This window comes from Nocardia sp. CA-120079 (assembly GCF_050955745.1).
Taxonomy (GTDB): Bacteria; Actinomycetota; Actinomycetes; order Mycobacteriales; family Mycobacteriaceae; genus Nocardia.
The window spans coordinates 8,813,051-8,928,393 of sequence record NZ_CP192088.1; the positions used below are offsets into that span (position 1 = coordinate 8,813,051).

77 protein-coding genes, 1 tRNA gene and 1 pseudogene (2 of these 79 running past the window's edge) are annotated in these 115,343 nt (G+C 66.3%); 32 read left to right on the forward strand and 47 right to left on the reverse strand.

What is annotated here, in order from left to right; all coding sequences use genetic code 11:
- From ACQPYR_RS39935 to ACQPYR_RS39960, 6 genes are all read right to left on the reverse strand, one after another.
- A protein-coding gene (locus ACQPYR_RS39935; RefSeq protein ID WP_433624777.1) for an amino acid adenylation domain-containing protein crosses the window boundary here: on the reverse strand, positions 1-8,600 show its 5' portion. 7,015 nt of this gene lie to the left of the window's left edge; 8,600 of the gene's 15,615 nt are visible here — the first part of the coding sequence; it begins with the start codon at positions 8,598-8,600; its stop codon lies off the left edge, out of view.
- Between the two features lie 122 nt (positions 8,601-8,722).
- Positions 8,723-16,147, reverse strand: a complete 7,425-nt coding sequence (locus ACQPYR_RS39940) for an amino acid adenylation domain-containing protein (protein WP_433624779.1) — start codon at positions 16,145-16,147, stop codon at positions 8,723-8,725.
- Positions 16,148-17,394: 1,247 nt separating this feature from the next.
- Entirely contained in the window at positions 17,395-31,797 is a 14,403-nt protein-coding gene (locus tag ACQPYR_RS39945) for an amino acid adenylation domain-containing protein (protein ID WP_433624781.1), read from the reverse strand.
- Between the two features lie 127 nt (positions 31,798-31,924).
- Positions 31,925-39,130 carry an amino acid adenylation domain-containing protein gene (locus ACQPYR_RS39950; RefSeq protein WP_433635371.1) on the reverse strand — a complete coding sequence of 2,402 codons (7,206 nt, stop codon included), beginning with the start codon at positions 39,128-39,130 and terminating at the stop codon, positions 31,925-31,927.
- Between the two features lie 316 nt (positions 39,131-39,446).
- Entirely contained in the window at positions 39,447-40,430 is a 984-nt protein-coding gene (locus ACQPYR_RS39955; RefSeq protein ID WP_433624783.1) for a DNA-binding response regulator, read from the reverse strand.
- 67 nt (positions 40,431-40,497) lie between these two features.
- A complete protein-coding gene (locus ACQPYR_RS39960) occupies positions 40,498-41,325 on the reverse strand; it encodes a M23 family metallopeptidase (protein ID WP_433624785.1) in 828 nt (275 codons plus the stop codon).
- A gap of 249 nt (positions 41,326-41,574) precedes the next feature.
- Here ACQPYR_RS39960 and ACQPYR_RS39965 point away from each other — a divergent pair, with 249 nt between their 5' ends.
- The 3 genes from ACQPYR_RS39965 to ACQPYR_RS39975 all read left to right on the forward strand — a co-directional run bounded on the left by ACQPYR_RS39965 (position 41,575) and on the right by ACQPYR_RS39975 (position 43,779).
- Entirely contained in the window at positions 41,575-42,639 is a 1,065-nt protein-coding gene (locus ACQPYR_RS39965; protein WP_433624787.1) for a nitronate monooxygenase, read from the forward strand.
- Between the two features lie 60 nt (positions 42,640-42,699).
- Positions 42,700-43,092, forward strand: coding sequence for an SCO5389 family protein (locus ACQPYR_RS39970; protein WP_433624789.1), 393 nt, complete (start codon positions 42,700-42,702; stop codon positions 43,090-43,092).
- Positions 43,093-43,230: 138 nt separating this feature from the next.
- On the forward strand, positions 43,231-43,779 hold the full coding sequence (locus tag ACQPYR_RS39975) for a hypothetical protein (RefSeq protein ID WP_433624791.1): 549 nt from the start codon (positions 43,231-43,233) through the stop codon (positions 43,777-43,779).
- Positions 43,780-43,795: 16 nt separating this feature from the next.
- Here ACQPYR_RS39975 and ACQPYR_RS39980 read toward each other — a convergent pair whose 3' ends face one another.
- The 6 genes from ACQPYR_RS39980 to ACQPYR_RS40005 form a co-directional block, all read right to left on the reverse strand.
- Positions 43,796-45,433, reverse strand: coding sequence for a long-chain fatty acid--CoA ligase (locus ACQPYR_RS39980; protein ID WP_433624793.1), 1,638 nt, complete (start codon positions 45,431-45,433; stop codon positions 43,796-43,798).
- A gap of 221 nt (positions 45,434-45,654) precedes the next feature.
- Positions 45,655-46,743: a cation diffusion facilitator family transporter gene (locus tag ACQPYR_RS39985; RefSeq protein ID WP_433624795.1), complete on the reverse strand. Its 1,089-nt coding sequence runs from the start codon at positions 46,741-46,743 to the stop codon at positions 45,655-45,657.
- Positions 46,740-47,135 (reverse strand): ArsR/SmtB family transcription factor, encoded by a 396-nt coding sequence (locus ACQPYR_RS39990; RefSeq protein ID WP_433624797.1) that lies wholly within the window; start codon positions 47,133-47,135, stop codon positions 46,740-46,742. The genes ACQPYR_RS39985 and ACQPYR_RS39990 overlap by 4 nt, the downstream gene beginning before the upstream one ends.
- Before the next feature lie 134 nt (positions 47,136-47,269).
- Entirely contained in the window at positions 47,270-48,871 is a 1,602-nt protein-coding gene (locus ACQPYR_RS39995) for a C40 family peptidase (RefSeq protein WP_433624798.1), read from the reverse strand.
- Between the two features lie 268 nt (positions 48,872-49,139).
- On the reverse strand, positions 49,140-49,988 hold the full coding sequence (locus ACQPYR_RS40000) for a hypothetical protein (RefSeq protein ID WP_387297045.1): 849 nt from the start codon (positions 49,986-49,988) through the stop codon (positions 49,140-49,142).
- The gene (locus ACQPYR_RS40005; protein ID WP_397056203.1) at positions 49,988-50,713 is read right to left on the reverse strand and encodes a ParA family protein; all 726 of its coding nucleotides are present in this window, start codon (positions 50,711-50,713) and stop codon (positions 49,988-49,990) included. The genes ACQPYR_RS40000 and ACQPYR_RS40005 overlap by 1 nt, the downstream gene beginning before the upstream one ends.
- A gap of 182 nt (positions 50,714-50,895) precedes the next feature.
- On the opposite strand from ACQPYR_RS40005, the gene ACQPYR_RS40010 reads away from it, so the two are divergent.
- The 4 genes and pseudogenes from ACQPYR_RS40010 (at position 50,896) to ACQPYR_RS40025 (ending at position 52,554) form a co-directional block, all read left to right on the forward strand.
- Entirely contained in the window at positions 50,896-51,123 is a 228-nt protein-coding gene (locus ACQPYR_RS40010; protein WP_433635447.1) for a hypothetical protein, read from the forward strand.
- Between the two features lie 53 nt (positions 51,124-51,176).
- A pseudogene (locus ACQPYR_RS40015) lies at positions 51,177-51,356 on the forward strand (acyl-CoA dehydrogenase family protein); the annotation flags it as partial.
- A 118-nt stretch (positions 51,357-51,474) separates the two neighbouring features.
- Positions 51,475-52,284: a DUF1542 domain-containing protein gene (locus tag ACQPYR_RS40020; protein WP_433635372.1), complete on the forward strand. Its 810-nt coding sequence runs from the start codon at positions 51,475-51,477 to the stop codon at positions 52,282-52,284.
- Positions 52,285-52,478: 194 nt separating this feature from the next.
- Positions 52,479-52,554, forward strand: a tRNA-Arg gene (locus tag ACQPYR_RS40025).
- A 401-nt stretch (positions 52,555-52,955) separates the two neighbouring features.
- On the opposite strand, the gene ACQPYR_RS40030 is transcribed toward ACQPYR_RS40025, so the two are convergent.
- From ACQPYR_RS40030 to ACQPYR_RS40045, 4 genes are all read right to left on the reverse strand, one after another.
- The gene (locus ACQPYR_RS40030) at positions 52,956-53,990 is read right to left on the reverse strand and encodes a hypothetical protein (protein WP_433624801.1); all 1,035 of its coding nucleotides are present in this window, start codon (positions 53,988-53,990) and stop codon (positions 52,956-52,958) included.
- 35 nt (positions 53,991-54,025) lie between these two features.
- Positions 54,026-54,964: an RNA polymerase sigma-70 factor gene (locus tag ACQPYR_RS40035; RefSeq protein WP_433624803.1), complete on the reverse strand. Its 939-nt coding sequence runs from the start codon at positions 54,962-54,964 to the stop codon at positions 54,026-54,028.
- Positions 54,965-55,025: 61 nt separating this feature from the next.
- Positions 55,026-56,219: an NAD(P)/FAD-dependent oxidoreductase gene (locus ACQPYR_RS40040; RefSeq protein ID WP_433624805.1), complete on the reverse strand. Its 1,194-nt coding sequence runs from the start codon at positions 56,217-56,219 to the stop codon at positions 55,026-55,028.
- Positions 56,220-56,247: 28 nt separating this feature from the next.
- On the reverse strand, positions 56,248-56,949 hold the full coding sequence (locus tag ACQPYR_RS40045) for an NADP-dependent oxidoreductase (protein WP_433624807.1): 702 nt from the start codon (positions 56,947-56,949) through the stop codon (positions 56,248-56,250).
- A 5-nt stretch (positions 56,950-56,954) separates the two neighbouring features.
- Here ACQPYR_RS40045 and ACQPYR_RS40050 point away from each other — a divergent pair, with 5 nt between their 5' ends.
- From ACQPYR_RS40050 to ACQPYR_RS40060, 3 genes are all read left to right on the forward strand, one after another.
- Positions 56,955-57,476 (forward strand): nuclear transport factor 2 family protein, encoded by a 522-nt coding sequence (locus ACQPYR_RS40050; protein WP_433624809.1) that lies wholly within the window; start codon positions 56,955-56,957, stop codon positions 57,474-57,476.
- Positions 57,477-57,502: 26 nt separating this feature from the next.
- A complete protein-coding gene (locus ACQPYR_RS40055; RefSeq protein ID WP_433624811.1) occupies positions 57,503-57,757 on the forward strand; it encodes a hypothetical protein in 255 nt (84 codons plus the stop codon).
- A 148-nt stretch (positions 57,758-57,905) separates the two neighbouring features.
- Positions 57,906-58,640 carry an SDR family oxidoreductase gene (locus ACQPYR_RS40060; protein ID WP_433624813.1) on the forward strand — a complete coding sequence of 245 codons (735 nt, stop codon included), beginning with the start codon at positions 57,906-57,908 and terminating at the stop codon, positions 58,638-58,640.
- Positions 58,641-59,323: 683 nt separating this feature from the next.
- Here the strand turns inward: ACQPYR_RS40060 and ACQPYR_RS40065 are convergent.
- The 6 genes from ACQPYR_RS40065 to ACQPYR_RS40090 all read right to left on the reverse strand — a co-directional run bounded on the left by ACQPYR_RS40065 (position 59,324) and on the right by ACQPYR_RS40090 (position 63,721).
- Complete coding sequence (locus tag ACQPYR_RS40065; RefSeq protein ID WP_433624815.1) at positions 59,324-59,842, reverse strand: hypothetical protein; 519 nt, start codon at positions 59,840-59,842, stop codon at positions 59,324-59,326.
- Between the two features lie 92 nt (positions 59,843-59,934).
- Positions 59,935-60,267 (reverse strand): hypothetical protein, encoded by a 333-nt coding sequence (locus ACQPYR_RS40070; RefSeq protein ID WP_433624817.1) that lies wholly within the window; start codon positions 60,265-60,267, stop codon positions 59,935-59,937.
- Between the two features lie 266 nt (positions 60,268-60,533).
- On the reverse strand, positions 60,534-61,517 hold the full coding sequence (locus ACQPYR_RS40075; protein WP_433624819.1) for an aldo/keto reductase: 984 nt from the start codon (positions 61,515-61,517) through the stop codon (positions 60,534-60,536).
- Between the two features lie 83 nt (positions 61,518-61,600).
- Positions 61,601-62,167, reverse strand: coding sequence for a TetR/AcrR family transcriptional regulator (locus ACQPYR_RS40080; RefSeq protein WP_433624821.1), 567 nt, complete (start codon positions 62,165-62,167; stop codon positions 61,601-61,603).
- Positions 62,164-63,384 carry a cytochrome P450 gene (locus tag ACQPYR_RS40085; RefSeq protein ID WP_433624823.1) on the reverse strand — a complete coding sequence of 407 codons (1,221 nt, stop codon included), beginning with the start codon at positions 63,382-63,384 and terminating at the stop codon, positions 62,164-62,166. Before ACQPYR_RS40085 ends, ACQPYR_RS40080 begins: the two co-directional genes overlap by 4 nt.
- A 94-nt stretch (positions 63,385-63,478) precedes the next feature.
- Complete coding sequence (locus tag ACQPYR_RS40090) at positions 63,479-63,721, reverse strand: DUF6480 family protein (RefSeq protein ID WP_433624825.1); 243 nt, start codon at positions 63,719-63,721, stop codon at positions 63,479-63,481.
- Positions 63,722-63,958: 237 nt separating this feature from the next.
- On the opposite strand from ACQPYR_RS40090, the gene ACQPYR_RS40095 reads away from it, so the two are divergent.
- Positions 63,959-64,441 carry a protein-tyrosine phosphatase family protein gene (locus ACQPYR_RS40095; protein ID WP_433624827.1) on the forward strand — a complete coding sequence of 161 codons (483 nt, stop codon included), beginning with the start codon at positions 63,959-63,961 and terminating at the stop codon, positions 64,439-64,441.
- A gap of 64 nt (positions 64,442-64,505) precedes the next feature.
- Here the strand turns inward: ACQPYR_RS40095 and ACQPYR_RS40100 are convergent, their stop codons facing one another.
- A complete protein-coding gene (locus ACQPYR_RS40100) occupies positions 64,506-64,961 on the reverse strand; it encodes a hypothetical protein (protein WP_433624829.1) in 456 nt (151 codons plus the stop codon).
- 113 nt (positions 64,962-65,074) lie between these two features.
- Between ACQPYR_RS40100 and ACQPYR_RS40105 the strand changes: the two genes are divergently transcribed.
- The 4 genes from ACQPYR_RS40105 to ACQPYR_RS40120 all read left to right on the forward strand — a co-directional run bounded on the left by ACQPYR_RS40105 (position 65,075) and on the right by ACQPYR_RS40120 (position 70,176).
- A complete protein-coding gene (locus ACQPYR_RS40105; protein ID WP_433624831.1) occupies positions 65,075-65,674 on the forward strand; it encodes a PadR family transcriptional regulator in 600 nt (199 codons plus the stop codon).
- 64 nt (positions 65,675-65,738) lie between these two features.
- Entirely contained in the window at positions 65,739-68,078 is a 2,340-nt protein-coding gene (locus ACQPYR_RS40110; RefSeq protein WP_433624833.1) for a galactose oxidase-like domain-containing protein, read from the forward strand.
- A gap of 52 nt (positions 68,079-68,130) precedes the next feature.
- Positions 68,131-69,138 (forward strand): adenylate/guanylate cyclase domain-containing protein, encoded by a 1,008-nt coding sequence (locus ACQPYR_RS40115; RefSeq protein ID WP_433624835.1) that lies wholly within the window; start codon positions 68,131-68,133, stop codon positions 69,136-69,138.
- Positions 69,139-69,384: 246 nt separating this feature from the next.
- The gene (locus tag ACQPYR_RS40120) at positions 69,385-70,176 is read left to right on the forward strand and encodes an RluA family pseudouridine synthase (protein WP_433624837.1); all 792 of its coding nucleotides are present in this window, start codon (positions 69,385-69,387) and stop codon (positions 70,174-70,176) included.
- A 226-nt stretch (positions 70,177-70,402) separates the two neighbouring features.
- On the opposite strand, the gene ACQPYR_RS40125 is transcribed toward ACQPYR_RS40120, so the two are convergent.
- Positions 70,403-71,047, reverse strand: a complete 645-nt coding sequence (locus ACQPYR_RS40125; RefSeq protein WP_433624839.1) for a TIGR03086 family metal-binding protein — start codon at positions 71,045-71,047, stop codon at positions 70,403-70,405.
- Positions 71,048-71,133: 86 nt separating this feature from the next.
- Here ACQPYR_RS40125 and ACQPYR_RS40130 point away from each other — a divergent pair, with 86 nt between their 5' ends.
- Together ACQPYR_RS40130 and ACQPYR_RS40135 are read left to right on the forward strand one after the other, a co-directional pair.
- A complete protein-coding gene (locus tag ACQPYR_RS40130; protein ID WP_387286158.1) occupies positions 71,134-71,568 on the forward strand; it encodes a MarR family winged helix-turn-helix transcriptional regulator in 435 nt (144 codons plus the stop codon).
- Between the two features lie 161 nt (positions 71,569-71,729).
- Entirely contained in the window at positions 71,730-72,509 is a 780-nt protein-coding gene (locus ACQPYR_RS40135; protein WP_433624842.1) for a metallophosphoesterase, read from the forward strand.
- Here ACQPYR_RS40135 and ACQPYR_RS40140 read toward each other — a convergent pair.
- Positions 72,506-73,564: an AraC family transcriptional regulator gene (locus ACQPYR_RS40140; RefSeq protein ID WP_433624844.1), complete on the reverse strand. Its 1,059-nt coding sequence runs from the start codon at positions 73,562-73,564 to the stop codon at positions 72,506-72,508. The two genes, ACQPYR_RS40135 and ACQPYR_RS40140, sit on opposite strands and share 4 nt — an antisense overlap.
- 99 nt (positions 73,565-73,663) lie before the next feature.
- Here ACQPYR_RS40140 and ACQPYR_RS40145 point away from each other — a divergent pair, with 99 nt between their 5' ends.
- The 5 genes from ACQPYR_RS40145 to ACQPYR_RS40165 all read left to right on the forward strand — a co-directional run bounded on the left by ACQPYR_RS40145 (position 73,664) and on the right by ACQPYR_RS40165 (position 79,622).
- A complete protein-coding gene (locus tag ACQPYR_RS40145) occupies positions 73,664-75,130 on the forward strand; it encodes a flavin-containing monooxygenase (protein ID WP_433624846.1) in 1,467 nt (488 codons plus the stop codon).
- Positions 75,131-75,209: 79 nt separating this feature from the next.
- Complete coding sequence (locus tag ACQPYR_RS40150; RefSeq protein WP_433624848.1) at positions 75,210-77,324, forward strand: ABC transporter ATP-binding protein; 2,115 nt, start codon at positions 75,210-75,212, stop codon at positions 77,322-77,324.
- A complete protein-coding gene (locus ACQPYR_RS40155; RefSeq protein ID WP_433624850.1) occupies positions 77,324-78,061 on the forward strand; it encodes an energy-coupling factor transporter transmembrane component T family protein in 738 nt (245 codons plus the stop codon). The genes ACQPYR_RS40150 and ACQPYR_RS40155 overlap by 1 nt, the downstream gene beginning before the upstream one ends.
- A gap of 18 nt (positions 78,062-78,079) precedes the next feature.
- Positions 78,080-78,751 carry a hypothetical protein gene (locus tag ACQPYR_RS40160; RefSeq protein WP_433624852.1) on the forward strand — a complete coding sequence of 224 codons (672 nt, stop codon included), beginning with the start codon at positions 78,080-78,082 and terminating at the stop codon, positions 78,749-78,751.
- A gap of 226 nt (positions 78,752-78,977) precedes the next feature.
- A complete protein-coding gene (locus tag ACQPYR_RS40165) occupies positions 78,978-79,622 on the forward strand; it encodes an ammonium transporter (RefSeq protein WP_433624854.1) in 645 nt (214 codons plus the stop codon).
- Between the two features lie 63 nt (positions 79,623-79,685).
- Here ACQPYR_RS40165 and ACQPYR_RS40170 read toward each other — a convergent pair whose 3' ends face one another.
- Positions 79,686-80,927, reverse strand: a complete 1,242-nt coding sequence (locus ACQPYR_RS40170; RefSeq protein ID WP_433624856.1) for a lipase family protein — start codon at positions 80,925-80,927, stop codon at positions 79,686-79,688.
- Positions 80,928-81,207: 280 nt separating this feature from the next.
- On the opposite strand from ACQPYR_RS40170, the gene ACQPYR_RS40175 reads away from it, so the two are divergent.
- Positions 81,208-81,855, forward strand: a complete 648-nt coding sequence (locus ACQPYR_RS40175; protein WP_433624858.1) for a cysteine hydrolase family protein — start codon at positions 81,208-81,210, stop codon at positions 81,853-81,855.
- A gap of 79 nt (positions 81,856-81,934) precedes the next feature.
- Here ACQPYR_RS40175 and ACQPYR_RS40180 read toward each other — a convergent pair whose 3' ends face one another.
- The 5 genes from ACQPYR_RS40180 to ACQPYR_RS40200 form a co-directional block, all read right to left on the reverse strand.
- A complete protein-coding gene (locus ACQPYR_RS40180) occupies positions 81,935-82,114 on the reverse strand; it encodes an antitoxin (RefSeq protein WP_433624860.1) in 180 nt (59 codons plus the stop codon).
- 90 nt (positions 82,115-82,204) lie between these two features.
- Positions 82,205-84,514 (reverse strand): ATP-dependent DNA ligase, encoded by a 2,310-nt coding sequence (locus tag ACQPYR_RS40185; RefSeq protein WP_433624862.1) that lies wholly within the window; start codon positions 84,512-84,514, stop codon positions 82,205-82,207.
- 49 nt (positions 84,515-84,563) lie between these two features.
- A complete protein-coding gene (locus tag ACQPYR_RS40190) occupies positions 84,564-84,863 on the reverse strand; it encodes an antitoxin (RefSeq protein WP_433624864.1) in 300 nt (99 codons plus the stop codon).
- A gap of 34 nt (positions 84,864-84,897) precedes the next feature.
- Positions 84,898-86,040 (reverse strand): MBL fold metallo-hydrolase, encoded by a 1,143-nt coding sequence (locus ACQPYR_RS40195; protein WP_433624866.1) that lies wholly within the window; start codon positions 86,038-86,040, stop codon positions 84,898-84,900.
- Positions 86,041-86,766, reverse strand: a complete 726-nt coding sequence (locus tag ACQPYR_RS40200) for an enoyl-CoA hydratase (RefSeq protein WP_433624868.1) — start codon at positions 86,764-86,766, stop codon at positions 86,041-86,043.
- Positions 86,767-86,856: 90 nt separating this feature from the next.
- Between ACQPYR_RS40200 and ACQPYR_RS40205 the strand changes: the two genes are divergently transcribed.
- Entirely contained in the window at positions 86,857-87,984 is a 1,128-nt protein-coding gene (locus ACQPYR_RS40205) for an NAD(P)-binding domain-containing protein (RefSeq protein ID WP_433624871.1), read from the forward strand.
- 4 nt (positions 87,985-87,988) lie between these two features.
- On the opposite strand, the gene ACQPYR_RS40210 is transcribed toward ACQPYR_RS40205, so the two are convergent.
- The 6 genes from ACQPYR_RS40210 to ACQPYR_RS40235 form a co-directional block, all read right to left on the reverse strand.
- Positions 87,989-88,843: an aldo/keto reductase gene (locus tag ACQPYR_RS40210; RefSeq protein ID WP_433624874.1), complete on the reverse strand. Its 855-nt coding sequence runs from the start codon at positions 88,841-88,843 to the stop codon at positions 87,989-87,991.
- Positions 88,844-88,948: 105 nt separating this feature from the next.
- Complete coding sequence (locus ACQPYR_RS40215; RefSeq protein WP_433624877.1) at positions 88,949-90,451, reverse strand: carboxyl transferase domain-containing protein; 1,503 nt, start codon at positions 90,449-90,451, stop codon at positions 88,949-88,951.
- A gap of 75 nt (positions 90,452-90,526) precedes the next feature.
- The gene (locus ACQPYR_RS40220; RefSeq protein WP_174414979.1) at positions 90,527-91,129 is read right to left on the reverse strand and encodes a GTP-binding protein; all 603 of its coding nucleotides are present in this window, start codon (positions 91,127-91,129) and stop codon (positions 90,527-90,529) included.
- Positions 91,110-91,484 (reverse strand): DUF742 domain-containing protein, encoded by a 375-nt coding sequence (locus ACQPYR_RS40225; protein WP_040686485.1) that lies wholly within the window; start codon positions 91,482-91,484, stop codon positions 91,110-91,112. The genes ACQPYR_RS40220 and ACQPYR_RS40225 overlap by 20 nt, the downstream gene beginning before the upstream one ends.
- Positions 91,485-91,491: 7 nt before the next feature.
- Entirely contained in the window at positions 91,492-91,905 is a 414-nt protein-coding gene (locus ACQPYR_RS40230) for a roadblock/LC7 domain-containing protein (protein ID WP_011207200.1), read from the reverse strand.
- Positions 91,902-96,071 carry an ATP-binding protein gene (locus ACQPYR_RS40235; RefSeq protein WP_433624881.1) on the reverse strand — a complete coding sequence of 1,390 codons (4,170 nt, stop codon included), beginning with the start codon at positions 96,069-96,071 and terminating at the stop codon, positions 91,902-91,904. The genes ACQPYR_RS40230 and ACQPYR_RS40235 overlap by 4 nt, the downstream gene beginning before the upstream one ends.
- Before the next feature lie 322 nt (positions 96,072-96,393).
- Here ACQPYR_RS40235 and ACQPYR_RS40240 point away from each other — a divergent pair, with 322 nt between their 5' ends.
- From ACQPYR_RS40240 to ACQPYR_RS40255, 4 genes are all read left to right on the forward strand, one after another.
- The gene (locus tag ACQPYR_RS40240) at positions 96,394-98,430 is read left to right on the forward strand and encodes an AMP-binding protein (RefSeq protein ID WP_433624884.1); all 2,037 of its coding nucleotides are present in this window, start codon (positions 96,394-96,396) and stop codon (positions 98,428-98,430) included.
- Positions 98,431-98,574: 144 nt separating this feature from the next.
- Positions 98,575-98,961 (forward strand): hemophore-related protein, encoded by a 387-nt coding sequence (locus ACQPYR_RS40245; RefSeq protein ID WP_063047566.1) that lies wholly within the window; start codon positions 98,575-98,577, stop codon positions 98,959-98,961.
- A gap of 159 nt (positions 98,962-99,120) precedes the next feature.
- Positions 99,121-99,837, forward strand: coding sequence for a response regulator transcription factor (locus tag ACQPYR_RS40250; protein WP_433624887.1), 717 nt, complete (start codon positions 99,121-99,123; stop codon positions 99,835-99,837).
- A gap of 7 nt (positions 99,838-99,844) precedes the next feature.
- The gene (locus ACQPYR_RS40255; RefSeq protein WP_433624890.1) at positions 99,845-101,218 is read left to right on the forward strand and encodes a sensor histidine kinase; all 1,374 of its coding nucleotides are present in this window, start codon (positions 99,845-99,847) and stop codon (positions 101,216-101,218) included.
- A 79-nt stretch (positions 101,219-101,297) separates the two neighbouring features.
- Here the strand turns inward: ACQPYR_RS40255 and ACQPYR_RS40260 are convergent, their stop codons facing one another.
- The 6 genes from ACQPYR_RS40260 to ACQPYR_RS40285 form a co-directional block, all read right to left on the reverse strand.
- A complete protein-coding gene (locus ACQPYR_RS40260) occupies positions 101,298-101,726 on the reverse strand; it encodes a type II toxin-antitoxin system VapC family toxin (protein ID WP_433624893.1) in 429 nt (142 codons plus the stop codon).
- The gene (locus ACQPYR_RS40265; RefSeq protein ID WP_433624896.1) at positions 101,723-102,016 is read right to left on the reverse strand and encodes a hypothetical protein; all 294 of its coding nucleotides are present in this window, start codon (positions 102,014-102,016) and stop codon (positions 101,723-101,725) included. Before ACQPYR_RS40265 ends, ACQPYR_RS40260 begins: the two co-directional genes overlap by 4 nt.
- Before the next feature lie 49 nt (positions 102,017-102,065).
- Positions 102,066-103,238, reverse strand: a complete 1,173-nt coding sequence (locus ACQPYR_RS40270; RefSeq protein WP_433624899.1) for a hypothetical protein — start codon at positions 103,236-103,238, stop codon at positions 102,066-102,068.
- 63 nt (positions 103,239-103,301) lie between these two features.
- Positions 103,302-105,134 carry an ATP-binding cassette domain-containing protein gene (locus ACQPYR_RS40275; protein ID WP_433624902.1) on the reverse strand — a complete coding sequence of 611 codons (1,833 nt, stop codon included), beginning with the start codon at positions 105,132-105,134 and terminating at the stop codon, positions 103,302-103,304.
- Positions 105,135-105,181: 47 nt separating this feature from the next.
- Positions 105,182-106,363: a type III polyketide synthase gene (locus ACQPYR_RS40280; RefSeq protein WP_433635373.1), complete on the reverse strand. Its 1,182-nt coding sequence runs from the start codon at positions 106,361-106,363 to the stop codon at positions 105,182-105,184.
- Between the two features lie 88 nt (positions 106,364-106,451).
- On the reverse strand, positions 106,452-107,924 hold the full coding sequence (locus tag ACQPYR_RS40285) for a cytochrome b5 domain-containing protein (RefSeq protein ID WP_364488952.1): 1,473 nt from the start codon (positions 107,922-107,924) through the stop codon (positions 106,452-106,454).
- Positions 107,925-108,355: 431 nt separating this feature from the next.
- Here ACQPYR_RS40285 and ACQPYR_RS40290 point away from each other — a divergent pair, with 431 nt between their 5' ends.
- Both ACQPYR_RS40290 and ACQPYR_RS40295 read left to right on the forward strand, forming a co-directional pair.
- Positions 108,356-109,186, forward strand: coding sequence for an LppX_LprAFG lipoprotein (locus ACQPYR_RS40290; RefSeq protein ID WP_433624907.1), 831 nt, complete (start codon positions 108,356-108,358; stop codon positions 109,184-109,186).
- A 38-nt stretch (positions 109,187-109,224) separates the two neighbouring features.
- The gene (locus tag ACQPYR_RS40295; protein ID WP_433624910.1) at positions 109,225-109,554 is read left to right on the forward strand and encodes a hypothetical protein; all 330 of its coding nucleotides are present in this window, start codon (positions 109,225-109,227) and stop codon (positions 109,552-109,554) included.
- Here the strand turns inward: ACQPYR_RS40295 and ACQPYR_RS40300 are convergent.
- The 4 genes from ACQPYR_RS40300 to pdxH all read right to left on the reverse strand — a co-directional run bounded on the left by ACQPYR_RS40300 (position 109,541) and on the right by pdxH (position 113,449).
- Positions 109,541-109,900 (reverse strand): FKBP-type peptidyl-prolyl cis-trans isomerase, encoded by a 360-nt coding sequence (locus ACQPYR_RS40300; protein WP_387286213.1) that lies wholly within the window; start codon positions 109,898-109,900, stop codon positions 109,541-109,543. The genes ACQPYR_RS40295 and ACQPYR_RS40300 overlap by 14 nt on opposite strands.
- A 42-nt stretch (positions 109,901-109,942) precedes the next feature.
- Entirely contained in the window at positions 109,943-111,247 is a 1,305-nt protein-coding gene (locus tag ACQPYR_RS40305) for a citrate synthase (protein ID WP_084509660.1), read from the reverse strand.
- 138 nt (positions 111,248-111,385) lie between these two features.
- The gene (locus tag ACQPYR_RS40310) at positions 111,386-112,687 is read right to left on the reverse strand and encodes an MFS transporter (protein WP_433624913.1); all 1,302 of its coding nucleotides are present in this window, start codon (positions 112,685-112,687) and stop codon (positions 111,386-111,388) included.
- 57 nt (positions 112,688-112,744) lie between these two features.
- Positions 112,745-113,449, reverse strand: coding sequence for a pyridoxamine 5'-phosphate oxidase (gene pdxH / locus ACQPYR_RS40315; protein ID WP_063047570.1), 705 nt, complete (start codon positions 113,447-113,449; stop codon positions 112,745-112,747).
- A 190-nt stretch (positions 113,450-113,639) separates the two neighbouring features.
- On the opposite strand from pdxH, the gene ACQPYR_RS40320 reads away from it, so the two are divergent.
- Positions 113,640-114,788 carry a citrate synthase 2 gene (locus ACQPYR_RS40320; RefSeq protein ID WP_433624916.1) on the forward strand — a complete coding sequence of 383 codons (1,149 nt, stop codon included), beginning with the start codon at positions 113,640-113,642 and terminating at the stop codon, positions 114,786-114,788.
- Between the two features lie 509 nt (positions 114,789-115,297).
- A protein-coding gene (locus tag ACQPYR_RS40325; protein WP_433624918.1) for a polysaccharide deacetylase family protein crosses the window boundary here: on the forward strand, positions 115,298-115,343 show its 5' portion. 815 nt of this gene lie beyond the right edge of the window; only the first 46 of its 861 coding nucleotides appear in the window; the start codon lies at positions 115,298-115,300; its stop codon lies beyond the right edge, outside the window.

Consider the following 115,343-nt stretch of genomic DNA (forward strand, 5'->3'; position numbering starts at 1 on the left):
ACCTCGCGGACCTCGAGTTTCGGCACGACACCGTCGGAGGGCAGAATCAGCTGGACCGCACCCGCGTCGGTTTGCGGGTAGATGGTGCGCAGGATTTCGTGCCGCTCCACCACATCCGCGACCGCTCGGCGCAGCGCCGCCACATCGAGGGTCCCGGTGAGCCGCACGGCGATCGGAATGTTGTAAGCCGTGGACTCGGTGTCGAATCGGTTGAGGAACCACATCCGCTGCTGTGCCAGTGACAGCGGAATATGTTGCGGCCGGTCGCCTGCCACCAATGCGTTGCGGGCACCGGTGCCGGCAAGCTGCTCGAGCTTCGCCGAGAGTTCGGCAACCGTGGATGCCTCGAAGAGCACCCGCACGGGTACCCGGGTGTCCAGTGCCGCACCGAGACGGGCGACCAGTTGCGTTGCCAGCAGCGAATTTCCGCCCAGGGCGAAGAAATCGTCGTCCAGGCCGAGGTAGCGGCCGTCGTCGGTACCCGTGCCGACGCGCAGCACGGCCGCGAACGTGCTTGCCACGATCTGTTCGGTATGCGTCTTCGGCGCACGGTAGGCAGCCTGCTCGAAGACCGGTTCCGGCAGCGCCTTTCGATCCAGCTTGCCGACCGGGGTCAATGGGATCTCGTCGAGCACGACGACCGCGGAAGGCACCATATGCGGCGGCAGGCGTCGTGCCGCACGCTCGATGAGGACACTGGGCTCGATGCCCCGGCCGGACACCGGCAGCACATAGGACACCAGGATCGTGACACCCGCGTCGCTCTGCCTGCCCATGGTGATCGCGAATTCGACATCGGCGTGCCCGCCGAGCACGGCATCGATCTCACCGAGTTCGATGCGGTAGCCGCGGATCTTCACCTGGAAGTCCGAACGGCCGACGTATTCCAGCGCCCACGGGATCGACGGCAGCGCCGCATTGCCCATCCGCAGTTCGGGTTCGGCGAACCAGCGCACCACGTCACCGGTGCGGTACATCCGCGCTCCAGGCTCGCCCCACGGATTGGCCACGAAACGCTCCGCGGAAAGCCCTCGACGGTTGTGATACCCACGCGCCAACGCGGCGCCGGACAGATACAGCTCCCCCGCCACGCCCGGCGGGACCGGGTGCAGTCGAGCATCCAGCACCAGCGCCGACATGCCGTGCACCGGTGTGCCGATAGTGATCGGCGAACCCGCCCGCAGCGTCGCGTAGGAGGCGATGACGGTGGCCTCGGTCGGACCGTAGCCGTTGTAGTACCTGCGGCCCGGCTGCCACTTACCGAGCAACTCCGGTGTGGTGGCATCGCCGCAGACCATGAGCATTTCGAGCTGCTCGAGCCCGATCGGATCCACCGAGCTCAGCACCGCCGGGGTGATGATCGAATGCGTGACCCGCTCGCTGCGCAGCAGATCACCCAGTTCCGGACCGCCGATGATCGCCGCGGGGACGATCACCACTGTCGCGCCGACCGAAAGCGCGACAAGCCATTCCAGCACCGACACGTCGAAGCTCGGCGAGCAGATATGCAGCAGCCGATGCTCCGGCTCCAGCCGGTACAGGCCGACCGAATGGTCGATCAGGCCGCCGAGACCGGTGTGGGTCACGGCGACGCCCTTGGGCATACCGGTAGAGCCGGAGGTGTAGATCACATAGGCCACATGGTGCGGCCGCAGCGGCATGATCCGGTCGGCGTCGGTGACCGTTGCGGCGGATCGGTCGGCGCACAGCGCATCCGTCTCCGCATCGTCGAGAGCAAGCCATTGCACGTCGTCCGGCAACTCACCCAGATGCTGCGAAGCGGTGAGGCCGACAAGCGCACCCGAATCGGTCAGCATGTGCCGCACCCGATCCACCGGGTAATTCGGGTCGACCGGGACATGTGCGCCACCGGCCTTCGACACCGCCAACACGGCGGCGACCATCTGATACGAGCGTGGCAGAGCCAGCGCCACCAGGCTTTCCGGACCAACACCGCGATCGATCAGCACCCTGGCCAACCGCGACGAGTACTCGTCGAGTTCGTGATAGCTGATCGACCTGCCCTGATAGCGGACAGCAGTACGCTGCGCACCACGACGTAGCCCGCGCATCAGCAGATCGGGCAGCAGCCCACCGGCCGTCACGTGATCCGGATGCACCCGGGTCAGGAATTTCGTCTCGGTTTCGGCCAGCAGCGGCAGATCACCCACCGGCAGCTCCGGCCTGGTCGTGATCGCCTCGAGCAGCCTTACGAACCGATCCGCGAACACCCGAACGGTGGACTCGTCGAACAGGTCACGCGCGAAAGAAAACACCGCGTACATGCCCTCGGATGTGCCCGGCAGCTCGGTAATCGCCAGCGAAAGATCGAATTTCGCAGTATCGATATCGAGATCGACTGCGCCGACGCGCAATTCGGGCAGCTCGAGCGAATTATCGGGCAGATTCTGGAACGACAGCGCCACCTGGAACAGCGGATGCCGTGCCGTGGACCGCTCCGGATTCAGCAGCTCGACCAGCCGCTCGAACGGAATATCGGCATGGGCGAAGGCCTGCAGGTCGGCGTCCTTCACCGCCGAGAGCCATTCCGCGAAGGTCGCACCGCCTGGCACCGGGGTCCGCAGCACCAGCGTATTGACGAACATGCCGATGACATCGTCCAATTCGGCCGCACCACGACCGGCTATCGGCGTGCCCACGGCGATGTCCTCGGTGCCCGACAGACGTGCCAGGAAGATCGCGAGCGCGGTGTGCACGACCATGAAGATCGTCGCGTTCTGTGCACGGCCGATCTCCTGCAGCCTGCGGTGCACCCGCGGGTCGACCGTGAAACCGACTGTGCCACCGGCGAACGACTGCGTCGTCGGGCGCGGCCGATCGGCGGGCAGGTTCAGCTCGTCGGGCAGCCCGGCCAATGTCGTGCGCCAGAATTCGGCCTGCGCGGTGATCAGGCTTTCCGGGTCGTCCTCGGAACCGAGCACTTCCCGTTGCCAGAGACTGAAATCCGCGTACTGCACCGGCAGCGGCTGCCAGGCGGGCGGTGTACCTGCCGCGCGCGATGCGTAGGCGAGCATGAGGTCGCGGGTCATCGGTCCCATCGACCAGCCGTCCGCGCTGATGTGATGGGCCACGAAGACGAGCACGTACTCGTTCTCAGAGGCGACGAACAGTGCACCTCGCAATGGCACCTGATCGGTGACATCGAATCCGGCGGCGATGATCTCGACGACCTTCGCGTGCACCGCGTCCGGCGCGACCTGTTGCGGACTCAGGTCCGGAACCGCCTGTGCCGCAGGCACGATCACCTGATGCGCGATACCGTCGCGGTCGGCCGGATAGACGGTGCGCAGGGTTTCGTGCCGCTCGACCAGATCGGCAACGGCCTGCTGCAACGCGGCGATATCGAGCGCGCCCGTCAGCCGGACCGCGACCGGCAGATTGTTCACCGCAGATTCGGTATCGAACTGGTTGAGGAACCACATCCGCTGCTGTGCCAGCGACAGCGGAATCTGCTCCGGCCGTGCACCGGCCACCAGCGGCAGCTCGTGACGCTGACCCGCGCCGGGTGCGACCGCGGCGGCCAAGGCGGCAACCGTCGGCGCTTCGAAGACGGCGCGCACCGGGACGCGACTGCCGATCGCGGCACCGAGCCGGGCCACCACGCGGGTCGCGACCAGCGAATTACCGCCGAGGTCGAAGAAGTCGTCGTCCGCACCCACGCGCTCGATGCCCAGCACATCTCCGAATACCTCGGCGACGGAGCGTTCGAGCGGCGTCGACGGTTCCCGGTAGGGCCGTCCGATGAACTCCGGTGTGGGCAGGGCCTTACGGTCGAGTTTGCCGCTCGCATTGAGCGGCAAAGCGTCCAGATGCACGATCGCGGACGGGACCATATATGACGGCAGCGCCGCGCGTGCCTGGTCGAGCAGGGCATCGTCATCGATCTGCGCAGCGGGCGCGGCCACCACATACGCGACCAGCCGATCGCCGGCGCTCCCTTCGACCAGCGCCACCGCCGCGCGCTGTACGGCATCCAGACTGAGCAGCACAGTCTCGATCTCACCGAGTTCGACGCGCTGACCACGCAACTTGACCTGGAAGTCGCTGCGGCCCAAGTATTCCAGGGCGTGTCCGCCGGCACGAGGCACCCAGCGCACCACATCGCCGGTGCGATAGAGCCGCGCACCATCGGCGTGCGCGACGAACCGTTCGGCGGTCAGCGATGGTGCGTTCACATAGCCACGCGCCAATTGCACACCGGCGACATACAACTCGCCGACCGCACCGACCGGAACCGGCCGCAACTGCCTGTCGAGCACATGTACCCGAGTGTTGGCGACCGGGGTACCGATCGCAATCGCCACGCGTCCATCGGCTTCGGTGGGATAGGCGGTGACGACCGTCGCCTCGGCGGGGCCATACCAGTTGAACAGGTGCGCGTCGGGTACGACGGTGTCGAAGCGCGCGGCGGTCTCCCCCGACAGCGCCTCACCGGCGGCGAATACGCGGCGCAACGACGGGTACCCCGCAGGTGCGCCGTCGAGAAATGCGTCGAGCATCGACGGCACGAAATGCACCGTGCTTACCGAGTATTCGTCGATCACCCGGGCCAGGTACGCGGGATCGCGGTGCCCGTCCGGTTCGGCGATGACCACCACCGCCCCGGTCTGTAAGGGCCACAACAGCTCCCAGGTGGAGATATCGAAGGTGATCGGCGTCTTGTGCAGCACCACATCACCGGGACCGTGCGGATAGGTCCGCTGCGCCCAGCGGAATTGGTTCGCCATCTGCCGATGCGTGATCGCGACACCCTTGGGCCGACCGGTCGAGCCGGAGGTGTAGATGACGTAAGCGGTGTTGTCGGGAAGCGGTGTCGCGACACCAGGCAGGTCACCGAAGATCGAGGCGGTGGCCGCAGAGCGAACAGGTCGCTCGAGAATGTCCACATTGACCAGCGGCGTGTCGGTCTCGGTTTCGAAGCCGGTCCCGGTCGTGGTCAGCACACACACCGGAGCCGCACTGGACAGCACATATTCACTGCGCTCGGCCGGATGGTCGGGATCGATCGGCACATACGCCCCACCGGCCCGCAGTACACCGTAGATCGCGACGACCATCTCGATACTGCGCCGCATCGCCACCGCAACCAGCGATTCCGACCCGACGCCGCGACCGACCAAGTTCGCCGCCAGCTCCCGCGAACGCGCATCGAGTTCGCGGTAGCTCAGGGCGGTATCGCGGTAGATCACCGCAGGCGTGTCGGGGGTGCGGGCGACCTGCGCGTCGAACAGCGTCAGCAGTGTCGAATCATCGAGCAGCTCGGCCACTTCGGTGGCATTGACGGCGTCGAGTACGACGCGATCGGCATCGGTCAGCGCATCGACCTCGGCGACCTTGGCGAACGGATCGGCGAGGAACCGCCCGATCAGTGTCGAGAAGCGTTGCGCCAGTGCCTGTGCCGCAGCCTCGTCGAAGACATCGCGTAGGTATTTGAGGGTGAAGTGCATGCGCGCGCCGGGGACGATCACCACGGTGACCGGATAGTGCGTGCCGTTCACGGCGACCGCGCCCTCGATGCTCATGCCATCGAGCGCACCCGCCGCCGCGGTCAGCGCCTGCTCGTCGACCGGGAACGATTCGAACACCACCAGGGTGTCGAAAAGCCCTTCCACACCGACGATTTCCTGGATTTCGCTCAGGCCGACGTAGTGGTGGTCCAGCAGCGCTGCCTGTTCGGACTGCAACTGCCGCAGCAATCCGGCGAGGGTGTCGTTCGCATCCAGGCGCACGCGGACCGGAATCGCATTGAGGAACAACCCGACCATGGTCTCGATGCCGTCGAGCTGTGGCGGCCGCCCGGAAACGGTGGCGCCGAAGACGACATCGTCGCGATCCACACTCCGCCCGATCAACAAACCCCAGGCCGCCTGGATGACGGTATTGACGGTGACCCCGGCATCGGCGGCCAACCGGCTCAGCGCCTTGGTGTCCGCGTCGGACATTTCGAAGCCGACTTCGCCTACGCCAGCGGTGATTTCGCGGGCCGGATCGACCGAAGCCAGCGGTGTCGGCTCGGTGATGCCGTCCAGCACCTCGCGCCAGGCCTTGCGCGCGGCACTGTGGTCCTGCGCACCGAGCCAGGCCAGATAGTCACGGTAGGAGCGGGCCTGTGGCAACTGGCTCGCATCGCCATTGAGCACATAGAGCGTCAGCAGGTCCTGGGTCAGCAGCGGCATCGACCAGCCGTCGATGAGAATGTGATGACTGGTCACCAGCAGGTGATAGGCCCCTGACATCGTGGCGCTCGCGGGGCCCTGCGTGGTTACGCGGGCTGCCTCCTCCGTGCCCGTCGCTCCCGCCGGGGCGGTCGAACGGATCAGCGTGAACCGCAGTAGCGGCGCGGTCCGCATATCGAAGTGGTCGGCCAGCTCGGCGGCCATGATCCGCTGCAACTCCGCAGTGGCATCGGCGCGATCGGTGAGGTCGACTGCACGCCAAGGCACTTCGACCTCGTCGAGCACGACCTGCACCGGATTGCCCGCGACATCCTCGGCGAATGCCACGCGCAGATTCACATGCCGACCCACCACGGCGACCGCCGCCGCGCGTAGTCGCTCGGCATCGACATCGCCGCCGAGATCGACCATGAACTGGGTCATATACGCATCGACCGAAGACTCGGCCAATTGCGCGTGGAACAGCATGCCCGACTGCAGCGGGGTCAGCGGCCACACCTCGGTCAGCTTCGGGTATTGCCTTGCCAGCCGGTCATTATCGGCCTGCGACAGCTCGACAAGCGGGCCCTGCGCGCCGGTCTCTACCAGTGCTCCCTGCGTGGCGAGCGGCGCGAGGACCGCGACCGTGCGCGATTCGAAAACGTCGCGCGGCGTGAAGATCACCCCGCGCGCCCTGGCTCGCGACACCACCTGGATCGAGGTGATGCTGTCGCCGCCGAGTGCGAAGAAGTCGTCGTCGAGACCGATGCGCTCGATACCCAGCACCTCGCCGAGCACCTCGGCGATGAGCTGTTCGATTTCGGTCTCCGGCGCCCGGTACTCCTTGGTCTCCAGCACCGGTGCGGGCAATGCCCGGCGATCCAGCTTGCCGACCGGGGTCAGCGGAATCGTATCGAGCACCGTGATGGTCGTCGGGACCATATGCGCCGGCAGTGAGCGTTCGGCGAAGGCGGTCAGTTCGTCGGTATCGACGACCGCGTCGCCCGCCGGGTGCACGTAGGACGCGAGAATTGTTGCGCCGGTATCGAGTCTATGCCCGATGGTGACGACGAAGTCGACACTGTCGTGCGCGCCGAGCACCGCATCGATCTCACCGAGTTCGATGCGGAAACCGCGGATCTTGACCTGGAAGTCGTTGCGGCCCAGGTATTCGATCTCACCGGCCGATGTCCAGCGCACCACGTCTCCGGTGGCGTAGAGCCGAGAACCGCTGGGATCGAACGGATTAGCCACAAAACGCGATGCGGTCAGCGCGGGCCGATCGTGATAGCCACGCGCCACCTGCGAACCCGTGATGTACAGTTCGCCGACCACGCCGCTGGGCACCTGATTCAACCGGTCGTCGAGCACGTATTCGGTAATGGCACGGATCGGACCGCCGATGGTCACCACCGCACCGGGTGCCATCGGCGAGCTGATATTGGTCATGATCGTGGTCTCGGTCGGCCCGTAGCCGTTGAAGAACTCACGTGTTCGGCCGTCGGCGATCGGTAATACCCAGCGCCGCACCAGATCCGGCGGACAAGCCTCGCCACCGGCGACCACGACCCGGAAATCGTCGAGCCCCGCCGGATCGACCGAGGCGAGCGCGGCCGGGGTGATGAAGGCGTGCGTCACCCGTTCCCGGCGCAGCAGCGTCGCCAGCTCGTCGCCACCGTAGATATCAGGCGCGACCACCACCATGGTCGCCGCACCGCCGAGTGCGAGCAGCAACTCGAGCACCGACGCGTCGAAGGACGGCGACGCGAAATGCAGTGTGCGCGACTGGCTCGTGACGCGATACCGCTCGCGCTGTTCATCGCAGAAGCTGGACAATCCGGCCTGCGTGACGACAACACCCTTCGGCTTGCCGGTGGAGCCGGAGGTGTAGATGACATAGGCCGGGTGCTCCGCCCGCACCGCGCGAACCCGGTCCGCATTGGTGATGGCCTCGCCCGAGTATTCCGCCAGGCGCAGTGCGAATTCGGGCGCATCGATCACCAGCCACTCGACCCGATCCGGCAGCTCCGCCGCCACCTCGGCGACCGCGAGGCCGAGCACCGCACCGGAATCGGTCACCATGTGCGCGACGCGCTCGGCCGGGTAATTGGGGTCGACCGGCACGAATCCGGCGCCGGTCTTGGCCACCGCCCACACCGCGACCACCGACTCCAGCGACCGCGGAATACCAACGGCCACAAGGTCTTCCGGGCCTACACCGCGTTCGATCAGCAACCGGGCCAACCGGGTGGACCGATCGTCGAGTTCGGCGTAGCCGAGCTGTCCCAGGGTCGCGCCGGCATCGGCGAAAACGACGGCGATACCCTCCGGATTCGCCTCGACCGCGGCGCCCATCAGCTGCGGCAGCGTGGTGACCCGCGACTGGCGGGCCCGGACCGGACGGCTACGCGCTGGCCGGGTCACGCGAACGACCCCCCTCCGATACCGCGCGGCCGCGCCCGATCCTGTCCCACCGACCGGCATCCCGGCATAGGAACTTTCCTCCCCTCGCTCATCGTCGCTACCCGGATCTCCCGGGTGGAAGATCAGCTCGGGTCCTGGACGCCCAATAGCGCACCGAGGTCGACCACAACCGGGACGGCCCCGAATTCCGGCGCGGGCGCGCCGTCATCCAGCACCACCGCGTGCAGATCCTCCAGCCCCGTCACCTCGACCGGCCCGAGTCCGGCCCGATCGATGAACAGGTGTGTAATCCATTCGTCGGCCAACAGTGCCGAAAGCGTTACGCTATCCAGGTCACCGGCGGTGACCACTACCGACGCGCCGTTCTCTCCGGCCGCGACCACTTCCAATAGCGCCGCCGCCGAATCCGCGCGGCCGTGCCGGAACACCCGGGACTCGAAGGTGAGCTCGGTGCGCGCCCGCAGCCGCTTGGTCGCGACGGAAATATCGTTGTAGGACAAGGTAACCGCGGCCACGAAGGCCGGATCCTCACCGCGCAGCGCCTGCGTCCGGTTGGCATAGGTCACCGGGCGCGGCGATTCGGCGGCGATCTCGGCGAGCACATCCGGATCGTCGAGTGCCAGCCAGTCGACGCTGCTGTCGGCGGGCCATGCGCCGGTGGTAATTCCGACCTTGACCTGCAGGCCGACGGGCAGTGCTCCGTCGAGGGCGGTCACCGGCGTCAATGCGGCACCGGCTTTGAGCACCGCCCAGGTGGCGACCACCGCGTCCACTCCGCGATCCAGCCGGATCGCGACACCGGTGCGCGGACCGCAGCCGCGGGCGATCAGCACCCGAGCAAGTCGCGACGACCGCGCGTCGAGATCCTGGAAGGACACCGCGTCCTCGCCGAAAACCACCGCGGGCCCGTCCGGATCGTCCTCCACCGCGGCGGCCAGCGCCTGGGTCAAGGCCGCACCGCTGGTGACCGGTACGCCATCGGGGGCAGGCTCGAGCACCGTTTCCGGCGCGGCCAGTGCCCGATCGCGTTCGGCGGCATCGAGGATATCGATATCGCCCACGCTGACCTGCGGGTCCGCGACGACCGCAGTGCAGATCCGAGTCAGCCTGCGGCCGAATGCCTGCACCGTCGGCGCATCGAAAAGGTCTGTGGCGTAATTGAATACCGCGACCAGCTCGCCGGGCGCGCCGTCCGCGCCGTGCCGCGGCTCGACGGTCAACTGCAGATCGAACTTCGCCGCGACCGCACCGGTATCCAGTGCGGCGACTGTCAGACCCGGCAGTTCCAGCTTCGGCTGCTCGAGATTGTCGAAGGACAGCACCACCTGGAACAGCGGATTGTGCGAGGTCGCGCGGTTCGGCAGCACCACCTCGACCACCCGCTCGAACGGGATATCGGCATTGCCGAAGGCCGAAAGATCGGTCTCGCGAACATGTTCGACGAGCGCGTCGAAGGTGGTCCCCGATTCGGTCGTGGTGCGCAGCGCCAAGGTATTGACGAACATGCCGACCAGATCGTCGAGCGCGCGCTCACCGCGGCCCGCGATGGGGGTGCCGATCGTGATATCGGAACTTCCCGACAGCCGCGCCAGCAGCACCGCGAGCACCGCGTGCACGACCATGAACAGCGACGAATTGTGTTCCCGGGCAATGCGAATCAGCCCGGCGTGCACCTCGGGCGAGAGCGTGAAGGCCGTCGAAGCACCACGCATGGACGGCATCGGAGGGCGTGGGCGGTCCAGCGGTAGCTCGATCGCGCCGGACAGTCCGGCCAGTTGGTCGCGCCAGTAGGCCAATTGCTGTGCGGCGACGGAGTCCTCGTCGTCATCGGTGCCGATGACCTCGCGCTGCCAGATCGCGAAGTCGGCGTACTGCACCTCGAGCGGCGTCCAGGTCGGGACGTCGCCCGCACAGCGCGCGGCATAGGCGAGCATCAGGTCTCGGGCCAGCGGGGCCATCGAGGCACCATCGGCCGAAATGTGGTGCACGACCATGGCGAGCAGGTGACGGTCCGGGGTGTCACCGCGCAGCAGTACGCCGCGCACCGGAACCTCACGGGTCACATCGAATCCGGTCGACATCAGCTCGGTGATTCGGACGATCGGGTCGGCGTTCGACTCGACAGCGAGGCCGCCCGGCCAGGCCTCGGCGACCGGCAGGATCTCCTGGTACGGCAGCCCGCCGGGACCCGTCGACGGGTAGCGGGTGCGCAGCGCCTCGTGCCGCTCGAGCACATCGGCGACCGCATCGCGCAGCGCGTGCACATCGAGCGCACCGGTCAGGCCGATGCCGAGCGGGATGTTGTAGGCCGCCGAGCGGGTATCGAACTGATTGAGCACCCACATGCGCTGCTGCGCCAGCGACAGCGGCACCCGCTCCGAGCGCACCGCCGCGACCAGTGGGGCACGAGTTCCGGTCGAGGAACCGGGCACGATCCGCGCGGCCAGCGCCGAGACGGTTGATGCCTCGAACAGTTCGCGCACCGAGACATTGGCGTCCAACGCCTCGTTGATCCGGCTGACCGCCCTGGTCGCCAGCAGCGAGTTACCGCCGAGGCCGAAGAAATCGTCGTCCAGGCCGACATCGCGCACGCCGAGCAGTCCGGCGAATACCCCGGCGACGGCCTGCTCGATCGGGGTCTGCGGGGCGCGGTAGGTGGCGCTGCTGACGAATTCCGGTGCGGGCAGCGCCTTTCGGTCCAGCTTCCCGTTGGGAGTCAGCGGCAGCGCGTCGAGTACGACGATCGCGTCCGGAACCATGTAGCTGGTAAGGAAATCGGCGACCGCGTTGCGCAGCGCCGCACCCACTACCTGCGAATCAGCGTCGGCCACAACGTATCCGACCAGGCGATCACCGGCATGCTCGTCGGAGCGCACCAGCACAACGGCCTGGCTGACCGACGGCTGGGCAAGCAGCGCCGCTTCGATCTCACCGAGTTCGATGCGGAAGCCGCGCAGCTGCACCTGCTGGTCACTGCGCCCGGCGTATTCGAGATTCGCGTGGCCCGCGAAACCGGCCCAGCGACCGAGGTCGCCACTGCGGTACATGCGAGATCCCGGGGCGCCGAACGGATTCGCCACGAAACGGGTCGCGGCCAACCCGGGCCGACCGAGGTAGCCGCGGGACAACTGCCCACCGCTGACATAGATTTCGCCCGCCACCCCGACCGGAGCCGGATGCAGCCGGTCGTCGAGCACATAGCTCTCCAGGCCGGGCAATGCGCGACCGATCGCGCTGGCCGGATTCTCGGCCAGCTGCTCATCCAGTGCCAGGAACGACACGTGCACGGTGGTTTCGGTGATGCCGTACATATTGACCAGCCACGGCGCATCGAAGGCGTGGCGCTCATACCAGCGCCGCAACTGACGCAGATCCAGTGCCTCACCGCCGAATACGACGTAGCGCAGCGCGAATTTGCCCTGGTCGCCGGCATGTGAGGCGCGATCGGCCTCGGCAAGCTGATAGAACGCCGACGGCGTCTGGTTCAGCACCGTGACCTGTTCGCGAATCAGCAAGTCGCGGAACTGTTCCGGCGAACGCGAGGTCAGATGGTCGACCACGACCACGGTGCCGCCATTGGCCAGCGCGCACCACAGTTCCCACACCGAGAAGTCGAAGGCGTAGGAGTGGAACAGCGTCCACACATCGGTATCGTCGAATTCGAACATCAACTGGGTGTTGGCGAACAGCTCCACCACATTGCGGTGCGCGACGCCGACGCCCTTCGGTACACCCGTGGAGCCCGAGGTGTAGATGACGTAGGCCAGGTTGTCCGGACGCAGCCGGGACGTGCGCTCGATATCGGTGATCGGCGATTCGCCGAAGCCCGCGGTCTCATCCAGCAGCACCAGCGGAGTGTCCGTCGCCGGAATTTCGCCCAGCAGATCGAATGTGGTCAGCACACAGGTCGGCTGCGCGTCGGTGAGCATGAACTCGAGCCGCTGCGCCGGGTAGGTGGTGTCGATCGGCAGATACGCCGCACCCGCGGTGAGCACGCCGAGCAGTGCGACGGGCAACTCCTCGGACCGCCCGATGGCAACGGCGACCAGAGCTTCCGGCCCCGCACCGCGCGCCATCAGCGCCCGTGCCACTTGGTTCGCGCGCCGCTGCAATTCACCGAAACTCAGTGCGGTATCGCCGAATCGGACCGCGATCGCATCCGGACGACGGCGTGCCTGCGCCTGGATGAGATCGAGCAGCGTCACATCGGGCACCATCGCCCCGGCCGAATTCCATTCGTGCAGTACCAGATCGCGCTCGCCGGGGGCGAGGAGATCGATATCGCCCAGCACCGCATCGGAATCGGCGGCCACAGCGGACAGCACCCGCAGGAAGCGGTCGGCGAAGTCCTGCACGGTGGCGGCATCGAACAAGTCGGTGGCGTAGGTGAACCTCGCCGACATGCCCCTTGCGGCTGTATCCGATTCGCGGCGCTCCCGGTGCCCTGCGTGGTTACGCTCCGCTACCGCCTCCGGGCCCGTCGCTCGCGCCGCAAGGTTTTCCGCGATCTCGAGCTGCAGATCGAACTTGGCCAGCGACACCCCGTGATCCACACCCGCGACCTTCAGGCCCGGCAGCTCCAGTTCGGTGCGCGCCAGATTCTGGAAGACCAGCATCACCTGGAACAGCGGATGCCGCGCTGCCGAGCGCACCGGATCGAGCAGCTCGACCAGCCGCTCGAACGGCACGTCGGCGTGTCCGAAGGCCTCGATGTCGACCTTGCGCACCGTACGCAGCAGATCGTCGAAGGTCATGCCGGGTTCGATCTCGGTCCGCAACACCAGGGTGTTGACGAACATGCCGATCAGATCGTCCAGCGCCGCCTCACCGCGACCGGCGACCGGGGTGCCGACCGCGATATCGCGGGTGCCCGACAGTCGGGCGAGCAGTACCGCGAGCGCGGCGTGCACGACCATGAACAGCGTCGAATTGTGCTCGTGTGCAAGATCATCGAGTCGAGTGTGGATCTCGGCGTCGATGTCGAACGCGACGACGGCGCCGTTGTGCGACGACGTGGCAGGCCGCGGCCGATCCGCGGGCAGATCCAATTGGTCCGGCAGCGCGGCCAATTCGTTGCGCCAGAATTCGATCTGCTGCGCGAAGACGGATTCCGGGTCGTCCTCGCTGCCGAGGGTGGCGCGCTGCCAGATGGTGTAGTCGGCGTATTGCACCGTCAGCGGCGGCCATTCGGGCCGTCCGCCGCGCAGGCGATCGGAGTACGCCGCCACCAGATCGCGGGCCAGCGGACCGAGCGAGAAACCGTCTCCCGCGATGTGGTGCACCACGCACGCCAGCACGTACTCGAATTCGTCGAGCCGGAACAGCCGCAGCCGCACCGGCGGCGCGACCGTCACATCGAATCCGGCCAGCACCTCGGCACTGATCAGCTCCGGAAGTTCTTGCGCCGCAGCGTCGGTGAGTGGAAGTTCCGGCACCGCGCGCACATCGGTTACCGGCAGGACGACCTGGAATCCCTCACCATCGATGTCCGGATAGATGGTGCGCAGCACCTCGTGCCGCTCGGTCAGATCGCGCGCCGCCGCACGCAGTGCGTCGACATCCAGGCGCCCGGACAGCCGCACCGTCAGCGGAATGTTATTGACCGCGCCAGCCGGATCGAAACGGTTGAGGAACCACATCCGCTGCTGCGCGTAGGACAGCGGAATCCGATCGGGACGGGTCTGCGCGGTGAGCGCCCGGCCGTCGGCCGAACCCGCGTGCTGCTCGACACGTTCGGCCAGTACGGATACCGTCGAGGCCTCGAAGATCAGCTGCACCGGCACCCGGATACCGAGTGCGAAACCGATGCGCGCGGCGGCCTGGGTGGCCAGTAGCGAATTGCCGCCGAGTTCGAAGAAATCGTCGTCGACGCCGACGCGTGCGTCCGTGCTGCCACCGTGCAGCACCGCCGCGAAGACATCGGCGATGATCTCTTCGACCGGTGTCGCCGGGGCACGGAACTGACGTGCCGCGAACACCGGCTCGGGCAGTGCCGCCCGGTCCAGCTTGCCGACCGGGGTCAGCGGAATCTCGTCCAACACCATGATCGCGGCCGGAATCATGTAGTCCGGCAACGATTCTCCGATATGCGCGGCCAGCTCTCCGGTATCGACGGTGACACCCGCACGCGGCAGCACATACGCGACCAGCGCGGTGGTACCCGAGGGCAGCGTCTTGCCGAGCGTGGCCGCGAAGTCGACATCCGGATGTGCGGTGAGCGCGTTATCGATCTCGCCGAGTTCGATGCGCAGACCGCGGATCTTGACCTGGAAATCGGATCGTCCGAGGTACTCCAGTGCACCGGTTTCGGTGCGGCGCACCAGATCTCCGGTGCGGTACAGGCGCGATCCCGAGCTGTCGACCTCCGCGCCGAACGGGCTGGCCACGAAGCGCTCCGCGGTCAGCTCCGGTCGACCGAGATAGCCCTGTGCGAGCACCGCACCCGAGACGTAGAGCTCACCGACGACGCCGGCGGGCACCGGCCGCAACCGCCCGTCGAGAATGAAGGCGCCGACGCCCGCGATGGCGGAGCCGATGGTGACGGGCTCACCGGACTGCAGGGCCTCGGTGCTGGTGACCATGACGGTCGCCTCGCTCGGCCCGTACGCATTGAATACCGAGCGGCCGCTATCCGCCCACCGCGCCACCAATTCCGCGGGGAGCCGATCACCACCGGCCACCACGACCTGCAGGTCTTCGAGACCAGCGGTATCCAGCGATTCCAGCGCACCCGGGGTGATCAGCAGGTGGGTGACCTGCTCGCGGCGCAGCAGATCCGCGAGTTCGACGCCGCCGAATACCGTCGGCGGCGCGATGACCAGCGTCGCGCCCACCGAGAAGGTGAACAGCGTCTCCATCATCGAGAAGTCGAAACTGGGCGAGCTGAGATGGCAGACGCAGGAATCCGCGTCGATCAGATAGTGCTCGCCGATCGCCGCGAGCCCGGCCAGACCGGTGTGGGTGACCGCGACACCCTTCGGCTTACCGGTGGAACCCGAGGTGTAGATGACATAGGCCGGATGGTTTTCATTGACCGTGCGCACCCGATCGGCATAGGAGACCGGGTGATCGGGCCGGGCGGCGATCCGCTCCGACAGCACCGGATCGTCCAATTCGATCCAATAGGCCGAGGTCCCGAGCTTGGCGCGATGCGCCGAGGTGGTCAGACCGTGTGCGGCACCCGAATCGGTCACGATGTGCTGGATCCGGTCCGCCGGATAGTTCGGATCGACCGGCACATAGGCCGCGCCGGTCTTCGCGATCGCCCACAGCGCGACGATCGATTCGACCGAGCGGGTAATACCCATCGCCACGTAATCGCCCGCGCCGATCCCGCGAGCGATCAGCTCGCGCGCGACCCGCGAGGAGGCGGCATCCAATTCGCGGTAGGTGAGTTCACGCTGGTCAGCCGGGTTTCCGGTCGGGTTGAAGCGGAGTGCGACAGAGGTGGCGGCGGACTCCACTGCGGCAGTGAGCAGCTGGGCCAACAGCGGGCTTCCCGACCTGCGGCGGCGACTACCTCGGGCGGAACGACGAGCAGTTTCCATTCGGGTGTAATCACCTCTCGGGTCGAGCTAAGACCTGCCCCCGACCCCGCAAAGGGCATCGTTGCGCCGGGGGCCAAACCAGTCCGAGTCATCATATAAGCGTTGAACAGGCACTGATACGCCTCCGCCTCAGACGGCGCAGACGCGACAGCTATGTATCGGTCTCAGACGGTAGATGTTGCGACGCCCCCCACCGCAGTGAACTACGTCACATAGCAGATGCGCATCTCCAGCCGAATCGCTCGCCTACCGCATTCCCTCCGCCAATACATTCTCGAGCCCTCGTCACCTGCATCCCCTCCACAAAAACGCCCGAGAACGCAACCACAGCCAGTCGACCACGCTGGAAGCCGTGGGCCTGCCCCCAACTGCGGAAGTAAGCCGGGTACGGCACACAACGCACCCAGCACTACACCGGCAAAACCCCGGGACACCGAACCACCCGGGCCCAGCAAGCCCCCGGAAGTCGGTGCAGAACAACAGGACCCACCACAGCCCGACCAACCGAACGCAACCGCTACCCCCGAACTCAGCACCGCACCCAAAGCCTCAGCCCCCGCGAGGCAACTGACACCGCTCGATCCACGTCACCGCCTGGTTCCGCCCACGTACCAACCTGGACAACCACTCACCATGCATCCACGCAGGCAAACACCGAGAGCGCCTCTCCACCAATACATTCTCAAGCCTTCGTCTTCTGGTGTGTGCGTGCGGGGGGAGGTGACTGCGGCCAGGCGAACGGGTTGGGAGGTGTGGGGCTACTGCGGAGGTACGCCGGGTATGGCGCACGACGCGCCCAGCGCTACACCGGCAAAACTCCGGGACGCTGATCCATCCGGGTCCAGCAAACGCCGGAAGTCGGTGTGGAACAACAGGACCCACCGCAGCTCGACCAACCGAGCCAACCCCAGGCACCGGACTCAGCGCTACACGGCAAGCCTGAGCCCGAACCACCCTGGACCGGCAAACCCCAGGAGTCGGTGCAGAACAACAGGGCCCACCGCAGCCAACCAACTCGAAAGCGGCCCCGGCCCGGCCACGCCCAAAATGAATGCGCACCGCATGCCAATGCGGCAGCGACGGAACTGACTGCGCCAGAGCGAAGCGCTCCCCTCCCGCACTGCGCCGAACGAGTGGACATGCCGGAACCCGCCCGACCCAACGCACCCTCATGTCGACCGCACACCCGGCACATCGGGTGTGCGGCCACTCAGCAAGCGCACACCCATCAAGCGTGCGCCGGAAGATCAATCCCCGCTGCGGGTTTCGCGCCAAAACGAGGTCAACGCCTTACCGATTTCGGCGAGCCCATCGGCGGCTGTCATCCGCCAATGAGTGGTCTGCACCGCACGGTTGTCCACGGCACCGTCGACGACCTCCGCCCAGATTCCCGCGCCGATCGAACCCGTGGAATCGTCGAGCGCCGCGGTGAAGTAGATGACGTCCCCGTGGAATCGAACGGGCTGATACGCATTGCGCAGCACGACCGAATGCACGGCCGTATCCAGCACCCGGGTGAACCGGTCGGAACCGAAGGAGGCGAATGGTTCCGGCAGTTCGACCAGTCGCTCGGCGAGCTGTCCCCAGTCCACGTCGATGTCGAAGCCCAGGTCACCCGCCTTTTCGCCGAGGAGGCCGCCGATCAACTCGGCCACCGGCACAGGTGAGCCCGCGCCCTGCGCGCGTTCGTCGGGCGGATCGGCCATATAACTGTCCATCACCGCGAGCGTCGCCACTCGTTGTCCGGCTCGCTGTAGTTGCACCGCGATCTCGTGGGCGAAAACACCGCCCATCGACCAGCCGATGAGGTGATACGGCCCCTTCGGCTGGACCGAGCGGATCGCATCGACATAGATCGCGGCCCACTCCTCGATCGTGTCCGGCAGCACCGCCGGTGCGGCCAGAGTCGGCGCTTGGATGCCGTAGATCGGCCGGTCGGAATCGAGGTAGGCGGCCAGACCAGCGAACGACCACGCGATACCGGAGACCGGGTGAATGCAGAACAGCGGTTCGGCGGTACCCGTCGCACGCAGCGGCAGCACTACATCGAAGGCCACCTCACCCTCGACCTGCCCACCCGCCCGGCGGGCGAGCTCAGCCAGGAAGTCCGCCGGGGTCGGCGCGGTGAACACACGCATCACCGGAATCTTCTCGCCGAGAAGCGAACTCAGTCGCGCAGTCAGCTTCGTGGCGATCAGCGAATTGCCGCCGCGCTCGAAGAAGTTGTCGTCCATCCCGAATCGGTCGAGTTCGAGCACCTCTGCGAACGCGGCGGCGACGGTTTCCTCGATCGGTGCGGCCGGTGCGCGGTACTGCCGTGCCTCGAATGCGGGTTCGGGCAGCGCGCGCCGGTCCAACTTGCCGTTCGGTGTCAGCGGCATGACGTCGAGCACCACGATGGCAGCGGGAACCATGTAACCGGTGAGGAATTCGGCCACCTGGACGCGCAGCTCATCGGGATCGATGCCGGCACCGGCGGCGGGCACCACATAGCCGACGAGCTGATCACCGAGACGTTCGGTCGAGCGGACCAGCACCACCGCCTGGCTCACGCCGGGACAGCGCAGCAGCGCGGATTCGATCTCACCGAGTTCGATTCGGAAGCCGCGCAGCTGAACTTGCTGATCACTGCGCCCGGCGTAGGCAAGCCCGGTCCGACTCCAGCGCCCGAGGTCGCCGGTGCGGTACATGCGAGATCCAGGTGCTCCGAAGGGATTCGCCACGAAACGCACTGCGGCCAGGCCCGGCCTGCCGAGGTATCCCCGGGACAGCTGGGCTCCGGCCACATAGATCTCACCCGGTGTTCCAACCGGCACCGGGTGCAGGCGCTCATCGAGCACATATCCGTCCAAGCCGGGCAGCGCGCCTCCGATCAGACTGTCCGGACTGTCCGCGATCTGCTTGTCCAGCGCCAGGAACGATACGTGCACGGTTGTTTCGGTGATGCCGTACATATTGACCAGGCGCGGCGCATCCGCGTCATGGCGCTCGTACCAGCGCCGCAACTGACGTAGATCCAGCGCCTCACCACCGAATACGACATGTCGCAGCGCGAATTCGCGGTCGGAATCGGCCCGATCGGCCTCGATGAGCTGGTAAAAGGCCGACGGCGTCTGGTTCAGCACCGTCACATTTTCGCGAATCAGCAACTCGCGGAACAGCTCCGGTGCCCGCGAAGTCGCATAGTCGACCACGACCACCGAGCCGCCGGTGGCCAGCGCGCACCACAGCTCCCACACCGAGAAGTCGAACGCGAAGGAGTGGAACAGCGTCCACACATCGGTTTCGTCGAACCCGAACAGTGGCTGGGTATTCGCGCACAACTCGACCACATTGCGATGCGCGACACCAACGCCCTTCGGCACACCCGTCGAACCCGAGGTGTAGATGACGTAGGCGAGATGGTCCGGAAGCAGCGGTGCGATTCGGTCGGCATCGCTGACCGGACGGTCGTCGAATTCCGTTGTCTCTTCGAGCAATATCACTGGCAACTCACCAACCGGCGCATCGGCCCGCTGCTCCGCGGTCGTGAGCACGCAGACCGGAACCGCATCCGACAGCACGAAGGCCAGCCGCTGCGCCGGATAGGTGATATCGATCGGCAGATACGCCGCACCCGCGATGAGCACACCGAGCAATGCGACCGGCAACTCTTCGGTGCGCGGAACCGCAACGGCCACCAGCGATTCCGGTCCGGCACCGGCGGCAATGAGCGCCCTGGCCACCCGGTTGGCCCGCCGCCGCAGTTCAGCGAAACTCAGTGCCGTATCGCCGAAACGGACCGCCACCGCATCGGGCCTGCGCCGGGCCTGATCGGCGATCAGTTCGGGCAGTGTCGCGGCGGGCACCCACGCACCGCGCGAGTTCCATTCGTGCAGAACTCTGGTGCGTTCGTTCGGTCCGAGCAGCTCGATATCGCCGACGGTCACGGCGGCATCGGCGACGACCGCGGCGAGGATGCGGGCGAACCGATCGGCGAAGCCCTGCGCGGTCACGGCGTCGAACAGGTCTGTCGCATAGCTGAATTCGGCCAGCACACCCTGGGTTTCGCCGCGCGGGCCGATCCGCTCGTTCAGCGATAGCCGCAGGTCAACGGTGAGCGGATCCGTTGCCACGGTGTTGCCCATCGCGACTTGGAACAGCGGATGTCTGCCGGTCACCTGGACCGGGTCGAGTATCTCGACCAGTTGTGCGAACGGCACATCGGCATACGCGAATGCGGAGGCGTCGACCGAACCGACTTCGGCCAGCAGTTCATCGAAGGTCGCGCTCGGGTCGTATTCGGTACGCAGCACCACAGTGTTGTCGAAGGTTGTCCCCGAGGCTGGAGTACCGGCGGCCGGACCGACCGCGTCGAGGGTCATACTCGGATTGCTATCGGTACGCAGCACCACACTGTTGTCGAAGGTTGTCCCCGAGGCTGGAATTCCGGCGTCGGCCGGACCGACCGCGACGCCCAGTTCATCGAAGGTTGTCCCCGATGCCTGTGCACCGATTGCGATATCGCTCGTACCGGACAAACGCGCCAACAACACCGCGAAAGCCGCATGTGCGACCACGAATACCGAGGTATTCCTGGATTCGGCAAGCCGACGCAGTTCGTGGTGCAGGTGCACGCCGATTTGCAGCGCTACCTGCCCACCGATATATGAGGGCACAGTCGAACGCGGACGATCCATCGGCAGCGTCAACTCATCCGGCAGGCCTGCGAGCGTGGTGCGCCAGTATCGAACCTGGCTGAGTACATCGGGACCCACACCGTCACGCACTGCGGCAACCGAATCCGCAGTGACGAATTCGCCGAGCACCGCGCGCAACCGCTGGGTCAGCGCCAGCGCCGCCGAATCCGCGACGGCATCGCCGCGGTACAGCACCTCCACCCGCAACTCGGCACCCAGTTCGGCCCGGACGGTAACCGGATAGTGGGTGTAGTCGACCGAACTCACACCACTGACCACCAGCCCATCGACGGCATTGCCCGCCTGCCGCAGGCCATCGGCGTCGATCGGATACGACTCGTAGGCCACCAGCGTGTCGAACAACTCACTGCCGCCCGCGATCGCCTGGACGTCGGCCAGCCCGAGATAGTGATGCTCCAGCAGCGCCGCCTGCTCGCCCTGCAACTCGGTGAGTAACTGCGAAACCGTTGTCGCCGAATCGAATCGGACCCGCACCGGAATGGTGTTCACGAACAGGCCGACCATCGCGTCGACGCCGTCGAGCTGCGGTGGGCGTCCCGAAACGGTGACACCGAAGACGACATCGTCACGGTCGGTGATACCGGCGACGACCACACCCCACGCCGCTTGCAACACCGTATTGACGGTGACCTCGGTCGCCGCGGCGAAGGCCGTCAGCGCGGCCGTCTCGGACGCTGACAGTTCGAATGCCGACCTGCCGAATCCACTGTCCGGCACCGCGGGTCGCACCAGCGCGGGCGCGAGCAGCGTCGGCGCGACCTTGGTCAGCGCGGTTTCCCACGCGCGCAGTGTGGCTTCGCGGTCCTGCCGCGACAACCACGTCAGATAGTCGCGGTACGGCCGCAACCCGGGCAGCAGCGCGGTATCGCTCCTGGTCGCGTAGAGGATCAGCAGATCCTTCATCAGCAGCGGCATCGACCAGCCGTCGAGCAGGATGTGATGCGCGGTCAGCACGAGGTGGGTGTGCCCGGATACGGTGCGGTACACCGTGAATCGCAGCAGCGGTGCCAGCGCGGAATCGAATCCGGTGCGCTGGTCGGCGACGAGCAGATCGGGCAGGTCGGCGTCGGGTACCTCGGTGACCACCTGCCACGGCACCCGGACACCGTCGGCGATGAGCTGCACCGGTTTGCCGTTCACGCCGAACGTGAAGGCGCTGCGCAGATTCGCGTGCCGGTCCAGCACCGCCTGTGCCGCGCGGCGCAGACGCTCGAGTTCGAATTCGCCCGAGAGTTCGACCGCCACCTGAATGACATAGGGGTCCACCGACTCCGCCAGCATTTCCATCAGGAACAGCAGGCCGGTTTGCAGCGGCGACAGCGGCAGAACGTCGGCCAGACCCGGGTAGTTCGCCCGCCAGGTATCGAGTTCGTGCTGGGTGGTCGATACGAGCGGCACATCCGATGGTGTGAGACCACCGGCGTCCGGGTCGGCTACGTGCCCGGCTACTGCCGTGAGCGCGGTGAGCCAGTCGTCGGCGAGTTCCTGTACCGCCGCCGCGTCGAGGATTTCACCGGCGTACTTGAACACCACATCCATCCGCGGTCCGGCATCGGTATCGACGACGATCGCATTGATATCGACCACCGCCGACGCGGGCAGTGCCGGATCCTGGCCGTCGTCGAGGTCACCCAGGTCGCCGGACGGCAGCCATCCCGGATCGGTCAGCCCCGCCGATTCGCCGGTGGACACCCGGCCCAGGTAGTTGAAGCCGATCTGCCCGATATCACCGGCCAGCGCACCTGCTGTGCCCGAATTCAGTTGGCGCAGCAGGCCGAAGCCGATGCCCCGATCCGGCACCGCGAGCAATTGCTCCTTCACCGACCGCAGCACCGCCGCGGTCTCCTCGGCAACGCCGCTCAGATCGAGCGCCACCGGGTACACGCTGGTGAACCAGCCGATCGTGCGGGTCAGATCGGCGCCGGGCACGGTCGCTTCCTCGCGGCCGTGACCCTCGAGTCGAATCCTGGTGACCGTGGCGTCGATCCCGCGGCGTGCCCGCCAGACCCGCACCGCCATGGCCAGCGCGGCGAGCAGACCGTCGTTGACACCGCCCCGGTACAGCGCGGGCACCGTTGTCAACACCGCATCGGCGACATCGATCGGCACCTCGACCGTCAACTGACGCACCGTCGCATGGGTATCGATGGCGGGGTCGAGCGCACGCGAACCGAGCAAGGGATCCGGTGTCGCCAGCACAGCGCGCCAGTAGTCGAGTTCGGCCATTCGCGACGGCGAGCCCGCCACCTCCACCAGACCGTGCGCCCAACGCCGGAACGATGTTCCGACCGGCGGCAGCGCAACGGCCATCCCGGCGCAACGCTGTGCCCATGCGGTGATGAGGTCCGGGATCAGAATCCGCCACGACACACCATCGATCACATAGTGGTGCGCCGCGACGACCAGCAGATCGCGGGCATTCGACCTGCGCAGCCAACTGAACGCGACCATCCGGCCCGCAGCCGGATCCAGTGCGGCCAGCGCGGAAACCATGGCGGCGTTGCCGATTCGGTTGAGCTCGGCCTCGTCGGGAACGTCCGTCTCCGACACCAGCGCGCCGAGGGTGCCCGGCGCGGCGACCTGCTGCCACCACCGGCCGTCGACCTGCCATACCCGCGCGCGCAACATGTCGTGGTGGTCGAGTACGGCCGTGAGCGTCGCGGCCAGTCCGGTGCGATCGATGCCCTCCGGCAGCGCGAGCACGAGGGTCTGCGCGAATCGACCGAACGAACCGTTGTCGAGGAAACCCGCTAGCACCGGCGTGAGCGGGATATCGCCGACACCGCCACCGGGCAGCTCGGCCAGCACCGCCGGCGCGGGATCCGTGCCGAGCACCGCGACCCTGGCCAATCCGGCGACGGTCTTCTGCTCGAAGACATCGCGCGGGGTGAAGCCGATTCCGACCGCCTTGGCCCGCGAAACCAACTGGATCGAGACGATGCTGTCGCCGCCGATGGCGAAGAACGAGTCATCGGCTCCCACCAGCCGCACGCCGAGAACCTGCGCGAACAGTTCGGCGATCCGCGATTCCAGCGGACCGGACGGCGCCCGCGACATCGTGGCGGTGAACTGCGGCTCGGGCAGCGCGCTGCGGTCGAGCTTGCCATTGGTGGTCAGCGGCACCTCGTCGAGAACGACGATGGCCGAAGGCACCATATGCGAAGGCAGTACCCGCGCCGCGAATTCCGTGAGTCGGTCCGCGTCGACAACACGATCCGCCACGCGACGCACATACGACACCAGTACCGTGGCGCCAGCGGCGGTTTCGTGGCCGAGGGTGACCGCGAATTCGACATCCTCGTGACCGCCGAGCACCGCATCGATCTCACCGAGTTCGACACGGAAGCCGCGAACCTTCACCTGGAAGTCGCTACGCCCCACATAATCCAGCTCCCATGCCCCGGCCGGAGTCATATACCAGCGGACCAGGTCACCGGTGCGGTACATCCGGGCACCCGGCTCGCCCCACGGGTTGGCGATGAAACGTTGCGCGGACAGCCCGGCTCGGTTGCGGTAACCGCGGGCCAGCGCGCCGCCCGCCAGATACAGCTCACCCGTAACCCCGGGCGGTACCGGATTCAGCCGCCCGTCCAGCACCAGTGCGGACATGCCGCGCACGGGCGTCCCGATCGTAATGCGCTGTTCCGCAGTCAATTCCGCATAGGACGAGATAATCGTGGTTTCGGTCGGTCCGTAGCCGTTGTAGTACCGGCGACCGGGCTGCCACTTGGCCACCAGTTCCGGTGTGGTGACATCGCCACCAACGGAGAGCATCTCGAGGTCGTCGAGGCCCGTTGGGTCCACTGTGCCGAGCACCGCCGGTGTGATGATCGCGTGCGTCACCCGTTCCGCGCGCAGCAGCTCACCGAGTTCGGGTCCGCCCGGCACCGCGGACGGCACGATCACCAATGTCGCGCCGACCGAGAAGGCGCACAGCCATTCCAGTACCGAAGGATCGAAGCTCGGCGCGCAGATATGCAGGAAGCGGCGGGTCGGCTCCAGCCGGTACAGCTCGATCGCATGCGCGAGCAGGCCGCCGAGTCCGGTGTGGGTCACCGTGACGCCCTTGGGCATACCGGTCGAGCCCGAGGTGTAGATGACATAGGCCGGGTGGTGCAGACGCAGCGGAGCGATCCGGTCGGCATCGGTGATCGGCGCGGCGGATCGGTTGGCGCACAATGCTTCCGTCGTGGAATCGTCGAGTGCGAGCCACGGCACGTCATCGGGGAGGTCGCCGAGATACTCGGTGGCGGTCAGTCCGACGACCGCGGCCGAGTCGGTCAGCAGGTACCGGATCCGTTCCCGCGGATGGTTCGGATCGATCGGCACATGTGCGCCACCGGCCTTCGCGACGGCCAGGACCGCGGCGACCATGACGTATGAGCGCGGCAAGGCCAGCGCGACAAGACTTTCCGGGCCGACACCGCGCTCGATCAGGACCCTGGCCAACCGCGACGAGTACCGGTCGAGTTCGCGGTAACTGATCGAGCGGCCCGCATACCGGACAGCGACACGGTCGGCACCATGGCGCAGTCCGCGCAACAGCAGATCGGGCAGCAGCCCACCCGCCATCACATGATCCGGCTGCACCCGGGTCAGGAATTCGACCTCGGAATCGGCCAACAGCGGCAGATCGCCCACCGGCGCTTCCGTATTCGCGACAATCGCGGTGAGCAACCGCACGAATCGATCCGCGAAGACGCGCACCGTCGCGTCATCGAAAAGGTCGCGCGCATAGGTGAACGCGGCGAACATGCCCGAACCCGACTCGCGAATCGCCAGCGACAGATCGAATTTCTCGGTGACGAGATCGAAATCCACCGGGGCGACCTGCAAACCGGGCAGCTCGAACGAGGTGTCCGGCAGGTTCTCGAACGAGAGCGCCACCTGGAACAGCGGATGCCGTGCCGTCGACCGTTCCGGCTCGAGCAGATCCACCAAACGCTCGAACGGTATGTCCGCATGTGCGAAGGCCTGTAGGTCCACATCCTTGGTGTGGGCCAGTAGCTCGACGAAGGTGCTGTCACCCGATACCTCGGTGCGCAATACGAGCGTATTGACGAACATGCCGATGACATCGTCGAGTTCGGCCTCGCCACGTCCGGCGACCGGCGTTCCGATGGCGATATCGTCGGTGCCCGACAGGCGTGCCAGCAGTACCGCCAGCGCGGCGTGAACCACCATGAACAGGGTCGCATTGTGCTCGCGGGCCAATCGCAGCAGCGCGGCGTGCAACCGCGCGTCGATCGGGATATCGCACCGGCCGCCGACGAACGACGGAACGGCGGGCCGAATCCGGTCCGACGGCAGGTTAAGCTCATCCGGGAGCTCGGCCAGTGCCTGTCGCCAATACGACACCTGCTGTCCGGCAAGCGAATCCGGATCGGATTCCGAGCCGAGTACTGAGCGCTGCCATATCGCGAAGTCCGCGTATTGCACCGGCAATGGCGTCCACGTGGGCGCGGATCCGCCAGTGCGCGCGATATAGGCCAGCATCAGGTCCCGGGTCAGCGGTCCCATCGACCAGCCATCGGCACTGATGTGGTGGGCCACGAGCACCAGCACGTAGTCGCCGTCGCAACGCAGCAATTCGGCACGCACCGGCACCTCGGCGGTCACATCGAATCCGGCACCGACCAGCTCGACGATTCGATCCCGCAGCTCATCAAGACTGATATCGACGACTGTCAGATCCGGAATCGCCTGTCCCACCGGGAGAATCACCTGATACGCGATCCCGTCGCGAGACGGGTACACGGTGCGCAGCACCTCGTGCCTGGCCACCACATCGGCGACCGCCGATCGCAGTGCATCGATATCCAGTGCACCGGACAGCCGCACCGCGACCGGCACGTTGTACGCGGCCGATGCGGTATCGAATTGGTTCAGGAACCACATTCGCTGCTGCGCCAGCGACAATGGCACCCGATCCGGTCGCGTGCCCGCAGCCAATGCGAGTCTGCGACCTGAGCCGACACCATGCTCCACCCGGACCGCCAATGACGCGACGGTCGTGGCCTCGAACAACACCCGCACCGGTACATGTGTCTCCAGCGCAGCGCCCAGGCGCGCCGCCACCTGGGTTGCGATCAGCGAATTGCCGCCGAGCACGAAGAAGTCGTCATCGATACCGACCCGATCCAACCCGAGCACATCCGCGAACACCCCGGCGACGATCTCCTCGATCGGCGTCGACGGCGCACGGAAGACCTGGGTCTCGAACTCGGGCGCGGGCAATGCCTTTCGATCCAACTTGCCGTTGACGGTGCGCGGCAGCGCGGCCAAGACCACATAGGCGGCAGGCACCATATAAGAGGGCAGCACACGCGAAAGCGCCGACTTCACCTGTGCCACATCGATATCGACGCCCACCAGATATGCGACGAGTCGATCACCGGTCCGCTGATCGGCATCCGCGATAACCGCCGCCTGCGTGATCTCGGGCAACGCGACCAATGCCGCCTCGATCTCACCCAACTCGATCCGGAAACCACGGATCTTCACCTGGAAGTCGGTGCGACCGCGATACTCCAGCTCACCATGCGCATTCCAGGCCACCAGGTCACCGGTGCGGTACATGCGCGCACCCGTCTCGAACGGACTCGCCACGAACCGCTCCGCGGTCAGATCGACCCGACCGAAGTAGCCACGCGCCAATTGCGCACCGGCCAAATACAATTCACCCGAAACGCCAACCGGCACCGGACGCAACCGCGAATCCAGCACGTAGACACGACTGTTCCACTCCGGCGCACCGATCGACACCGACACCGCATCCGCATCGGTCACCCGATGGCTGGTGACCGACACCGCCGCCTCGGTCGGCCCGTACAGGTTGAACAGTTCCTTCTGCGGATAGGTGTCCCGGAATCGCTGTGCCGACCCCGCGGGCAATGCCTCACCGATGACCAGCACTCGCCGCAAGGTGAACGGCAGCCGACCGGTCAACAGCGCGTCCAGCATCGACGGCACCACATGCAAGGTGGTCACCGACTCCCGCGCCATCAGATCGTTCAGATAATCCGGATCGCGATGCCCGTCCGGGTGCGCCAGCACCAATCTCCCGCCGAATACGGCCGCCGACCAGAACTCCCACACCGACAGATCGAAGGTGGCGGCCGTCTTCAGCAACACCGCGTCGCCAGGACCGAGCGCGAATTCGCTGGTCTTCCACAGCAATTGGTTGACGATCGCGGCGTGCGACACCGCGACACCCTTCGGCCGCCCCGTCGAACCCGACGTGAAGATCACATACGCGGTATTCGCCGCGCGCAGCGGCCTTACCCGCTCACCATCGGTGATCGGTGTCTCGGCAAGCCAACCGAGGTCGAGCCGGTCCAGTCGCACGACCGGCGCCAGTGCGGTGTCGAAACCCGCTGCCGCATTGGTCAATACGCAGACCGGTGCCGCGGCACCCAGAATGTAGTCGGTCCGCGCGGCGGCCTGGTCCGGGTCCACCGGCACATACGCGGCACCGGCCTTGGTCACCGCGTACATCGCGACAACCAGATCCACCGAGCGGCGGAAGGCGAGCACCACCCGCGACTCCGGACCGACACCACGCGAAATCAGATGCCGCGCAAGTCGGTTCACCCGTGCATCCAGCTCGGCGTAGGTCACCGGTTCGCCGTCCGCGCCCATCAGCGCCACCCCGCCCGGTGTCGCAGCCACGGTCGCGTCCAAGAGCGACACCAGCGTCGCGATCGCATCCACCGCATGGTCGGTCGCATTGCGACCCGACACCAGTTCGGTCCGTTCCGCAGCGTCGAGCAGTTCCAGCTCACCGACGACGGTGCGCGGTGCGGCGGCGATCTCGCCGAGCAAGCGCGCGAACCGAGCCACGAAGCTCTGAACCGTCCGCTCGTCGAACAGATCGTGCGCATACGTGACGGCACCGCTGATCCCCGCGGGCTGCCCCGTCTCGTCGTAGTGATCGCCGATGATCCAGTGCAGATCGAACTGCGATACCGCGGCATCGAAGTCCACCGCCGCGACGGTCAGTCCGGGCAGCTCCAGACTCGTCGCGGCAAGATTCTGGAACGACAACCCCACCTGGAACAGCGGATGCCGCGCGGTCGAGCGAACCGGATTCAGCACCTCGACGAGTCGTTCGAACGGCACATCGGCATTGGCGAAGGCCCCGAGATCCGTCTCGCGCTGCCGCGCGAGCAGTTCGGTGAACGGTGCGGATTCATCGACCCGGGTCCGGAACACCAGGGTATTGACGAACATGCCGATCAGCTCGTCCAGCGCGGCCTCACCGCGACCGGCCATGGGCGTACCGACGGCAATGTCATCGGTACCCGACAACCGGGCCAGCAGTACCGCCAATGCGGCGTGCACCACCATGAACAGCGTCGCGCCCTCGGCGCGCGCCAATTCGGCCAGCGCACGGTGGGTTTCGGCATCGATGTGCACCGGAACCTTGCCACCGGCGAAGGACTGCACCGGTGGCCGTGGCCGATCCGTCGGCAGATCGAGCTGATCGGGCAGTTCCGCCAGTGCGTCCCGCCAGTAGGCGATCTGTCCGGCCGACACAGACTCCGGATCGCTTTCACTACCCAGCAGTTCGCGCTGCCAGATGCTGTAATCCGCGTATTGCACCGGCAGCGGTGTCCAACCGGGCACGGAACCGGCCGAGCGTGCGGCGTAGGCGGTCATCAGGTCGCGCGTCAGCGGTCCCATCGAGGTGCCGTCACCGGCGATATGGTGCACCACCAGCGCCAATACGAATTCGGCAGGCGCGTCCTCGACCTCGAACAAGCCGACCCGCAACGGCACCTCGGCGGTCACATCGAATGTCGTCGAAAGCAACTCACGCACAGCGGATTCGAGCTGTCCGGCCGCGACCGTCTGGACCGTCAGCTCGGGAACCGATTGGTCCGCGGGCAAAATCAGCTGCACCGGCCCGGCGTCGGTATTGGGATATATCGTCCGCAGGACCTCATGTCGCGCAACCAGATCCGCGACCGCCGCCCGCAGCGCGGTCACATCCAGCGCACCGCTCAATCGCACCGCGATCGGGATGTTGTATGCCGCCGATCCGGTATCGAACCGATTCAGGAACCACATCCGCTGCTGCGCCGGCGACAGCGGAATCCCCTCTGGACGCGGCCCGGCGACCAATGCCTTGCGGTCACCCGCCCCCGCGTGTTGCGCCACCGCGGCGGCAAGCCCGGCCACGGTCGGCGTCTCGAAAAGCAGACGCACCGGAATCCTGGCATCCAGCGCGGCACCGAGGCGCGCCATCAACTGGGTGCCGATCAGCGAGTTGCCACCGAGTTCGAAGAAGTCGTCATCGGCGCCGACCGGCACGTCGACCGCGAGAACGTCGGCGAAAAGTTCGGCGACTACCGGCTCGATCGCCCCCGACGGCGCACGGAAAGTCTTGGAGCGCAACCGCGGTGCGGGCAGTGCCCGCCGATCCAGCTTGCCGACCGGAGTCAGCGGGATCTCATCGAGTTCGATAATGGCGCTCGGCACCATATGGGCGGGTAGCTTGCTTGCGGCCAACTCGGTCAGTTCCGTCGTATCGATGGCAACACCATCGACCGCGTGCACATATGACACCAGAATCGTCGCACCGCTGTCCTGTTCGTGACCGATGGTGACCACGAAATCGACGCCGCCGTGCGCGGCGAGCACCGCGTCGATCTCACCGAGTTCGATGCGGAAGCCACGGATCTTCACCTGGAAATCATTGCGCCCCAGATACTCCAGCTCGTGCTCCGCCGTCCAGCGCACCAGATCACCGGTGCGGTAGAGCCGCGAACCCGGCTCACCGAACGGATCGGCCACGAACCGAGCGGCGGTCAGTCCCGGTCGTTCGTGATAGCCGCGAGCCACCTGCGCACCGGAAATATAGAGTTCGCCGACGACCCGCCCCGGCACCGGCGCGAGATCCTCGTCCAGCACATATTCGGTGATCCCGCGGATCGGCCCACCGATGGTCACCGGTTCGCCCGGCACCAGCGGTGCGCTGATATTCGTCATGATCGTGGTCTCGGTCGGACCGTATCCATTGAAGAATTCCCGAGTGCGACCATCCGCGATCGGTAATACCCAGCGCTGCACCAACTCCGGTGGACACGCCTCACCCCCCGCGACCACGACGCGCAACTCGTCCAGTCCCTCGGCGGGCAGCGAGGCGAGCGCGGCCGGGGTGATGAAGGCGTGCGTCACCCGCTCCCGGCGCAGCAGTGCGGCCAGTTCCGCACCGCCGTACACCGTCGGTGCGACGACGACCATGGTCGCGCCCCGGCTCAGCGCAAGCAGCAACTCCAATACCGATGCGTCGAAGGAGGGCGAGGCGAAATGCAGTGTGCGCGAATCGGCGGTCAGCGTATAGCGTTCGCGCTGCTCATCACAGAAATTCGACAGCCCGGCCTGGGTGACGACCACGCCCTTGGGCGTTCCGGTCGATCCGGAAGTGTAGATGACATAGGCCGGATGCTCGGGGCGCAATTGCCGGATCCGATCCGTGTAGGTGATCGGCTCCGCCGAATATGCCGCGATGTCCGAGGTATCGATGGCGAGCCACTCCGGGCCGCCGAGCAGATCCACCGCCGCGACGCCGAGGCCGAGTGCCACACCGGAATCCGACAGCATGTGCGCGATGCGATCGGCGGGATAGTTCGGGTCGACGGGCACGAATCCGGCACCGGCCTTGGCGATCGCCCACACCGCGACAATCGATTCCACCGACCGCGGAATACCTACCGCGACCAAATCCTCCGGGCCGATACCGCGCTCGATCAGCAAGCGCGCCAAGCGGTTCGACCGATCATCGAGTTCGGCATAACTCGACTGCGCCAATGTCGCTGTGGCATCGGCGAAGATCACTGCGGCTCCGGCCGGATTGGCCTCGACGGCGGTGGTGAGCAACTGCGGCAGGGTCTTGATCCGCGGGCGTCGAGTCCGGTTGGGCCGCTCGCGATTCGGCCGGGTCATGCGCCGAACCCCTGTCGCGCACCGCGCGCGAATGCCAACACACCTTCGAACAAGCCGAGCATCTCCGGGACTACTTCCTAGCGTTTGTCGTTACATCTCAACCTCCCCCCATTGCACCGTCATCTACTCAGCTCGACACCACCGGCAGCAGCTCATCCAACGGCACGATCTCGGCCGATTCGGGCACCACGACCTCGGCGGTTGCGACCTCGGTGGCTGGGCCCTGCTCGAGCACCACCGCCCGCAGATCCGCGAGCTGGGCGGTATCGATGACGGCCAGCGCGGCCCGATCGGCGATCAGATGCGTCACCCACTCCTCGGCGAGTGACGCACCCAGGTCTTCGGCACCCGGCACCACGATCAAACCGGCCCCGGTCGCACCGGCGCTCACCACCTCGAGCAGCGTCGCCGCCGAATCGGACCGGCCGTGCTGGAAGGTGCGCGATTCGAAGGTCAGGTCGGTGCGCACACGCAGGCGATCGGCCGCCGTGGCCAGCTCGTCGTAGCTCATCCGCACCCCGGTCGCGGCGATGACGAGGGCCGGATCGGACCCGCTGAGTACCCCGGTCCGATTCGCGTGGTTCACCGGTCGCAGTGACTGCGCGGAGATTTCGGCGCTGGTCGCGGCATCGTCGAGGCGCAGCCATTCGATGCCGTCACCGATCGGACGCGCATCGGTGGTCAACCCGATCCGCACCGAGAGCGCATCGGGTATCGAAGACTCGTCCGCGGGCAGCAGTACCAGCGCCGCCCCCGCCTTGAGCACCGCCCACGCGGCCACCGCCCAGTCGGGACCGCGCTCCAGCCGGATCGCCACACCCGTCCCCGGACCGCAACCACGCCCGATCAGCACTCTGGCCAGCTGAGACGACTTGGCATCGAGTTTCCGGTAGGGCATTTCCTCCTCGCCCCACACCAGTGCGGGCGCGTCCGGATCATCTTCCACCGCGGCGGTCAGCAGGTGGGTCAGCTCGGTGCCGTCGGTGGCGGTGGTGGCATCGCTGGCGATGCGAACCGGATCATGCTCGTCGACAATATCGATGCCGCCGATGCGCACGCCCGGATCGGCGACCACCGCGGTCAGAATCCGCTCCAGCATGCGCCCCAGCCCACGCACCGTCGATTCCTCGAAAAGGTCTGTGGCATAGGTGAATACCGCTACCAGCTCATCCGGCGTCCCATCGGCTCGCAGGCGCGGTTCGACGACCACCTGCAGATCGAACTTCGCGACGACACCGCCTGTGTCCAATGCCGCGACGGTGAGTCCCGGCAGCTCCAGGCGCGGCTGCTCGAGATTCTGGAAGACCAGCATCACCTGGAACAACGGACGCCCCGGGGAGACCACCTCGACCACCCGCTCGAACGGCAGATCCGCATGCGCGAACGCCGCCAGATCCGTCGCACGCGTCTGCTCGACCAACTCGTCGAATGCCATGCCGCGCTCGACCGATGTGCGCAGCGTCAGCGTATTGACGAACATGCCGACCAATTCGTCCAACGCCCGCTCACCGCGCCCGGCGATCGGTGTGCCGATGGCGATATCCGAACCACCCGACAGTCGGGCGAGCAGGACGGCCAGCGCCGCGTGCACCACCATGAACACTGACGATCGATGCTCACGCGCGATCCGAACGAGACCCTCATGCACCTCGCCGGGCACGGACCAGCCGACCGATGCGCCACGCCCCGACGCCGCCACTGGACGTCGACGATCCAGCGGCAGCACCGGTGCGCTCGAAAGCCCGGCGAGCTGCTCACGCCAGTACGCCAATTGCCTTGCGGCCACCGAGTTCTCGTCGTCATCGGTGCCGATGACCTTGCGCTGCCAGAGTGCGAAATCGGCGTACTGCACCGGAAGCGGCGACCAGCCGGGGGCCGCACCGCCCACGCGAGCGAGATACGCGGTCACCAGATCCCGAGCCAATGGGGCGAGCGAAGCACCGTCGGCCGAAATATGGTGCACCACGACAACGAGCACGTACTCGTCCCCGTCGGTCAATAGTCGGGCCCGCACCGGAACTGCTTCGGTCACATCGAATCCGGCCGACGCCAGCTCGACGACCCGACCGAGCACATCGGTGGTGGTCTCGACCTCGAGTCCATCGGGCAGCACCTCGGCGGCAGGCAGAATCTCCTGATACGCCTGTCCACCGGTACCCGCCGTGGGGAACCGGGTGCGCAGCGCCTCGTGCCGTACCAGCACGTCCTCGACGGCCAGGCGCAACGCCGCGACATCGAGCTCGCCGGTCAGCCGGATCGCGAACGGCAGGTTGTATGCCGGAGATTCCGGATCGATCCGATTGAGCACCCACATCCGTTGCTGGGCAAGGGAAAGCGGCACCTGCTCCGGGCGCTCGGCCTTGGTCAGCGGAACGCGCGCGGCGGCGGCACGGCCCGCGCCGGGAGTGATTCCGGCGGCGAGTGCGGCGACGGTCGAGGTCTCGAACAGATCGCGCACGGCGACATTCGTATCAAGCGCGTCGTTGATTCGCGCAACGACCCTGGTAGCCAGCAGCGAATTGCCGCCGAGTGCGAAGTAGTCGTCATCGAGGCCGACCCGCTCGATGCCCAGCACCTTGATGCCCAGCACCTCGGCGAAGACGGCAGCGACGATCTCCTGCGCCGGGGTGATCGGAGCGCGGAATTCGCGTGCGGTGAACGTCGGCGCGGGCAGTGCCTTGCGATCCAGTTTGCCGCTGGTATTCAGCGGGAAGGCATCCAGCACCACAATGGCGGCCGGAATCATATATGCCGGAAGCACTTCGGCCACCGCGGTCCGCAAATCCTGCGGCTCGACCTGCTGCCCCGGCCGCGGCACCACATATCCGACCAGTTGATCACCCGACTGCACAACCGATGCCGCGGCTTGGCTGACCGAAGGCTGGGCGAGTAGCGCGGTCTCGATCTCGCCGAGTTCGATGCGCTGACCACGGAACTTCACCTGGAAGTCGCTGCGGCCCAAGTACTCCAACCGGTGCGGGTGCTCGCGCCACACAACGAGATCACCGGTACGGTACATCCGCGCCCCGGCGGTGAACGGGTCGGCGACGAAGCGATCCGCCGTGAGATCCGGTCGGGTGACGTACCCGCGCGCCAACTGCGTCCCAGCCAGATACAGCTCGCCGACCACCCCGGCGGGTACCGGCCGCAATCGCGAATCCAGCACGTAGACCTGCGAATTCCACTGCGGCAGGCCGATCGGCACGGTGGTCTGCTCGATCGCGTCTGCGCGCCATGCAGTGATCGACACCGCCGCCTCGGTCGGGCCGTACAGGTTGTGCACAGCCGCATCCGACACCGCACGCAGCGCGGTCACCGTCTCCGGTGGCAATGCCTCACCGATCACGAAGATATCGCGCAGGGTCGGGCAGGACCCGGGCGTCAGATGTGCGGCGAACACCGTCAACATCGACGGCACGAAGTCGGTGACGGTGACCCGTTGCATGGCAATCGTTTCCGCGAGATACACCGGATCGCGATGCCCGTCGGGCGTGGCGACCACCAGCTTCGCACCCGCGCGCAACGGCATGAAGTACCCCCACAGGGATACGTCGAATGTGGTGGCGGTCTTCTGCAGATACACATCATCGGGACCGAGCGGGTAGTGGGCGAGCATCCACTCGATCTGGTTGTTGATGGCCGCGTGGGTGACCGCAACGCCTTTCGGGCGACCGGTGGAGCCCGAGGTGAAGATGACGTAGGCCGGATTGTCCAGCGAAACCGGCCGTGGCAATTCCGACGGCAGCACCGGATCTCCCGAGAATGCCGACAGCTCAGCGGTATCCAGGTACACCACCGGTACATCGCCCGTCGACACGGCATCGGCCGTCGTGGTCAGCACACAGACGGGCGCGGCGGTATCGAGAATATGCGCGATCCGCTCCCCCGGATGATCCGGATCCAACGGCACATACGCACCACCGGCCGTCACGATCGCATACATGCCGACGACCAGGTCGATCGAACGCCGAACCGCCAGTCCCACCAGGGCTTCCGCACCCACGCCCCGCTGGATCAACAGCCGCGCGAGGCGGTTGACCCGCTCGTCGAATTCGCGATATGCGAGTTCACTCCCCTCGTAGGCCACCGCGACCGCATCCGGATGCGCCGCTACGGCACGGCGATATCCGTCGAGCAGCAGTTCCGGGACTACAGGGTGCGCGGTGTCGTTCCAGTCCCGCAGCATCCGCTGCCGCTCGGCGGGCCCGAGCAGCTCGAGCTCCCCGACCACCAGGTGCGGATCCGCGGCCACCGCGCCGAGCACCCGATTCAGGTGCCGCGCGAAACCGGCCACCGTCGCCTCGTCGAAAAGGTCGGTGGCATAGGTGAACGATGCCGCGAGACCGTTCGCCGCACCATGGTCCTCGCGCGGCACGACGGTCAGCTCGAGATCGAACTTCGCCTGCACGACACCCAGATCGATGCCGGAAACGGTGAGGCCCGGCAGCTCCAGTTCGGGCCGGTCCATGTTCTGGAAGGTCAGCATCACCTGGAACAGCGGGTGCCGCGCCATCGAACGCACCGGATCGAGCAGCTCGACCAGTCGCTCGAACGGCACATCCGCATGTCCGAAGGCCGCCACATCGGCCCGCCGGAAGTTGCGCAGCAAATCGTCGAACGATAGTTCGGGGTCGACCTCGCCACGCAGCACCAGCGTATTGACGAACATTCCGATCACATTGTCGAGTGCGGCATCCCCACGACCGGCAACAGGGGTTCCGACGGCGATATCGGTGGTCCCGGCCAGCCGGGACAGCAGTACCGCGAGCGCCGCGTGCACCACCATGAACAGCGTCGAATGATGATCGCGGGCAATCCGTTCCAGTGCCGTATGTACCTCGGCATCGATCTCGAAGGCGAAGACGGCGCCGCGGCTGGACAGCACCGCCGGACGCGGCCGATCGGTGGGCAGCGCCAATTGCTCGGGCAGTCCGGCCAATTCGGTGCGCCAGAAGGCGATCTGCTGAGCCAGCAGCGAATCCGCGTCGTCTTCCGCACCGAGCACCGCCCGCTGCCAGATCGCGTAATCGGCGTATTGCACGTCGAGCGGCTGCAGCCGCGTACCCGCACCGACCGACCGAATCGAGTAGGCGGACATCAGATCCCGCGCCAGCGGCCCCATGGAGAAACCGTCGGCCGCGATGTGGTGCACCACGCACACCAGTACCTGCTCGGTTTCGCCGAGCCGCACCAGACGTAGTCGGATCGGCGGCGCGACGGCGACATCGAAACCGGCGACGGCCGCGGCGATGACGAGCTCGGGCAATTCGGCCGGACTCGCGGACACGATCTCGAGCTCCGGCACCGCATGGGCATCATCGATCGGCAATACGACCTGGATGCCCTCGCCATCGATCTCCGGATACACCGTCCGCAGCACCTCGTGCCGCGCCACCAGGTCGCGCGCCGCCGCACGCAGCGCCTCGACGTCGAGCGCCCCGGACAACCGCACCGCCAGCGGAATGTTGTTGACACCGCTGGTCGGATCGAAGCGGTTCAGGAACCACATGCGCTGCTGCGCGTAGGAGAGCGGAATCCGATCCGGACGCGGCTGCGCGGTCAAAGCATGTCCGGCCGCCGCGAGCACTGTCACCCGTTGAGCGAGTTCGGCGACTCCGGGGGCCTCGAATACCAGCTGCACCGGCACCCGCGCGCCCAGCGCGGTACCGATGCGCGCGGCGGCCTGCGCGGCCAGCAGCGAGTTGCCGCCGAGTTCGAAGAAGTCGTCATCGACACCGATATCCACACCGTCGCCGAGCAATAGCGCCGCGTACACCTCGGCGACGACCTGCTCTTCCCGCGTGGACGGCGCACGGAACGCACGCGCCTGGAAAACCGGATCGGGCAGCGCGTCACGATCCAGCTTGCCCACGGGCGTCAGCGGCAGTTCGTCAAGCACCACTACGGCGGTGGGCACCATGTACTTGGGCAGCGAACGCTCCAGTGCGGCAACGAGTTCGGCGGTATCCACGACGGCATCGGGGCGTGGCAGCACATACGAGACGAGCGCGGTCGCGCCCGAAGGCAATGTCTTGCCGAGCGTCACCGCGAAATCCACATCCGGATGCGCGGTGAGCGCGCTATCGATCTCGCCGAGTTCGATACGCAGACCGCGAATCTTGACCTGGAAATCGGATCGACCCAGGTATTCCAGTACGCCGGTTTCGTTGCGCCGCACCAGGTCTCCGGTCCGGTACAGTCGCGCACCCGGCGCACCGGCCTCCGCCCCGAACGGGCTGGCCACAAACCGTTCCGCGGTCAGTCCGGGCCGTCCGAGATAGCCCTGCGCCAGCGCGGATCCGCCCAGATACAACTCGCCCACAACACCCGAAGGCACCGGCCGCAAGCGCGAATCGAGCACAAAGGCCCCGACTCCGGCGACGGTGCCGCCGAGGGTGACCGATGCGCCGGGTTCCATCTGCCCGGTCGTAACCATGACCGTGACCTCGGTCGGACCATAGGCATTGAAAACGGCCCGCCCGTCCCGCGCCCAGCGCTCGACGAGTTCGGCGCCGAGCCTGTCGCCACCGGCCACCACGGCCCGCAGTTCGTCCAGCCCGGCCGGATCGACCGATTCCAGCGCACCCGGGGTGATCAGCAGATGGGTAACCCGTTCCCGGCGCAGCAGATCCGCTAGCTCGACACCACCGAACACCGTTGGTGGCGCGATCACCAGCGTCGCTCCGGCAGAGAACGTGAAAAGCATCTCCATCAGCGAGAAGTCGAAGCTCGGCGAACTCAGGTGCGTCACCCGCGAATCGCCGGTCAGCGCATACCGCTGACCGATCACGGCCAAACCGGCCAAACCGGAGTGCGTGACCACGACGCCCTTGGGCCGTCCGGTGGAACCTGAGGTGTAGATGACGTAGGCCGGATGCCGCTCGTCCAGCCGGCGCACCCGATCGGCATAGGAGACCGGTCGCTCCGGCTGCGCGGCGATTTGCGCGGCAACAACGGGATCGTCGAGTTCGATCCAATCGACCGATGTGCCCAGGGCCGCGCGATGCGCCGCAGTGGTCAGGCCCAGCGCAGCGCCGGAGTCCGACAACATATGCGCGATCCGCTCCGCGGGGTAGGCCGGATCCACCGGGACATAGGCCGCACCCGTCTTCGCGATCGCCCACACCGCGAGGACGGACTCGACCGATCGAGCCAGCGCAGTGGCGACAATGTCGCCGGGGCCGATGCCGCGTGTCACGAGTTCCCAGGCCAGCCGCGAGGATGCCGCGTCGAATTCGCGATAGGTCAACTCGCGCTGGTCGGCCGGATCACCGGTCGGATTGAAGCGCATCGCAACCGCATCAGCGGCGGATTCGACGGCGGCGGTGAGCAGTTGACCGAAGAGTGGGGTGCCGGCTCGGCGCCGACGGTTGGTCCGAACAGATCGACTCGCCCTATCCATTCCCAACCATTCGCCTTTCACATCGAGTACATGGCAGGGTCGAACAACCGCACACGGAATTCCGCCGCCGCATTCGCTCCTGCGCAACGCAATCGGGTAATCATCTTGGCGAGAGCTAACTGTCCGCGAATACGGAGTGCGTGGCGCTAGCTCCGAATTCGTTGTGACACAAGCCCTCAAACATCCCGGGACACCGATCGTTCAGCATTCGTCCCATGTTGTCCACTCGAGCGTTCACTTGCTCGAGCTACAGCCATCCTCGCCTCGTCGCCTGCACGCCCGCCTGGAACCGAGTGCTTGCGCCGAGCCGCTCCAGCAGCCGCGCCGTGCGCCGGACCACGGTTCGGCGGGACATGCCGAGTCGGCGAGCAATGGTGTCATCGGTCGCACCCAGGCCCATCAGGGTCAGAATCGCCTTATCCCGCTCGTCGAGTTCGTCGGCGGCCGGGTTTACCGAAATCGGCGCCGCCAGCGACCACAGCACATCGAAAGTCTTGACCAGCAACCGCAATCCGGGCGAACCGGTAATGCGCAGACCCATCGGATCCGGGCGGCGCTCGTCCGCGTGCAAGACCAGGCTCGCGCGCTCGTCATCACTGATGATCAGCTTGAACGGCGGCTCCGGCAGAGTGCGCGCCTGCGCCCCACTGGCATTGGTGGACAGCGCGTGCCGCAACCTTTCCGCATCCTGATAAATAGTGTCCTGATATAGCGTATGGTAGCGGATGCCGTCACCGATCCGAGAGCGCTTGAGCAGGAACAGCTGTCGCTCGCGTTCCGGGTCGCTGAGATAGGGACCGCGTTCGATCACCTTGACCGTGTTGCGGGCCGAGGTCTGGACCTCCTCGAAATCCGCGAGCATCTCCAGGCGTTCGAAGACCGGCACGATCGCGCCATTGGTGCGCGGTGAGCGGCGCACCGATCGAAACGTCTCGCTCAGTCGCGCGGCCGCGGCGTGCATCTGATTGATCTCGTGCTGCCTGCGCCGCGCCTCGGCCTCGGACAGCGATTCGGGGGCGTGCGCATCCCAGATGGCCTCACCGTCGGCGGACAGCTGACTCACCGCGGCCTGCAGGTCGGTCAATACCTGCAGCGATGCGGCGGCGGTTTCCTTCGAGACGCCCAGATATTCGGCGACCTCGCCCAGGCTGGATCGCGGATGATGCACCAGCACGGCGTAGGTCCGCCCATGCGGTGATCCAGGCTCGAAGATATCGCCCAGCGCTGTCATCGCCTGAGCCTAACGACCGTACGGTCCCCACGGGGCCCCCGTCGGAATATCAAGCCGGGCAAGAAAATCAGTGCGCCGACGGGCCCCACTGCAGCGGGACACCCTTGGCAGCCAAGTACGGCATCGGGTCGACCTTGTTGCCGCCCTGATCCCAGATCTCCAGGTGCAGATGCGGTCCGGTCGAATTGCCGCGGTTGCCGACGGTGGCGATGACATCGCCCGCGTTCACATGCTGCCCGGCGTGCACGAACATCTCGTTGACGTGGCCGTAGACCGCAATGGTGCCGTCGTCCTGCTGGATCCGCACCCACAGGCCGAAGCCGGAGGCCGGGCCCGCCTCGATGACGGTGCCGCTGCTCACCGAGTGGATCGGCGCGCCGAGCTGATCGGCGAAGTCGAGACCGTAGTGGAATTCGCCCCAGCGGGAACCGAATCCGGAGCTGATCTCGCCGGCGACCGGACGCACCGCGGGGGCAGGGGCGAACTGCTGCTGCGCACCCTTGAGGACCTGTTCGACCTGGGCCAGCGGGCCCGCGATCTCCGGTGGCAGATTGCTGATGCCGAACGGATTGGCCACCGCGTCCGCGATCGGCGCGGCCACCGGAGTGGCTGTGACGGCCTGTGCGGCTTCGGCGACCGGGGCCGCGGCCTTGGCCTCTTCGACAGGTAATTCCGCCGTGCCCTTGAACGTGATGGGCGCGGCGGCTTCCTCGTCCCCGTCGTGCGCACCCGGCAGGAGCGGGGCGGCAATGGCAGGCGCGACCTGGGCTGCGGTGCCGATGAGAGCGCCGGTCGCGACGGCGACACCGGCCGCGATCTTCACCCGGTCGGTGGTCGACGGCTCGGCGCGATGCCGCGTCGGCCGACCCGCAATGCCGTCGCCGATGAGGCTCATGACGGTGATGGAACTGGGGCCTACCCGATGCTGCGACAAAGCTGGTCCTTGCGCTCGACCTACAGTGACTCAACGGCTTCCGAAGTTTTGTAACGTTTCGGCATCCGTTGTGACGGGAACTCTACCTCGTCGTGACCATTCCGCAACCTTCTCCACTAAAATAGCTGTTTAAGGCCTGGTCAGACGCGCGGGTCGGCATCACGAAGCCGACCCTTCGAGCGACCTGCAAGCAATCGCCAGCGGCGACCGATGCGCCACACTGGGACCGTGATCCTCAACGAGTTGAGCGTTCCGATCGTGCTTGCGCCGATGGCGGGCGGGCCGTCCACACCGGAGTTGACGGCGGCGGTCTCCGCGGCGGGCGGCCTCGGCCTGCTGGCCGCCGGATACCTGACCGCGACCGATACCGCGGCACGACTCGCGGCCACCCGCGAACTGACCACCGCGCCGTTCGGCGTCAACCTCTTCACCCCGGGCCCCGCCGCCGCGCCCGAGGATTTCGCCGACTACCTCGCCGAGTTGGGGCGCGCCCACGAGGTCGGCGTCCCGAAGTACGACACAGATGAATGGGACGCCAAGCTCGAGCTGCTCATCGATGCGCCGGTAGCGGTGGTCACCTTCACCTTCGGCTGCCCGAGCGCCAGCGAGGTCGCCCGGTTGCACGAGGCCGGTTCGGAAGTCTGGGTGACGGTCACCTCGGCGGCCGAGGGCCGCATCGCGGTCGAGGCGGGTGCCGATGTTTTGATCGCCCAGGGCGCGGAGGCGGGCGGGCATCGCGCCACCTTCATCGACCGCGTCGCGGATGACGTCACCGATCCGCTCACCTTGCTCGCACTGCTGCAGATCCTCGACGCGACCGTCGACCGGCCGATCGTTGCGACCGGCGGCATCACCACCGGGGCAGGCATCGCGGCAGCACTCGCGGCCGGCGCGGCGGCCGTGCAACTCGGGACCGTCTTCCTGCGCTCACCGGAAGCGGGCACCAATCCGGTGCACCGTGCCGCGCTGGGCGCAGACACCCCCACCATGCTGACCCGCGCCTTCACCGGCCGCCGAGCGCGCGGCCTGCGCAATCGGTTCATGGACGAACATTCCGCGACAGCACCGGCCGCCTATCCGGAAATCCATTACGCCACAGCGCCGTTGCGGGCCGCGGCACGAGCGGCGGGCAATCCGGACGATGTGAACATGTGGGCTGGCCAGACCCACACGCTGGCACCCGAGCTACCGGCCGGTGAACTGGTCCGCAGCTTGGCCGCCGATGCGAAAACCGCGCTGACCACAGCACTTTCGGGACGAATCCAGTCTTGTTGACAACAGTTTCCGTTTAGAATCGAGGGGCATCGCAACAGCCATCCAGGTCAGGAGAGCGCTATGTCCCTCGATGTTCCAACCGCCCTACTCGAACGCGCCGAACGCGGCGAGGTCGACGACGCCGACTTCGTCGAGGTCGTGCGCGTCTCGCTCCCGTATGCCTGGGAGGTCGTCAGCCGGGTGGCCGGTGAGCTGCAGTCCGGCACAGCCGAATTCGCCGACAATGTCGTCGCGCCGCCCGATGAGGTGGCCCGTGGACAACTGCTGCGCGCCATGGCCTCCGACGCCATTCGCGGCGGCCTGGAACGCCATTTCAACGTGAAGCTCGCCTTCCAGAACTGCCACCGCGTCGCGGCCTTCCCGATCGCCGCTGTCGGCGGCGAAACCTACACCACCTTCATCGGGACTCGCGCCCAACTGCTGAACCAGAGCCCCGAACTCCGCAACTGCTGATCAGTTCACAGGTCGGCGCGATCGAGATTTCGGTCGCGCCGACCTGCGTGTGGTCAGATGGCAGTGGCGGCCAGATCCCGTGAGCCCATCGGCCGCCGAAGAGCGTCACACTCGATTCGGCGCGTAGTGTGAGCGCGTATGAGCGGCAACGATCTTCGCGACGAGATCGATCGGCGGCTGAATCCCTGGCTGCCACAACTCGGCTCGGATCGCGGTGCGTATACCAACCATGTGCTGCGGGTACTGGAGCTGTGCGATCTGCTCGATGGTGGCTCGACCACCTTGCCGAGCACCCGCGAGGAGTTCCGCACCGCTGCGGCGTTCCACGATCTGGGCATCTGGACCGCGGGCACCTTCGATTACCTGGCGCCCTCCGCCGACCTCGCACTGCAATGGCTCGACCAGATCGACCGCGCCGACTTGGCCGACCTGGTGGTCGCGATGATCGACGAGCACCACAAAATCCGATCCGCGGGTCCGGCCGCCGACCCGATCGAGATCTTCCGTCGAGCCGATGCGATCGATGTCGAATACGGCCTGCTCGGACGCTTCGGGATACCGCGCTCCACCTACCGCGAACTGGCGAAGCGGTACCCCGACAAAGGCTTCCACCGCCGATTGATCCAACTGGCCGCCAGGCGAATCCGGACGCACCCCACGTCACCACTGCCGATGCTGAAGTGGTGACGCGGGGTTTGTCGTTCTAGGACAGCGTGGTGACGGTGAGATCGCCGTCGGCGTACTGAGCGCGCAGGCGCTTCTTGTCGAATTTGCCCACGCTGGTCTTGGGGACCTCCGCGATGAAGGTCCACCGTTCCGGCAGCTGCCATTTGGCGAACTTGTCGGCGAGGAAGTCGCGCAGTTCTTCGGGTTTGGCCTCGGTACCCTCGGCGAGCACGATCGCGACCAACGGGCGCTCGTCCCACTTCTCGTCCGGCACACCGATGACCGCGGCCTCGGCGACGGCCGGATGGCCCATGACCGCATTCTCCAGATCGACCGAGGAGATCCATTCGCCGCCGGACTTGATGACGTCCTTGGAGCGGTCGACCAGGGTGAGGTAGCCGTCCGGGCTGATCTTGCCGACATCGCCGGTACGCAGCCAGCCATCGTCGAACTTGTCAGGATCGATCACCGCGCCGTCCGGGGCGTAGTACGACCCGGTGATCCAGGGACCGCGAACTTCCAACTCGCCCAGCGACTCTCCGTCATTGGGGACCACGGTGCCGTTATCGCCCACCAAGCGGGCCTGCACACTCGCCGGGAAGCGGCCCTGGGTGAAGCGGTACTCCCATTCGTCCTCACCGTCTACCCCGGCGGGCGGATGCGCGACGCTGCCGAGCGGGGAGGTCTCGGTCATGCCCCAGGCGTGCAGGATGCGCACGCCGTGCTTTTCCTGGAACGCGCGCATCATCGACGGCGGCACCGCCGAACCGCCGACGACCACCGACCGCAGATGCGAGATGTCCTGCGGCTTCGCGGCGAGCCCGGCGAGTACGCCACCCCAGATGGTCGGGACGGCCGCGGCGAAGGTCGGCTGCTCGGTGGCCATCATTTCCAGCAGCGGACCCGGCTGCAGGAAGCGGTCGGGCATGAGGACATTCGCGCCCGACATCAGCGCCGCATACGGCAGGCCCCAGGCATTGGCATGAAACAGCGGGACGATGGCGAGCACATAGTCGCGGTTGGAGAAGCCCATGCTGGTCGGCTGGCACACCTGCATGGCGTGCAACCAGTTGGAGCGGTGCGAATACACCACCCCCTTGGGGTCACCGGTGGTGCCGGAGGTGTAACACATTGCGGCGGCGGATCGTTCGTCGATCACCGGGTAGTCGAAGGTATCCGGCTGCGCGGCGAGCAGTTCGGAGTAGGAATGCACCTGGACGCCCTCGGGGGCCTGCAGCGCGGCGGCATCGCCATTGGCCACGATGACGTGGCGGACGGTCTTCAGATTGGGCAGGTACTGGGCGAACATCGGCACCAGCGTGCCGTCGACGATCACCACCTGGTCCTCGGCGTGATTGGCCACGAAGACCAGTTGCTCCGGGAAGAGCCGGATATTGAGCGCGTGCAGCACCGCACCCATCGCGGGTACCGCGATGTAGGCGACCATATGCTCGTTGTTGTTCCACATGAAGGTGCCGACCCGATCGCCGTCACCAATTCCCAAGGCGCGCAAGGCATTTGCCAGTCGTGCCGATTCGGCGCCGAGCTCGCGGTAGGTCATGGTGCGTACGCCGGTGCCGGTCCAGGTCGAGACGGTGGAATCGCCCATGAACGTCGATGCGTAGCGCAGCAACGTCGCCAGCGACAACGGCTCGTCCTGCATGGTGCTCAACATCGGTACTCCTTATTTCTACGGTGGCTACGGCAGCCTGCCGACCATGAGCCACATCACACCGGGGATGCTACCCAAGGGTAGGGCGCGCAGCAGGCCCCATAGCCGATCCCATCAGCAGGCGGGTGCCATCAGTTTGGCCAGGTGGACCGCGATTGCGAGACGAGTCGAATGGCGGCCCCAAAGTGTCCGAGAACCGCCATCCGACGACGCTCGACGGCAAGTCAGACCGCGGAGTGAGCGGGGTAGGCGTGAACGAGCGCGCTGTCGAGTCTGGGCACGGCATGGGTGAGGGTGTGCTCGGCGCCGTGGGCCAGGCGGTGGGCGTCGGCCAGCGTGATGCTCGGGGCGACATCCAGCTCGACATCCGCATGCAAGCGGTGGCCGATCCAGCGCATTCGAAGGCTGCGCACACCCAGCACACCGGGTTCGGCGACCAGCGCCCGCTCGGCGGTACTCACCAGCGTGGGCTCGACGCCATCCATCAAGCGGCGGAACACATCTCGCGCGGCCGTGCGCAATACCGCGAGAATCGCGATCGTAATCAGCAGTCCGACAATGGGGTCGGCGAGCGGGAATCCGAGCGCAACCCCGCCCGCACCGATCAGCACCGCCAGTGACGTGAATCCGTCCGTCCGCGCATGCAATCCGTCGGCCACCAGAGCCGCCGAGCCGATTCGCCGCCCGACCCTGATCCGATACAGCGCGACAGTCTCATTGCCGAGAAAACCGATGAGTCCCGCTGCCGCAACCCAACTCAGATGCTGGATCTGCACCGGATCGATCAGTCTGCGCACCGCCTCGTATCCGGCGATAACCGCGGACAACGTGATCATCCCGACCACGAACAACCCGGCCAGATCCTCGGCCCGCCCGAACCCATAGGTATAGCGCCGCGTCGCCGCCCGCCGACCGAGCGCGAACGCGATCCACAGCGGCACCGCGGTCAGCGCATCGGAGAAGTTGTGAATGGTGTCCGCCGCCAACGCGACCGAACCGGAAGCCAGCACGATCAATACCTGGAGCACGGCGGTCAGCCCGAGCACCGCCAGGCTGATCTTCACCGCGCGGATCCCGACAGTGCTGGACTCCAGCGCACCGTCGATGCTGTCGGCGGCGTCGTGGCTGTGCGGTACGAAGATCTCGCGCAGCGCACCACGCAATCCCCCCGGATGGCCGTGGTCATGGTGCGCACCGTGGTCGTGCTCGCGCCCATGATCGTGGTCGTGCTCGTGGTCCGCACCATGCGAATGCCCGTGGTGGTGACCACGCGAAATGTTCTGCCAGCGTTCAGGATCGCGCTCGTGACTCATTCCGCCACCGCCTGATCGCGAGCAGGCAGTTCCCGCACCGACCCTTCGCCGCGGTGATGCGCAGGTACACCGGGGCCCGCATGTTCGGCGTTGTACACCGCATCCACGACCAACTGGCGGACGTGTCCGTTCTCCAGGCTGTAGAAGATGGTGGTTCCGGCGCGGCGGGTCCGGACCAGACGAGCCATGCGCAGTTTGGACAGGTGTTGCGATACCGAGGGGCCGGGCTTGCCGATGTGATCGGCCAGATCATTGACCGAGAGCTCCCGGTCGACCAGCGCCCACAGGATCTGCACGCGGGTCGAGTCGGCCAGCATGCGGAAGACTTCGACGACCAGTCCGACCTGGTCCTCCGCAATCGGTAGCCGCAGTGGCTCGTTATCTGCATTCATACGCAGATAATAAAACTATGCTGCGTCAGATGGAACGGTCCCTTCGGACCGACCCGACGGCGACATCCCTGCACTGCCGTCGGCAGACCGGTCCGCTCCAGCTCATCGGTTCAGTCGGGGTGACTCGTTCGCGCTCAGTACCGACGGGCGCCCGCGTAGGGCATCGAGGACATCGGCGACATGATCACGCCGGTCCCATAGGTCGAAGCGTGGATGACCTTGCCGTCACCGGCATAGAGGGCCGAGTGGCTGCCGTTGTAGAAGGACACCACGTCACCGGGTTCGAGCTCGTCCTGGGCGACGGGGGTGCCCGCGGACAGCTGCTCATAGCTGGTCCGCGGCACCTTCACCCCGGCCTGCTTATACGACCACTGCACCAGCCCGGAGCAGTCGAAGACGTCCGGCCCCGTCGCGCCCATGCTGTATCCGGTGCCGACCTTGCCGCGTGCCGCGTCGACCGCGATCTCACCGTGCGTGCGTTGCGGCGCCACCACGGGCGGCGAGGCAGGCGGCTTGATGCCGAGAACACTGCTGAGGTACGCGATTTCACTGCGGAACATATCCGCGGGCACCGTAATCCCGGTCCCCGGAATCGTCGCGAGCGCCGGCGGCTCGGCACCGGGGGCTCCAGCCGGCGCCGATCGCCCGGCCTCTGGGGCCGAACGTTCGCCCCACGGAATCACCACGGGCAGTGAGCGCCCGGCCTGCGGCGCGGACCGTTCCGCGCCGGGGATCGCGAGCGGAGCAGACCGCTCCAACCCGAGCACCCCGACGGGTATCGAGATTTGTGCACCCGGAACCCCCAGCGGAATCGAAAATTCCTTCCCGCGGACCTCGACCGGCGCGAACTCCGGGACAGCGACCGGATACTCGACCGCGGGAATCAGCGGGAGTTCCGAACGCCCGATACCCAGAGTCCGCAAGGGCACCGCGAGCGCGAGACCCGGCGAAATCAACGGCGCCGCAAGTTCCTTGCCCTGCACCCCAACAGGCGCGGCACCCAAGGGAGCAATGTAATTCTCAACCGCAGGAATCAGCGGAAGCACAGAACGCTCGACACCCAGAGTCCGCAAGGGCACCGCGAGCGCGAGACCCGGCGAAATCAACGGCGCCGCAAGTTCCTTGCCCTGCACCCCAACAGGCGCGGCACCCAAGGGAGCAATGTAATTCTCAACCGCAGGAATCAGCGGAAGCACAGAACGCTCGACACCCAGAGTCCGCAAGGGCACCGCGAGTGCGAGACCCGGCGCAGTCAACGGCGCCGCAAGTTCCTTGCCCTGCACCCCAACAGGTGCGGCACACGAAGGAGCAACGTCAATAGTGGAAGTCAATGGAAGTGCCGAACGCTCGATATTCAAAAACGCGAGAGGCGCGGAGAACTTTGCGCCCGGAATCGTCGGCGGAATCGAAAGCTCATTGCTCGGGACCCCGAGGGGCACCTCGAGTTCCGCACCGGGAACCGCGCGTGGCGCCGAAAGTTCCTTCCCCGGAACTTCAGCTGGGGCGATTTCCGAAGGTGCGACGGAATCCGCTACCGCGGGAATGCTGGGAATCGAAATCTGATCCGGGACTTCGAATGTCCCGATACCGGGAAGGGTCAGCGGTTGCGCTGACGCCCGACCTCCTGCGAGCAGTGCCGCGGCGATGGCCGCGCCTACGATGACTCCCGCGCCGACGGCCCATAGGAGCGCGCGCCGCAGGAAACGAGAATATCGACCCTCCGTAGTTGATGCCATGATCCGGTCCTCCGATGCTCGTATCGAAGTTCCTGGCCTGCCGTCGACGCCGAACTGCATTGGCGTTCCGGACTTCACCAAGACCTCGAATGAATTCGAAAACCATCACGGTGATCTTTAGCCCAGCGGATCCGAGCGCCATGTTTCGCTCAATCCGCGCCAATTATGCGACACGACACGCGCATTGACGATAACAAAAGCGTAACTAATCTGAAATGCCCCGCAGCAGAATCTCTTCCGCAGCGGGGCATTCCGGCACAGAAATGGCTCAGGCGATGATCTGTTCTTCGATCTGTTCGGCGAGAGTTCGCAGTTTCGCGGCGAATTCGCGCGCCGCCGCCGGATCATTGTTCGAGCCCTTGACAACTCGTCGCGTCAGCGCGGCGAACCGCGATTCCACCGCGGCGAACAGATCGACGGCCCGCTCACTCGATCGGTCCCGCAACTCCCCGCGCAGCCAGGCCTGCAGCAATTCGACCACCTCGGCCTTGTCGAACCGCTCGGGCAGCAGCGCGACCGCCTCGCGGAGCTTGCCCGCGGTGACCTTCACATCGTCGACGCCGGCGATCGTGGTGTACACGGTGACCGCCGCATCTTCGCCGTGCTGGGCGGCCACCGGCAGCAGTTCGCGAACCTGTCCCTCATTGATCGCGGGGGCGATCGGATGCAATTTGGCGGCGAGCGGCCAGGCCCGAATCAACTTGTGCGCGTACGACCGCTGCATATCCCAGCGCTGCTCCACATAATCGTCGAAGCTCGCGTGCCGATCCCGGTAGAGCCGACCGTCGCGCACTATTTGCAGCGCGCGTCCGGCAGACCAGAAGGCGACCCGCAGGCCGTCGATCGAGGTTTCACAGGCCGTCAACTGGGCCTGTTCGCGATCGTCGAGCGGCCCGTCCAGCCCGGTTTCGTTCGGCGCGGGCAGCGGCATCGTCAGTACATTCGCCTCGACCGCCGGCGCGATCACTTCCAGCGACGCCGCGCTCAGCGGACCCGTTCGCCACTCGGCATCCCGCAGTGGGGATACCGGCGGCGTGTGCTCGGCACTATCCGCCAACGGATTCGCGCCACCGATCGAGCCCTTACCGATGGAACCCTTTCTACGCTGCGGAGGCATCAGGCGGGCACCTCCACCGCGACCCGGTACGGACTCACCAGTTCCTCGCCGACCTGCCGGTATTCACCGAGATCCATGATCGGATTCTCGGCACCCTCCCCGACCTCCCCGTCGGCCGCCTCCCGGTACCACTTCCACGCGCTCAAATAGGATTCGAATACGTCGTAGCCCGCATCCTCCAGATTTCCGCGCTGCGTGCGGTATTCGGTCGAGACGTTCACGCCGTTCTTCATCGTCACCGGCACCTTGGTCATCAGTACCCGCACCCGGATCTCGCGGCCGCTATCCGCCGCGGCCTCCTCGGCGGCCTTATATGTACTCGGCACCCGCTTGACCTCCGATGGGCTGACGCTGGTCAACAGAATCAGCTCATCGCTCTGCGGTATGGCGGCCTTGAATATCTCGGCCGACTCGCCACCGGCATCGACGATGATCACATCGAATTTCCCGGCATTGTCGGTAATGCAGTCGTCGACATGCCGGGACGGGAAGGCGATCAGCTTGAACGGCACCTCGATCCCACCCCTGAGCAGCCGCCGATACCAGGAATATCCGGTCTGACTGAGCGGGTCGGCGTCGATGACGAGCACACGCAATTCGTGGACCTGCGCGAAATATGAAGCCAAGAAAAACGCTGATGTCGTCTTGCCGACGCCGCCTTTGAGATTTCCGAGCGTTATGACCAGCGGTTCGGGTATTTCCAGTGGCGCAACAGAATTCTTCATGGACAGTCCTCCGAGGGTGAGGATGGTCAGCTGTGGCGGGCCAAGTTTCGCACAGCGGAGTTCAATTTCCGCTGATTGCGGACCTGCCATTTCCGCGCGCGCGAGCGCTGTGCCCGATTTCGGCGGCAAAGCTGTGTCCAATTGGACACACCCGACCGCCCTGTCGCCAACCGGGCGCATAGGTGAAATGTCGACCCGATGTTCCCGACGCCGAGGCCTGCGAGCTCACTCGCGATATCGCCGACAAGGTGCTCGAGCCACGCATGGTCGAATCCGAGAAGACCGAAACCTTTCCAGACGGCGCGGATCGGGCGAATCCATCGGCGCCGACAACATTTCCGAAGTGCATGCTGGATCCGATGCGGCCGCGCGGCGCGCTGTCGGGCCACCTCGGTCCACAGGAAACATGATAGACGTTGCAGGACAACGACTTTCGATCGCCTTCAGCGCTCCGAACTCGCCGGCCAGTATCGCGGAACTGATCGCCCCCGATGCCGCGATGAGGGTCACCACCGATGCGGTGCAGGTGTTCGGCGGCTACGGCTACACCCAGGACGTCCCGGTGCAGCGCTATCTGCGCGAGGCCGAGGTCATGCAGACTTTCGAGGGCATCAACCAGATCCGACGTCTGGTCATCGTCCGGCAGTCGCCGGACAATGGACACGGCGGGTCACCGCCCGCCGCTAGCTCAGCCGAGTCTCAGCTAGCCCCCAGTAAACTCGGGGCGACCTGGAACGATTACGAAAGGGGCGCGAGCGATGCTGTGGGTACTGATCGGCGTTGTCATCCTGCTCGCGGCGGCCTACGTCATCTATCAGACGCAACAGAGCAAACAGCGTGCGGCACGAGAGTTCGACGACGCGGCCGCCGACGCCAGGCAGATGATCGAGCGACTCGCGGGTCAGGTCTACAACCTGACCGGCAGCAATGAGGCGGCTAAGCAGGCACTCGCCGACGCCTCGGAGCGGCATATCGCGGCGGGCTCACAGATCGAGCAAGCCCGCACGCCCGCCCAGGCGCGGCTGGCGAAGCAGACCGCGGTCGAGGGCATGTACTACATCCGCGCGGCGCGCACTGCGATGTTGATGGATCCGGGCCCGGTGATTCCGGCGCTGGACGGTCAGGACACTGCCGGGCGGGTCACCGAGAAGCGGGTCGTCGAATACGAGGGCCGCGACGTCGCCGCTTCGCCGAACCCCTCCGCGGAGACGCCGAATTACTATCCGGGCGGACGCGTCGCGGGGCGGCCGGTACCCGCGGGCTGGTACTCCGAGCCGTGGTGGCGGCCCGCATTGATCGGCGGCGCTTGGGGTTTGGGTTCGGCGCTGCTGTTCTCCTCGCTGTTCTCCGGAATGTCCGGCGTCGGGTATGACGCGCAGGGGTTCGAAAGTGGTTACGGCGAGGGGTATCAGGACGCGCTCGACGCGGCAGGTGGGGACCCGGGGTACGACTCGGGTGATCAGGGCGGGTACTCCGACGATCAAGGTGGGTACGACTCGGGTGGCGGGTTCGACGATGGGGGTTTCGACGGCGGCGGGTTCGATGGGGGCGGCTTCGACGGCGGGTTCTGACCGCCCGCACGGCGCTGGTGGATACCAGCGCCCAACTCCAACAGTCTCGGACAGCCATGCGGCAGTGGTCGACCCCAACCGATCCAGACCCGATGACACCCTCTTCGTCCTCCGACCAAATCGATTCAACCCACCCGCCCCCGACCCGGTAGACTCCCCGTCGTCCCACTGGTGCCCCCGGCACCGCCAGTTCAGCCCTCGTAGCTCAGGGGATAGAGCACCGCTCTCCTAAAGCGGGTGTCGCAGGTTCGAATCCTGCCGAGGGCACCAAGTTTCGACTGCGTCTCCGCAGGCCAGGGCGGTTTTTGGCGTCGCAGGTTCGATTCCCCGAGGGCGCCATTTCACCGTTCACCTACGATTTGTGCCCACCGAAACGCACAAGTCAAGCGGTTGTGCTGGTACGAACCTCCAGCAAGCACAAGACCCGGAAACCCGGACCGGCAGGACGCCGAGCGCACGATCGGCGTGTGCTCGGGCGTCGGCGGACCGCCTTCCACGCGGGCGCGAACGACGGCGAGTTCGAACGCAGTAACTGAAACCGAAACCCCCAGTGCGCCAACGGCACTGGGGGTACGGTGACACCTCGCCGCCGGAGTCTCATGCCAGCGGAAAGCCCACGCGCATCGAGGGAGCGGCCGCCACCGCCCGATGTGCCGTCGCTCCGTGATCCGTCAGCGATTCATCACCGGTTGCCGATTAACCCCGGCATTCGAGTCGTGACCTCCACCGGCAGAGCGCAGGGTGCCGACCAGACACAGCACTGCACCGAGAGCGACCCAAGCCGCCAGCACGATCACGGCGTGGGTGGCGCCGCCGCCGTCGAAGAATGCGGTCGACCGCAGCAACCGGCCACCGGCCCCGGGCGGCAGCAATTGGCCGAACGCACCCGACCATCCGGGCAGCATCTCGGGTGCGGTCGCCGTCCCTGAGAGGGGGTTGCCGACGAGCATCATGACCACCGCGCCGATCCCGATTCCGGCGTATCCGAGCAGTGATTCCAGCCCGAGAACGGTCAGTGAGGTGGCCGCGATGGCCAGGCCGATGGCACCGGCATTGGCCGGGTAGGACCCGCTCAGTGAGCCGAGCCAGTACTGCAGAATCGCCGCCACCGCCATGCCGCCGGTGACCGCGAAGGAGAGTGCGCCGGTGACCCGCCGGATGGTGCCGTGCACGAGTCTGGTCAGCAGCACGGCGGCCAGTAGACCGCCCATGACAAGTGGCAGCGCACCCGCTGCTAGCCCGGCGCCGCGTGGATCGTCGGCGGGCAGGGCGGCGAGATCGCGGACAGCGATCGGGGTGCTGGTCCCGCCCGCCTGGCTGAGGCCGGTCGCCATGGCCTGCAGCGTCTGGGCGACCGCGGTGCTCGCGGCGGAAGCAACGATGACCTGTGGCGTGCCGGAACTGAGGTCGATCGCCCCGTATACCTGCCGGTTGCTGATGAGTTGTTCGGCAGCCGCTGTGTCGTGGACTGCGGTGATCTCGAAACCGCCCGGCAGCCGTTGTTCCAGTGCGGTGCGGATCTGCGCGACGGCGGTGGGCGGCCCGGCGACGGCGATCGGGACATCGTGGACAGACGAGCGCGCCGACGGCCAGGCGAAGGCGACGAGCAGGACGCTGACGATCGCGGTGAGCACGACGACGGTGCCCGCCACCAGTGCCCATCGGGACGCAGGGACGGCGGTGGCGGAGGGCGCCGGGGTGTTCATGTCTACTCCTCGAAAGATGGGGCGGCGACCGGTGCTCATCGCAGGGTGAGCGGGGTCTCAGTGTCGATGTGGGTCAGCTTCTGTGGGTTGCGGACGTAGTAGAGGCCGGTGATGAAGGCGTCCTCGACGCGCAGCGCGATGACGCCGTCGAGTTCCCCGTCGACGTGCAGAGCCAGGGCAGGGCCGCCGTTGACCGCGGTCGGCTCGACAGTGAGCGTGACGCCCCGTTTGGTGAGGCCGCCGACGATGAAGCGGGCCACCTTGTCGGCGCCGACAACGGGCCGGGGCGTGGCCTGTTTGATGCCGCCGCCGTCGCTGATCGCCACCACGTCGGAGGCGAGCACGTCGATTAGACCCTGCAGATCCCGGGTTTCGAGAGCCTGCTGGAAGGCCGTGAGAGCCACTTCGGTCTGTCGCGCGGACACAGTGCGACGTGGGCGGCGCGCCTCGACGTGCCGGCGGGCGCGGTGGGCGATCTGGTGCACGGCGGCGGGGGTCTTGTCGACCGCCGCCGCGATCTCGTCGTAGCCGATCCCGAACGCCTCACGCAGCACGAAGACCGCTCGTTCGGTCGGGGTCAGCGTCTCGAGGACGAGCATCAGCGCCATCGACACGCTTTCGGAGAGTTCGACATCGGCGGCCACATCCGGCGTGGTGAGCAGCGGTTCCGGCAGCCACGAGCCCACGTAGGACTCCCGGCGGCGCTTCATCGAGCGCAGCCGGTTGAGAGCCTGCCTGGTGGTGATCCGAACCAGGTAGGCGCGTGGATCGTCGACATGCGCCGCATCGATGCCGACCCAGCGCAGCCACGTTTCCTGCAGGACGTCGTCGGTGTCGGCCACCGAACCGAGCATCTCGTAGGCGACGGTGAACAGCAGTTTGCGGTGCGCGAGAAACGCTTCGGTCGCCTCGACAGTGGCGTGGTCGCCACCGCGGCCCGTCCGCCGCCCCCCTGGTTCGTATTTGATGTTCATGGAGTTCTCCCAGGTCGATCGTCGGGCCCCGGCAACCGGACGGCGATCGGTGATTTCGGTGTCACTGAGCGATCGGTGCCGCTGCGTTGTCGCGCTGGGCCTGCAGCAGCATCGGCCGGTGCTTACCGTCCTTGAACCAGCGGTGTGAGCCGGGCTTGTGCGCTTCGGTCGCCAGGTGCTTGATGCCTGCCGAGCAGGCGAATTCCTTGAGCTTCCTGCCTGCGAAGCCGCTGAAGTACAGCCGCATCGCGGTGTCGTCCTTGTGGCCGAGCTGGTAGATCCCAGCATCGCGCCCGAAGCTCAGGCACATGGCGGGGAACGACAGATCGATCGGCGAGGCCTGTTCACCCGCGATCCGGCGCAGCACTGTGTCGGCGGCGTGCGCTCCCAGGCAGTACGCGGTATAGGCGCTCATCCGGAACGGCAAGGCAGACGGTGCCGACGAGTCGCCCGCCGCGACAATGCGCTCATCGTCGACGCTGGTCAGCGTCTCGTCAGTGACCAGTCGCCCGGCGACATCGGTGCGCAATCCGCTGCGGCCGGCCAGGTCGGGCACCCCGAAACCGGCCGTCCAGATCGTGACTTCACTCGCCAGCGTCCGGCCGTCGCCGAGTTCCACGGCCTCCCGTGTCACCGCGGTGACCGCCGCATCGGGGCCCTCGATGACGTTCACCCCCAGCTTGGCGAAATACTTGCGAGCCGTGCGGCGAGCCTTCGGGTGCAGGTACGGACCGAGCACCCCGCCACAGACCAGGGTGACGCTGCGGCCCTGCTCGGCCAGCTCCGCAGCGGTCTCGATCCCCGTCGGTCCGCCCCCGATCACCGTCACCGCCGCCGTCATGGGCGTATCGAAGAGCACCGACCGCAGCCGCTGCGCCGCCTCCAGAGTCGCGATCGGGTACGCGAACTCGGCCGCACCCGGCACTCGCGGCCCGGCATTGCCGCTGCCGACCGCATAGATCAGGTAGTCGTAGCCGATCGTGCCGCCCTCGGCCAGTGTCACGCTGCGCTCCGTCGCGTCGATCCGCGTCACGCTGTCGACGACCAGCCGGACACCGTCGGCCAGGATTTCGGTGTAGTCGACGACCGCGTCGTCAGTGCCGCCCACCAGTTGGTGCAGACGCAGCCGCGGGACGAAGACCGACCGCGGATTGATCACCGTCACTGTCACGCCGTCGCGCTGCGTCAAGCGATTGGCCGCCATCACCCCGGCGTATCCGCCGCCGATCACGACCACATCGATGTTCTTGTCCATGGTGTCTCCTTCGTTCCGAGCGGGTCGACTACAAGACACCGGACCGACTGGATTCCTGACAGTCTGTGAGGCAGATCACTCCGGCCGTGGTCCCGTTCGCATAATTCGGCCCACGGTCCCGACTGTTGAGCGGGACTCGATCCGCTCGCGGGCGGCAGCACTCAACGCACCGTCGGCAAGCGTCGGCGCCCATGTTTTGCGTGTCCTGCCGAGGGCACAAGAAATCTCCAGGCCAGGGCGTGAGGACGAGTTTGCCTCGGATGCGGCCCGATTCGGCTAGTCGATGGGCGGCGGCGACGTCGGCCAGCGACATGACGCGATCGATATGCACGCGAATCCGGCTGTCGACAACCAATCGTGCGATCGCGGCCAGGGCGGTGGGCGACGGGCGTCCGGTTACCTGTCGGCTGCGGGGGTCGCCTGTGGCGTCGGAGTCCTGGGCGGTGATGTATCGACCGCGTGGTCCGAGCACCCGCAGCGAGCGCGTGCCGTACTCGCCGCCGACCAGGTCGAGCACAACGTCCACGTCATGGATGGCGGTGGTGAAATCGACTGTCGTGTAATCGATTACCGTGTCGGCGCCGAGCGCGGCCACGAAGTCGTGGTTGATGGCGCGAGCGGTGCCGATCACTGAGGCGCCACGCAGCGCGGCAAACTGCACGGCCAGATGCCCGACTCCGCCCGCGGCGGCGTGGATCAGGATTCGCCCACCACCTTGCAGCTGGGCCAACTCCAGTGCCTGCCGAGCAGTCAGCCCGGCGGTCGGTAAGGCAGCCGCCTGCACGACGTCGAGGCCTGAGGGCAGCGGCGCCAGCGAGTCGGCGCGATCGGCACGACGCCGAGCTACTCAGCAGCACCTACCACCCCGACGCCGTCGACGAACACGGCAACACCACCAATACCGGCACCGACTACGCGGCCTGGGCCAACGCGGTGCACGCCGCCACCTCGCAGGCGCACACCCACAACATCACCACCCACACGTGCGACATCGACGGCGACATCGCACACTGCGAAAGTTATTCGATCGTCGTACTACTCGGCACGGACGGCCGCACCGCACAACTCGTCAGCGGCCGCTACCTCGACCGGTTGGAACGCCGAAACGGCCACTGGCGCATCGCATTACGACGCTCCACCGTCGAGGTCATGTGCACCGCCGACGCCAGGGTGTGGCAATCACCGTTCTTCACCGACCAGGGCTACCTCCAGGGCACCCGCGACACCACCGACCCGTCCTACCGAACCGTGTCTTGACAGCGTGCGAACGTAGGCGGAGCCTGATGACCGCAGTGCTGGATCGGCAGTTCGCGGCAGTGGAGCGCGCGCTCGTGGCGGCGGCCGCGGAGACCGAGGGCAAGCCGTTCGGTGCGCAGGTGCAGCGGTTCCTGCTTGTGGGCAGCAAACTCGGGCGGATCGGCGCGGTGGTCCACCAGCGGCTCGACGAGATGTTCCAGGATGGGGACCGGCGGGGACTGCTGTCGGCGCCGCCGGAACTGCTGGGCGAGATCACCGCGGCGCGGTCGAGCGGCTGCTGAACTCGCAGTTACCACGCGAACTCGATCGCAGTGCGGCCGATCTGCTGCGGACGACCGTCGACACAGTGCGCTATGGGGCTATCCGCCCCGGGATCCAACACGAGAAAGGCTCCTGACCGAGGCCCACTTCTACCCGGAAGGACATCTCATGAAAATCGCAGTCATCGGCACCGGACTCATCGGCTCCCAGGTGGTACAGAAGCTCACCGCGGCCGGACACGATGCGACCGGACACTCGCGCTCCACCGGGATCGATCTGCTCACCGGCGACGGGCTCGACGCGGCGCTACGCGGCGCCGAGGTCGTCGTCGACGTGGCCAACTCGCCGACCTTCGACGAGGCCTCCCTCGACTTCTTCCGCACCACAGTGCCCCACCTCTTGACCGCCGCGCAGGCCGCAGGTGTCCGGCACATCGTGACGCTGTCGATCGTCGGCGTCGACCAGGTGCCCGACCTCGTCTACTACCGGGCCAAGACCCTGCAGGAGGACTTGGTCGAGGCCGGTCCGATCCCGTACTCGATCGTGCGCGCGACGCAGTTCATGGAGTTCGTGGTGGCGTCGCTGGACTGGACCACCGACGGTGATGTCGTGCGCCTGCCCGCCACTGCGATTCAGCCCATCAGCGCCGCCGAGGTCGCGGCCGCTGTCGCCGAGGTCGCCGCGGGTGCTCCGCTGCGGGGCACACGCAATATCGGCGGCCCCGAAGTCTTCCCGCTCGACGAGCTGGGCCGCATCACACTGGAGATGACCGGCGACAACCGCCGCGTCGTCACCGACGAGTCCGCCGGCCTGTTCGCAGCGGTCAAAGGCGATGTGCTCACCGCGCCCGAAGGTGCCCACCTCGCCACCACGCACTTCCGAGACTGGCTGCGGTCACGCTGACCCGCTGGGCCACGCCGAAGGCCGAGCAGTCCGCAGCGTAGCCGCCGATCATCAACCACCGACCCGCTGGAACGGCACGCTAACAGCACGCTGCCGGCGCGCCGTCACCGAGATGGATCACGACCGAACTCGCATGCTGGTTCGCGGCGATCCCCCAGTACTTGTCCGCGGTGCCGGTCGCGTTGCCCTCGGAGTCCGCGGTCGCTTCGATCCAGACCTCGTTGGCCTCGTAGCGGACACACCGCCGGGATCACTCGAATACTGCTCAGGCGATGCGAACTCGGCCGAGGCGGTGATCGGAGCCGGAGGGGCTGCCGAGGCGGGAGCGACAGCGACCAGTAAACCGAGGGGTGAGATGGCGACGAGGTGCGCAAATACATTCCGGCACAAAGGCCGAGCCGAAGCCGAGTCCCAGGGCGATGTCGGCGATGCTCCAATGCCGGTATGCCGGATCCCGCAGGCGCAGATGGGCGAGGCGCAGGCGTTCTTCCTTGACGAGTTCGCGCGGAGTGGTGCCCGCGTGCTGGAGTGCGAGCTGGATTCGGCGCAGGGACCAGCCGAGGCGTTGGCGATGGTGGTGCCGGTGCGGCTGGGATCCTCGACGTGGGTGCGAACGAAAATTCGCACCCACCGGAAAACGGGTACCGGGCACACGGCCCGGTACCCGTTACTCGTTCATCGGTTCAGTTGAAACGCGCCGCGAGGATCGGTGCGTCGGCATTGCGGAGATCGCCCGCGAGGCATGCCCCCGCCATTGCCATGGCATTGCCGATCGGACCTTGTTCGACCACCAGACGGCCACCGGCGCCGGGGCCGTCGGTAATGGTCACGGTGTTGGTCATCGACCTGGCGACACCACCCGGCACGTGCCACGGCCCGCTGATCCGGCTGACCGCACCGTTGGACCAGTTGATCTTGCCGTCGATCTGACCGTCGGCACCGTTGCAGCTACCGGTTCCACCGAAGGTGCCGCTGACCGCGGCCTCGGACGCGGGTGCGCCCGTACAACCGGTGAGATTGCCGTTCCAGGTGGCCGTGGTCGGCGCGACCGACATCCCGAGCGGGCTTGTGTTGTAACTGAATTGGCCGCCGGAGCAGCCGCCGGCAATCGGATCGGCGGCGGCGTGCTGGGTGCCGATCAATGCGGCGGCGAGTGCGGCGACCGTGACCGAAGCTGTAGCGATCTTCCGGGAAATTGCCATGACGAATACCTTCTCCTTTTGATCGAACTGATCTGATGGAGCAGCTGACGACAAGCAAACGCCAAGATCGTAGACGGCGCGTGCGACGCAGGCTAATCAGCCCACACACATTCCCCGGGATATGCCCGTCGGGCATAGGTATTGTTCGGGTTGACAGTGATGACGTCACACGCCCGCACAAGTTCTTCCGGTCGATCGTCCAAATGCGCGAGATTCGGCATGATCACCGCTTCCGCGTCCGTCTTGCGGATGACCTCGCGCAATGCCGCGAGAACATGCGTGCCCGCACCTTCCATCCGCACGATCTCGGCGAGGTCATATCCGTATCGCGTTGCCAATTTACGGATCTGGGCAATGTCCCAGTCCATCGCATCGCCCGACACGTCTCGACGAAGGTATCCGATCGCGGTCGGCGTCGGCTTCATCGACTTGCCTCGTTCCGTCGTGTACCAGATCTTCTGATGCTCGATCCATACAGGTCGGGTGCAGTTACCGTCGGCGCCCCGCCACCGCACACCGTCACAGCAAATACAACGCAACCGTAGCAATTTCTCCCGCCGAATACAACAGGCCGCTCGGCGACGGTGGAGGCATTCGTCTCGACCACGCCGAGGCATTGGTGCGCATGGGCTCGGCTAGGGCTTTCCGCGCATGCTTATCCGTTTGGTGATGGGCGTGCCTGCCGAATAGCTCACCGACCGGCGGCCTTGGCGAGGTGCTCGGGATAGCGCGCACCGGCGAACGCGGTGGCAGGGGCAGCGGCATCGATGCGGGCGAGATCGTCTGCGGTCAGGGTGATCTCGGCGGCGGCGACATTCTCCTCGAGGTAGGTGCGGCGCTTGGTGCCCGGAATCGGAACCACATCGTCGCCGCGGCTCTGCACCCAGGCGAGCGCCAATTGTCCTGCGGTAATGCCCTTTTCGGCGGCAAGCTCGCGCAGCGCCGCGACGATGGCCAGGTTGCTGTCGAGATTGTCCCCGGCGAATCGCGGTAGCCGGCGGCGCAAATCATCGGCGGGCAGATCTGCGGTGGAGGTGATCGCGCCGGTCAGGAAACCGCGGCCGAGTGGGGAGAAGGGCACGATGCCGATGCCGAGTTCACGACATGTCGGCAGCACCTCGGCCTCGATATCCCTTGTCCAGAGCGACCATTCACTCTGCAGGGCGGTCACCGGATGGACCGCGTGCGCGCCGCGGATGGTCGCCGCCGATGCCTCCGAGATACCGAGGTAGCGAACCTTGCCCGCCTGCACCAACTCCGACAGCGCGCCCCAGGTCTCCTCGATGGGAACATTCGGATCGACGCGGTGCTGGTAGTAGAGGTCGATGTGGTCGACACCGAGCCGGGCCAGCGAAGCGTCACAGCTCTGCTTGACGTATGCGGCGTCGCCACGGGCGCCCATGCTCCCGTCCTCGCCCCACACGATGCCGAATTTGGTCGCAAGCACCACCCGATCGCGGCGGTCGGCGATGGCCTTGCCGACCAGGCGCTCGTTGGTCTCCGGGCCGTAGACATTTGCGGTGTCGAGCAGCGTCACGCCCAGATCCAGCGCACGGTGGATGGTGGCGATGGATTCGTCGTCGTTATCGCGCACGCCGTAGGCCTGGCTCATACCCATGCAGCCCAGACCCTGTGCACCGACGGTCAACTGGCCGAGTTTCCTGGTCGGAATCATGCGGGGCTCTCCTTCTTGGTCGACGATCTCGTCATCGACGCTACGACCTGGAGAGCGCTCCAAGTCAAGTGCACGGAGTTCGGTCAGTTCGCGAATGCGCCCATGACGATCGGTGCGACGAACCGCTCCAGCATGACCCGCTCATCGGCCTCGTCGCGGCCGGGCGCGGTGAGCAGCGACATGATGATACGAGCCAACCAGCGAGCGAGCCGGGAGCGGTCCGGATCGGCCGTCGGCGGCAGCAGCCCGGCCGCTATGGCCTCGATGACCTCGGATGATTGACCGATTTCATTGGCAATGCCCGCGTCGCCCGCGGTGAACCATGCGATCAGAGTCGGGTCGGCACGGACCTCGCGCAGCGATGCGAGCATGACCGCGACAATGCGCTCACCCGGATCGGTGATCTCCCGAGTTCGCTCGGCGACCGCCGCGCCGACTCGACGAGCTTCGCGGTGCACGAACGCGATTCGCAACGCTTGGCGGTTCGGGAAATAGCGATACAGGGTGGCGCGCGAGCAACCCGCCGCCTTCGCGACCTCGCCCATCCCGGAATTCGTGACCCCGCGCTCGACGAACAACTGCGCGGCCGCATCGAGAATTTGCTCGGCCGCGATATCGGCGCGCTTGGGGCGCAACCAATCTCCGGTCATGCGGTCACCCGGAACGGCACACGATCCGGCCAGCGCACATAACTGCCGGGGGCGTAACGCACCCGGTCGATGTCCACGACGAAATCCGGGCAGCGCGCGAGCAGTTCCTCCAGCGCGACGCACGCGACCATGCGCGCGGCGGCTGCGCCGAGACAGTGATGGTTACCGTGGCTGAAGGTCAGGATCTGTTTGGGACGCCGACGTACATCGAGTTCGCCTGCATTGGAACCGAATTCGCGTTCGTCCCGGTTCGCCGAGGCATACAGCAGCAGCACCCGACGTCCGGCCGCGATGGTGGTGCCGTGCATCTCGACGTCGCGCACCATGGTTCGCGCCAAACCCTGCACCGGCGAGGTGAGCCGCAAGAACTCCTCGACCGCATCGGGGATCAGCGACGGATCCTCGATCAGCAGCCGCCGCTGATCCGGACGCTCGGTCAGCAATTGCACCGCACCGCCGAGATTACCTGTGGTGGTGTCGTTTCCGCCGGTGATCATGGTGAAGGCGAAGCCGAGAATCGAGATGATGCCCGCATAGTCGCCATCGGCGCCGAGGCCGGAAGTCACCAGATGCGAGATCGTATCGTCGGCGGGTTCGGCGCGACGACGTTCGATCAAATGGGTGAAGTACTGCATCAATTCGCCGATGGCCTCCTGGGCATCGAGCGGACTGCCGCCTGCGGAGGCGGTCATGATGAGATCGGTCCACTCGTCGAATTTCGGCCGATCCGGTTCCGGCACACCGAGATAGTGTGCGACCACCATACTCGGCAGCGGCTTGAAGAGTTCGACGACGATATCGCCCTCGCCCGCCGCCCGCAGCCGCTCCAACCGCTCGATGACGAACGCGCGCACCTGCGGTTCGACCGATCGCACCTGCCGCGGCGTGAAGCCTTTCATGACCTGTCTGCGGAAGGTGGTGTGATCCGGCGGATCGGTGAAGACGAACGGCCGCGGTTCGGGCAGCCCGATCTCGCCGAGGTCGTGGTAGTCGACGGTCAGGCCCCCCGCCGAGGAGAAGTTCGCGACGTCCCGCGCGGCCGCATATACATCCGAATAGCGGGACAGGACGTAGTAGTCGCTCGCCGGATCATCCTGGGGCACAACGTGGTGTACGGGGTCGTGCGCGCGCAGTTCGGCATACATCGGCCACGGGTCGCGCCAGGTCTCCGCAGATCTCAATTCGAATTGCGGTCGATGAGACAACTCTGTCGTCATGATCCGAGCGTAAGACAAAACTCTAGAACTGTCTAGAACGCGTTCTACATCGCGTCAGCGGGAATCCTGCGCCACTTTCGAACCGGCCTTGCGGTCAGAGCAGAGTTACCACTAGCAACACCGCCACCACGATGAACAGGATTACCAGCACCGCGGCCATGGCGAGGAAGCCGACTCCGGTCGGCGGGAAGTGTCGGCTGGTGCGCGGTTCGGGCGCGGACAGTCCCGAAGTCTGTGCCGTCTCGGGTGGGGTCGATCCGGGTCGGACGCCGCCGCCCGCTTCGAGATCGGGAGTGCGCTGCGGATCAGGATCCATCGACATGGCGATGCCCTTCATTGCCGGTGATCATTTCCGGGTCCGACGGTTGCCCGGCACGTTTGCGTCGCAACACCACGATGGCAACGATCACCGGTATCACGACGAATACCAATAGAAGTTCCATACCGGCCGCATACCCGGACTCGCACCACTTATAGGTCATCGTTCACTCGAAGATTGCCGGACTTCGGGGCAGTTCCCGAGCCGTTGCCCGGCGGTACCGTAGAAGCTGGGCCGAAACGTGGGGAGGCAACGATGGTGCAGTGGGAACGGCCGCCCAGGATGCAGACACCGGATGCACAAGCGCCGTGGAACGAGATCGTGCCGCAGCTGTGGATGGGTGGGCATCATTACGGAAACGTCGAAGGCGCGCGGGTGCCCGCGATCGTCGGTATCGAATTCGATGTGGTGATCAGCCTGTTCCAGGCCGAGGGGCACGGGCCGGGACCCGATATCGAACACCATCACCTCGCGATTCCGGACGCAGAGTTGCACGCCGATCAGTTGGCGGCGGCGCGCGAATTGGCCAGGATCGCCGCAGCGGCGGTTCGTGCCCACCGCAGGGTCATGGTGCGCTGCCAGTACGGCTACAACCGTTCGGGTTTGGTGGTCGCGCAGACACTGCTGGATCTCGGGTATTCGGCCGATGACGCCATCGCCCTGATTCGGCAGCGACGTTCCCCCTATGCGCTGAACAACGAGTTCTTCGTGAAGTACCTGACGATCGGCCTCGACTGAACCTGAAATGCCAAGTGCCCCAACCCAACGGTCGGGGCACTGCGGTTTCGGCAACAGATGCGCATCAACGCGGCGCGTTGGCCGGATCGGCGACGGTCGGGTGCATGCCTTCGCGATGCGCGCGGCGCGCATCCTCGAAGAACTCCCGCGAGAACATTGCCGACAGCACGGCGATACCCGCACGGTGCACCCGGAATTCGCTGCGGTTGCTGGTGCCGGTGAGCCGGATGACGCGACCCGCGGCACCCTGCGGCCGCGCGAAATCCTTCACCCGGCCGCGGCCGGTCCACTGCAGTTCGGTCTGGTCGATGACGGCGTCGTCCGGGACGAGCAGTTTCACCATGGCGTGGTCGAGGTCAGCGTGGACAACGATCTCGCCGGTGATCCGCGGCGAACGCAGGTCGATCACCACGCTGCCGTAGCGGGCGGTGATTTCGAAGGTGCCGGCATCGGTCCAGTTGCCGAGGCGCTTGGCGGTCTCGTGGTCGACATGGATGCGGGCGGCGGTCTTGGCGGTCATTTTTCGATCCTTTCGGGGGCTTCCGCTGGTGAAACAATAGTGGCACACATACTAGTTTCTTTGCAACTAGTATGTGGGAACCTAGTTGTCGGGACACCACTAGAATGGTCGACATGACGGCATCGACGCAGTTCAAGCGCTCTCCCCTGGCGATGGCGCTGCTCGGCATCCTGCATCTGGAACCGATGCACCCCTATGCGATCCAGCGGCGGATCAAGGAGTGGGGCAAGGACAAGGTCGTCAATGTCGCGCAGCGCGCCGCGCTGTACAAGACGATCGGCAGGCTGCAGGAGGCCGGACTTGTCACGGTCCGCGAAACCGGCCGCGATCAGCAATATCCGGAGCGAACCGTGTACGAGATCACCGATGCGGGCCGCGCTGCCTGCGCGACTTGGCTCGCGGAGATGATCGGCGAACCGCGCAACGAATACCCGGAATTCCCTGCGGCGCTGTCGTTCCTGATGCTGCTCGGACCCGAAGGTGCTCGCACGGAATTGGAGCGGCGGGCAAAGTCGGTGCGCGCCAAGCTCGCCGAGATGGATGCCGATGCGAACCAGGCCGCCGCGATGCAGCTGCCCAGGGTGGTGATGCTGGAGGACGAGTACCAGCGCACGGTCACCGAGGCCGAATTGCGTTGGCTCGACGCCGTTATCGCCGATCTGGCCGCGGGCACCCTCACCTGGTCCAGGGAATCCCTTCTGCCGCACCAGTAGCCGCAACCCACATCATCGGACAACTTCGGCATACGACGCGCAAGATGGCGCGTTCAGGGCGACGATGTATTGCGTGGCAGGACAATTCGTTCCGGTCCCCGACTGGTTCGCATGGGAGAACCAGGATTGCGGGATCGCGATCGCGGATATCGATGGGGACGGCGCCCTGGATGTCGTCGTACTCATGGTGGACAATCCGGCTGGTCAGAACACCGCGTCATATCGGGTGGGCATGGGACTCGCCCCCGACGGCTCGACGAAGAGTTGGGGACCGTGGCTGCCGGTGCCGGATTGGTACGGCTGGGAAAACCAGGGCGCGGGCATCGCGATCGGCGATCTGAGCGGCAACGGCCGACCCGATCTCGTGGTGTTCGTCGTGGACAATCCGCCCGGCCAGAACCAGGGTTGCTACCGGATCGGGCGCGATCTGGCCGAGGACGGCACGGTGACCGGCGGCTGGACGCCGTGGATCACCGTGCCGGATTGGTACGGCTGGGAAAACCAGGGTGCCGATATCTGCCTCACGTCCGTCGATGGGCAGCTCACCCTGGTCGTTTTGGCGGTCGACAATCCGCCGGGCCAGAACAGCGGACAGTTTCGGTTTGCCAAGGGACTGACCGCGGACGGCGCGGTCGGCGAATGGACGCCGTGGGTGGCGGTGCCCGACTGGTACGGCTGGGAGAACCAGGGCGCGGGCATCACGGCCGCGGATCTGGACGGCGACGGCAGGCCGGAACTGATCGTCTTCGCGGTGGACAACCCCGACGGTGTGAATGCCGGCGTGTACACCATCGGCTGGGGCCTGGAAGGTTCCGGGCACGCGGTCGACGGCTGGAGCGTATGGACCAAGACCGAGTGGGGCTTCGCCGAAAACCAAGGCGCGGCACTGGCTTTGCTGCCGCACGACGGCACACCGGCGGAACTGGTGGTGTTCACCATCGACGCGCCCGATGGCGTCAATGCCGGTTATCTGCGCGTGCTCGAACTGGAGACCGATCTGACGCACGCACCACATATGGGCTTGTGGCGCGTTCTCGATTTCGGCACCGAGATCAACCCGGTGCACGCCGCCCTACTGCACACCGGTGATGTGCTGTTCTTCGCCGGTTCCGGTAACGATCCGGACCGCCACGACGCCCACGAATTCCGCACGCGCGTCTGGCATTACCCGCGACCAGGACTGAGCGCACCCGGAACCCCGATCGATATGTTCTGCGTCGGACACGCGTTCCTGCCGGACGGCAGGCTGCTCGCCGCGGGCGGCACCGAACGCTACGACCCGTTCTACGGGCTGAAGGACGCACTCATCTTCGATCCGGCGACGCTGACCTGGAATACCAGGCCGGACATGGCTTTCGGCCGCTGGTACCCGACGCTGGCGCCGCTGCCCAGCGGCAATATCGTCGCCGTGTCGGGTCTTGGTGCCGACAACTTCCTATCCGTCGTTCCGGAACTATTCGACGCCGGCACCGAAACCTGGTCCCAGCTGCCATCTCCCGGTCCCATCCCGATGTACGGGCATCTCGTGCTACTCGCCGACGGCAGGTTGTTCTACACCGGCGGCCAGTACGGTGCGAACAACGGCATGCGGCCCTCGATTTGGGATCCGGCGACCGGCACAACTGTCGAGGTGCCCGGTCTCACCGATCCGGGTTCACGCAATCAGTCGGCGAGCGTGTTGCTGCCGCCCGCGCAGCAACAGCGGGTCATGATTCTCGGCGGCGGCGGATACGATATGCACAGCCCCGCACCGGCTTTGGCCGATACCAGGATCGTCGATCTGACCTCTGCCACGCCGGAAGACCAGGCGGCGCCGCCGATGGATCATGCCAGGATGCATCTCGGCGCGGTCCTACTCCCGGACCGAACAGTACTGGCCACCGGCGGTTCCGGTATGGAGGAGATGGCGCACGACGCGCCGCCGCACGCCGAGATCTTCGATCCGGCGATGGGCACCTGGATGCACACGGCGCCCAGCCGGGTGCCGCGGCTGTACCACTCCGTCGCCCTGCTCACCCCCGACGGCAAGGTGATCACCGCCGGCTCTAATCCGGCGCGCAAGACCGAGGAATTGCGCATCGAAACCTATTGGCCGCCTTATCTTTTCCAAGGCGAGCGACCGCAGCTCACGCTCGCGACGGACACGGTCGCCCACGGCGCGACCGTTACCGCGATCACCACTGCGGCCCTGCGCGAGGTGAACCTCGTTCGACCTGGCGCGTGCACCCACTCCTCCGATAACGAGCAACGCCTGATCGACCTCGAATTCGCCGGCACCGCACCGGATTCCGTGACGATCAAGCTGCCGTCGAATCCGGCACTCGCGCCGCCGGGCTGGTATCTGGTGTTCGTCGTGAACGACCAGGGCGTGCCGTCGATCGGACAGTGGCTGCACCTGGGCTGATTGTGGCCGATCACAGTCCCGGACCGCCTGCCCGGCCCGTAAGGTACCGATCATGGTTCCCACCGAGATATCCGAGCTGGTCGAGTCGGTCGTGGAGTCCTATCTGCTCGACGGACGCCGCCGCTACAACCGGACCCAGGTCGCCGAAGAATCCGGGACGACCACCGACCTGACCAAGCGGCTGTGGATGGCACTCGGCTTCCCGGCCGGTCTCGACGATGCCGCCGTCGACTACGCCGACGCCGATATCGCCGCGGTGCGCAATTTCCGCGCGCTCAATGTGCTCGCCTCGGCGGACTCCCGTCAGCAGGCCGCGACCGCACGCACCCTCGGCCAGGGCATGGCACGTCTGGCCGAATGGCAGGTCGATGTGGTGCTCGCCGAAATCAGCACTCGGATGGCCGCGGCCGCGCCCGGCACCGATCCGGCCGAAATCGCGCGCGACGCCACTGAGGCGGCCATCTCCACGCTCGAACAGCTCAATACCTACGCGTGGCGCCGCCATCTCGCCGCGGCCCTGGCCCGTTCCCTCGATCCGGGCACCACGGCGGGCGAGTCGGTGCGCGAGCTGGCGGTCGGCTTCGCCGATATGGTCGGCTACACCCGGCTCACCAGACATCTGCACCCCGACGAACTCTCCATGCTGCTGGAGGCATTCGAATCCACCACCACCGCCGCGATCACCGAGAACGGCGGCTGGGTGATCAAGAATGTCGGCGACGAGGTCATGTTCGCGGCCGAGGATCCAACGGATGCGGCCCGCATCGCGCTGGCCATCCAGGAGAGCACGATGATGGTCGGCGGCACGCCGGAGCTGCGGGTCGCCGTGGCATACGGGCCGGTGCTGCAACGCTTCGGCGATCTGTACGGCTCGGTGGTCAATATCGCCTCCCGGCTCACCGGCGTCGCCCGCCCCGGCACCGTACTCGTCGATGACGAGGCCGCCGCGGCCCTTGACGGCAATCCGGAGTTCGATATCCGCAATCTGCGCAGCGTGCGCGTCCGCGGCTTCAACCGCCTGCGGCCCCACACCCTGCGGCGTAATGGCAAGTACAGATAGCGCGCACAACCTGGGCACACCACCTCGACCCCCACACGCCGCACCGCAACGGCACACACCGGCAGCGCACAACCTAAGCTCGCCACCTCGACCCCCACACGCCGCGCCGCAAGGGTAAGCACGGCAGCGCACAACCTGGATCCCCACACGCTGCGCCGCGGAGGCGAGCGCGGTGGCGCACAACCTGGGTCTCCACGCGCCGCGCCACAAGGGTAAGCACGGCAGCGCACGACCTAAGCTCGTCCGGTGGAGTTCGAGTGGGCCGCGTTGCGGAAGAGCTGCGTTATCGAGGAGGACGCGGCGGTGCTGGCGCTGAACAAGCCCGCCGGGATTTCGGTGACCGGGGAGCGGCACGACAGCGATATCGTCGAGGCAGCGGCCGCGGTGGGGGAAACGCTGTATCCGGTGCACCGGATCGACAAGGTGACCTCCGGACTCGTGCTGCTGGCCAAGGAGCTGGGCGCGCACGGGCAACTGACCAGGCAGTTCAACAAGCAGACGGCCGAGAAGGCGTATCTGGCGATCGTGGAATCGACCGGCCTGCCCGATCGCGGCGTCATCGAACTGCCGCTCAGTGTCGGCCGCAAGAACCGCGTGCGGATCGCCGCGCCCCGCGAATCCATTCGCGAGCAGGCCGGTCGCTGGTTCGTCGATGACGCGGATCTCTTGGCCACCAAGAACTATCCGTCGACAACCCAGTTCGCGGCGGTCCTGCGCACGGACACCCGCACCGTGCTCGCAGTGCGCCCGATCACCGGCCGCCGCCACCAGATCCGCGTACACCTGGCTTGGATCGGACACCCCATCGTCGGCGACCCGCTATTCGACAAGTCCGCCCGATACGACCGCACCTACCTCCACTCCTGGCAACTCGCCCTCGCCGCCCCCTGGCGCACACCCCCAACCCTCACCCTCCGAGCAACCCCGACCCCCGACTTCTGGCACCCCCTGCACCCCACCCCCGACCCCGAAGCCCTCCTCCAGCAGGCCGACAACCTGCTACACGCCGCCGAATCCCCGCTCCCCCCAACCGAATAGCCCTCCTCCAGCCGAACCCCGCGCACGGATTATCCGGGCAATCCATAGGCAGCACGCCAATCGCGCTCGGCGAATTGCTCGACCGAATGTGGCATAGCAGCCACGTGCAGCAGTCCTCTGCCAGGAAGGTCCGCGCTGTTCACGTTCTTTCGTGCAGCGCACTGAACATCCGGAAATTCCCTGCGCGGCCCGCAAATTTGGGCCCGTGGGGTCACTCGAGCGAGGACTACTCGGGCCAGTTCGGAGAACGCCCGAGGATCGCGACGATCTCGTCGAGCACGGAGTCACCGGACCAGGTGACGACCGGTCCGAAGGCCGAGCCAGGGGCCAAGCGGGCCGGGCCACCGGGGACGATCTCGGCTACCGATAATGCGACCGCGAGCAGGTCATCGTCGAAATGCACTGTGCGGCCGAGGGTTCGGGCGACGTCCCAGGAGTGCACGACGTAGTCGATGAAGTGGAAGCTGACCGCCTCGGCTCCGGAGAATTCGAAGGCGCGGGTGAACTCCGGCAGTGGGAAGGACCGGTCGAGCACGCCGTCCTCGGCGAAGGACGCCAGTACATGTTCGGCGGCGGCACGGTAGTCCGCGACCGGGTCATCGCCCAGCGGACGCAGCCGCCACAGCGACAAGTCGCCCTCACCGCGGGAGGCGGCCGCGAAGCCGTAGTGCTGGGTGATCATGTGCGCCAGCAACCCGTGCAGCGTCCAGCCCGCGCACGGCGTCGGCTTGGCCAAATCGGCGGGAGTCAGCTGGGAAACAACTTCGATGCTGGTGCGCACGGCCTGGGCATTGAGGGCGATCAAATCGACCTGTGTTCCCAGTGATTTGAGGGTCTGCAACTCTGGGGCGGTGTCGGAATCGGTGGTCATCGCTGTCCTCTCGATACATCCAAATTGATAAGCTCCTGCTTATCATAAGCTCTCGCTTATCATAAGCCAAGCGGTATTTTCTACCCATGCCGGAAAAGCGCCCCGACCTCGCCGCGATGATCGCGCCGCTCGGCCGCGCCCTCGCCATGGCGGAACTGCCCATACTCGAGCGGCACGGCCTGACCATGTGGGGCTATGTGGTCCTGCTCGGACTCGGCGACGAACCCGTCTACACCCAGGCGGCGTTGGCCAAGAAGATCCGCGCGGACAAGACGCGCATCATCGGCACACTCGACGAACTCCAGCAGCGCGGCCTCATCCAGCGCGACCTCGACCCGGCCGACCGGCGCGCACGCCTGATTTCGCTGACCCCGGCCGGTCGAACCACCCGCGACCAGGCACAACGCGATATCCAGGAGCAGGAGAACCGCCTGCTGTCTCAGCTCTCCGCCGCCGATCGCAAGTCGTTCCTGCGGTCACTGCAGACACTGTGGGCATCGGTCGTCGACCCGTCGAGCTGACCCGATGTGCGCGCGACCACTTCCGACCCCGCGGCCTTCTACCGGTGGTCAGCCTCATGGCGACGCGTAACCCGCAGGTCATCTAGCCTGTAAACGTGTCGGCACACGATGGCGACACCCTCTGACGCAATGGAGCGATCCCCCAGAGAAAGCGAACGCCGATGATCCTGGTGGCTCAGGTCAGCGATACCCATTTCGATCTCGGCACCCGAAATGCCGAACGCGTCGAGCGGGTCATGGCCTATCTCGCCGAGCTGCGACGCAGGCCCGATGCCATTCTGGTGACCGGCGATATCACCGATTCGGGTAAGCCCGAGCAATATGCCGAGGCGCGCGTCGCACTCCATGCCGATATCCCCGTCTACGCACTGCCCGGTAATCACGACGACCGCGCCGCCTTCCGCACGATCCTGCTCGGTGAATCCACCTCGACCGCGCCGATCAACCACGCACACCGAATCGGCAATTCGACCGTGGTCCTGCTGGATTCGAGCGTCCCTGGCGAATCCGGCGGCCGACTCACCGAGGAAACCTACGACTGGCTGCGCGGCGTACTCGCCGCCGCACCCGCCGACGCGCCCATTCTCCTTGCGCTGCACCATCCGCCCGCACATCTGTTCAGTCCGGTCATCGATGAGATCTCGCTGGCCGAGCCCGAGAAACTGGCCGAGGTGGTCGCCGCCGACGAACGCATCGTCGGCGTGATCACCGGACATGCGCATTCCGCCGCCACGACCACCTTCGCGGGCCGCCCGCTACTGATCGCCCCGAGCACCGCCTCCGTCCTCGGCGGGGAGTGGGAACTCGAACTCCCCCATCGCGTGATGGACTACGCGCCGGATCCGGCCATCGCCCTGCACATCATCGATGAAAATCGCCGCATCACAACGCATTTCCGCAGTGTTGCGATGGGCGGCCGGATCGGCGTGCAGCCGAATTAGCGGCGCACCACTCGTTCGCGGCGGTAGGCGGCCGGGGTCGCGCCGGTCCAGCGCTTGAAGGCGTAGATGAAGGTGGAGGATTCGGCGTAGCCGAGCCGGATGGCCACATCGCTCACCGAAAGCGGTGTGGCGGTGAGCATTTCCTCGGCGAGAGCGCGGCGCACCTCGTCCAGCAGCGCGCGGTAGCTGGTACCCGCGGCATCGAGGTGGCGGCGCAGGGTGCGGGTGCTCATATTGAGATCGCGTGCGACGGAGTCGATTCCGCGCGGCGCGGCGAATCCGTCGGCACCGCCGGGCACCAGGAGTTCGCGTACCTCGGCCGCGATACCGGTGCGGGCTCGGCGTCGATCCACCAGATCACGGCATTGCGCGAGGCACATGGCCCAGGTGTGCTCATTCGCCTGCGGCAGCGGCTGCTCCAGCATTGCCGGATCGATAGTGAACAGGTTGTGCGGCCGTCCGAAACGCGGCTGCACATGAGTGACCTCCATGATCCGATCGACGTATGCCGGCTCGGGAAAACGGAATTCGGCCCTGGTCAGTGGCAGCTGTTTACCGATCAGATCGCTCATGACCTGATGCATGGCGGTCACATCGCGCTCGACCAGGAACTGGCGCACATCGGCCGGAATCGATTCGTCGTGCACCCAGGCGATGAACTCGCCCTCCCCCCATTCCGCGACGGGCAGGCAGAAGGTGAAGCTCAGCTCCAGATAGCGCAGCGCGAACGAGATCGCCTCACCGAGCGTCGGACTGCTGACGCAGGCGAAGCCGAAAATGCCGAAGGTGGTGATCCGATACCGGCGACCGATCTCGACACCGAGCGCGGGCGTATCGGCGAGTTCGCGGACGAGATTGCGGATGACGGCGAGTTCGGTGCGCGCGTCGATCTGCGCATCCGGATCGTGCAGCATGGCCTCGGTCAGCCCGGTTCCGGCGAGCATGCGCGCGACGGGCACGCCCTGCTCACCGGCATAACCGACCATGAGTGCCACGCTGGCGATGCCGCGCGGAAAGTTCCAGTCGCGGATGCCCGGATCCTGTACCCGCTCCACAGCGGACATTATGGCCGAAAATCTCGATAGGCCCACCCCCATACGCGACCTGCGGTCTTAGAGTGGAACTCATCTACAGCGCTGTGAGGAGTGCCACAAATGACAGCTGGCGAACGGCCCTCGGTCATCATCATAGGCGCCGGTTTCGGCGGCGTCGGGATGGCAATCGAATTGCGGCGCAACGGTTTCGACGATATCGCCATCCTGGAGCGCGGCACCGACATCGGCGGGGTCTGGCGGGAGAACACCTACCCCGGCGCGGCCTGTGATGTGCCGTCGCCGCTGTACTCGTTCTCCTACGAGCCCAAGCCGGACTGGCCGCAGCGATATTCCGGACAGGCCGCGATCCACGACTACCTGCGCGGTGTCGCCCAGCGGCACCGCCTGCTGGAGGCGATCCATTTCGGCGCCGAGGTGACCGACGCCGAATTCGACGACGCTTCCGGCCGCTGGACCGTACGGACCAAGGACGGCACGGCCCGCACCGCCGACGTACTCATCTCCGCGGTCGGCCAACTGTCCCGGCCCGCCCTGCCGAACATTCCCGGCATCGACACCTTCACCGGTCAGGCCTTCCACTCCGCCGAGTGGGATCACGGGGTCGAACTCGCCGGTAAACGCGTCGCCTGCATCGGCACCGGCGCCAGCGCCATCCAGTACATTCCGGAGATCCAGCCGCGCGTCGGACACCTCACCCTGTTCCAGCGCACCGCGGCGTGGGTGCTGCCCAAATTCGATACCGACTACACCCCGGTCCAGCACAAACTCTTCGCCCGGCTGCCCGGAGCCCTGCTCGTCGAACGCTTCGGCTGGTGGGCCATCGCCGAATTCATCGCGCTCGGCCTGGTCGAATTCCCGTGGATCGTGCGAATGGTCGCGAAAATCGCGTCGAAACATCTGGAAATGCAGGTCCCGGATCCGGAACTGCGTGCCAAACTCACCCCCGACTATCCGATCGGCTGTAAGCGCGGCCTGTTCTCCAACGACTACTACCCGGCTCTGCTCGAACCGAACGTGCAGGTCGAGACCACCGCCATCACCGAAATCGTGCCGAACGGCGTGCGCACCGCCGACGGCAAGGTGCATGAGGCGGAAGTTATCGTCTACGGCACCGGGTTCAAGGGCACCGAATTCCTCTGGCCCATGAATATCTACGGCCGCGCGGGCCGCAAGCTCTCCGACGCCTGGCAGGGCGGCGCGCACGCCTACTGCGGCATTACCGTGCCCGACTTCCCGAATCTGTTCCTCGTCTACGGACCGAATACCAATCTCGGCGTCGGCTCGATCATCTACATGATCGAATCGCAGGCCCGCTATATCCGCCAGGCCGTCCAACTGCTCGCCGAACGTCCCGGCCACGTGCTCGAGGTGCGTCCCGAGGCGGAGGCGCAATTCAATACCGCGGTTCAGCAGCGCCTCGCGCGCACACCGTGGAACTTCTGCTCCAGCTGGTATCGCACCGCTTCGGGCCGGATCACGAACAACTGGCCGGGTCCACAGCTCGCCTACCGCCGTCGCGTCCGCAAGTTGAAGGCCGCTGATTACGAGCTGACCCGGGTCGCATAGCGAGCAAACCGACACAGCCTCAAGCACTCCACAGAAAGACCACACGAACTGTCCACACCGATCCTGGCAGACTTGACCCGTGAGTGATCTGCCAGCCCGCCCCACCGAGCGCGGCCCGCTGCGCCCGATCGAATTGGCGGCGGGGGCGGTACTCGGCGGTGCCACCGTCGGCCTGGTCACCGTCGGTGCGCTGATTCCGTTCGCCGCGGCGCTGCAGCTGGTCGCCGCGGTGCCGCTGGCCATGATCGCGCACCGCTATCGGCTGCGCGCCCTGATCACCGCGACGGGTTCGGCCGTGCTGGTCTGCTTCGTCGCGGCGGGCATCGTGCCCGCATTCGGCATTCTCAGCTCGGCCACTGTCGCGGGCATTATCGGCATCGTCAAACGTCGACGTGGCGGTTTGCCCGCGGTGCTCGGATTGTCGGTAGTCGCCGGTCTCGGCTTCGCGGCGTTCGCCGTCGGAACGCTGGTCGTGCTTTCTCGGTCACGGAATCTACTGTTCAACACCATCCGCAGCACCGCGGAGGGCCTGGAGCGGACGGCGGCGCGGCAGCCCCAGCTGGAACCCCTCGGACGCGGAGTCGCCGACGCCGCGGACGCGGCGATCCGCTGGTGGTGGGTGCTGGTCGGCGGTGGTGTGCTGGCGGGCTTCATCGCGACGGCGGTGTTCTCCTGGTTCGTACTCGGCTCGGTACTCGACCGGCTGTCCTGGCTGCCCAGTCGAGACCGGCTCGACGCACCACCCGACGACCGGCCGATCGCGCCGCTCCCGGTGCGACTGCGCGAGGTCGGCTTCCGCTATCCCGGCGCGCCGGTGGAGGCGCTGTCCGGGATCGATCTCACGGTCGATATCGGCGAATTCGTGGCCATCGTCGGCCACAACGGATCGGGCAAATCGACGCTGACCCGGCTGCTGGCCGGACATCCGCCGACCACCGGCGGCGTGGACCGGCCGGGCGCCGCAGGTCTCGGCCATCTGGGCGGTACCGCACTGGTGCTGCAGCGGCCGGAGAGTCAAACGCTCGGTGTGCTCGTCGCCGACGATGTGGTGTGGGGTCTGTCCACCGAACTCGCCGCCGCGGTCGATATCGATGGCCTGCTGCGCGAGGTCGGCCTGGACGGTATGGGCGATCGCGAGACCGCAACGCTTTCGGGCGGTCAGCAGCAGCGGCTGGCGGTGGCCGCCGCATTGGCCCGCCGCCCCGCGCTGCTCATTGCCGACGAGGCCACCTCGATGATCGATCCGGAAGGTCGCCGCGATCTCGTCGCGCTCCTGGCCGAACTACCCAAACGCCACCCGATGGCCGTGGTGCTGGTAACCCATCACGAGGCCGATGCCGCCGCAGCCGACCGGGTGGTGCATCTGGCCGGCGGCCGGACCGTGGAGCGGCTGCCCGCCTGGCCGCGACCGGCCGGCGAGATCCGGCGTCGGCCGATGGGCGAAACAATCCTGCGGCTGAGCGAGGTTCGTCACACCTATAACCGCGGAACACCGTGGGCCGCACCGGCTTTGCACGGCGTCGACCTGACGGTACGGCGCGGCGAGGCGTTACTCGTGGTGGGCGGCAATGGCTCCGGCAAATCGACGCTGGCCTGGATCATGGCGGGATTGATCGAACCCAGTTCCGGCCGTTGCGAATTGGGCGATAAGCCGATCGCGAAGCAGATCGGCCGGGTGGAATTGGCCTTCCAGCACTCCCGGCTGCAGCTGCAGAAGCAGACGGTCGGCGACGAAATCGCGGACTGGGGCGGCCGGGCCACCGGATCCGGCGCGGTCGGACGCGCACTGGATGCGGTCGGTCTGGATCGCGCACTGGCCGCACGCTCCGTCGAAGAACTCAGCGGCGGCCAAGCCAAGCGCGTGGTGCTGGCGGCCATTGTGGCCAGCCATGCGCCGGTCGTCGTGCTCGATGAGCCGCTGGCCGGGCTGGACCCGCACGGTCGCGCCGAAATCGTGGAACTGCTTGCCCACCTGCGCGATTCCGGGCTCACCCTGATCGTCATCTCCCATGACGTGCACGATATGGCCGCGGTCTGCGACCGGGCCGTACACCTCGAGGCCGGACGCATTCTGGAGAGCGATCCGATCCGCGATACCGCGAATGTGCCCGCGCACCAGCTGGATTCCCGCACGACAATGCCAGGGGCGCGCCCAGGCGATCCGGCCTGGCGACTCGGGAACGAAGGTCGGTAATGAGTACGGTGCTGTTCCGCGAAGTGCCGGTTTCCAGTCCGGTGCACAGCCTCTGGGCCGGAACCAAGATCATCGGGGCGTTCCTGATCAGTGTGGTGCTGATGTTCCTGCCGTCCTGGCCGGTACTCGGCTTGATGGTCGTCTTCGTGATCGCGATCGGGTTGGTGGCCCGACTGCCGCTGAGCACGCTGCCGCGCCTGCCGTGGTGGTTCTGGGCGGCGATCGGCATCGGCGCCCTGCTCAATGTGCCGGTGGGCCGCGACGCCGTGCTGCGCTACACCAATGTCACTGTCTTCGGCCTGATCCTGCTGGCCTCCTCGTTCCTGATCGCCTGGACCACCCCGATGGGCGATATCGCCCCCGCGCTGGCCAAACTCGGCTCCCCACTGCGCCGATTCCGCGTGCCCGTGGACGAATGGGCCGTGGTCATCGCGCTGACATTGCGCGGATTGCCGCTGCTGATGGACGAGATCCGGGTGCTGCGTGCGGCCCGCCGACTGCGCCCGAAGGATGGCCTGCTCACCCGCGCCGCCGATAATCCGCTCGTCGATATCCTCACCGCCGCGATGGCGGTATCCAGCCGCCGGGCAACCGAACTGGGCGAGGCCATCACCGCGCGCGGCGGCACCGGCCAGCTCACCGCACACCCGAGCGCCCCGGGACGCAATGACGCGATCGCGCTGACGATTGTCATCGCGGTCTGCCTCGGCGCGGTCGTCCTCGATCTGCTCACCTGATCGGCGATACTGGCCCCTGTGCCGGACCAAGACGACGATGTACCTGCCTGGCAACGCAAGACGGAGGGTGAATCGCGGTGGGCCGCGACGCTCGCCGTACTGGTGATCGTGGTGTTGCAGGTCGTGCCGCTGGAACATTGGAAGCAGCCCGCCTGGCTTGTGCTACCGGTACTCGAGGTCCTGTTGCTCGGTGTGTTGGTGGTGGCGAATCCGTTCCGGCTCAATCGGGAAGAGCGTTGGCTGCGCAACGGCGGCCTCCTGTTGACCGGGCTGTTGAGTCTGGCCACCGCGGCTTCGGCGGGTTGGCTGGTGTTCCGGCTGATCGATCGGTCCCTCACCGATCGCGTGGAAATTCTGCTCTCGGGCGGCGCGGTCTGGTTGACCAATGTGGTGGTGTTCGGGCTCTGGTACTGGGAGTTCGATCGCGGCGGACCAGCGGCCCGAGCGCATGCGCGAAAGCCGTTGCCGGACTTCTTGTTCGTGCAGATGCAGAGTCCGGACCTGGCCGAACCCGACTGGGAGCCACAGTTCCTGGACTATTTGTATCTGGCGTTCACCAATGCGACGGCCTTCAGCCCGACCGATGTCATGCCGATGTCGCGGTGGGCAAAGGCGACGATGATGCTGCAATCAGCGATTTCATTAGCCTTGGTGATCTTGGTGATCGCCCGCGCCATCAATGTCATGTAGTAGCCGGGCGCATGACTGGATAGCGAAGAGCTATAACAAGATTCATCATGTGAGCAACATTGAATACCCCGAAAAGCATTCCTCTAAACCTTTTGTACGCGGTACGGTGTCCTCGGAGTGCGTTCTTTAGATCACATCGTGGCTCTGCACAGCGTCGGGGGGAGGATTTTTCGCGTGCGGAGCGTTGCTACGGCTCGCAAGTACTGATGAAGATTGGACCACCGGAATGATTCTCCGCAAGATCACTGCGGCAGCCGTGCCGATCGTCGCCGCTGTCGCGGTCGGCGCGGGCACCTCCTATGCACAGCCGGATGCCGCGCCCGTACCCGACATCGGGTACGAGGCAAAACTGGTGGGCGACAAGATCGTCACCACGCTGACCGACGGGTCCTTCCAGTTGTCCGCGAACACCGTGGATATCAAGGACATCGCGGGCAATACGGTGGTCACGCTGCCGCTGACGTTCCGGCAGGACGGTCTGGAGTTCGCCATGCCGCATGAGATCCGCGACGCGGGCCGGGTGCTGGAGTTGACCGCGGTCAAGGACTACACGCAGGCGCGGCAGGCGGCCACGCCGATCGCGTCGCCACGGGAGAATCTGCGCGCACAGGATAACTTCCTGTCCCAGTTCGGCATTGCCACCGCCATCGGCGGTTTCCTCGGCACGGTGATCGGCGCGCTGGTCGGGCTCACCGGCATCATCGGCGGACCGACCGTCATCGCCAGCGTCATCGCGGGCGCGGGTATCGGCGGCATCATCGGCACCCTCGTGGTCGGCGGACCGGCATTGATCATCGCGGGCATCGATCTGCTCAGCACCCTGTCCGCCCCGGCTGGCACCACCAAATGGCAGGACGCGCCGGTCAAGTAGGACCGGCACAAGCACTCCGAACGCGGCGCGCGGCGAATCCTCGTAGCGCGCCGCATCTTTCGGTTATCGGCCGTGACAGCCCGGCGCGACCGGAGCACCCGCGAAGCGATCGGCGAGGAAGCCCATCGCACCGGCCGCCTCACCGATGGCGGTCACATTGTGTCCGGGCAGCGCCGAATGCACAGAGGTGAGATCGGCACCCTGTGCGCAGTATCGGCCGACCAGATCGGCGAAGCCCGCGACCGGGATCACATCGTCGGTGGTGCTGTGGTACAGGTACATCGGCATGACCGGTGCGCTGCCGCCCAGCTCCTGGCGGTCGGTCACAGCCCGAAATACCGGATGGAACAGCACATCCGGCACCGCCGCGAAATCGTCCACATGCGCGTTGATGTACTTGACGAGCAGATCCGGTGCACAGGCCGAGGCATCCTCGGCGAGGGCGATGCGACCGCGTTCGTTGAGCAATTCCGGAACACCGGAATTCGGCTCGTTCTTCGCGATCGCGAGCAATACGAGCATTCCCAGCCCCGCCTGCACGGTGCCATCGACACTATGGGCCATGGCTGTCCAATCGGCGGGCACCCCGCCCGAGGTGATCCCGGCGAACTGGATATCGGGCGCGTACTGCGGTTGAATCTGCGCCGCCCACAGCGTCGCGAAGGCACCGCCCGAATAGCCCCAGGCTCCGATCGGGCTCGCCGGACCGACGCCATCCGGTGCGAGCGTGCGGGCCGCCCTGATGCCGTCGAGCACCGCGCGGCCGGCATTGACGCCGTCCAGGAATCGGGAGTCCGGCCCCTCGTAATCGCTTGTCACCACCGCCCAGCCGCGGCGCATAGCCTCGGCGATGAACGGTGTGTCGATATAGGTATTCGCGCCGCCGAGATCCCAGCCGCCCGCGAGCGCGTACGACGGCGCACACCGGGTGGCGAGACTGTCCTCGGCGATCTGGTACGAGAGCAAGGGTCGCTGGCCAGGGCCGAACCACGGCCAATTCGGCACCAGCACGGTGGCCATCCCCGGGATCGGTGAGCCGCTCGTATCGCTGGTCCGGTACTGCACCTGCCAGGCTGAAACCGGAAGCGGTAGACCGTACAGGGCGATCGAGCGGGCCCGCAGCACAGCACCGTCGGGCTGTGCGGCCAGATCGGCCGGTGCCGCGTAGAACGGGTCCTGATCCGGCGTCGGCACCGCCCTGGCAACGGGCGCGAATGCGAACGCCACGACCGCGAGAACGATAAGGATCGATACCGCACCGGATCTCCGGTCACCGCCGACGAATGGTGCAGATGAAATTTTCATCGGGGCCTCCAGTGTTCCGACGCGGCGCGACGCACAGTGCGCCGGGAACGCGTCGGCGCCGACTTCGCCCGGCCTCGAATGCCACCACCGTACTGCCTGATCAGAGGCCCAGCAACGGGCAATGGCGGGCATCGGCAACGCCGTACGTGTCCGATTTCCGACATGGTTACAGTTGGGTCGGAGCACGCCGCGGCGCGCTCCGAAAGTGGCTATCGCGCAACCGAATCACCGTCGGGCCGTACCCGGAATGTGATCGGTATCGAACAGGAGTGAGCTGACCATGCGGCATGGCAACGGACTGGACATCCCCGAAGAACTCGCCGATGTGTGTGCGCCGCACCGCATGGCGGTGATCGTCTACGACATGCAGGTCGGTGTGCTGTCCCAACTGCCGGACGGTCCGGAGATCATCGAGCGGGTGGCGCGGGTGGTCGAAGCCGCACGGCGCGGCGGCTATCCGATCATCTTCCTGCGGCATTTCTTCCTGCCGCGCCGCCTGAGTGGCACCTTCGCGCTGCGAATGGCCATGAGCTGGCAGCAGGTCGACAATGTCGACGACGTGAAGTTCATCCTGCAGCGCGACACCCCGGCCTTCGAACTGGTTCCGGAGTTGCGGCCGACGGCGGACGAAGTGATCTTCGACAAGACATCGATGTCGGCATTCGAAGGCACGCCATTGGCCGCGGTGCTGCGCGATCTCGGCATCGGCGCATACGCGATCGCGGGTGTCGCGCTGGAGATCGGCATCGCGCCGACGGTCACCCATTCGACCGACCTCGGCTTCGTGCCGGTGATCATCAGCGATGCCGTCGGCGGCCGCGATAAGGAGGCAATGGCGCGCGCCTACGACGATTTCGAATTCCAAGGGCACGCGATGGTCACCGACAGCGCGACCATCATTCCGCTGCTCGCCCGCGAACAGAACTGACCGCAGGAATGGCGGATCGGTAGGCCCGGTCCGCCACGCCGTAGCGACTGCTTGCAGGTCGCTCGAAAGGGTCGGCGACTCAGTTGTCCTTGCGGACGGCCTTCTTGGCGGCATCCTGCGCGGCGTCGACCTGGCTCGCGAATTTGCCGTCGGTCTGCTCGTCGACGAGATCGCCCACCTTATCGATGGCCGTATCCACCTTGTCCGCATTCTGCTGGGCCAAGTCCAGCGCCTTGTTCGCCAGGTTCTTGAAATCCACCGCGCACTCCTCGTTTTCGAGCCGACACAACCGCAAACAAACGATACCGAGCGAACCCCCGATGACCCGGCAAACCATCAGCGACCACCGTCACATCTCGCCGAGCCAGGCCGGATGCCAGAGGCGGCCGGTCTCGGTCCAGTTCATGAAGCGCACGGTTCCGCCGAGCTTCGGGGTCACCCACACCGCGGCCTCGCGTTCCTCGGCGGTGAGGTCGTTGTCGAACGGGGTGGTCTTGCGCTCCAATTTGCCGAGCCTTTTGGCCAGATCCCGCATGACCGGCTCGCTGAACCCCGTGCCGACCCGCCCCACGTAATACAGCCTGCCCTCGTGCGGAATGCCGACCAGCAGCGATTTGAAGTTGCGCGCGTCGCTGCGCCGCCAGCCGCCGATCAGGACACGCTGAGTGCGCCAGTTGCGCTGCTTGACCCACGAATGCCCGCGCTTACCGGGCAGATACACCGAATCCTTGCGCTTGGCGACCACACCTTCCAGGCCCTGCTCCTGGCTGTAGCGCAGCGCTTCGGCGCCGGAGCCGTCCAGTCGCGGCGGCACCCGCAGTGACGGCGCGTTGGCGGCGATTGCCTCCAGCACCCGACGCCGATCCGAATACCGTTTGCGGATGAGTGAAGTCCCATCCAGATACAGCACATCGAAGGCGACGAAGACCGCGCGCGCCGCATCGGCCTGCAGCAGACCTACATTCGCGATGCCGTGATCGTCGAACACCACGGCCTCACCGTCGAGCACCACATTGTGTCCGGCCAACTCCTCGGCCAGCACCGACATAGCCGGATAGCGTTTGGTCACCACATTGCCCGCCCGGCTGCGCAGAGTCAGTGTCCCGGAATCTATTTCGGCGATCAGCCGGAAGCCGTCCCATTTGGTTTCGAAGCACCACTCGACGTCATCGAGATCGGCGACCTCACCGTGGGTGGCGAGCATCGGTTGCAGTCCACGTGGAAAGGGCGCGGGCCCAGCCGGTCTCGGCACGATGAACGCGGCCTCGGGGCCGACCGGACCACTGGACACCCGGTCCGCCTCTTCCTCGGCCGGATTCTGATCGCGCATGAGATGCATCAGCCACTGGGTGCCATTGGTTCGGATCATCGCGTAGCGACCACGCAGTCGCTTGCCGTGGAAGGTGACGATGACCTCGTCCTCGCGCCATTTCTCGGTGTCGTAGGTGCCGGAATCCCAGATGGTCATCTCCCCCGCGCCGTACTGGCCCTTGGGGATGGCACCGTGGAAGTCCAAGTATTCCAACGGATGATCCTCGGTGTGCACGGCGAGCCGATTCTGATCCGACGAGGTCGGCGGGCCCTTCGGGACGGCCCATGACACCAGTACGCCGTCGCGTTCGAGCCGCACGTCCCAATGCAGCCGCCGCGCGTGGTGTTCCTGGACGACGAAGCGATCATTCGCCCCGGTGGTAGGCGTTTCGGACGGCACCGGTTCCGGGGTCGCCGAGGCATCGCGCATCGAGCGATATTTCGTCAGCGCATCGCTGTTCGAACCTGGTGGATCCAATTCGGAGAGCAGATCGCCGTCATCGCGCCAGCGCGCGAGCACTTCGTCGAAGCGCAAGTGCCGCAGCTTTTTCCGGCTCTCCAGCTCGGCCCAGGTGCGCGGTGCGGCCGCATTCGGCTCGGTGCGGCCGCGCAGCGAATACGGTGCGATGGTGGTCTTGGACGGATTGTTCTGGCTCCAGTCCAGGAAGACCTTTCCGCCGCGCGCCGATTTCGCCATCGTCGCGGTGACCAGATCCGGGTGCAGCTTCTCGAGATTCGTCGCCACCTGCTTGGCCACCGTGGACGCACCGCCCGGACTCAACTCCCGATCCAGCGGCACATAGATGTGAATTCCCTTGCTACCACTGGTCACCGGGAAGGCGTGCAGCCCGATCCCCTCGACCATCTCGCGCACCGCCAGTGCGACCCGCGCGCATTCGGCCAGTCCCGCACCCGGCCCCGGATCCAGATCGAAGACCAACCGAGTGGCGTAGCCGACCTTGTCACCGTCGAAACGCCATTGCGGTACATGGACTTCCAGCGCCGCCTGCTGTCCGATCCAGGCCAGTCCGGCCTCGGAATCGATGACCGGATAGACGACCTTGCGGCCGGAATGCTCGATGGTGTGGCGCTCCAGCCACGACGGTGCGTGTTCGGCGAGATTCTTTTCGAAGAAGGACGATTCGTCGACCCCGTTGGGCCAGCGCTTCCGGGTGACCGGCCGCCCGGCGATATGCGGGAGCATCGCGGGCGCGATGGCCGCGTAGTACGCGATGACCTCGCCCTTGGTGGTTCCGGTCGCCGGATACAGCACCTTGTCGAGGTTGCTCAGCTCAACCTCGACGCCCGGCCGGCCCGGGCTGCCACCGAATTCCCGGCGGGTCACCATAAATGAAGTTTAGGGGCGGGGACCGACAGATATCGGCCCCCGCCACAGATCAGGCCTGCGGCTGTCCCGGCTCTTCGGGCTTGGGAGCCGGTGGCACGGGCGGCTCCTCGGCCGCGGCCGTAGGCGGCTTCGGTGCGGGCGCGGGTGGCTCCGATGCGGAGTGGTCCGTCGGGACCGCCTTCTTGGCGGCCTGCTGCACCTTGCCGATCTTGTCGGAGTATTTGTGGCCGGTCTTCTCGTCGATGAACCCACCGGCCTTGTCGACCGCATCGTAAATTTTGTCGGCGTTCTCGGCTGCCGCGTCCCTGCCCTTGCCGACCAGGCCTTTCAGGGTGTCCACGAGACTCATGCCTGCATTCCTTCCTGTCGACGAACCTAGGTATTCACCCAATATCCTCCCACCAGGAATCCCGGCTCGGCAGGTCATTGGGGTCGATGCGCTGGCCCGGCATCGGCACCGCCAGCGCGGTGCCGGCCGCCCGTGCCGCCGCGACCATCCGGCGCACCGGCTCCGACCACCCGTGGAAGGCCAGGTTGAAGGTCGCCCAGTGGATGGGCACCAGCAGTCCGTGTCCCGGATCGCCGACGCCGAGGTCGGCATGCGCGCGAACCGCCTCCTCCGGGTTCATGTGGACGTCCGGCCAGGCCTCGTCGTAAGCGCCGATCGGCAGGAGCGTCAGATCGAACGGTCCGAGCGCGGCCCCGGCCTCCGCGAAAGCCTTGGTGTATCCGGTATCACCGCCGAAGTACACCCGCCGCGTCGGGCCGATGATGGACCAGGACGCCCACAGTGTGGTGTTTCGCACCAGGCCGCGTCCGGAGAAGTGCCGCGCCTCGGTGCAGGTGAGCACCAGATCCGTACCGTCGCGCTCACGCCCCAGCGAGGCGAGGGAAACCGAACCGCCCCAATCCAATTCGACGATCCGATGTTCGGGCACGCCCCAGTGCCGCAGATGCGCGCCGATGCCGATCGGCACCAGGAAGGGCGCGGCCTGCCCGACCAGCAGCTGACGGATCGTCGCCTTGTCCAGATGGTCGTAGTGATCGTGCGAGATCAGCACCGCATCCACCTGCGGCAGTTCCGACAGCGGCGTCGGCACCGGATGCAGCCGGGCTGGACCGACCAGCGCGGACGGCGAAACCCGTTCGCTCCAAACCGGATCGGTGAGAATCCGGTAACCGTCGACCTCGATGAGCGCCGATGCGTGCCCGTACCAGGTGACCGCGAGATCGGCGGCCTCGGTCGGCACGTCGGGGGTGGCCAGCGGAACCGCATTGCGCGGGCGACCGGCATTGCGCCGGGTCAGCGCCGAAATCAGCAGGGACGGAGCGGCTCCCGAGACGAACTGGGTGCTCGGCTCGGTGTTGTGGAACTGCCGATTGCGATAGCTGACCGCGCCGGTGGCGTAGGGCGCAATGGCATTGATGGAGGCGCCGATCGCCGACGGGATGTCCCAGACCGCGCGCACCACCCAGGCGAGGCCGAGTGCACCGGCGGCAATGCCCACTATCTTCTTCGGATTCATTTATCGCCCCACGAATTTCGCCGCGCGCTTCTCTGCCCTGGCCAGCCGCCCCTCCTGGGCGTCCTGACTGGTCCACGCCGCCTCGAGCGCCGCACGCTGCTGCGCGCTCTCCGGATCCCGGGTGCCGTCATCGTTGAGCTCCAACTTCATATGCCGCAGGGATAGCGGGGCCAACTGGGCGATCGATTTGGCCCAGGCCTGTGCGTCGGCCAGCGTGCCGAGTCGGTTGGCGAAGCCGAATGCGTAGGCATCGGCGGCCGACACCGATTCCGCACCGAGCAGAATGGTCCGGGCCGGGCCACCGCCGATCAGCGATGCCAGCCGCCGCACGGTCCAGCGGTCGACGGTGATGCCGAGCTTGGCGGCCGGAATGGCGATATAGGCGTCGGGTTCCATGACCCGCAGATCCGAGGCCAGCGCGATCTGCACGCCCGCGCCGAGCGCACCGCCGTTGATCGCCGCGATCACCGGGACCGGCACGGATTCGATCGTGTGCAGCATGTCGGGCAGGGCCGTCAGGAATTCCTCCGCGTAGACCCCGGACAGATCCGCGCCCGCGCTGAACAGGGATCCCCGACCGGTGAGCACAATCACCCTGGCTTGCTCGGCCGCGGACAATACTGCTTCGCGGAGCCGAGTGACGAGTTCGAAGTTCAGCGCGTTACGCCGCTCCTCGCGCTGTAGTTCGATAGTGACGACATCGCCATCGCGGCTAACGTCGAGCATGCATCCTCCCCAACTGACCGGTTCGAGTGGTTACATCAACTCTGCCACAGGTGGCCGAACATACCGACCAAGCCGATACGATCTCGGTTTGTGCCGACAGACTTCCCCATCCTGGTGATCGGTGCTGGTCAGGCCGGGCTGTCGGCCGGTTACCACCTGCAGCGCCTCGGATTGCGCCCGGAACGGGACTTCCTCATCGTCGATCACGCACCGGGACCCGGCGGGGCCTGGCAGTTTCGGTGGCCATCGCTCACCCTGACCACCGTCAATCGGGTACACGACCTCCCGGGCATGTCCTTCGCCGAGACATTGCCCCCGGATTCCGACGCCGTGCCTGCAGCCACCGCGGTGCCGCACTATTACGAGTTGTACGAGAAGAGATTCGATCTGCGGGTGCGCAGACCCGTCTCGGTGACCGTGGTCTGCGACCGCAATACCGACGGAAGCCCTTGTGCCGCAGGGCCGGATCTCGCGGCGGGTCGGGGCACGACGCTGAATGGCGAGACCGATACCGCGGGCACGATCCGAGTGCGTGGCCTGATCAATGGCACCGGCACCTGGGAACATCCCTTCATTCCGCGCTACCCGGGTGCGCAGACCTTCGCCGGACGCCAGCTGCACACCCGTGACTACCGCACTGCCGACGAGTTCGCGGGCAAGCATGTCGTCGTGGTCGGCGGCGGGGTGTCGGCCGTTCAGCTGTTGGACGAGATCTCGCAGGTCACGACCACCACCTGGGTGACTCGACGCGAGCCGGTATTCCGTGACGCACCGTTCGCCGAGGAGGACGGCCGCGCGGCCGTCGCCATCGTGGAGGATCGGGTGCGGCACGGTCTGCCGCCGGGTTCTGTGGTTTCGGTCACCGGATTGCGGCTCGACGATCGACTGCGCGCCGCACAAGCTCGCGGGGTGCTGCAGCGGCATCCGATATTCGCGAGCATCGAACCGGATGGGGTGCGCTGGCCCGACGGTTCGTTCCAGCACGCAGACGTGATCCTGTGGGCGACCGGATTCCGCAGTGCCCTGGACCATTTGGCCCCGCTACGCCTGCGCGGTCCGGGCGGCGGCATCACCATGACCGGCCGCCTCGCCACCCAGGTAGCCGTCGACCCGCGCATCCACTTGATCGGCTACGGCCCGTCGGCGAGCACCATCGGCGCCAACCGAGCCGGGCGCGCCGCCGCCCAAGAGCTGACGGCCCACCTCGGCCTGCGCTGAACCTCTACAGCAGTCCGGCGGTGAAAGTGGTCGGATCGGGGCCTATGCGGGCGCCCTTGTCGAGTGCGTTGATGGCGTTCATCTGGTCGCGGGTGAGTTCGAACCCGAAGACGTCGAAGTTGGCGACGATGCGGGCCGGGGTGACCGATTTCGGAATGACGACAATGCCCTGCTGGAGGTGCCAGCGGACGAGCACCTGAGCCGGGGTGCCGCCGACCTCTTCGGCGATGGAGACGATGGTGTGATCATCGAGCAGCGTGCCCTGCCCGAGCGGACTCCACGCCTCGGTGGCAATGGCATTCGCATCGTGGAACGCGCGAAGCTCGCGCTGCGCGAGCCGGGGATGCAGTTCGACCTGGTTGACGGCCGGGATCTCGCCGGTCTCGCCGATGACCCGCTCGAGATCGGGAATTGTGAAGTTCGACACACCGATCGAACGCACCCGGCCCTGCGCCTTGAGTGTCTGCAAGGCCTTGAAGGTCTCGATGAAGCGATCGGCCTGCGCCACCGGCCAGTGGATGAGATAGAGATCGAGGTAGTCCAGGCCGAGCCGAGCCATGCTGGCGTCGAAGGCGCGCAGCGTGGAGTCGTAGCCCTGGTCGGAATTCCACAGCTTGGTGGTGAGATAGACCTCGTCGCGCGGCAGCCCGAATTCCCGGATGGCGCGGCCGGTGCCCTCCTCGTTGCCGTAGATCGCGGCGGTATCGATGCTGCGATAGCCCGCCTCCAGCGCGGCGGTGACGACCGGCTGGACGTCCTCAGGCGGTACTTGGAACACACCGAAGCCGAGCTGCGGGATCACGTTCCCGTCGTTCAGCACGATCGAAGGAATGGCGCTGGTCTCGCTTCTGAAGGTCACATTCCGACCGTAGAAGTGCCGCGCCGCGTCGTCAACGAGAACCCCTGGTGTGTTGACCACCGGTTTTCCCAACGGGATCGCGTTTGTGCTGGTTACCGAGGGTCGTCAGGACCGACCGAGGCGGCGATAGCGGGTATGGCGGGAGGCGCGAATCTCGTCGAGCGGACGGGCACGCAGCCCGGTGAGCTCTTCGGCGATGGCGGCGACCATGCGGCGGGCGAAGTCGACCGGTTCGTCGGCGGCGTCCGGAAATTCCGGGACGATGCGGTCGACGACACCGTCGGCGAGCAGGTCGGTCGCGCGGATGCCCTGTGCGTCGGCCAGTTCGGGGGCGTGGTCGGTATCGCGGTAGACGATGGCACTCGCCCCTTCCGGCGGCAGCGGCGCGAGCCAGCCGTGGGTGGCGGCCAAGACGCGGTCGGCGGGCAGCAGCGCCAATGCGCCGCCGCCGGTGCCCTGACCGAGCAGGACCGAGACCGTCGGGGTGTCGAGCGTCACCAGATCGGCTATGCAGCGGGCGATTTCGGGGGCGAGCCCACGCTCCTCGGCCTCCTTCGACAGGGCCGCACCGACCGTGTCGATCACCAGCACCAGCGGCAGCCGCAATTCCTCGGCCAGCGCCATACTGCGCCGGGCCTCGCGCAATGCGGCGGGGCCCATGGTGTGTTCGCCCTGCTGCCCCGAGCGGTCGTGACCGAAAACAATGCAGGGCTGCCCACGAAAACGGGCCAGCGCATGCACCATGGCGCGATCGGATTCGCCCTGCCCGGTGCCGCTGAGCGGAACCCGTTGCGTCACATGGCGCAGTAGGTCGCGGATACCGGGCCGACCTGGGCGGCGCGAGATCCGAACCGATTCCCAAGCCGGAACATCCGCGGCCGCATTCCCGGTCCTATGCACCGGCGCGGCCCAGCCGGGTTCCGCCGCAACGGGATCCGGCACACCACTGAGCACACTCAACGCACGATGCGCGATCCGGCGGAAAACCGAAACCGGCAGCACACCATCGATCACGCCGCTGCGGTACAGATTCTCCGCGACCTGCACACCCTCCGGAAAATCCCTGCCGTACAACGCTTTATAGACGCGTGGGCCGAGAAAGCCGATGAGTGCGCCGGGTTCGGCGAAGGTGATATGCCCCAGCGAACCCCAGGACGCGAAGACACCGCCCATCGTGGGATTGCGCAGATAGACCAGATACGGATGCCCGGCCGCTTTGTGCGCCGCGACCGCACCCGCGATCTTCACCATCTGCACGAAAGCGACTGTGCCCTCCTGCATTCTGGTACCGCCGGAGGTCGGCGACGCGACCAGTGGCAGGCCCAGTTCGGTGGCGCGCTCGACCGCCGAGACGATGCGCTCGGCCGCGGCCACCCCGACCGAACCCGCCAGAAATCCGAACTCGCAGGCGATTACGGACACGCGTCGACCACGCAGCAGACCTTCGCCGGTCAGCACCGCTTCATCTGTGCCGGCCGCCAGCTCGGCCTTGCGCAGATCCTCGCGGTATCGCGGGGATGCGGCCACCGTCACCGGTGGCCGATCCCAGCTGATAAACGAGTCCGAGTCGAGCAGTTGCCCGAGCAACTCCCGCGCCGAAATCCTCATCGAGCGAGCCTAGGGGATGGCGGGGTGGGTAAGCCCAGCCACTCGATTCGGGGCCGACGCGACAGACGCGAACGCTCAGTAGCCCTGCATGACCTTGCGTAGGGCGTACTCGGTGAGCGAGACCAGCGCCTGCTTGGCGGGTTCGCGCCGGCGGGCGTCGATGGACAGGATCGGCACATCCGCAGGCACCGCAAGGGCCTGACGGATGTCCTCGATCGGATACCGCGGTGCGTCGTCGAATTCGTTGAGCGCAACCAGGAACGGTAGATTGCGCGCTTCGAAGTAGTCGACGGCCGCGAAGCTGTCCTCGAGTCTGCGGGTGTCGACCAGCACCACGGCGCCGATGGCGCCGCGGATCAGGTCGTCCCACATGAACCAGAAGCGGTACTGGCCGGGCGTGCCGAACAGGTACAGAACCAGATCGTCGGCGAGGCTGATCCGGCCGAAGTCCATCGCCACCGTGGTGGTCGACTTCATCGGAATACCGGTCAGATTGTCGATTCCGGTACTGGCATTGGTCACCAATGCCTCGGTGCGCAGCGGAACGATCTCCGAGACGGCACCCACCAACGTGGTCTTACCGACACCGAAGCCGCCAGCGACCACGATCTTCGCCGAAGTCGGTTTGCTGGTGCGGGTATCGACCTGTGCCGTCGAATCAAATACGCCGGAGTCCACTGAGAACCCTTTCGATCAGCTCGCGACGTTCATCGTCGCTGGAATCGTCTTTCAAAGTCGCCGAAACTCGCACATGCCCGGCCTCGATGAGGTCGGCCACGAGCACGCGGGCCACCCCGATGGGTATACCCAAACGCGCTGCCACTTCAGCAACGGACGGCGATTCTCTGCACAACTCCACGATGGACGTCTCGATGTTGGTCAGTTCGAACTGCCGCTCCAGGGCGACCGGATGCGATGCGACAAGTGCCTCCAACGCCAACTCGACCGCGGGCCTGGTTCGGCCCGCAGTCAAGGAGTATGGGCGAACGAGACTCGGCTCGGCGCTCCCCATGCGGTGATCGTCTATGTCCATCCCACCATCAGGAACCCATCGTGACGCGTGGCGTGGCCTGCACCGTCTGGCCGACACGCTCGACCAACAGGGCCATTTCGTAGCCCACCTGGCCGATATCGCAGGAAGTATTCGTCAGCACCGCAAGATACGAGCCGTCGCCGACTGCCATGAGTAGCAGGTAGCCGTGCTCCATCTCGACCACCGACTGCAGCACGGTGCCGCCCTCGAATAGATTCGAGACGCCTACCGAGAGGCTGGCCAGTCCGGCGGTAACGGCCGAGAGCTGTTCGGCACGGTCCACCGGCAGCTGCGCGCTCGCCGCCATGAGTAGGCCGTCAGCCGAGACCAGGACGGCATGAGCTACGCCAGGAACCTCGTTGGCGAAGTTCGAAACCAGCCAATCCAGCTGACGATTCGTACCACCTAGATCGGGGTTCATCGGTCTCCTTTATCTCCGGTTAGGTTCATTGCCTTCATTGCGCGGCCATCCCGGACGCCCTGCTGGTGACGACTCAAGCTGGACCTGATCGTTTCTGGATCGCGACGCGGCGCGCGATCGGCGTTGCCGGTGACACCGCCGGGGACCAGCCTCCCGCCCGGATTGCGTTGAGGCAACCCGGCGGCCGTCTTTGTTTCGGTCTGGGCCTCGCTGGCGCGGCGGGCAGCCTGCCAGCCCTCGTCGCCGGGCGACTCGAAGGAGGCAGCAACTTGGGACCGGTCCTGGTTGGGATCCGATAGCCACGCCGACATCATTTCGGCGAAGATCGGTGTCCCGCCCATCACCGAATCAGAGTCGACAGCGGGCTGCAACCTGGTCTGGAAGAACGACGCCGCCTTCTCCGGATCGGGCTTGAAGCTGTGCCGGCCCGGATCACGCGGTGCGGTCGTCGCCCCGCTCTCGGACATCGCGGGTGTCTCACCGCTGGCCGCGGGCTGGGCCACACCGCGATCGCGTCGCGGCAGACCGACACCCGGCGGAACTTCCTTGCGCGGCAGCACGGTCGCTCCCGGATCGCGCTGCGGCAGACCGGTAGCAGCCGACTCCCGCTGCGGCAGGCTGTCGCGGGAAGGTAGCAGACCGTCGCGCTGGGGCAGGCCGCTCGGCGTCCCGCCCGACTGACGCTGCGGCAGACCGTTCGGGGTCTCACGCTGCGGCAAACCGTGCGCAGGCGACTGACGCTGCGGCAGACCGGTCGCACCCGACTCTCGCTGCGGTAGACCACCGGAAGCGGAATCCCGCTGCGGCAAGCCCGAACCGGTGTCCCGCGGCGGGATACCGGACTCGCGCTGCGGCAGGCCATTCGAGGCCGAATCGCGCTGCGGCAGACCGCCCGTGGTTTCCCGCTGCGGCAGACTGCTCAACGGATCACGCAACGGATCACGCTTCGGCGGACCACCGGCGCTCTCACGCTGCGGCAGACCACCCGTGCTCTCACGCCGCGGCGAACCACCCAGAGCCTCACGCTTCGGCAGACCACCGGAGGCGGAATCCCGCTGCGGCAAGCCCGAACCAGTGTCCCGCGGTGGGATACCGGACTCGCGCTGCGGCAGGCCATTCGAGGCGGCATCCCGTTGCGGCAGACCACCGGTGCTCTCACGCTGCGGTAGGCCGCCAGAGCTCTCACGCTGCGGTAGGCCGCCCGTGGTTTCCCGCTGCGGCAGACTGCTCAACGGATCACGCAACGGATCACGCTTCGGCGGACCACCGGCGCTCTCACGCTGCGGCAAACCGCCCGTGCTCTCACGCTGCGGTAGGCCGCCAGAACTCTCACGCTGCGGTAAACCACCGGTGGGTTCCCGCTGCGGCAGACCACCCAAAGCATCACGCTGCGGCAGACCACTAGCGCTCTCACGCTGGGGCAGACCACCCGTGCTCTCACGCTGCGGCAAACCATTCGGCGTTTCCCGCTGCGGCAGACCACCCGCAGGCGACTGACGCTGCGGCAGACCGGTCGCACCCGGCTCCCGCTGCGGCAGGCCACCGGCGGCCGAATCCCGTTGCGGCAGACCGGTCTCACGCTGTGGCAGACCACCCGACGCATCACGCTGCGGCAGACCCGAACCGGTATCGCGCGGCGGCACACCACCGGCACCCGGTTCGCGCGGCGGCAGACCGTTCAGCCCCGACGCACGCTGCGGCAGACCGCCCGCGCCCTCGCGCGGCGGCGCACCGTTGCTGCCAGGCTGGCGCTGCGGCAGGCCACCACTGGGCTGACCACCCTCAGGCACACCATTCGTGCCGGGCTGACGCTGCGGCAGCCCACCCGAATTCAGATTCCGCGGCGGCAGACCACCACCGGAAACCGGCGGCTCGGCGCCCGGCCGACTCGGCGGCGGACCGCCCGGAGTGGCATTGCGTCTCGGCAGATTCGCCGCGGCGAGCTTGCCGCGCTGCGGACCACTCGGCGCCTGTCCCGCCGATGGGCGCAGAGTCGGATTCGGTTGCGCCGGTTCCTGACGCAGCCCCGAAGCCCCCGAGGACATGGTCGAGCCGGGCGAACGCTGCGGTAGCCCGCCCGCGGTCGGGATCGGACCACTGCCCGCGGCCGGTGCCGGACTGCTCATCGGAATCGGTCCGCTCACACCGGGATCGACGGTGACCATGACATTGCCACCCGGCGTCCTGGTGATCGCGCGCATCTGCATCGACGCCGCGGCGGACTGCCGTTGCGGACCGGGCGCGGCGACCTGCGGTGCCGCTTGTGGCATCGCAGTGGTCTGGCCCTGTCCGAGCACGATCAGACTGGCCGGGACCTGCACGGTGACCGTGACACCGGGATCGCGTGCGGTATCGAAGGTCGGTCGCAGGCGCACGGTGAGTCCGTGGCGCTCGGCCAATCGGCCGACCACGAAGAGACCCATGTGCCGCGCGGTGTCCGGACCCGGTTCGGCAGTCTGCTCGAGCCGCCGGTTGATATCGGCCATTTCGCTGGGCGGCATACCGATGCCGCGGTCCGCGACCTCGATGAGCATGCCCTGGTCGTGTCCCTGCGCGAAGGTGAACTTCACGTCGGTCTCCGGCGGCGACGCGCGTAGCGCGTTGTCCAATAGTTCGGCGAACAGGTGCGCCATATCGGAGGCGGCGGGCTCGACCAGCGAACCACGCGGTGTCGCACCGAGCTTCACGCGCTCGTAGTCCTCGACCTCGGAGATCGCCGCACGCAGCACGTCCGCGATCTCGACCGGCGCGGACTTGCTGCGCCGCTGCCGGGTACCGGCGAGGATCAGCAGGTTGTCACCGTTACGGCGCATACGGGCCGCGAGATGGTCCAGCCGGAACAGGTTTTCCAGCAGGCGCGGATCCTTCTCGTCGTACTCCATCGCCTCGATCAAACTGAGCTGATGGTCGACGAGCGACTTGGAGCGCCGGGCCAGGGTTTCGAACATGTCGTTGACCTGGGCACGCATCTGCGCCTGGTCACTGGCCAAACGCAGCGCCTGGCCGTGGATATCGTCGACGGCGCGGGCCAGCTGACCGATTTCCTCGTGGCTGCGGATCGGCATCGGCTCGAGCGGCACATCCTCGGGGGACGCGCCGTTCCGCAGCTGCGCGACCTCGTGCGGCAGATCGCTCTCGGCCACGCGCAGCGCGGCCAGACGCAGCCGGTGCAGCGGCACGATCATCGAGCGCGCGACGAACACCGCGAGCAACAGCGCGGCGAGAATGGTCGCGATGACGACCGCGGTGTAGGTCCACGCGCCGGTGTTGGCGTTGGACACCAGCGAACTCATCGCCGAGTCGATGTCCTTGGTGGACTTGGTGACCACGCGCTCGTAGACATCGAGGCTGCCGGTGAGCGAGTTCTTCAGATCACCGACCGGGATCTTGCCGGACTGCGCCTCCGGGCTGGTCAGCAGTGAGATCCGGTTATCAATACCGGCCCGCAGATCGGCGATCGCGGTATCGCCATCGGAAAAGCGGTGGGCGAGCACGTTGAGCATCGCCCGCTCGGTATTGGCCGCGGTGATCGCGCTCTGCACGCCCGCCGCCGAACCGCGCAGCACCTCGGGGAATGCGGCGACCTCGGCGACCAGCGCGTAACGGGTGTTCAACGAGTCGACCAGCCGCAGCTTCGCCTGTTCGATGGCCTGATCACTGACCTGGCCGACCGTGGCCTCCACGATGTGCACACTGTCGTTGCGGACCCTGTCGATCGTGCCGATGACTTCGGCCGGGGTCTGCGTCGAGACGTTCTTGCCTTGGGCGCGCACGGCCTTGGCCTGGGTGATCATGTCTTCCAGCGACGCGCGCGCGCCGGCGACACCGTCGACCTTGCCGACCGACTGCTCGGCATCGGCGATGACCTTGTCGAGGTCGGCCAGGTTCTTGTCCGACACGATCGACACGTTCGGCATGATCGAAATCATCTGTGAACCGGCGGTCGTCGCCGTCTGCGCACTCAGCGCGGTGACGGCAGGAATCGCCTCGATGTTCTTCGCGGCGGCGTCCAGTCGGTTCGCCTCGGCGAACTCGGTGGTAATCCTGGACACGCCGAGCCCAACCGCGACTGCCAGCGGAACGGCCAGGACCGCCGTAACCTTCCAGCGCAGGTCCCAGTTGCCGAGCGCCCAGCGTTTGCTGCCGGACCTTGCGGCGTCACGCATCTCCCACTCACTTTCCAAACTGGCCCCAACCACGTGCCATCAGCGAACCTAGACAATCGCATGCTGGCTCGACAGGCAGAGCTGGCCGAGGAACTGCGGCTGGCCGAGAAATTGCGTCTACGACGGCCCAAATAAGTGACATCAGATTCTAACGGATCAATAACAGCTTGGGTGACGTTGAGTATAGCTACAGGCCTTGACCTGCCGATAGCTGGCAAAACCAAAGGTCGCGGCACCCACCCGGGCGTCGCGTGAAGTCTGCCACAATCGTGCTGATCTATCGAGGCGGGCATCGAGGCGAGGCTAGGGAGTCACGGGATTGATGGAAAACCAGACGTACCGGCCGGTCTATCAGACCAGCTTGGTCGATCCCGCTGAGTTCTGGGCCGAGGCGGCCGAGGCGATCGATTGGGTGACCCCGCCGACCCACATCGTCGACACCACGGCTCGCTCGATGGCCAGGTGGTTTCCGGATGCTCGCCTCAACACCTCCTTCAACGCCCTCGACCGGCATGTGCACGGCGGCAACACTCCGGATGAGGCAAGCCGGGCCGATCAGCCCGCCCTGATATACGACTCCGCTATGACCGGAACCAGAGGCGTTTTCACCTACGCCGAACTACTCGCTGAGGTTGCCGAGTTCGCCGGTGCGATGGCACGTTTGGGTGTCGCCGCGGGCGACCGCGTGGTCATCTACCTGCCGATGATCCCCGAGGCGGTGATCGCCATGCTGGCCTGCGCCCGCATCGGCGCGGTGCATTCGGTGGTCTTCGGCGGCTTCGCCGCACCCGAACTCGCCGCCCGCATCGATGACGCCGAACCTGTGTTGATCATCACTGCCTCGGGCGGGCTGGAGCCGGGCCGAACGATCGATTACCCGCCGATCGTGTTGCAGGCCCTCGACCTCGCCGAGACGAGCGCACCGCGTCACGTGATCGTCAAGCAGCGACCGGAATTTCCGACCATTCACTTCCCCGCTCCACAGCCCGCCACCGAATCGCTGCCGAGTTCCACCCAGACCGTCGCGGCGCAATGGCTCGATTGGGCAGCCGCGGTACGCGATGCGCAACCCGCCGATCCGGTCCCGGTCGCCGCGACCGATCCGCTCTATATCCTCTACACCTCCGGTACCACCGGGAAGCCCAAGGGCGTGGTCCGTGACAACGGCGGACATGCGGTCGCCCTGTCCTGGTCCATGCGCAATATCTACGACGTCGGGCCGGGCCAGGTGATGTGGGCCGCCTCGGATGTCGGCTGGGTCGTCGGACATTCGTACATCGTCTACGCACCGCTGCTCGTCGGCGCGACGACGCTGCTCTACGAAGGCAAACCGGTCGGAACACCGGATGCGGGCGCGTTCTGGCGGGTGGTCGCCGAGCACAACGTGCGGGTGCTGTTCACCGCGCCGACCGCGCTGCGCGCCATTCGCAAGGCCGATCCGGACGCCGCGCTCGCCCACCGCCACGACCTGTCCTCGCTGCGCGCATTGTTCTGCGCCGGTGAGCGTTTGGATCCGGCCACCTACGAGTGGGCCAGCGAAACACTGCTCGCCGATCGGCCCGACTGCCCGGTGGTCGACCACTGGTGGCAGACCGAGACCGGCTGGCCGATCTGCGCGAATCTGCTCGGCCTGCAGCAACTTCCGATCAAGGCGGGTTCGGCGTCGGTGCCGGTGCCCGGCTTCCGGCTGCGGGTTCTCGATGCCGAGGGCAATCCGGTCGCACCGGGCACCGAGGGCAATATCGTCATCGGCCTGCCACTACCGCCAGGGACACTAACCGGACTATGGCGCGACGAAGGCCGTTTCCAGCGCTCCTATATGTCGGCGTTCCCGGGCCACTACCTCACCGGCGACTCCGGATACTTCGATGACGACGGGTACCTGTATGTGCTCGGCCGCAGCGACGATGTGATCAATATGGCCGGCCACCGGCTCTCGGCGGGCAGCATCGAGGCCGCCATCGCCGGACACGAGGCCGTCGCCGAATGCGCGGTTATCGGCCTGCCCGACGAACTCAAGGGCCAGCGGCCGATCGCCTACGTGGTACTCAAGTCCGGCGTCGAGATCGATCCGGACCGCCTGCGCGACGAACTGATCGCCCGGGTGCGCGAGCAGATCGGCGCGATCGCCACCCTGCACGACGCCGTCGTCGTCACCGCGCTACCCAAAACCAGGTCGGGCAAGATCCTGCGCAAAACGATCCGGCAGATCACCGCGGGCGATACCTACGAGGTGCCGTCCACCATCGAAGATGCCTCGGTGCTCGCCGCACTCGAGGTCCAGATCCGGGCCAGCCGCCCGCAGGAGCCCGGCCCGGAAGTCGTTGCACCCAACGGCGATCCGATTGTGCCGTCATAACTTTGCGATTGCATTGCGTTTCACCCCTTAGAGAATCCTCAGGGATAATTCACACATGCGCCAGTGCGGGGCAATAGCGTCTAGGGCGCTGGATCCACAGCACCCTCGAAGCAGCATGACCCCCGAAAATCTGGAGGCACACCCATGAAGCTCTTCCGCAGCCGCCCGGCAGTCGCCGCTCTCGCCGCTGGCGGCATGGCCAGTGTGGCCGTGTTGCTCTCCCCGGCCATCGCGGCCGCGGATCCGATGACGCTGGCCGGGCCGCTGCTGACCTCCGACTGCTCCTTCGCCCAGGTCGATGCGGCGCTGCACGCCAAGGCCCCGCAGCTGGCGGCGATGCTCGACTCGAACCCGACCCAGAAGGCCGAACTGCAGCGCAAGTTCGATCAGCCGGTCGAACAGCGTCGCGCGGAACTCCAGGCCGCCATCAACGAGAACCCGAGCGCCGCGCAGGACGCCGAGAACGACCCGCGTGCGTCCGGCCTGGCCGAGACCATCCGCACCGTGGCCGAAACCTGCCACAGCTACTGACGCCACGGGATGCCGACCGGTCAACTGGTCTCGCAAGAACATGGGTAACTCATCGGGGACGGGCTGACTTGCCCCACAGCCCTACCGCCGCCCGCCAACGTCACAGTTACCGCGACTGAGTCCGGCGCCTAAAGATTCGGGGAGGCGGAGGAGCGCACAATGAGTGATGTGACCGAGCGGAGCGCGAACCCGACCGTCCTTGTCGTCGACGATGACGAGGACGTGCTCGCGTCGGTCGAGCGCGGCCTGCGCCTGTCCGGCTTCCAGGTGCGGGTCGCCCGCGACGGCGCCGAGGCGCTACGCAGCGTGACCGAGCAGGCGCCCGACGCGGTGGTGCTCGATATGAATATGCCGGTGCTAGACGGTGCGGGCGTGGTGACGGCACTTCGGGCCTTGGGCAATGAAGTCCCGATCTGTGTGCTCAGCGCCCGCGCCTCCGTCGACGACCGGATCTCCGGACTGGAGTCCGGCGCCGACGACTATCTGACCAAGCCGTTCGTCCTGGCCGAATTGGTGGCGCGGATCAAAGCGCTGCTGCGCCGGCGCTCGGACGTTGCGGCCCCCGCCACACCGGGTGCGATCACGGTCGGCCCGCTGGAAGTCGATGTCGCCGGATACCGGGCACTGTTGAACGGCCGCGAAATCGAGCTCACCAAGCGCGAATTCGAGCTGCTGTCCACCCTGGCCCGCAATGCGGGCGTGGTGCTGAGCCGCGAGCGGCTGCTGGAATTGGTGTGGGGCTACGACTTCGCCGCCGACACCAATGTGGTCGACGTCTTCGTCGGATACCTGCGGCGCAAGCTGGAGGTCGAGGGCGTGCCACGGCTGCTGCACACGGTCCGCGGCGTCGGATTCGTGCTGCGAGCGCCCAAGTGAGTTGGCGATGACGCCGCAGCTCCCGGCTCCCCGGAAACGGCGGCAGCGCACGTTCTCCCTCCGCACCCGGGTGGCCGGTGCGGCCGCGGTCGGCGCGATCATCATCGTCACCATCATCGGCGTGATCTCCTCACGGGCCATCGAGCGCAACAATCTGGCCCAGACCGACCAGCAGTTGGCGATCGCGTCGCGATTGGTGCTCATCGATTCGGTATTGGCCGTCGGTGTGCTCGGGTTGGTCGGTCCGAACTACGACATGGCGGTGACGGTCCGCGACAACAACACGATCGTGGCGAGCACACCGATCCGCCTGCCCGAACAGCCGATCGGATCGCATACCGTCACCGTGAACGGCACCCCGTTCCGCGTGCTCACCACCACCGCGAATCAACCGGCGGGACGCGTTGTCTCCCTTGGCATTCCGTCCACCGCAGCGGCACGCACAACCGCCGAGCAACAGCGCTGGGTGCTCGCCGGGGCCGGGCTGGCGATCGCCACCGCCGCCGCACTCGGCTGGCTGCTCGCGGGCCGGGCCGTCCGCCCGATCGTCGATCTCACCCGACAGGTCGGCGCACGCAGCGGCTACCGCGATCCGGACAATCCACAGCCACCGGTCGACGGCTCCGGAGTCCGGGAGGCGGAAAAACTCGCCGAGGCGGTGAACACCCTGCTGCAACGGGTTGATCAGGCACAAACCGAAACCGCCGCCGCACTGGAGACCGCCCGCGATTTCGCCGCCGTCTCCGCCCATGAACTGCGTACCCCACTCACCGCCATGCGCACTGACCTCGAGGTGTTGCGCACCCTCGACCTGGACGAGGCCCAACGCGCCGAAATCCTCGGCGACCTGCAACGCAGCCAGGGCCGCGTCGAAACCACCTTGGCCGCATTGGAACGCCTCGCCTCGGGCGACCTCACCCACGAACGCGATCACGTCGACACCGACGTCGGCGACCTGTGCGACCAAGCCGCCCACGATGCCATGCGACACTTCCCCGGCGTAACCGTCCGCATCGATACCGACGCCGAACTGATCACCCGCGGCCTGCCCGCTGGACTGCGCCTCGCGGTCGACAACGCTTTGACCAACTCCGTCAAACACGGCCGCGCCACCGAGGCCGTGGTCTCGGCCCACCGAATCCCCGACGGACACATACTGATAACCGTCGACGACAATGGCCGCGGCATCCCCGTCGAAGAGCGCACCGCCGTTTTCGAGCGCTTCTTCCGCGGCAGCGAAGCCAGCAAAGGCGGCTCAGGACTAGGCCTCGCCCTGGTCGCCCAACAGGCCCAATTACACGGTGGCCGAGCCTATTTCGATGACAGTCCCCTTGGCGGCGTGCGCCTGGTACTCGACCTTCCGGAGCGCCGGACTACCTGATCCGAAAAGCCACTGCGGCCTACGGTTCCCATCATTTCAAGCAACGGACGACAGTTGCTTCTCCAGCGTGGGCCGTCGGTCAGCCGGTCGCACCGTCGGGTCGGGTAACCGCAACAATCGTTACGAGTTCCTCTAGGCCGGTGAAGTCCTTCGGATTCGTCGTATACAGCGGCAAGCTGTTGCGTGCCGCTGTGGCGGCGATCATCAGGTCGGCTGTTCGCCGTCGTGGTTGCCGTCCGATCGCGTATACCGCGGCGCAGATCAAGCCAAAAGTTCGAGCGGCTTCGCTGTCGTAGGGCAACGCTTCGCCGAATGTCGCTTCCACATGTTGAAGTACTGCGATCCGGCGCGCACGAGCGACCGGATCATCGGTTGCGTACGGCCCTCGCGACAACTCGCCCAGCGTGACTGCGGTGATTGCGGATTCGATCGGCAAATCGCCTGGATCGAACAGCGAGAGAGCCGCGATGATGCCGGTGTCGAGCACACCCCTCGCGTTGCGGCTCACAGACCCGTTCCTTCGAGCGGATCGTTGGACAACTCGTCGACAATCGCAGTGTCCAAGTCGCGTCGGAGTTCGCCATAGTCGAGTATCGGAGCCCTCACGAACATCTCTTGGGCCTGGCTGGTGGGCACGAAGCGGCGACGCCTGATCGGCGTAACTTCGGCCAACGGCTCGCCGTTGATGGTGAGCACGTATCGCCTTCCCTCCCGCAGGCCACGGGTAACGCTGCCAGACTCGTTGACGAATTGGCGCACGCTGACCTCGGTCGGAGGCGGCATCTCGGGAGCAGGCATACCCACAACGTACCACGCTGTACCTCGCACAGCGGTCCGAAGCTTTGAATCAGTTGCGGACCACCTCGACCGGATCCGTCAACGCAAGCGCCAGCGCGGACTGCTGGGCGCTGCTGCGCTGGGGGAGCGCCGCGACGGCCTTGTCGGTTTGGGTGCTGAGGTTGGTCACGATCTGCTGGAGTTGGGTGACGCCGCCGGTGAGTTGGCCTATAGCGCTTACTAATTGAGCACCGCCCTGGTCAGCCAGTTGCGGCAGCCCTTCGGCCAGTTTCGCGCCCTCGGCCAATTGCGCACTGGCGCCGGTCAATCGGTCCACAACTGTGCGCAGGAGCGTGCCAAGGTCGGTGCTCGGGTCGACGGCGCTGCCGACGAGGTCGCCGAGAGCGGTCAGCTGGGACCCGGCTTGGCCCGAAACATTTCGCAGCCCTTCGAGTTTCGCGATGATGTCGGCGACCTGGGGATCGCTCGCGAACGGTAGCGCCCGCATCAGCGGCAGGATCTGATCCAGACCGCCGCTCACCGTATTCGCGGTCTGCTGCACCTGTCCGATCGTGATGCCGGTCGAATCCAACGCCGAGGCAAGTTGATTCGCCTGTGCGGCGGCACCGGAGACGGTCGAGTTCAGCAGTGCGATGGCCGAAGTCAGCTGTGCCGAACCCGCTTTGGCGTAGCTAAGGAAGCCGAGCAGCTGGTCTGCGCCCGAGCTGAATTGATCGGCACCTGCGGCAGCGGCATTCACCCCCGCATTGAGCAGCTGGGTGGTGAACTGCACCGAGGTCATCTGAGTGCGCGCCTGTGCGACGGCGGCCAGGGCGGCATCGACACCGGATGCGCCGATCCGGTGCGTCACCATATTCACCGCGCCGTTCACCACATCCGCGTCCGCGCCCTTGTGCGTATCCACCGTCACCTTGGCCCGTTTCGGCTGCGCGCTCGCCAACGTGCCCATGGATTCGGTGAGATCGGCGGGCAGGGTGATCACCGCCGCGTAGTCATCCGCATCGAGTTCACCCGGCTTGCCGACGGTCCACTCGTATCCGCCGCCGTCCTGCTGCAAACCCTGCGCGATGCGCGCACCCGTCGGCCCGGTATCGGCATTCACCAGCGCGATGCCGCCGGGTGAACCGGATGATCTCGAGCAAGCGGCGACGGCGCCACCGAGCGCCCCGGCGATGACAACGGCAACGGCGAGCAGGGCCCAGCGGGCGCGATTTCCAGCCACGTCTGCCGACCCTAGAACTCCGAATTGGCCGAACTCTGAGAATTCGGTAAGGGCCGCAGATGATCAGGAGAGCTCGGCGCCGGTGGGCTCCTCGGTCCGCGTCGCCTCGACCACCCGGCCGAAATCGAGCTTGACGAGTTGATCCGCGTGGTGGAAGTAGCGATCGTCGTGGGTGATCACGATGACGGTCTTCCCGCGCTGTTTGAGCTCGGTGAGGATTTCCTGATAGAAGACGTCGCGGAATTTGGGTTCCTGGTCGGCGGCCCACTCGTCGAAGACATAGATCTGCCGGTCCTCGAGCAGCGCGGTCAACAGCGCGAGCCGTTTGCGTTGCCCCTGCGATAGATCGATGGTCGACAGCCGACCGTCGCTAACCGTCACCTTGTGCGCGATCTGCAACTCCTCGAGATAGCGGCGCACCTCACCGTCGAGTCCGGGCCGATCGAAGCCCAGGTAGTCCTCGAACAGGTGGAAGTCGGTGAAGATCGCCGAGGAGTTCTGTCGGTACCACTCGATATTCTCGTGATCGATCGGCTCGCCATTGAGCGACAGCGCACCGGTCTGCGGCACATACAGTCCCGTGATCAGCTTGGCCAGCGTGGATTTGCCGCTGCCGTTGCCGCCGACGATGAAGGTGATCTGCCCGGGTTCGAAGACCAGATCGAGCGGGCCGAGCCGGAATCCGGACTCGTCGTTACTCTGCTCGGGTGGCGGGCCGAGCGGCATCGGCCGGTTGTCGTGTCCGCTGTGGTCGACGATCCGATGACCGTTGACATCCGGTCGCGGCCCGCCGGGGCGTGGACCCCGACCGGGCGGATGCGCGCCGCCTCGCGGCCCGGGCGGCGGCCCCCCGGGACCCGGCGGGAACGGCGGTGGCGGCTCCATCCGGTAGCTGTAGGTGACATTCGTCAGCTCCAGCCGCGCCGAATCGACGGCGGGACGGTCCGTGAACGGCAACCGCTGCTCGTCGTGCATGGTCTCCATGGACAGATTCATCGCGCGGATCTTCGCCAGCGCCACGTCACCGCGCAGCAGATCCGGGATGCGGTGCATGAAGTTCTGCATCGGCATTGCTAGGAATGTCGTCACCAGGACGTACCCGACCATCACATCGCGCGACAGGTCGAGCGGCGCGACCAGCACGAACAGGATCAGCGCCATGGTGCCGAGCTGCAGTGCCTGCCCGAATCCCTGTGCCACCGAGAATTTGGATCCCGCATCGACATTCTGCGCACGCAGCGTCGCGGCCGAACCGAGCAGATGCCGCTGCATGAAATCGCGGCGGCGTTCCCGATGCAGCTTCAATTCTTTGATACCCAGCGTCACGGCCTGGTACGACCGCAACAGCGCGTCTTCGTTCTCCCGCGCCTCGCGATAGATATTGCGCACCCGCTTGAGAATCAGTTCGACACAGGCGATCCCGAGCAATGTGCCCGCCACGGTCACCGCGAACAGCGGACCCGACACCACCAGCAGGAAGGCGAAGCAACCGACGATGGTGGCCACATCGATGCAGATGCTCGGAATGGCGGTCACTGCCTGTGACAGCGAGCGCACATCCTCGGTCAGCGTCGCCATCAGACGGTGCATGCCGAGCCGTTCCAGATGCTCGAGCGGCGCCGAGACGATCCCGGAGCTCAGATCCGCGCGCAGCCGGTAAATCGCCTCTTGGGCAAGGCGAATCAAGAGCACCTGCGACACCACGCCACTGACCAGAATGACCAGGCCCGTTAGGCCGAAGCTCTGGATATCGACGTGCGGATGCGGTTCCGGCGACACCACACCCCTGATGAGGGTCACCAGATAGGTATTGGCCGCACCGCAGATGAGGCCCGCGGCAATGACGGCCGCGATCCGCATCCAGGAGATCGAGATGAGGAATCGGATGAGTTGCATGGTTACTGCGCTCCCTCAACGGGCGATTTTGGCTGAGACCGGTGCGATTACCGGCGAATGATGTCGAAGATCATGCCTTCGAGGGTGACCCCGGGCGCGAAGGAGAACGCCACTCCGGTCGAGATCGGCTTCGCCGCTTCCTGCCGAATCATTTGTTCCAGCACGAAAATCAGCGACACGCTCAACATATTGCCGAACCTGGCCAAGACATCCCAGCTCAGCGCCGCCCGCTCCGGCGCGATACCTAGCGAATGCACGGACTCCTCGATGATCTTCGGCCCACCCGGGTGGATCGCCCACAGATCGACGTCGGATTTCTGCAATCCATTGCGGGCCAAGACCTCGGTGATCACGGGATCGACCCCGGTGTAGATGTACTGGGGCAGATTCTCCGACAGCTCGCAGGTTATGCCGTTCTGATTGACACCGAGCACGATGCCGTCCTCGGCTCCGTCGAAGAGCCGGCTGAAGCTGTCCCGGATCACCACTCGGCCCGGTGCCAGCGGCTGCTGGACCTGACCGGCGCCGATGACCACCGCACCGCAGCCGTCGCCGAACAGGCTGTGGATGATCACATCGTTGATGTTGTCGTCGAAGACGGCGTTCACCGAGCTCAGCTCGATGCAGACGACCATCGCCTGCTTATCCGGATGCGCCCGAACATAATCCACGGCCGTCCGAATGCCGTTCATCGCGGCCGCGCAGCCCATGAAGTTCACCACGACCCGACCCACCGACGGCGAAAGCCCGAGCTGCTTCACCACCGCGACATCCACGCCGGGCGCGATGAAACCGGTGCTGGTCACGAAGACCAGCAAGCCGATCTCCGCCGCCGCGTCCTCGATTCCGGCGAGGGCGCGACCAGCGACATCGACGGCCAGCGGCACCGCGTGGCGGTAGAACAGATTCATCCGGTCTCGGATCGTGCCGCGCTCCCGGCCGAACTGCAGGAAGTCGGGATCGAGCGGATCGACGACGAGTCGACGGCTGTCGATCTTCGTCTTCTGGTAGATCCGCGAAATCCGTGCCCGCTGTTGCGGATCGGTGAACAGCTCGGCCACCCGATCGGCGGCGCCGGCCTGATCGACGAGCTGACTCGGCGCACCGGTCGCGATGCTCTCGATCACCCCGACCGTGGTAGGCGGCGCGGGCGGCAGCCCGTGCTGCACGAGGCCGCGGCCGTGCTCGTCCCCCTGACGAGCCGCCGACGTTCCCTCATCGATAGTGATTGACACGAAATTCTCCCCGTTCTTGTGAAAAATGGTGATCGGCGCCGCCGTTGACCAGCGGTTCGATCGGTCGACCTCCGGAATCGGCTCAGACCGTGCCGATTCCGGTGAATCCCTGCACCGTGTAGACCGCACAGGTTTTCAGCGCCCCGGGCGAGCAATGCTCGCGGATGAAGCCCCAATTCCGTTCCTCGGCTTCGCGCGACGGCGACAAGAGGTAGGTGCGGCAGAGTTTCGGGAAACGGTCGGTGAAGAAACTCTTCGCAGGCAGCCACTCGATGCCGAATTTCGCCGATTCCTCGCGCAATACGTCCTCGGTGGCGATATTGGCGAATCCACTGCGCTGGAACGGCAGTACGTGATGGACGCGGTGCGAGCTCAAACCGGCCGCGAGAAAGCAGTCGATATAACGATTTCCGATCACCTTCAAGTCGTAGGCCTGCTCGACCTGATTGACGGCCCAGTCCTCGGTATCGGCGGCCGGGAGTTCCTCGGCCTCCACCTCGAAATCGTGGCTCGCGACGACCAGGAAGGTACTGATCCACAGCGTCACCACGAATTGCAGTGCCCAGGCCCAGAAGTCGCCCGCCAGCGTGAAGACCACCAACTCGCCGAGCAATAGCGCGCGCACCCCGAACGAACCGATGAAGTGCGGCAGCGCACCACCCCAGGTTCCGTACATATCTTTGATGCCGACTTTGCGGGTGAGGCGGCAGACATCGAGGAGTCGAATGGTCATGCCGGTCACCGTGTGCCCGAATTTGTGGAGGGTGTGAATCGGCACCCGATACAACCGGGGCACCCGCATCATCATGGTGAAGACGTTCTTCTTGATATCGACTTCACTCTGGGTATGCGGGTGGTGCAGCAGCGCGTGTCCGTCCGCGGTGACGAAAGCCAGTGCGACGTAATTGAAATCGAAGGTATTCGTATAGATCTTGTTGAGGCCCTTTTGCGCGCGGTGGATCGCGTAGTGGCCGAATCCGGCCAGCGAGCTGCGCAGCAGCACCATCAGGATGACGAAGACGGGCAGCGGCATCCAGCTGCGCTCGAACAGACGCAGACCCTGCACCGCGAAGTACGCGACGGCCAGCACGGCGACCACGATGTTGAAAATCGTGTCCATGCGCCGCAATCGCGCGGCCAGCTCCGGCTCTTTCAGCCGCGCCTTGACCTTGTGCAGCAGATCGTCTTTATTGTCGAACCGGTACTTCGGAGTGTCCTGCCAACTGTCGAAACCCTCTTTGAAGAGGAAGTCGGGTGCGTTCGCCTTCGGATGGATGTCCTCGGGTAATGCGTTGCGTCCCAACGCATATCTCTCCAACATTCGTCCGATTCGCTCGGGATCGCGGTGATAGGACCCGATGATGGAGGTGATATCACGATTTTTCGTGCGCCCGATGAAGAACTCGCCGCCGGGATGTTTGGAGATCCAGTCGCTCAGATCGTAGGCTTTTCCGTTGTAAACCCACACATTCGAGAGTTGCGGGCCACCACCGGGCGGAGGGCCGGGCGGTCTACGGAAGTCCCGCTCCTCCGCTTCCGGTTGGCTGTTCGTCATCGCATTCCTCCGTGTCTGATCCGCGGTTCGGTGGCCGTTGTCGGCCCCGGGGTTATGGCGTGTATCGCGGACAGGCGCGGGGGCGCTTCATCCGGCGAACCGGATGTCCCCCCAAAGTCACACACACTGCCTGAGCCTTCGTGACAGCATCGTGCTTGCAGCGCCTTACATCTCACTAAACAATCCCTTAACCCGGTAACTTTCGCGTCGGATTCCCCCCGATCTCTGCGAGAAGACCGAACCAAGGGTAACGTCAGCCCTCGCAGCATGCCCGGTTCGGTCAAAGTCGGCTTCCCACAGCCGGGTCGAGTTGGCGTGTGGGACAGGCTAATCTGGCGGGCGAAATGCTGCACTACACCGGGCGGCAGCAGCAGCTGTCCTCGTCAACCACCCGGGTCGTACCGACCTCGCACTCTTCTGGGGGCAGAACATTGAGTGATCTGACAGCGCGAGCACGCACCTCGCACCGAATCCGACTTCGCCGACCGGGTCTCGTGCCCGCCGTGGTCGCGGCGTCGATGTTCGCTGCACTGGTGACAGGCTGCGACTCCAGCTCCGATTCCAAGACGACCTCGTCCGCGCCGCCCTCGGGTCAGCTGCCCGATGCCGCGCAGATCGTGCAGGAGTCCGCCAGGACCACCCAGACCCTGCAGGCCGTGCACCTGAATCTGAAGGTGGACAACCTCACCAACCTTCCGGTCGAGAGCGTCTCGGCCGATGTGACCAACCAGCCGCAGGGCGCCGGTCAGGCGATCGGCGAGGCGAAGGTCCGTACCAAGCCCGAGGCCGACTTCATCCAGGCCAAGTTCCTGGTCGTCGACAAGGAGATGTACGCGCAGACCGGCAGCTCCTCCGCCTACGCCAAAATCGGTCCGGCGGAACAGATCTACGACCCAGGCGTGATCCTCGACAAGGACAAGGGTCTGGCCAACCTCATCGCTCAGGTGAAGAACCCGAAGGTGGAGGGCCGCGAGAAGATCGACGGCACCGACACCGTGAAGGTGACCGGAACCATCGAGTCCACGGTCATCGACCCCATCGTGCCCAAGTCGGGTGACCCGGCCGGCACGTTCCCGATCACCCTGTGGATCGCGGATGTCGCGCCCCCGTCGGGTTCGGCATCGGCGCTGCCGTCCAACGCCGCATCCCCCGGCAACGGCCCGAACCTGGTTCAGGCTGTGGTCAAACGGGATCCGGGCACCATCAAGGTGACGCTGTCGGCATGGGGTAAGCCGGTCAAGGTCACCGCACCGCCGAAGTAGGACACAGATACCGCGAACCGGTCCGGGAATGGATGACGGTGGCAGCAGCCGTCATCCGCACTCCCGGACCGGTTTTCGCGTTTCAGGAGTTGGTCGAGCGTTACCGGTTTCGGCATCGGACGAGGAGAATGCGCTGGTTGCGGCGCACTCGGCGTGGGCCCAGCAACTCGACCTGGACCTACTTTCCGACCGGTCCGGTCGCTGTCGGCGTGGTACTCGGCTTTGTGCGGGCCACACTGCATCTGACCACCGGCAACCTCTCCCAGCACCTGCCGCAGACCCTGCCGTCGAGCCCTCGTGAGACGACTGCGGCCCGTGCTCTACGAGAGCACAGGCCGCAGTTGGGTTTTCAGCTCAGTTGGCGTTGAGCAGGTCGATCACGAAGACCAGGGTCTTGCCGGAAAGCTTGTGGCCGGAACCGGCGGGGCCGTAGGCGAGATGCGGCGGAATGGTCAGTTGGCGGCGGCCGCCGACTTTCATGCCCGGGATGCCGTCCTGCCAGCCCTGGATCAGGCCGCGCAGCGGGAAGCTGATGGCTTCGCCACGGTTCCAGGAGGAGTCGAACTCCTCGCCGGATTCGAATTCCACGCCGACATAGTGCACCTCGACGACACCGCCGGGCACGGCCTCGGCGCCCTCGCCCTCGACGATGTCCTTGATAACCAGCTCGGTGGGCGCTGGGCCCGCCTGGAATTCGATCTCCGGCTTGGTCATTCGGCTATCCCCTCTGATAGGTGATGATGGATTCGGTTGAAATTAGCGGCCGTTGATTTCGTGGTAATCGCGGTGACCGTAACCGGTGTAGATCTGGCGCGGACGGCCGATCTTCAAAGGCTCGCTGTGCATTTCCCGCCAGTGCGCGATCCAGCCCGGCAGTCGGCCCATCGCGAACAGCACGGTGAACATCCGGGTCGGGAAGCCCATGGCCTTGTAGATGACACCGGTGTAGAAGTCGACGTTCGGGTACAGCTGGCGCGAGATGAAGTACTCGTCGGTGAGCGCGGCCTCTTCCAGAGACTTTGCGATATCGAACAATTCGTCGTCGCCGCCGAGCTTGGACAGGATCGCGTCGGCATGCTTCTTGGCGATCGAGGCGCGCGGGTCGTAGTTGCGGTAGACGCGGTGCCCGAAGCCCATGAGCTTCACGCCGTCTTCCTTGTTCTTGACCTTGCGGATGAAGTCCTTGACGTTGCCGCCCTCGGCCTTGATGCCGTCCAGCATCTCCAGCACGGCCTGGTTGGCGCCGCCGTGCAGCGGGCCCCACAGCGCGTTGATACCACCGGAGACGGAGGTGAACAGGTTGGCGTCGGAGGAGCCGACGAGGCGCACGGTCGAGGTGGAGCAGTTCTGCTCGTGGTCGGCGTGCAGGATCAGCAGCATGTCGAGTGCGGCGGCGATCTCGGGATCGACCTCGTAGGGTTCGGCCGGGAAGCCGAAGGTCATCCGCAGGAAGTTCTCCACCAGGCTCAGCGAGTTGTCCGGGTAGAGGAAGGGCTGGCCGACCGACTTCTTGTACGAGTAGGCCGCGATGGTAGGCAGCTTCGCCAGTAGTCGGATAGTCGACAGCTCGACCTGCTCGGGATCCTTCGGGTCCAGTGAGTCCTGGTAGTACGCCGAAAGCGCGTTCACCGCGGAGGACAGCACCGGCATCGGGTGCGCGTTGCGCGGGAAGCCGTCGAAGAACCGCTTGAGGTCCTCGTGCAGCAGGGTGTGGCGGCGGATCCGGTCGGTGAACTCGTCCAGCTGCGCCTGGGTCGGCAGCTCGCCGTAGATCAGCAGGTAGCTGACCTCGATGAAGTTCGAGGACTCCGCGAGCTGGTCGATCGGGTAGCCGCGGTAGCGCAGGATGCCCGCTTCGCCGTCGATGTAGGTGATCGCCGACTTGGTCGGCGCGGTGTTCATGAATCCGGGGTCGTAGGTCACATACCCGGTGCTGGCCAGCATTTTGCCGAGGTCGACGCCATCATTGCCTTCTTTGGCTTCGGCGATCGTCATGGCATATTCGCCGCCGGGGTAGCTCAAAATCGGCTTGGCGTCGTTGATGTGGTCTTTTTCGGGCACGGAAGGATCCCTCTCAGGCTAGGACCGTCGGCATCGGGGTGCGGTCGGCACGGCGGTGCACTCACCTAGACGCTAGTCGCTGCTCGCACGGCCCGAGAACGAGGGTGCCCACCGGTCGACCTCACAAACAACTTCGCGTCAGGTGAGGTTTGTCGCGCTGTCGGACACCGGCACCGAGTGCGACCTGGCGACGCGATAGCGCACGAAGGCCGGGAACACGAGCGCAGCCAGCGACACCCCGATAACGACCAGCACGCCGCCACCCGCCGCGGCGACCGCGGTACCCAGGGCCGCTGCGGCAAAACCGTGGGCAACATCACCGATGCGCGGACCACCCGCGACGATCACGATGAACACGCCTTGCAGGCGGCCGCGCATCTCGTCGGTGGTGACCGCCTGCAACATGGCGATGCGCAGCGCGGCCGAAACCATATCGACCGCGCCGCCGAAGGCCGAGCACGCCAACGCGATCCACAGTCCCGGCCCGATGCCGAGGCCGTGACCGGTCCAGCCGACGGCGATGCCGAAGCCGACCATGGCCACCCCCCAGAGCACGATGCAGACCACCACCGCGAGGCCCTGGCGGCGCACGTGCGAGATCCAGCCGGAGAACACTCCGCCGAGCACCGCGCCGACCGAGATGGAAGCGAACAGCAAGCCGAGCGCGACGCCGCCGCCGGCTGGATCGCCGAAGGTCTCGTGCGCGATCTGCGGATATAGCGCGCGCGGCATGCCGAACACCATGGCGATCACGTCGACCACGAAGGAGGCGAGCAGGATGCGCTGCGTCGCCAGATAGGCGAAACCGTCCAGGACGGTACGGATTCCGGCCTTGCGCGCGGTTCCGGTCGGTGGGATGGCGGGCAGCCGCCACACCGCCCAGATGGTGGCGAGCAGTGCGATCGCGTCGATCAGATACAGGGTGGACAGACCGACGACGGGAATCAGCACACCCGCGAGCACCGGCCCGGCAATGGCGCCGGTCTGCTGCACGGTCATGCTGAGCGCGCTGGCCGCGGCCAGATGTTCGGTGGGCAGCAACCGCGGGATGGCGGCACTGCGGGTCGGCTGATTAACGGCGAAGAGCGCCTGCTGCACGGCGAAAAGTCCGAGCACGATCCAGACGTTGTCGAATCCGGCCGCGGCCTGCACCCAGAAGGCGAGTGCGGTCGAACCGGTGCCGCAGTTGGTGATGAGCATGAGCTTGCGCCGGTCCATCACATCGGCCAGCGCACCGCCCCACAGACCGAACACGATCAGTGGGACCAGGCCGAACAGACCGGCCAGGCCGACATAGCCAGAGCTGCCGGTGATCTCGAATATCTGCTGCGGGACGGCCACCACGGCCAACTGCGAACCGATGACGGTGACGATGTTGCTGGTCCACAACCGTCGGAAATCGGGATAGCGCAGCGGGGTGGTGTCGGCGAGCAGTTTCACCGACCGCAGCGTAATGAGTCGGTCAGTAGGCCAACAAGGTTGGGGTCGCCACGATTTCTAAGGTTGTAGTCGGTCGACCGTCATGACATCGCCGCTGATCCGCACCCGGATCCGGTTGTGCAGCCGACCCCGGCGACCCTGCCAGAACTCCACCTCGTCGGGTCGGATCAGGTAGCCGCCCCAGTGCGGCGGCACCGGGATCTCGTCCACATCGGCGAAGCGTGCGGTGGTCTCGGCCAGGGTGCGATCGAGTTCGGCGCGTGAGGCGATCGGCCGGGACTGGCGCGAAGCCCAGGCGCCCAACTGAGAATCGCGTGGCCGGGAGCGCCAGTAGACCGCGGTCGTCTCGGCGGAGACCAACTCGACCGGCCCACGCACGTGAACCTGTCGGCCCAGCGCGGGCCAGACGAAGGTCGCGGCCGCGAATGGGACGCCCGCCAGCTGGTTGCCCTTGGCCGAGTCGTAATTCGTGTAAAAAGTCACACCTTCCGGTGAGAGGCCTTTACACAGCACCGTCCGGGCGACCGGACGCGGCCCGACATCGGTGAGTGCGACGGTGGCGACCACCATGGCATTGGGCTCGGGAATGCCGACCGCGGTGGCCTGTTCGATCCAGTGCCGCAGCAGCGGCTCCCAGCCGCCTGCCAGCCAGGTTTCGTCCAGATCGGTGTCCTCGCCGCTGCCGAATGGCATGCCGCCGTAGTCGACTCGCATGGCGGCCAAATCGGTCGCCGGGAAAAGAACCCGATCATTTGCGGCCATTTCCTGACCGAGAGATGAATTGTCCAGGTCACGCATGGGCCAGACGTTACTCCGCGGTAGCAGGGAGCTAAGGTTTTGTTGATCGGCATGTGCTCGGCGAGCCACACCCCTCATCGACGAGAACAGGCCTTTTCCAGCGACCTGCAAGCAGTCGCCAAGGAACGAACCGAAGTGCAAGGAGAGTCACAGAATGACTACCAGCCATGCGGTGCCCAGTGGGCAGACCGCCGTACCCCCTGATTTCGTCAGCGGCCTGGAAGGCGTGGTGGCATTTACCACCGATATTGCCGAACCCGATAAGGACGGCGGCGCGCTGCGCTACCGCGGCGTCGACATCCAGGACCTGGTCGGGTCGCGAGTGACCTTCGGCGATGTGTGGGCACTGCTGGTGGACGGTGCATTCGGCCGCGGCCTGCCGCCCGCGGAGCCGTTCCCGCTGCCGGTGCACACCGGTGACGTGCGCGTCGACGTGCAGGCCGGACTGGCCATGCTCGCCCCGATCTGGGGCTACCAGCCACTGCTGGATATCGATGACGAGACCGCGCGGGAGAATCTGGCGCGCGCCTCGGTGATGGCGCTGTCCTATGTCGCGCAGTCCGCGCGCGGCATTTACCAGCCCGCGGTACCGCAGAAGAAGATCGACGAATGCACCACGGTGACCGAGCGGTTCATGACCCGCTGGAAGGGCGACCCGGATCCGCGGCATACCGAAGCCATCGACGCCTACTGGGTTTCGGCAGCCGAGCACGGCATGAACGCCTCCACCTTCACCGCGCGAGTCATCGCCTCGACCGGCGCCGATGTCGCCGCGGCGCTGTCCGGTGCGATCGGCGCGATGTCGGGTCCGCTGCACGGCGGCGCACCCGCGCGTGTGCTGCCGATGATCGAGGCCGTCGAGAAGTCCGGTGACGCACGCGCTTTGGTCAAGGGCATCCTGGACCGCAAGGAAAAGCTGATGGGCTTCGGCCACCGGGTCTACCGGGCCGAGGATCCGCGTGCCCGGGTACTGCGCGCCACCGCGCAGCGCCTGAACGCCCCGCGTTTCGAGGTCGCCGCCGCGCTGGAGCAGGCCGCGCTCGCCGAACTGCGCGAGCGTCGTCCGGACCGTGCCATCGAGACCAATGTGGAATTCTGGGCGGCGGTCATCCTGGACTTCGCCGAGGTCCCCGCGCACATGATGCCTGCGATGTTCACCTGTGGCCGCACCGCCGGTTGGTGTGCCCACATCCTGGAGCAGAAGCAGCTGGGCAAGCTGGTCCGCCCGGCCGCCATCTACACCGGCCCCGGCCCACGCCAGCCGCAGGACGTCGCAGGCTGGTCCGCCATCGCGCACGTGTAGCTGTGTTGTTGGCCGCGTGGCCGCGGCGTGTTCGCGGCCCCCTGGTGTCTCGCGTCCGAGCCGTCGAGACTCGCGCCTACGGCGCATGCGCTTCGACGACTCGGACGCGAGACGGGCCGCGAACGGGTCGCTCGTAAGACTCGCTCCGTCGGGGTCGCGGATAGCCGATCGTTCGGCACTTGATGCACACGCACCAGACAGTCGAGACTCGCGCCTACGGCGCATGCGCTTCGACGACTCGGACGCGAGACGGGTCGCGAACGGGTCGCTCGTAAGACTCGCTCCGTCGGGGTCGCGGATAGCCGATCGTTCGGCACTTGATGCACACGCACCGGACAGTCGAGTCCTGCGCCTATAGCGCGGGCGCTTCGGCCGCTCGGCCGCGAGACGTCGCTCGTAAGACTCGCTCCGTCGGGGCTGGGTGAGCGAGGAATCTCGCTGCCGACATTCCGCGTAGCATCTCGGGGGACGCTGTGAGAGAGAGTTAACGGGGAATGCTGGATAGGAACGTGTCGCGGCGGCGGCTGATCGGATTCGGTGCCGCGGCTGCGGCTT

Bases quoted from the DNA above. Each gene is read 5' to 3' on its own strand.
- ACQPYR_RS40090 (WP_433624825.1), bottom strand. From the start codon at position 63,721: ATGAAGGGCATCGCCATGTCGATGGATCCTGATCCGCAGCGCACTCCC.
- ACQPYR_RS40245 (WP_063047566.1), top strand. From the start codon at position 98,575: ATGAAGCTCTTCCGCAGCCGCCCGGCAGTCGCCGCTCTCGCCGCTGGC.
- ACQPYR_RS40190 (WP_433624864.1), bottom strand. From the start codon at position 84,863: ATGAGTCTCGTGGACACCCTGAAAGGCCTGGTCGGCAAGGGCAGGGAC.
- ACQPYR_RS40235 (WP_433624881.1), bottom strand. From the start codon at position 96,071: ATGCGTGACGCCGCAAGGTCCGGCAGCAAACGCTGGGCGCTCGGCAAC.
- ACQPYR_RS40300 (WP_387286213.1), bottom strand. From the start codon at position 109,900: ATGACCAAGCCGGAGATCGAATTCCAGGCGGGCCCAGCGCCCACCGAG.
- ACQPYR_RS40200 (WP_433624868.1), bottom strand. From the start codon at position 86,766: ATGCTCGACGTTAGCCGCGATGGCGATGTCGTCACTATCGAACTACAG.
- ACQPYR_RS40100 (WP_433624829.1), bottom strand. From the start codon at position 64,961: ATGACCGCCAAGACCGCCGCCCGCATCCATGTCGACCACGAGACCGCC.
- ACQPYR_RS40030 (WP_433624801.1), bottom strand. From the start codon at position 53,990: ATGAACACCCCGGCGCCCTCCGCCACCGCCGTCCCTGCGTCCCGATGG.
- ACQPYR_RS40040 (WP_433624805.1), bottom strand. From the start codon at position 56,219: ATGGACAAGAACATCGATGTGGTCGTGATCGGCGGCGGATACGCCGGG.
- ACQPYR_RS40255 (WP_433624890.1), top strand. From the start codon at position 99,845: ATGACGCCGCAGCTCCCGGCTCCCCGGAAACGGCGGCAGCGCACGTTC.
- ACQPYR_RS40240 (WP_433624884.1), top strand. From the start codon at position 96,394: ATGGAAAACCAGACGTACCGGCCGGTCTATCAGACCAGCTTGGTCGAT.
- ACQPYR_RS40060 (WP_433624813.1), top strand. From the start codon at position 57,906: ATGAAAATCGCAGTCATCGGCACCGGACTCATCGGCTCCCAGGTGGTA.
- ACQPYR_RS40095 (WP_433624827.1), top strand. From the start codon at position 63,959: ATGGTGCAGTGGGAACGGCCGCCCAGGATGCAGACACCGGATGCACAA.
- ACQPYR_RS40055 (WP_433624811.1), top strand. From the start codon at position 57,503: ATGACCGCAGTGCTGGATCGGCAGTTCGCGGCAGTGGAGCGCGCGCTC.
- ACQPYR_RS39995 (WP_433624798.1), bottom strand. From the start codon at position 48,871: ATGGCATCAACTACGGAGGGTCGATATTCTCGTTTCCTGCGGCGCGCG.
- ACQPYR_RS39940 (WP_433624779.1), bottom strand. From the start codon at position 16,147: ATGGAAACTGCTCGTCGTTCCGCCCGAGGTAGTCGCCGCCGCAGGTCG.
- ACQPYR_RS40230 (WP_011207200.1), bottom strand. From the start codon at position 91,905: ATGAACCCCGATCTAGGTGGTACGAATCGTCAGCTGGATTGGCTGGTT.
- ACQPYR_RS39970 (WP_433624789.1), top strand. From the start codon at position 42,700: ATGTCCCTCGATGTTCCAACCGCCCTACTCGAACGCGCCGAACGCGGC.
- ACQPYR_RS40265 (WP_433624896.1), bottom strand. From the start codon at position 102,016: ATGCCTGCTCCCGAGATGCCGCCTCCGACCGAGGTCAGCGTGCGCCAA.
- ACQPYR_RS39955 (WP_433624783.1), bottom strand. From the start codon at position 40,430: ATGACAGCGCTGGGCGATATCTTCGAGCCTGGATCACCGCATGGGCGG.
- ACQPYR_RS40175 (WP_433624858.1), top strand. From the start codon at position 81,208: ATGCGGCATGGCAACGGACTGGACATCCCCGAAGAACTCGCCGATGTG.
- ACQPYR_RS40185 (WP_433624862.1), bottom strand. From the start codon at position 84,514: ATGGTGACCCGCCGGGAATTCGGTGGCAGCCCGGGCCGGCCGGGCGTC.
- ACQPYR_RS40065 (WP_433624815.1), bottom strand. From the start codon at position 59,842: ATGGCAATTTCCCGGAAGATCGCTACAGCTTCGGTCACGGTCGCCGCA.
- ACQPYR_RS40075 (WP_433624819.1), bottom strand. From the start codon at position 61,517: ATGATTCCGACCAGGAAACTCGGCCAGTTGACCGTCGGTGCACAGGGT.
- ACQPYR_RS40320 (WP_433624916.1), top strand. From the start codon at position 113,640: ATGACTACCAGCCATGCGGTGCCCAGTGGGCAGACCGCCGTACCCCCT.
- ACQPYR_RS40085 (WP_433624823.1), bottom strand. From the start codon at position 63,384: ATGACGACAGAGTTGTCTCATCGACCGCAATTCGAATTGAGATCTGCG.
- ACQPYR_RS39975 (WP_433624791.1), top strand. From the start codon at position 43,231: ATGAGCGGCAACGATCTTCGCGACGAGATCGATCGGCGGCTGAATCCC.
- ACQPYR_RS40035 (WP_433624803.1), bottom strand. From the start codon at position 54,964: ATGAACATCAAATACGAACCAGGGGGGCGGCGGACGGGCCGCGGTGGC.
- ACQPYR_RS40145 (WP_433624846.1), top strand. From the start codon at position 73,664: ATGACAGCTGGCGAACGGCCCTCGGTCATCATCATAGGCGCCGGTTTC.
- ACQPYR_RS40070 (WP_433624817.1), bottom strand. From the start codon at position 60,267: ATGAAGCCGACGCCGACCGCGATCGGATACCTTCGTCGAGACGTGTCG.
- ACQPYR_RS40215 (WP_433624877.1), bottom strand. From the start codon at position 90,451: ATGAGGATTTCGGCGCGGGAGTTGCTCGGGCAACTGCTCGACTCGGAC.
- ACQPYR_RS40125 (WP_433624839.1), bottom strand. From the start codon at position 71,047: ATGACCACCGATTCCGACACCGCCCCAGAGTTGCAGACCCTCAAATCA.
- ACQPYR_RS39965 (WP_433624787.1), top strand. From the start codon at position 41,575: ATGCGCCACACTGGGACCGTGATCCTCAACGAGTTGAGCGTTCCGATC.
- ACQPYR_RS39980 (WP_433624793.1), bottom strand. From the start codon at position 45,433: ATGTTGAGCACCATGCAGGACGAGCCGTTGTCGCTGGCGACGTTGCTG.
- ACQPYR_RS39985 (WP_433624795.1), bottom strand. From the start codon at position 46,743: ATGAGTCACGAGCGCGATCCTGAACGCTGGCAGAACATTTCGCGTGGT.
- pdxH (WP_063047570.1), bottom strand. From the start codon at position 113,449: ATGGCCGCAAATGATCGGGTTCTTTTCCCGGCGACCGATTTGGCCGCC.
- ACQPYR_RS40250 (WP_433624887.1), top strand. From the start codon at position 99,121: ATGAGTGATGTGACCGAGCGGAGCGCGAACCCGACCGTCCTTGTCGTC.
- ACQPYR_RS40115 (WP_433624835.1), top strand. From the start codon at position 68,131: ATGGTTCCCACCGAGATATCCGAGCTGGTCGAGTCGGTCGTGGAGTCC.
- ACQPYR_RS40195 (WP_433624866.1), bottom strand. From the start codon at position 86,040: ATGAATCCGAAGAAGATAGTGGGCATTGCCGCCGGTGCACTCGGCCTC.
- ACQPYR_RS40225 (WP_040686485.1), bottom strand. From the start codon at position 91,484: ATGGACATAGACGATCACCGCATGGGGAGCGCCGAGCCGAGTCTCGTT.
- ACQPYR_RS40130 (WP_387286158.1), top strand. From the start codon at position 71,134: ATGCCGGAAAAGCGCCCCGACCTCGCCGCGATGATCGCGCCGCTCGGC.
- ACQPYR_RS40285 (WP_364488952.1), bottom strand. From the start codon at position 107,924: ATGACGAACAGCCAACCGGAAGCGGAGGAGCGGGACTTCCGTAGACCG.
- ACQPYR_RS40170 (WP_433624856.1), bottom strand. From the start codon at position 80,927: ATGAAAATTTCATCTGCACCATTCGTCGGCGGTGACCGGAGATCCGGT.
- ACQPYR_RS40005 (WP_397056203.1), bottom strand. From the start codon at position 50,713: ATGAAGAATTCTGTTGCGCCACTGGAAATACCCGAACCGCTGGTCATA.
- ACQPYR_RS39945 (WP_433624781.1), bottom strand. From the start codon at position 31,797: ATGACCCGGCCGAATCGCGAGCGGCCCAACCGGACTCGACGCCCGCGG.
- ACQPYR_RS40105 (WP_433624831.1), top strand. From the start codon at position 65,075: ATGACGGCATCGACGCAGTTCAAGCGCTCTCCCCTGGCGATGGCGCTG.
- ACQPYR_RS40155 (WP_433624850.1), top strand. From the start codon at position 77,324: ATGAGTACGGTGCTGTTCCGCGAAGTGCCGGTTTCCAGTCCGGTGCAC.
- ACQPYR_RS39960 (WP_433624785.1), bottom strand. From the start codon at position 41,325: ATGAGCCTCATCGGCGACGGCATTGCGGGTCGGCCGACGCGGCATCGC.
- ACQPYR_RS40165 (WP_433624854.1), top strand. From the start codon at position 78,978: ATGATTCTCCGCAAGATCACTGCGGCAGCCGTGCCGATCGTCGCCGCT.
- ACQPYR_RS40080 (WP_433624821.1), bottom strand. From the start codon at position 62,167: ATGACCGGAGATTGGTTGCGCCCCAAGCGCGCCGATATCGCGGCCGAG.
- ACQPYR_RS40000 (WP_387297045.1), bottom strand. From the start codon at position 49,988: ATGCCTCCGCAGCGTAGAAAGGGTTCCATCGGTAAGGGCTCGATCGGT.
- ACQPYR_RS40275 (WP_433624902.1), bottom strand. From the start codon at position 105,134: ATGCAACTCATCCGATTCCTCATCTCGATCTCCTGGATGCGGATCGCG.
- ACQPYR_RS39990 (WP_433624797.1), bottom strand. From the start codon at position 47,135: ATGAATGCAGATAACGAGCCACTGCGGCTACCGATTGCGGAGGACCAG.
- ACQPYR_RS40135 (WP_433624842.1), top strand. From the start codon at position 71,730: ATGATCCTGGTGGCTCAGGTCAGCGATACCCATTTCGATCTCGGCACC.
- ACQPYR_RS40110 (WP_433624833.1), top strand. From the start codon at position 65,739: ATGTATTGCGTGGCAGGACAATTCGTTCCGGTCCCCGACTGGTTCGCA.